The sequence below is a fragment of the Pedobacter sp. V48 genome, assembly GCF_000523515.1.
GTDB lineage: Bacteria > Bacteroidota > Bacteroidia > Sphingobacteriales > Sphingobacteriaceae > Pedobacter.
Map to the genome: position 1 here is coordinate 1 of NZ_AWRU01000012.1, position 95,530 is coordinate 95,530.

Here is a 95,530-nt window from a genome sequence, read left to right on the forward strand (position 1 = left end):
ATCTACACTCTTTCCCTACACGACGCTCTTCCGATCTTAGCTCCCGGGTGACCAGATTGGCAGCCGTGTACCATTCTAACAATATCCCTTCTTACCTGAGAAGCAATATCTTCTAATTCTTTGATTGTATGTTTTATATGTTTCATTTAACAAAATTTAGTTTGTACTGAATATTCCGAAAAAGTAGCCGGACTGTGTAAAAAATAGGCAGTGTTAATCCGGCACCAAAATTTATTGTTTGTAACTTAATCATTAAATAATAAGCGTCAAAAAAACGTTTATTATTTTTTTGTATTTATATCCCAAAAAGCAAAATCATATCTTACTAGATCGCTTTATAAAGCAGATCGTAAAAGAGAGAATTTTCAGTGCCCTCTTAATGATCAGCTTCTTTTTTTATAGCTTTAATATTGCCTAATGTGCTGCTGCAGCAGCTGGCACACTGCTCTTCACATTCTTTTGCCAGAAGAAAAATATAACAAACAAAACAACCAGTATTCCTGGAAAAGCAATCATTTTCACTAAGGTATCCTGCCCGGCAGCCAGTTCCAGCGCTCCTCCTTTTAAACCTAATGCTACATTTTCTGCTCTTGCTGAATCAATCCAACTTCCAATAAAGGGTTGAAATATAGCTGTCGAGAACATCCCAACGCCTCCAACAATCGACATCCCCAGAGCACCGCTTAACGGAACACGTTGCGCTACTGCTCCAATCATAACCGGCCAGAAATAACATACCCCTAAGGCAAATATTACCGTGGCAACATACGCAAGCGGTCCGGTAACCACGCTGAACATGTAAATACCAATGGCTGCCAGAATAGCCGACATTAATAAAACACCGGTTTGGCCTAATGAATGAACAACAGGGCCTGCAAAGAACCGACCTACTGCCATCAATCCGCTGGTAAGCGCAAGGATCAGCATGGGGCTGGCACCGCTGTTACTCATAATCACACTCACCCACTGGTTAGGACCAAACTCGGTAATTGCAGTAAGGGCCATACAGATAAACAAGAAGATAAAAACAGGGTTAAGCATTGCTTTAAGATTCTCAGCAATTGAAGTACTTCCATCTTCTCTAGGCTCTACAAATTTCTTTCCGTAGAACAAAGCAGCATAGATAACAGTTGGAATCATGGTAACCCACATCTGAGCTTGCCACCCCATTCCATTATCTGTCATAAATTTAGAAATAAGTGCTCCGATAAGAATTCCGCCAGGGAACCACATATGGAACCTGCTTAGCATTTTATTCATTTTTGGACCTGCATAGGCATCTGCAATCAAAGGATTACAAGCCGCTTCTGTACATCCGTTACCAAATCCTATAAAAAGTGTAGAAACAAGTAACCCTACATATCCCCCGGCATATATGGTCAATAAGATACCAATAGTATGCGCTACAAATGCAGCTTTCATAATGTTTTTAGGCCCAAAAGTATGGTAAACCAACCCACCAATGATCATAGAGATCGGAAATCCTAAAAAGAACATACTGTTGATAAATCCAAGCTGTTCTGCTGTCAGGTTAAATTGCGCTCCGAGCTGGGGTAAAATACCAGCCCTGATAGAGAAGGTAAAAGCTGTGGTGATCACGGCAAAGCAACTCCCGTTGAATAAGGCACTCTTGTTAATGTTTTCGTTCATAATATAATGGTTATTTGTTTGATTTAACAGCATCCTTGAACTCACTCGAGATGGGATGTATTAAAAGTTTTATCACTGAATAACTCTAGTTTTTATCTATTTGGGTTGAATTAAAATATTAGCATTTGGTTAAACGAAATTAGTAAAATATTTAATTTAGGCAATCGATTGCTATAAAATATTTACTTCTATTTATGTTTTTAAAAATTTCTACTCTTAAAGTGAAAAAGGGGTAGTCCTAACCTCTATCAATACACGTTAAAACAACCGGATATATCTCATGAGACCATGTACAGGTGGTTCGCCACAAACTTATGGTAATTCTTTTATTTGAATATGACGGTATTCCATCTGTCCGTGATCGCCCTCCAATCCGATAGAACCACTTGCAGGAAGCTCGAGCGCATCCTCGAGTACCTCACCGTTGCATTCGCAATGGGCAATATTATTCTTCACAGTCACAACAATGGTATTCCAGTCCTGCGGTCTGTAATTTTTCAAGTCTTTATAAGGTCCAGCCACTGTATAATCACGACATTGAAGTTGTAGCCCGCGTAGAAAAATGCCGCTGTCTGCATTTGGGGATGCTCGAAACTCTATCTTCAGGATAAAATTTCCAGGGAACTCCCGCAGAGTCCAGGACTCCTGAATCTTACGTTCCACTCCTACTGGATAATTAACTGTGAGTATCCCGTTCGCAGCCGTATAACGTCCGTCTGACGACACCTTTTTTCTGTTGAATTTTTCGGTTATTTCACCCTCCTTGTTCCGGTAGCACCAGCCCTGAAGTGTGTTTCCATTAAACAGTTTCTCGAATCCTGTATCCGGTTTCCAATCTGTGGTTTTCGGTTTGTCTTTTTGAGCGGTTGTCGAGGGTCCGGCTTGAGCACTTGTGCCCAAATTGGTCGACAACAATCCAAATACGATAATAAAAGAAGATGGGATGACGCGCAGTTTAATTTTTAAATCGATCATTTTCAAGCTCATAATTTATTTTTTGGGTTATTTATATGGTTATGCTTAAATATTATTAGTGCCTCAACGGATTTATACGATCAGCATTTCCAACCACTAAAAGTAACCAGAAGTAATCTATCTAAAAAGTACATTTGTTAAAGAATAGACATACAAATGTTAATTGGTTTCTTTCATGGCCTTGCCAGATTATAATAAATTGGACATAAAATACGGATATTGCGTATCAAATCATCGCAKKAGAWMANAMAYTSCRMGYCANSYYATYTATCAAATGAATCCTGATAAATTGCTAACTTGCTATTTCATTAAAATTTTCATGCTAGTCAGTAAACATTGTACGCTTCAAACTTTAGGCGTAATTATTCTCTTACTATGGTCAACAACATTTTGCAAAGCACAGCGCGTTAACGCAGTTAGCGCACATGGGGCTTTAAAAATTCAAGGTGGCAAAATTTTGGATAGCCACAACACCCCCCTACAATTGAGAGGCATAAGTTTATCGTGGAGTGTATGGGGTGGAAGAAAATACTATAATCCCGAGGTAGTAAGCTGGCTAAAAAAAGATTTCAAGATCAATCTATTACGTGTCGCTATGGCTGTTGAACCTGATAGTGGATATTTGAAAGATCCTGTAGGACAGGAAAGACTCATCACAGCGGTTATTGATGCAGCGATCAAAGAAGGCATATATGTTTTAATAGACTGGCACGATCATCAAGCCAATGTGAACATAAAAGAAGCGAAATCCTTTTTTAAAAAGATGTCGGCAAAATATTCAGGTGTTCCTAATGTTATTTATGAAATATGGAATGAACCTGAGCGTATAGAGTGGAAAGTGGTTAAGGATTATGCGTTGGAAGTCATTGCTGAAATACGCAAGAATGATAAGGAAAATATTATTGTGGTTGGTAGTCCCAATTGGGATCAGGATATTGATGTCGCTGCAAAAGATCCCATAAAAGGCTTCAAAAACATTGCTTATTCCTTTCATTTCTATGCATCGGATCCTGATCATCAGGAGAAACTCATGAACAAAGCAGACCTTGCACTTGAACTTGGACTGCCTGTTATAGTGACAGAATGGGGAGTTGGAGAGGCCAATGGAAATGGAGTGTTTGATGTACAAAAAAGCGATAAGTGGTTCAATTGGATGGAGCAGCATAAACTAAGTTCTGCTAATTGGAACCTGACTAACAAAAAAGAAACGACAGCACTGCTCTTACCAGGCGCTTCTGTATCTGGCCAGTGGCCATCCACACTGCTTTCACCAGCCGGAATTTATATCAGAGAGTGGCTCATTAAGCTAAATAAGAATTAAAATAATGAAGAAGAGATTGCCCTAATAAATAAACATGCTCACTTTATCTTGCCTATTTCTAGTTTAGACTTTAAATATTATGAATAAATTCTTATTAATTTTTGCGGTTTTGGCATTCGCTGTTTTACGCTGTAATGCACAATTACCTTTAAATGAAAAGGAATATGCCGACAGTTTAGAAAAGGTTGTTATTAGTACGAAATCTGACAGCTTAAAAGCGAGAGCAAATTATCAATTATCACATTACTGGAGTATACATCACGACACACGAAAAGGCAATCAATATCTGCAACGTGGAAAGGCATATTCAAAAAAATATCCTTATCTACAGGCGATATATTATTTTTTCGAATCAAATCTGTACTTATATGAAGATCCGAAGAAAAGTACCAATGCAATTTTAGAAGGCGAACGTCAGCTTTTGAAATTTGAAACTAAAGAATCCTATACATTTAGATCCAAATTATGGTATAATTTAGCAATCCTCGCGCAAGAAAAAGACGACCAAAAAGCCATTTTAGACATTATTTTAAATAAGGTTATACCATTTGCAAAAAAAAGTCAGGATACATTAATGCTGGCAAAATATTATTCACAAGCCGGAAAAATATTCATGAACAATGATCAACTGGAAAAGGCGGAAGAATATTATAATAGGACAATTGAGCTGATAAAAAATAAATCAACAAAATCCACCATACTACTTAATACATACATTATTGCCTCATCAAACTACATTTTTTTAAAAAAATATTCAAAAGCAAAGATAATGCTTGATAAGGCGAAAAATATGCTGTCTAAATTTCCCAAATCCATTTCACAGTCTGATTATTATTGGGCCGAAGGCAATTATTACGAAGAAATTGAGCAATATTCGCAGGCTTTGAAAAGCTATAATATTGGAAGATCAATGGCAACGGCACAGGGCCAGGTTTATATTGTTCAGGCGCTTGAGATGCAGAAATATTCTGTATTGACAAAGTTGAAGAGATACAGCGAGGCTCTTCCATTAATTACAAAGGTGGCCCGGGATACGGCCTATATGAGTACAACGAACAATAGAAAATCCATTTTTAATGAATTGGCAAAAACCTACAATCATCTTGGCAATGATGCCTTGGCTTATATCTGGCTAAGACGGTACAGTCTATTAAACGATAGTATAAATGATAGTCAGCTTAAGAATGACATTAATAAACTTGAAATTAAGTTCAGAAATTTAGAGAATCAGAAAAAGATTGCTACTCTGGAGGCGGAAAAAGAGAAGGTTATCTTATCATCAAAAAATAGCAGATTAATGATCTGGCTGCTTGGGACGGCAGTGGTATTGTTCCTGGCAGTTACTATTTTTACCTTAAATTATTACCGGGGTAAGAGTAAATTGGATAGCACAACTGCCATGCTTGAGGGAGAAGAGCGAGAGCGGAAAAGAATAGCGAGAGATCTTCATGATGGATTAGGTGGAATGCTTGCTGGCGTTAAAATTAAACTATCCAGCTGGGCGGCAAATAAGCATAATCTAAAGACTGATGCGGAATTAGACGGGATTATTTATCAACTTGACGATTCACTAAATGAACTCCGCTATATAGCGCATAATATGATGCCTGAAAGTTTGGTGAAATTTGGTTTAGAAACCGCACTAAAAGATTTATGTGATTCGATGTCTGTAAACAATAATTATGTAGTATTTCAGTCTTTTCTCAGCGATGCAGATATTCCGACAAAGATACAACCGACAATTTACCGTATTGTGCAAGAATTGTTATATAATGCCAAGCGCCATGCTAACGCACAGCATATTATCGTCCAATGCAGCCAAAACGAAGGGTCTTTTTTTATAACTGTAGAAGATGATGGAATAGGTTTTGCTCAGAATTCTYTNKTYSCTAMANRAYGSTMTNKSYKWKMWKARCWTRYAAARMMGRRYRRRYTANTTMWMTKGNWWRAWSRARAKWRTAKCYMRYWMWYWWKWAAAAGGGAGTGCGGTGAATATCGAACTGAATGTTACAAAATAATTGATCCGGTGTATCATTAAATATCATATACCTAAAAGAATATCATCTATCGCCATGAAATCAGGCTATTTATACGTTCGAGTAAGCACTCATCTGTAAAAAAGAACGGGCTATTCTCTTGTTGAACAAGAAGATTGTCTTATAAAATGATTCGAACACTAAGATCGCTGTCTTAATGACGCATATCATCAAAATCCCTGATCACCATCAATTTTATAACACCCCATTATCAGGATCTTTATATATAAACCTAAAATCATGACTACGACAATAGAGGACAACGCCCTGCACACAGAATTACAGGAACTCTACCTGATCACAAAACAATGGTCAGCTGACCTGAAATTCATTAGTGATGAAACTGATATTCTCAAAAAACTAACTCATCAACCTCTGGAGCCTGAAATTAAAGAGAAACACGCTGTTCTGTTCAATACATTAGAACAACAACACTCAAAACTAAAACTTCAGGTTGTTCATCTGCTAAAAAAACTAGCGCCATTAACTTATGAACCAATAAAGGAAATTAAGTTGAGTTTAATTGAAGAACATCAACTCTTGAAGCGCGAGATGGAAGAGATAATGTTGGCTTTTCATGCGACAAAAAATAAATTGTTAACACACATTCCAGGCAAGTGAAACCTGATTTCACCTTAACTCACATCAGTCCTATGAAAACAGCCAAAGATTTAGGTCATAAAAAGACAATTCTTGTCCTCACTGATTTTACAAAAAGCGCATTGAACGCTGCAGACTACGCCTTATTTTTAGCAGGCCTATTGAAAACAAACGTCCTGTTATTTCACTCCTACCATGTTTCTGTATCAGAATCTGATTCCTTTAAAATGACAAATTATGCATTGTTAGCCCAAACTAGTAAATCAAATCTTAAAAAAGAGATGAATCGGTTAAATGGCAATATTCAAACAACAACAAGCAATTTCAAACCGGAAATTGACTATTTAAGCGAAGGCGGCGGAATCGCAGAAAATGTATGTAGCATCATTGATGAAAAGAAGAACATTTTCATGTTGGTTATGAGTGGATTTAAAGCACGCAACAATGAGGACTTTCTTTTTGGGACAGAAATCAACTCCGTGGTACGCAAAGCCAGGTGTCCTGTGGTTGTTGTACCCGAAATCGAATTTCTCAGGCTTTAACCATAAAAACTGTTTCCAATGGAAAACCTAAGGCACACATTTTTAAAAGCAATCAATTCAGCAGGCCAGCATTCTGCATATGCACCCCTTGCCCTTTCAAACGATTTTAACACTTTACCCGGATTGTTGCAGAAATTTTTCCATCGCTGTGGCTATACAGGGCAGGAAAAGATCGAATGTGCCCACATTAAATGAAACGACACCAAAATTAGGCTCAGCCCCCGGGCAAATTGGAGTCCTATGCATATCCCGCGATCGGGATAATATCAAGACTACCATCTTATTGAGCTTCCGATGAGTAGTCCGGATGATCACACAATATTGCTTGCCAATCAGATTCTAAGAGTTGCCGCTGATGCAAACTTTTCATAAATTTGAGGGAGAAACACGGCTTTAAATACTGCGCATATTCAAAAACAGGATTAGGAGGGGACAATCAACGTTCAGTGCTTCATTTTCAGGAAGAAGCGAGAAAGCTGAGAGTACCTTAGCTATCGTGTTGCCATACTGCTTTGATAATGCTCAATCAGACGCAGTAACACTGCGGTGGAAACAACAAGTGTCGTTGTCCTGCTGGAACGTGCGATATTAATACCACACAAGCGATTCTTAATATCAAAGACCGGGCCACCGCACTCCTCGGGCTTGATCCTGGCATCATGACTAAACACCTGTGTAAATCCATCACGTCTGATGCTTTTACCACCATGGAACTGCTCTGCAGGATGATTTGACAAAGGCGGCCTGAATACATCCAAAGTCAGGTTTTTGAAATAGAAACGATCTAAACGTTTTATTTTAAAGGTAAGCTGATCATAAGGCCAGAACTTCATCAGCTCAGTTCCATAATCTTCGGGTTTAGTGATCGCGATGTCATTGATGTTTAAGACCCGATCACCTACGGTTATCCCGTTAATTCCAGCCGGAGAATCCGGCTGGACTGCAGTAATCACAATATTGCTGTCTTTGAATGTAGCCATGGCGCCCAAATATCCAATGCTAAATTTCTTTGGCGACTTAAAATACATGCTTCCAATTACACTAATCTGATCATGGTGATCCGGTAGCGGAGAAATCAGAAATTTACCCAGTCTCAGAAAGGATAGGCTATCCCGGTTAAACTGTTTTAATTGTATTCCGCCTTTAATTATTGCAAGCGGCTGCAACAACACAAGGTCATTTTCGGGATCACGTAAAATAATTTTAAGGGCAAATGATCTGTTTTCGGAGAATACAACCGGCCGATCGCCAATCAAAGAGCTCTTGCTGATCACAAGACTACTTATGAGGTCGCTATCGGCAGACCTTGCAGACAAAGAAAATAGAGTTCCATTGACTTGTTGCACGTTACCCCTAATTACACTTCTGATCGGTAAACAACTCTCCTTTAACGGAGTAGATAAGAACGAGAAGCTAAGATGCTGATCTTTGAGACCTGGAATGCTCAGGATTGCCGATCGAAGTGGGTCGTTGCCAATAGCATCTTCAACTGAAGGCAGTTCATCATATGTTTTAGGAACGTTCAGGGCCGTCCAGTACTTCCGGTAAAGATCGACTGGAATCTCATAATTTTCATCTTCATCCGCTCCAATTGCACTGTGTAAAGCGATAACCCGTCCAAAATGATCAAAGAGTGGCCCTCCAGAATCCCCCGGCTCCATGATACAAGTTGATTGAATAAACCCAAACTGATTTTTCAGATCTGTGATCCTGCCAAACCTAAGGGTTGGCAGTGCTTGATTTAATGTTTCCGGGTAAGCGATACTTAAACAAGGTTCATCAATTTTTAAGGAAGACGACCAGCCCATTTCAGCATAAGGCCAGACACCGACCCCGACGATTTTCATCATAGCAACATCGGGAAACATCTTATTCTCCGTAAATTCAATTTCACCAAGCCCGCGTGCGACATGCAATTTCCCATCAGGGAACATGATTAAATAAGTATTATCAGGTTGATTCACATGTGCCGCTGTTAGCACATGGCCTTCGGCAGTAACCACCACACCCGTAAACTGAGCACTGGTCTGCACCTTTTTCAACGTATCATAACCCCATATTCTGACACTGGCGCCATAAGCTTTTTGTATAGCTATGGATAATATTTCTTCTAGTTTTTTGGGATGAAATTTCTGACCGAAGGATTGGGCAGAGAACAACAGCAACACCAGGAACAATGCTGTTCTAAGTGTATTTTTAATAAAGATCATTTACATTTTTTTAAGACACCGGTTGATTTCAGATCATTTTAGCATTACTGCCCCAGCAATGCAATAAAGCAATCTATCGGGGCAGTAAAGCAGGGAAAGGAATTTTGGTTAATTCAGTAATTCCGCCAGCTTTTTATTCAGCTCCTCGCCCATCAGGTGATTTCCAACAATCTTTCCATCAGCACTAATCAGGAAGTTGGCAGGAACACCAGAAATGCCGTATACTTTTCGGGCATCATTGTCCCAGCCTTTCAGATCAGATACCTGGGTCCAGGTCAGACCATCTTTCTTTATCGCGTCCAGCCATTTAGCTTTATCGCTATCTACTGAAACACCAAGGATTTCAAAACCTTTATCTTTAAAAGCAGCATATTGCTTAAGCAGGTTTGGGCTTTCTGCACGGCATGGTGAACACCAGCTCGCCCAGAATTCTACTAGCACCAGTTTCCCTTTGTAATCTGATAGGGACACGGATTTGCCATTTACGTCTTTCAAAGTAAAATTTGGTGCCACAGCACCGACAGCGGTTACCTTGTGTGCATTTAAAAGCTTGTAAAGTCCCTGACCACCATAGGAAAGACGAAGTTCTTCGCTAAGCTTATCAAAGATGGGCATGGCTATATCTGATTTCAGGTTATAACCACTTACCGACTCTGCTAATGCCTGCAGGGCGAAATAAGATTTGGGGTTAGCTTTGGCAAATTCGATTATCTTCTCCCCACGTGATTTTCTAAAAGCCTGCACCTGCTTATCTAATACTTTAAAGTACATCGTGTCCTTTTGCTGTTCAGGGGTTGCCCTGTTGATGGTAGCATTCGCATTGTGATGTACGGTCATTACCGTAGGTCCCACCTGCTGATCAAAAGCCTTCATTTCATTGTAAACCTTTGAACCGGTCCATTTCGCATTATAGAGTGAATCTGCAGAGGCAATATTGATATTCTCCTTCCCAAAGTAAACATAGATGACATCACCTACACCCTTGGAACCATAGATTTCTTTGTCTTTAATGCCTTCACGTGAAAGTGTTATCCTCGAGGAAGCAATGCCCGAGATGTTTCCGGAAAACTTAAAGTTGCCATCAACCAATTCCACAGAATCAGTACGGCCGTTACCCTCAGCGGTATAGTCCAGGTATATTTTTGCTGGTTTATTTAAGTTTCCTATTTTTCCTGTGATGGTAAAATTAGGTGTTTGTGCGGCCACTGCAACAGGTGCCAGGGCGGCAAGAATTAAAAATTTTAGTTTCATATGTTTTATAAGTTATATTTATCGTACTGCCACATCTATCGGTGCACCCGGGATTCCTTCAATCTTCTTAAGCAATGTGCCGAGTTTTCCGGTCGAGATATCCAGGTAGTAAACACTACCTTCCACCCCCACCATAATGGTTTCTTCATTTTCAGAAAGTCTGATCATCGTTACTTCCCCACCACCAAGGTCAGTTGACAGTTCCCTTACATCTTCATTGATTGGATTGTATCTATATACTTTAGATCCCGAGCTGAAATAGATAATTCCATTTTTGGCACCTTGCCATCTGGTTTTCTCTGTGATGAGTTCCTGGCGAATAAAAAGACGTTTTTTTAATGGACTGAAGGTAAAAGGACCGGTAAATTTTACATTGAAAGAAAGCTCATAGACTTTTCCCGCTCCATTTCTGCAATAAGCAAAGCAATCGCTGCCGTTGAGCTGTTCCATATGAATCAGGTCCATCCCTACATTTTTCGGATCAAATATTGCCGTCGATTCAGAATCGTACTGCGTACCAAAATAGGTAGGTCCATTGTATACGTTGAGCCTGACAAACTGTTTTAGATTGCGTTCGAATCCGATAAAGTAGGTTCCAAGGGTTTGATTAAAATTCATGATAAATGAAGGTGCAAGTTGATACTCGCCTTCGGCTGCGCTGAACATACCATAGGTAGGTGACTGATCCCAGGTATTGGTGGTTCCGTAGGTAAGTGCGTTGCTGATCACACCTGCCAATATCCCCTGAGGGTGCTGTTTGAGTTGGCCAACCTCCAGATCGTCAGGAGCAGCAAAAAAGTTATCGGCAATGGTGTTAGGGTATTTTGGATCTTCCTGCATGGTGTTGGCATTTAAGCGTATTCCACCACCTTTAGTGATGATCCAATAACCTAGGAGTGTACCACCTGCAGTGGTATTTTTCATCAGGAACAGATTCATCGGGTCTTTTGGCAGGTCTTTTCCCTGCATTGCCTGATACAGGCGCGCCTGCACTTCTCCATCGGGCTTGACAAAAGAGAATTGGGTAGTGCCGTTTTCGAGACTCAAAACCGCAGTACCAGAGCCGAATTCTGTACCCCCGTCTACAAAGAAATCGTGGAAATATTTCATTCCGTTTGTCTTGTTGTAAACCGTAAGGCGAGCTTCATACCTTTGGGCCTCCAGGCCGAATATGATTCTAAGTGCCGGTCCGGTAAATTTGACATCGTTACCGGTCATTACGCTGATGCGCCATTGGAGTTCAATGTCATCTCCTCTTGTATTTTTTACAGTGGGCTTGATAATTAAACTGTCTCCGACCACAGCGGTATAAACTGAATCAAGATTTGCTACTTCTGGTGTAGCGGGCATATTGATCTCATAGTCACCCAAATCCTTATGACAGGCCGACAGTGTGATGATACTCAATACTACTAATCCTATTATTTTTCTAAGGCTCATCTGTGTATTTTTAAATAACTTCTTTTCCATTTTCATCTATGAAGTAATATTTTCCGGTCTGTGTATTCTTCCTCAACAGCGTTTTCTTACTAGGATTTCCAGTGTTAAAAAAATAATAGCTATCCGAATTTCCAGCCGTTACTTCTTGCAGTACATACCCTTTAGTCACATTCTTGGTCACCCAGTTAAAAGGATTATTCATCATGATGGTGAGCAACCCAGTATAGTAAAGGTTTTTAGGTGCATCCAGGCCACCTTGAGAACCGGTGGTCATAGAGGTTTGACCGGTTGTGATGTAGAACAATTCGTGCTTGGTCCTTGAATAATTGGTCAACCACGTATCCCACCAGTCTGGTTTTTCCAATTTGGCAGAAAATACCACTTTAGCCCGCAGCATTGTGGGATTGCTTACACCAAAATCATCAGAAGCAATCAGCTTGATAATGATAGAAACCGATTTTTCTTCAAGAGCCTTATCCTTATTGTACATGATGACCGGAATATAGGCCGTACCCGCGTCCGCTGGCATGGTGTAAGTGCTTTTCAATGGCTGGTAATGTTGTTCGGGAATAGCTGTAGACGAATCCGATTCTACCCGTACATGGTAGGTTCGGGCAACAGATGTTCTTATCCCTGACAGTCGAACAGGTAAATACAAGGTGTCCTGGGCTTTGTTAGGCGTATAGGCAAAGGTCCTGACAAGACTGTCTTTATCACCGTTATATATATCGAAATAGACATTGGCTTCATTACTAAAGACCATCTCTTCTGCTTTTTTGCAGGAAGTAATGGACAGCAGCGCCAGGATGATGATGAAATATGATTTTATAGTTCTCATAATTATGCTCTTATAAATTATCTGCCTCCGTAAACAATTTCATCATTAGGTAGAGGCAACACGAATATTTTATCTGAAGGCGGGATTGCGCTTCCTGTCGGTGCAGCAATGGCTTTATTAAGTCGCTTGTACATGTAAAACATCTGACCTTCAGCAAGCCATTCTTTACGGGCTTCTTTTAGCAATTCATTGATAAGACCGTCTTCTGAAGGGACGGTTAGTTGATTTTGAAATCCTCTGGCAGCGCGGACTTCATTAAAGTATTTCAGCGACTGCGCGGGATCTGTTGCGTAGCTACATTCTGCAGCAATGTAATACATCTCGCTTAGCCTAATTGCAGGTGCCATAAGGTAATGCAGGTTGGCATTTTCTTCTGTACTGAGCGAATTTCTGTTATACTTTACAATGTCATACCACCTGCTGCTCACATCTGCCATTAGCGTAAGCCACTGTTTGAAGCGGAGGTCTTCTCCCCCAACGGTACCCGCTTCATAAATTAACCTTGCATCGTCTTCCAAAAGGAAGAATCCACGGGTACCACTTTTAAACCAGTTTTCTTTGATGTCTTTTGCAGAGCCGGGGATATACCAACCAAATAACAGTTCCTTGTAAAGGATACGGTCTTTTTTTGCTTCATCAAAAGCAATAAAATCGCTTTGTGCGGTCCATGGAAATTTATCCGAGTCGATCACTTCCTTGGCATTTTTCAGTGCATTTGCTTTATCATTTTTATAAAGATAAACCCGGGCTAGTGTCCCGCACACAGCGTAATAGTTCAGGTGATGTCTTCTGTTCTGGAGGAACAATATTGGGGAGCTCTCTTCTGTATTTTTGGTTGTATCTGTGACCAGTGGGTAGTTGACTTTATATCCCGCGCTGCGAATGGGATCATTGGTCATTAAGGTTTTAGCTTGTTCCAGATCTTGAATCAACAGACCCATTACTTCTGTAACCGACGACATTGGCGTAACCTCCTTGGTGTATTTTTTTGCGAATGGTATTCCAGGAGCTGTTGGGTTTTTGAGGTAAGATGGGGCAAACAAACGCAACAGGTCGAAATGTAAATAGGCCCTTAGGGCTAAGGTTTCACCTTTAATTAATTCATAGTTTGATCCGGTAAATACATTTTTACGCTCATCGATATTACTCAATATCAAATTGCAATTGACAATGGCACTATACAGGCCGCTCCATATTTTGTCCTTACGTTCAATGAATTTTCCATTGGTATAGTTGTACAAGGAAGTTTGTCTATAGTCCTGTCCGTCCGTACCAATAGAAAAATTCTGGGCAAGCGCTTCGGTGGTTCCAAACGTCAGTTCTTTGCCATACAGGTCATGAGTGGTGCTCTTGATGTATATTCCGTTTAAAGCTTCCATGAAACCATTTTCGGTACTGAACAGAACCGGAGCCGAGATTTCTGATTCGGGCTGAACTTCCAGCCATTTTTTACAGGAACTCAGTGAGCCCACAAGTAAAATGAAACCGATTAACAACTTAATGTTCATATTTTTATATTTTATCTGTTAAATAATGAGACCTAAAAAGTAGCGTTGACTGAAAAAGTGATGCTTCTTGCAAAAGGATAGTCAATCCCCCTTTCCTGTTTAATTGAAGACCATCTTGCTATGTCATTGGCCGTTACGCCAAACCTTAAGTTAGACATAGAGAGTCTTTTAGCATATTTCTGATTTATGTCGTAGGATAAATAAAGCGACTGCAGATTAAGCAGGTTATCCTTTTGAACAAACCGCGAGTTTACTTCTGTAGTACCTAAATCTGCGATGTTTTTGTAAAAGGTCAGGTCACCTGATTGTCTCCATTTTCCTTCAAATACCCGCTTATCTACATTGTATCTTGCATCTGCGTTCTCTACCCGATCGACCAAGGTCTGGTTGTACGTATCCCCTCCAAAGTAAGTCTCGAAATTAGCAGTAAGATTAAAGCCTTTATAGGTGAATGTGCCACCGAAATATCCATTGACCTTGGGATCAGCGTTACCCACCACCACGATATCCCTTTTGTCGTAATCGTAAGTAAGTGTTCCATCTCTTTTTACATAAAGCTCACGACCGTTTTCAGGATCTATACCTAAGGAACGTACTGCATAGATGGCATTGATGGACTGACCTTCATTATACCTCAACAAGGGTACTCCTTTGAAACCTCCATCCTTTTGATCTACTGATTGCAGTTCATCGGCTTTGTCATTGTATTTTTTCAGGGCGTTGGAAATCCTGACAATACGATTTCTATTGGCAACCATGTTTGCGGTCAGGTTTACCGACCAATCTTTTCTGCGAATGGCATCCCATCTTATCGCCAGTTCAGCTCCTTTATTTTCCATATCCCCAAGATTCTCTTTATAAGAGAGGAAACCCGATGATGGCGGAAGTGTGATGTCCGCAAGGATATCTTTGGTAAATTTCCTGTAGACTTTAGGAGAGATGGTCAAACGGTCTTTAAACAGGCCTAAATCTATGCTGATGTCTGTCATTAACGTTTTTTGCCAGGAAAGATTTTCGTTACCATAATTGTTCACCGTGGCACCGATTCCAGTGGAATACCAGTTATCCGATGAGTAGTTGTAAGTCGTTCTGGAGAGATAGGGATCAAACAATACAGAGCCGGTAAGTCCCGTTGATACCCTCAGTCTAAGCTGACTGATGACACTGTTGTCTTTGAGAAAATTCTCGTTATGAAGATTCCAGCCCAGTCCGAATGACCAGAAAGGCGCAAGCTTATTGTCCACACCAAATTTGGAAGAGCCGTCGATCCTTACGGTAGCATCCATCAGGTATTTGTTGTCATAGGAATAGTTCATGCTCATGAATGAGCCGAATAACCTGGACCGCTCAAGCCTGCTGTAAGGCCTTCCATTTTCTGCATATCCTTTCGCAAATCCGATATTTGAAAACCGGTCATTGGCGAAACCCAAAGCAGTATACTCCTTGGCATCCGAAAGCTCGGTACGTATGTTTACACCGGCCATCACGTTAAAATAGCTTTTGGCTATTTGCTTTAGCCAGGTTAGGCGGATATTTCCGTCCCAATAGGTTTCTTTCCTGTTTTTATTGGTGTACTCTCCCTTTTCATCAATTTTTGCAGTTTCATAGAGGTAATACCTATTAGCAAGGGGAGAAATGAAGATGTCATCTGTATTTGATCGGCTTGTTAAACTCATCTGCCCCCTTAGCTTGAGGTCTTTCATCAGCTCCAGTTCAGCAGAAAGGTTATCGATGATCTCCATATAGGAGGATTTGTTAAAACTGCTGAGTTGTGCATCGTATAACGGGTTGAAAGTATAGGATTTTTCACCTGCTGAATTTTCCCAGATATCTATCACCCGGGTAATGTTTCCATTTGCATCGGTCATCGGGTAGTAAGGGTTTGTTTTTACATAGTCCGCGAAATTGCCATAGGGAGATTCATTTCCCGTCACCTGAGTAATAGAAAGGTCATTCCTGAATTGAAATTTGTTGACATTATAAGTAAAGTTCATGCCCCCGGAATACTGGTCCCTTGCAGAACCTTTCATCACTCCCGGCCTGGTTTGGTACCTCAGGTCAACACCATAACGGAATGCCTGAGAACCACCTTCAAGATACACAGAGTGCTTCTGTCCGGCTGTGGTACGAACCGGCTGCGACAACCAGTATGTGTTTACCCCCCCGATTACGTTTGCGAACTTATGATAATACAGTTCCTCTAAATGATCCTGAGGGATATTCTCGTGACCAGAGTCGTACAGGCCGGCAAGCACTTCATATCTCAGTTTATCTTCAGCATTTAGCACCTGATAATCACTCAGGTCTGCTCCGGTAACATTCAGTTCGTAATTATAGCTCACCCGTAACTTACCCTCTTTTGGTGCTTTGGTTACAATAACCAATACGCCGTTAGCGGCCCTGGCCCCATAGATGGCAGTAGCGGCCGCATCTTTTAGCACGGTAACTGATGCCACACGGTTGACGTCCAAATCAAATACTTTTTGCACATCAACTTCATAGCCATCCAGGATAAATGCCGGCATGTTCACGCCACCCGAAATGGCGTCCCTTCTCAATACTTCCCCATCCCCACTTGGCAATGCCGAAGATCCACGTACATTAATGGAAGGTATTCGGTTTGGATTTGAACCTGCAAGATTGTTTTGCACAAGCCTGAATGACGGGTCAAAAGCACCTATACTCTGTAAAATATTTTGAGGATTTATGGTTTTCAGTTGATCTCCCGAGATCGCAATGGCAGTACCGGTAAAGCTATCTTTTTTTATGGTTTGATAACCGGTGATCACGACATCATTCATTTGAGTAACCTCATCTTCAAGTTCAATATTCAGGAACTTCTTCTCTCCAACCTTTACCTCCTTTACCTGATAACCTACGTAAGTGAATAAAAGTACGTCTTCTGGTTGCGCAGCGATCCTGAATTCTCCGGCAGCATTGGTCTGGGTACGAATATTGGAATTCGACTTGAGTGACACATTCACCCCAGGCATCGGTTGTCTGGTTTTGCTGTCTGTCACCTGACCGGAAATCTCGACAAAGTTATTTTTTATGCTTTCCAAAGTTTTATTGCCAATCTGGTTCCTGATAACAATGGTATTGTTTACAATATTGAAGGTCAGACCCTGCTGTTCCAATACAGCACTTAGGGCCTCGCTAAGCGGTACATTTTTAAGTGCAACATGAATTTTCAAACGGTTCACATTGACCTCTTCGCTGTAAAAAAAGAGGTAACCTGTTTGCTGTTTAATGTCCTGAAAAACAGTCTCAAGTGTAGTGTTACGTCTGGAAATACTTATTTTTTGCGAATAGCTTGCGGCGGACAAATGCATGGCGCCGATCAGTAATAAAATAGCAGTTAATTTCATCACTATAAGGAATTTGTACTTTACGCTCCGCATTTCGCACGCAGGGTTGTAAAGAAAAGTTAATTTCATACTTTTGGAATAGAATTAAGTGAATAAATAACAGCCTGGCTTCAACATCTGGCTGTTGACCTTTTTTTGAGCCGGAAGTGGTGAGACACTTTCGGCTTTTATAGTCCTGTGGTTCCTAGTGGTGGTGGTGTAGTTTTCTTATCATCTGATAATGGTTTGTGGTTAAAATTCGGTTAGTTTTTTATGGTGGTTTAGGGTCGTTCATTATTGGAAGGATCATACGATACATACACCGTTTTGCCCTTTAAACTCAGTTTTACCTGATTCAGCTCAAGAATTTTAAATACTTCAGAAAGTTTGCTGTTCCTGGATATGCCGCCAAAGAATTTCTTATTAGGAATAGCTCCTGTATATACTATCGTAATGTTATACCATCTGGAAATTTCGCTCATAACAGATTTCAGGTTATCCCCATCAAAAACGAACAGGTCATTGGTCCATGCTATCTCTTTATCCAGATTCACCTGAGCGGTGGCAATGGAACCTGCACTTTCCCTGCTCACCCTGGCCTGCTGCCCGGGAATGATAACCGTTTGGTGCTTTCCGGCAACAACTTTAACAGATCCCTCAACAAGCGTAGTTCTGATTGCACTTTCATCTGCGTAGGACTCCACATTGAAATGCGTCCCCAAAACCTCTACTGTCTGTAAACCTGAAATCACTTTAAAAGGATGCTGAATATTTCTCGCAACTTCAAAATAAGCCTCACCATTGAGGTCAACTACACGCTCCCTTCCTTTAAATGAGGTTGGAAAGCTCACCGAAGACGCTGCATTAAGTTTGATCCTGGAACCATCAGAGAGGACAATGGTATATTGGCCGCCGTTCGGGGTGGATATGGTATTCATTGCAGTTTCCTCAGTTAAATCTGAGCTGGCTGACATCTCATAGATCAGTTCTCCATTATCTTTTTTAGTGATGTTGATCCCCGACTGACGTGCGATCTCCCCTGTTTTAGCCTCGTTTAATACAATTTTATTCCCGTTCGCCAGTGTAAGCACCGCTTTATTACCTCCGGGAATAATGGTACGATCCATTTGCGCGAGCAGATCATTTTTTTGCTGGTAAGAAACCAGGTAAACTGCAACCGAAACAAGCAGTAGCGCAGCGGCAGCAGCTCCATATCCCATCCAGCGGTAACTTAGTTTTCGGACTTTCGGACCTTCAATTCGTCTGTCTATATTTGCTTTGATATCATCTCTTAATTCCGAAAACTGAAATTCATTATCATCATTGATCAGCCCGTCTTTAACCTCAAACATATTGTAGTAAGACTCCAGGAATTTTACTTCCTCAGAACTGGCAGTTTGTTGCCTGTATTTTTTAAGAATTTCCCTAAAATAGTTTTTGTAAGCGCCTTTCATGATCCGTTTTATACCTATATGAGTCAAAAAATAAAAAATAGCCCACGCTACATGAAAATTTTTATTTTTTCACACTACATTAATAGAGAAACCGCTTTTTACCGTACCTGAGAGTACAGCACGACTGCATAAATTAGCATTAATGATGTTCTGAACTTATTTAAAGCCTTACCTAATTGATTTCTCACTGTTTTTGGAGAAATCTGAAGCCTCTCCGCAATTTCCTGGCTACTCAAATCATCTTCAAAGCGCATTCTGAAGATGATGCGCTGTTGCGAGGGAAGGCTTTCAATCAGCTGATCAAAAGCTTCAAGAAACTCGTTATGTAATATTTTCGCATCGGCATCACCGAGTGTCCCTTCCAGTTCAGCTGCAGTATCGGGAAGCGTCGCATACCTGCCCTCTTTCTCAAGATGCTTAAACACCCCATTTCTGGCTGCAACATTTAAATAGGCAGGAAGGTTTTCGATAGGACTTGCTGTACCCCTGATCCAAAGTTGAACAAATACATCCTGAGCGATGTCCTGAGCGCGCTCCATATCATTCAACCTTTTAAAGGCGGTATTAAAAACCAGCTTCCAGTACCTATTATATAAAACATCAAAGGCATACTTACTCCCCTCACTTAGTTCAAGCAAGAGCTCATGGTCTCCAATACTATTTGAATTTTCCCGATACGTCATCACCTTTATCAACCAAATCTATAAATATTTATGATATTACCCATGTTGTTTCACACACAACACCATTTCAACATTGCTTTTTCGCTCCATATAACATATATTTCACGCTAATAATCATTTACACGCAATTTTTAGTTAAAAAACATAAAATTTCAAGTCACTCAGCCAATATTTATAAAAAATTTATTATAAATCTATTTTTTTAGGCATCTTTTTGAATTATCAACCGATAATGCTGAGATAGGAGCAAAATTCATTGATTTCCATAAAAAAAGCGGCCAGTCCTACCGGTGAATCAGATAAGCCATTGCCATGGTTTAGGCAACCGCCCGCCGGAGTCCCTGGGCCTACCGGATTCTGGCAAACCTGATCAGATTAAAATAACAAACCGAAACATTAAAGCTATATTCTACTAAATTAGTAGATTTAATTTTATATATTGTAAATCAATTTATAGCAGATCAAAAACAACACCTTCAAAAAATTGAAAAAATAAAAAAATGGAACAACAGGTCAATACATTTATTGAGTTACTCTTTCAAACCCATAAAGCGGAATGGGAGGCTACCCCCTCCAATGATCAGGCGATCCACTGGCTCAACGATCTGCTGGAATTCCTGTTCCCCAATCATTGCCTGAACAAAAAAATTATCTATGAAGGTCAGTTAAGAAAGAATCAGATTGAACTGGAAAATGTGCTGTTAAGCTATATTGATACAGATCAACTCAACATTGGCCAGGCGGTTGATAGCTTTTATGGTACTTTGCACCAGATTTACCAGGACCTAAGACTGGATGCAAGCTATATCTATGAAAATGACCCTGCGGCAAACAGCGTGCACGAGGTCATCGTTTCTTATCCTGGTTTTTATGCTATTGCCATTTATCGCATTGCGCATCAGCTTTCCAGACTGGAGATCCCTATTTTACCGAGGATACTGAGCGAACACGCACATGGAAAAACCGGTGTAGACATTCATCCCAGTGCCCGCATTGGTGTTCCTTTCTGTATTGATCATGGAACCGGAATTGTGATCGGCGCCACCAGTGTCATCGGTAAAAATGTGTGCATCTATCAGGGGGTAACTTTAGGTGCTTCACAGGTCAGTAAGGTATTGTCCAATATTAAACGGCACCCGACTGTAGAAGATAATGTGATCATTTATGCACGCAGTACAATACTTGGAGGCAGAACAGTTATCGGCCATGACAGCACCATCGGCGGCAGCGTTTTTTTAACAAAAAGTGTTGAGCCATACTCACACGTATTTAACACCCATCAGCTGCGAATAGAGGTTAAGCCAAATATATAACTTTGGACAATCAATAAACAAGCACCTTCACACCATGAAAAAAGCGATTTTATTTCTATTTTTTAGTTCTATTGTTGTTTCTGTAAATGCCAAAAAACAGCCGGGGCCGATGATCGTGGCTATATCGTTAAGGTAGGAGATCCTACGCCCGATAATTTTCAGCTTAAATTAACCGACGGGCGTACCACCTCTTTGAAGGAATTAAGGGGAAAAGTCATCGTCTTACAATTTACAGCAAGCTGGTGCAGTGTATGCCGCAAAGAGATGCCTATTTACAGAAAGAGGTATGGGAAGCCAATCAGAACAAGGATTTTGTATTGATCGGAGTCGACCGTGATGAACCTTTGCAAACCGTACAGAAATTTCATCAGGACATGAAGATTACCTATCCGTTGGCCCTTGATCCCCAGGCAGGTATCTTTGGACTATTTGCAGATAAAAAAAGTGGTGTAACCAGCCCTGTAGCGATTGATCGTGATGGACGTATTGTTTTTCTGACCCGTTTGTATGAGCCAAGTGAATTTGCATCCATGGTTAAAGTGATAGACGGTCTTTTAGCAAAAAAGTGATTGTCTGATAAACATGGATCAAAACTTTTTATGGCACACAGGCCTAATGAATTATCTGCTTCGGTTTAATCCTTTATTTCAAACCAAATGACCAAGGATTAGCTACTTAATGGTGGTAGTATACACACTTAATGCCGATGTAATTAGCTTCCTCTGACCACGCGCCGGGATATTTGACTGCCCCATTTTTCCAACTCAATTTAAGCGCTTGCGCCTCTCAAAAATGTTTGACGTTTACTTCTTGCTGTATAACCCCGCCGTAGCCGGGTTTGCAGGCAAAGCATTTTTTTTCGATCAAAGAATAATACAAGCGTATAAAACCGTACCGTCATTCCGCAACTTGTGGAGAAAGGTAACAATATCCCTAAACGGCTTAATTTATAATCCACTGTAAATCAGCTTTGTGCCAAAAATTTGGATTTTAGGCATTATTATGTAGCCTACTCAAAACATAAATAATAAGAATATTTAGTTAAACTTTTAATATAGTAATTATGAAAAAGATCATTTTATCAGCAGCAATTTTAGCTGTAGCAGGATTAACCTCAGTAAAAGCAAGCGAAATCAAAAATCCAATGATCATAACTGTTCAACAGGATAGCACGACGAAAACTCCAGTAGAAATAAAAGACCTTCCGGAGCCGGTACAAAAAACTTTGCAAACAGATCCTGTTAAAGAATGGACGCCAACAGCGGCATTTCTGGTAACGAATGCAGATAAATCAAGCTTTTACCAAATTGATGTTAAAAAAGGCGAGGAAACCGGTTCTTTGAAAATTGACAAAGACGGCAAAGTTATCCAATAAGATTTCATCTTGGTCAGAACCTAGTTCTGATAAAATATAATCACAACAGAATTCCCTTAGTGATTTAAAAGGGCTGATGATGATTGAAAAGGGCTGCTTTTTTGCAGCCTTTTTTGTAGGTTTTTCCGAATAAGTGAACCACCATCATATTATTAAATTTCTCTTTCAAGATCGCAATCGCCGATTACCCCGCCCGCATATTCTGGTCATCCCGTATCAATCCCCTATTTCCCAGGTTCCAAATTACTTTTCATACACCGGAACGGTAAGGCTCCGAGTGAAGCCAGGTGTACCAGCGACCATTATCAGGATGCTACCATTAGTTTCATCTGCCGAATCGATATAGAGCTGCCTTTCTTTACCAATCCCAAATTGCATTTTTGCAGATGACATAGACCAGTAAAACGGTGGGACGCCCTTCAGAGACAGGTCATGTTTGGTTCTAAAATAACCCTTGCGTAAATTGCCTTTTACGACCTCTGTTTTTAGAGGAACATTTCCTTTAAATAATGTTGCATTAAGATGATTTTCATCAGTAAGCTTCAATTCAATATGTGTAGCCTGAGCGAGCTCCAAAGAGTCCTTACCAGCAGCGTTCTTAAAATAATACCAGAGCACTGAGGAAATCACGGTATCCTTATACGATCTGGATTTAATTGTACGATTGATGCTGACAGGATACTTCCCTATGATCATCGGCGCTTGTAAAGGAACCAGATCTGCACGTTTAGGTGTTTTAAGACTTACACATGAGGCAAAGACTCCTAAAAGCACAACAGCAGTTAGGTTGACTTTTTTATTAACGATTAATGTCTTTTCGGTCTTTTCTTTCATGTCTGTACTTAGTTAAAAACTATTAAAGTCAGTTATTTGCGAACAAAGTGATCGCCATCAAATTTGTAGGTAATGAACTTATCGGTAACCTGGTACCTCGCATCAACAAACGGGAGGGTAATTGGTTTAAGTAAGATTTTACTACCTTCACTCAACAATGCTCAACCAAATAATCAACCTTTTTTGGACTATCCTGTCATTTACAACAGTGGGTGTTTATTGGGGCCAATATTTCGCGGAAAAAAGATCTCCGTTGATACTCATCGTATCTGTTGTAATTAGCGTATTAATTTATGTAATCCCCAACCAATGGCTCAGAAAATTAGCAATAAGTAACGACAAAAAAATGTATGAGCGGATCGGGGTGAAATTACTGTTGTATGTCGTGCAAAATGGAACCCTTGTCAACCGGATTCAAAGAAAATACTACAAAAAGCCAGGAATAATTCGCAACCGTAAACAGGCGCAGGATTATCTCAAAACCATTCTCATGCAGGAAAAATTCCACTATTGCTGCTTTACATTATTTTTGCTCAGCGCCGTTAGCGCATTTTCTACACAAAAGCCTGGCATAGGGCTGTTGATTATGCTTTGCAATATATTATACAACGTTTACCCAATCCTACTTCAGCAATATAATAGGCTGAGAATCCAAAAATTATTACGGCTATAGTCTTATACACACTTCAGCACCCGCTCCATCGTCTGCAAACCTTAATCTGATTTCGGGTTCAAGCCACATACCAGAGGCTGTAAAAACAATTCGTAAACTAACGTTAGCTGGCCTCGCATACTAATCGGCGCTGTTTTTCTCAAACATCCAAAGCGCACTACGGTATACTTCAAAACCCTTACTAGTCTATAACTTCATTCAGCTCACATACGATTTCGATGAGAATGTTCTGATGCATGTAATAGAAACCAAAGACCTTTCTGATTCTTTGTGGCGCATGTTCCATGACCAAACCAGCACTGCTGAACTGATCAAACTTATTCAACACCTCCTGTTCATCCGTTAGGTAAAAACCAATATGAAAACTGTCTGGATACCTGTGATTTCCCTCGCGGTTCATTTTTTCACTCATTAATACCAAAATAAAACCATTATCGCCATGCAGCACAGAAAGCACCTCATTTTGTTTGCTATCCACGCAAGTGAATTCCAGATAGGTTTCGAAGAAAGAACGTGCAGCTGCTAAATCAGGAACACTTAAGTTAAGGTGATTGAGATTCATTTTTTTCAGGTTGGGTAATCATCCATAAATATAAGTGAATAATTATTCACTTAAAAATATTATTCTTTAAAAAGGGATAATATTTTCATTTTTATAAGCTGATCAATAGGTATCTTGTATAAAGTGGTTCCTACATTTCGGCTCAGAACTTTTATCATCAAGTAGACGCGGTATTTTGCGGTCCGGTAATCATAATTCAGAAAGTTTCCGATCCGTGTTTTAGCAGATATGAGCCGATGTTGCAACTGCCTGCTGAACTTATGCAGAAAACCATCTTATGTTAAACGAGGCTTTGAAATTAAAAATAAAATTCTTAATTTTTACCTTCGTAACCGACCTGTAAATCCATTTTTGCCAGGCTTTAAAAATGTTACTGAACAGATCATGGAAACTATAATTGTACAGGATAATGATGGAGCTATACTGCATGCACTGACCTTGGCACTTGAGCTTCAAGGATTTGATGTCGTCTCCCTGAATACCTGCGATGAAAAGATCATATTGGACCAGATTGNAAAAAAAAGGCCTCATGTTGTTATGCTCGATATTAAACTTTCAGACCAGGACTGCATACAGGTCACAAAGCTCATCAAACAAAAATATCCTCACCTGCCTGTGATCGCCCTGAGCTGTAATGAAAATATTCAAGATGATTACAGCAAACACGGATTTGACGGATATATCAAAAAACCTTTTGATCTTGACCTTCTTTATAGTATCCTTGAGAAACACCTGGGAGACAGGCAAAAATAAATCCTCATCGCACACAATCGCAGCACATAAGCTGAGTTTATTGATAAAGAACTGCTGCCTACTTCGGGGCAAACAACCATACATAACCAAATTCGAATGGCAATCTAAATACCTGTAATTATTGGCTTCGATGGCTCATATTACCCTTTAGAAAAACCGCGAATTTTGAAAACAATCGTTACTTCGCCGGCATTTTTTTTTGCAATAAATTGTATCTTCGTTCTTCCTGCGGATTTGATCAGATCATTTAAATTTTAGCACATGAGCAGTCTTGACCCTACTCAATTGAATCATGACATACACCTCTATTCCAGCTCTTTCCAAGAGCTATTTCAGCATTCTCCTTTAGCAGTTTATGCATGTGACAAGCTTGGATACCTGAACTTTTATAATCAGGCCGCTGCCACGCTATGGGGGCGCCGACCAGTGCTCGGAAAGGAACGCTGGTCGGGTGCCACGAAGTACTACTTTCCAGACGGGAGGCCAATGCCGATAGAGGAATGCCCCATCGCGGTAACGCTTAAAACAGGAAAGGCTCAAACCGGACAGGTAACCATTGAAAGATCAGACCGCAGTTTTCGGGACCTGCTGGTTTCCCCTGTCCCCATTTTTGATAAAGATGAAAAACTAATTGGCGCTTACAATACGCTGATAGACATTACAGACCATCAAAATGATGGCGTCCGCCATGCCAGGCTCTCTGCCATTGTAGATTCATCGGACGATGCTGTCATCAGCAAGGACACCAATGGAATCATCCAAAGCTGGAACGCTGGTGCCTGCCGGATGTTTGGCTATACCGAAGAAGAAGCGATAGGAAAGTCTATTACCATGATCATTCCTGATGAGCGACTGAGCGAAGAAACCCTCATCCTTGAAAAGATCAGGGCCGGTGAGCGAATCGATCATTTTGAAACTATCCGCAGGCATAAAGACGGTAGTAATATCCCGATTTCTGTGACTGTTTCACCTATCGTTGACTACAACGGGCGCGTAGTAGGCGCATCAAAAGTTGCCCGAAACATTTCAGAACGACTCCAGAGTGCAGCCAGACAATCGATATTATCAGCTATTGTCGAGTCCTCTGATGATGCGATCATCAGCAAAGACCTCAATGGGATCATCACCAGCTGGAACCGTGCCGCACAGGAAATTTTTGGCTACACTGAACAGGAAATCATTGGTAAATCCATTACCCTACTGATTCCTGAAAACAGGATGGAAGAAGAAACAGTCATTCTGGGCAACATCAGAAAAGGCATTAAGGTGGATCATTTTGAGACTATTCGCAAAGATAAGCAGGGCAATGAGATTGCCATTTCGCTAACCGTTTCCCCCATTCGTGATGGTAGCGGTAAAGTTATTGGAGCCTCTAAAGTAGCACGAAATATCACCGCCCAGCTCAAAGCACAGGAGCAAATAAAAAAGCATACAGAAAAGCTTGAAATCCTGAACTCCATTAGTAAGCGTATTACTGAAAAAATGGATATTGATGTAATCCTGCAAAGGGTAACCGATGCCACCACTAAAATCACAGGAGCAGCTTTCGGGGCTTTCTTTTACAATACCATTAATGAAGAAGGTGAAGCCTTTATGCTGTACACCCTTTCCGGCGCACCAAAAGAAGCCTTCGACCGCTTTGGGATGCCGCGTAACACGGCCATCTTCCATCCAACATTTGCCGGGCAGGGTGTAGTCCGTGTAGATGACATTACCAAAGACCCGCGTTATGGGCACAATTCCCCTCATTACGGCATGCCTAAAGGACACCTGCCGGTGGTCAGCTACCTCGCTGTCCCGGTGATTTCCACATCCGGAGAAGTGATCGGGGGACTTTTTTTTGGACATCCACAGGCCGCTATGTTTAAGGCAGACCATGAAGACCTTGTCGTAAACATTGCCGCCCAGGCCGCCATCTCTCTGGATAATTCCAGACTTTTCGAGCAGGTAAAATCACTTAGCGATAAGAAAGATCAGTTTATCGCCCTGGCCAGTCACGAACTAAAAACACCCATGACCACCATTAAAGGATACCTTCAGGTAATGGCAAAAACCGAAGTCAGCCCGACGAGCAAACTCTTCCTGGATAAATCACTTTACCAGGTAGAAAAACTCAACAATCTGGTCGACGAGTTGTTGCATATGTCCCGAATGGAAGCTGGAAAACTTGAATTTAACCTTGAAGATTTTGACCTTCGTCAGTTGCTAGCAGATCAGGCGGAAATTTTTCGATATACCTTTTCGACCCACCGCTTAATTACTGAGCTCCCCGATCTAAGGGTGATCATCAATGGGGATCGGCAACGGATCGAACAGGCGGTCACTAACCTGGTTAACAATGCAGTGAAATACTCCCCGGGGGCAAAACAGGTAGAACTAAAATTGGAGATTGCAAATGAGCGGGTCATTATCCGTGTGAAGGACTATGGTATAGGACTAAACCAGGATCAGCAGCGAATGATTTTTACGCGCTTCTACCGGGCAGAAGAAACAAAAGGCATCAGCGGGCTTGGGCTTGGGCTCTACATCACCAAGCAAGTAATAGACAACCACAAAGGAAACATTCAGGTTATCAGCAGACCTGGGCAGGGATCTGAATTCCTGATCAGCCTGAATTTGAAGGAAACCAAACCTTTTTAGTGAGTATGCTGTTGTAATGCAATAGGATAATTGGAAGTTATTTATATCACAAGGACATGAAACAGATTTTTATTGTAGAAGACGACGCGGGCATCAGAGAGCTGATCGAATACCTGCTGATCAGCGAGGACTACCAGGTCAGGTCATTTCCGACAGCGACAGATTTTAAAGAAGGGATGAGTAAAGGACGACCTGACCTGATCCTGATGGACATTATGCTGCCGGATGGAAATGGCCTTGGATATGTGCAGGGGCCTAAGCAAAGCAGAAGCCTCGTCACATATTCCGATCCTGCTTATGTCTGCTAACACCGCAGAATACAAGATTAGTCAGGAAAATTGCGCCAGGGACTTCATCTCCAAGCCTTTTGATATCGATGACCTCATTGTCCGTATAGCCAAGCAGCTCAATTAATTTTAAGCCGGTCCAACAGGACTAATGTTTGATTGTTGTGTTTTGGCTCATCCCATAATTTAAACTCGCAAATAGCAGCTTTTTTATCAAAATTTTGCCTGGCCATAAACAGCACTGACAAGCGCTTCCCGTGGGTTTTGAAGGTGAGGATATGTCGATTAAGCATCATTTAATGGTTATGCGTCCAGCATGCCTATCAAGCTTAAATTACTTCGAAATCATTTCGCCAACCTGAATATAGCCTTTGTCATATAACCACAGGTCATTGACGTGAATATACAAATGGCGTGCTGAAGATCAATGTAGCCAAAAAAGAGGAATTCAAAATGGCCAGCAGACACATCGAAATCAAATAATTCCAGATTAGGAGTAAAAACAGAGCACCAAGGCACCCTTAAAAAACACGACAAATCATTATTTCTGTCGTATCTTTTTATTAATATTCAATTGTTTATGCGATCTATTAATTTGTTGTTTTTTAACTATTATAAATAGATTTTAAGCCAAATGCCAAGATTATAGCCAAGTTTGGCAATTTCTATAACGGCTAAAACTACGAATACACCAACTACTACAGGGTTCAGCCCAAAATTAGCTTTTACTGATTCTAACATAATTTTTAAATTAGGATATAAGTCTACGCTTTAAATATATGCATTTGGTGCCAATTAGAAAAGGTTTCAAGAAAAAAATTAATCAACTGTAGTGTCTTTTCTATTGCCTCCTGTATCGTCTATCGGCAGATTTTTGCTGCGCCGGAATATGTTTTATGAGCACGTTATCAAGCAGATCCAGTCCAAAGGGTTTGCGGATATACCCGTCAAACCATTTGCCCCAGACAACCGGTCAATATTATAATTGCAGCGCATGGCAGTGATCGGAAGGTGCGGGTGGCACGGTGTGATCGGAAAGCAGGCTTGTTTACAGGTTTCGCGATCCGACCTATACTCCAGCATCGCTACAAGTGGTCTATGCTGATCTACCAAAGACAGAAAATCATCTTAAATATTTTCAAACTACAATACCTCAAACCCTTACAGAGTTAAGGCGCGTGTCAGCACATCCAAAATGGCGGCATCGGTGTCCTGAGCAATAATGGTTTCCATAACTATTTTAACTGTACATTAAAGCTACGATTTTTAGGATATTTCAGCAGTTCTAACCCTATACTTCCCTGACACAAATTAAATGCTCGAAAGAACTTTTTTAAACCCCAGCTGTTTTTCAATTGGCAATAAAGAGAAAAACCATGAACACTAAAGGAAACAGAAGTTCAGACCGGCAAACAGGGAATTACCAACAGCCACAAGTGGATGGAGAAGCCCAAACCGGACTGACAGACCAAACCATTACCGCAGTGACCGACGAACTGCCCACCCTTTTTAATTTACCAGAACCCCCGGTTGATCCAGAAGATGAGGAAGACGATGATCCCGTATCAACATGTCATCAATGAAACAATATCAATCCGCCAGCGCTACCCGATTACGCAGGTTAATAGCCTTGCTGACCATTTTGCAAACCAAGCGAATTGTAAACGCAACTGATCTTGCGACCAGATTTAACATAAGCAAAAGGACCGTTTATAGGGATATCAGGCTATTGGAAGAGGCAGGTGTCCCGGTTTTCACCAAAGAAGGAAAAGGATTCTCATTGGTTGAGGGTTATAAAGTGCCTCCATTATTGTTTACAGAAAGCGAAGCAGCAGCGATCATTACCGCTGAAAAATTTGTCGCCGGCAATAACGATGAATCCCTTGTGAACAATTACCGCAATGCGACAGACAAAATAAAAGCGGTACTACGCTACACAGAAAAAGACAAAATGAACCTGTTATCAGAACGTGTAAAAGTGTACAGTAATGACCAGGAGAAGCCAATGAGCAGTCACTTAACCGAATTGCAACAGGCACTGACCGATTATAAGCTCATCCGAATCCAGTATTGCGCCTTGAAAGAAGACCAAATCACCGAGCGCATTGTAGAACCTTTTGCTTTGTTTTATGCTGCAAACAAGTGGTTATTACTGGCCTTTTGCCGTTTGCGGAATGACTACCGCTTTTTTAGGATTGACAGGTTTCGATCTTTTCAAATCCTCTCTGAAAAATTTGAGCCACATAAAATGACGATCTCACAATATCTTGATGGACTCTCAGCAGATGCAATTCGTCCTTAAATAAGTAGCATTACAAACAGTGGGTCGGAGTCATCAGTAACTAATGTGTATTTTTTAATGTCTCTTTTTGCGCATCGCTCAATATTTTACCAAAAGGCTTCATTTTCTAACCGAGTAACTGGCCGCTGCGATACAAATCCGAGAACTGCAAAGAACCTATGACAAACAGCTGTCACAGTGCGTTCGCATTTTTGAGCGATTAATAAATTTAACCTATTGAATTATGAATATTATCTCTGGAGGAACAGGACAGATCGGATCTGCCTTAGCTAATGCCCTGCTCAAAAATGGCGAGGCAGTTACAATCATTTCAAGAAGTTCAAAGTCTGCGGCCGATTGGCAAGCAAAAGGTGCAAAATTTGCCGTTGCAGACATTTACGACACCGAAGGTTTACACCATATCTTTAAAACAGGAAAAAACATATTTGTATTGAATCCCCCTGCCGACCCCTTGACGGACACAGATCTGCAGGAAAGGAAAACGGGTGCTTCCTTAGTAGCAGCTTTAAAAGGCGCCCGGCCTGAAAAGATAGTTGTTGCCTCGACCCTAGGCGCCCGGCCAGGCAGTAGGATTGGTGATCTTAACACATTATTTGAGCTCGAGCAGGGTATAGCTTCCCTTGGATTCCCCTATCAAATCATCAGATCCGCTTACTACATGAGCAATTGGGCATCATCGTTGCCGAGTATAAAGGAAACAGGTGAAATGGTGTCGTTCTTCCCCAAAGGGTTGAAAATCCCCATGGTCGCCCCGCAAGACATCGGGGAATTGGCAGCAAAGTTTATGACGACCAAAAACGGGCAAGAGCTCACCTCGATAGTTGGACCGGAGCTTTATTCACCTCAGGACGTTGCAGATGAGTTTTCAAATGCACTGGGCAGGAAGGTAAACGTAAAAGTGATCCCAAAGCACGAATGGACAGCCGCCTTTAAGTCTACCGGATTTTCCAAGGAGGCAGCCGCTTCTTACGCCGCAATGACAGAAATTGCAGCCAATCATATTGAATTACCCAAGGACGCCGTAAAGGGGAAAATAACATTGCAGCATTTTATCAATAATCTGATCAGGACGCAGGATAAATAGCGGCCTGACAAATACGATCCCTAAACAAAGGTATTACATAAAAAGCGGGGCGATTCTGGTCACCCCGCTTAGCCATCTGAATTGCGATAGGAATCTGGCTAACAGTCAGCAAAAGCTATTCCGACACCAGTTTAAGTCCGACCAGAGAGATCACCAACGTACTTAGGAAAAAGAGTCGCCAAAAAGTTGCCGGATCTTTAAAGACAAGTATGCCAACCACCACTGTGCCTACTGCGCCAATACCGGTCCAAACAGCATAAGCTGTTCCGATGGGCATCGTTTGCGTAACTTTCATCAGCAGCAGCATACTGATAGACATGGTTATGAAAAAAGCTAAGTACCATAAATAAACCGCGCTTCCTGTTGCCTCCCTTGCTTTACCCAGACATGATGCAAAAGCGACTTCACAGAAGCCAGCGATTGCTAATAAAATCCAATTCATAGTTATATTATTTGTATGTAAATTTCGGTCGTTTTACAGCCAAAAAATTTAACATAGGATAAAAAGTCATTTATATATATTTGATCTTATGCGACTTAAACTAACCTGCGTTACGCCCAGGTAGGAGGCAATGTACCCCAGCTGTACCCGTTGCAACAGGTCCGGATTATCCCTGAGCAGGTCATTGTACCGATCAGATGCCAGACTGAATTGTCTTGCAATCAGTCTTTCCTCCACTTTGATCAGCTCAGTTTCTGCAAACTTGCGCCCCCAATTGGCAAGGAATATATCTTCATTAAATAAGCCTTGAAGATCGCTGCTGCTTATACGATAAAGAATCGAATCTTCTAAAAGTTCAATGTTTTCATAAGCGGGTTTATCTTCCACGTAATTTTTCAGTGAGATAACGGTATCACCCTCACGCCCAAGCCAAATCGTAACATCTGTATCCTGTTGAAACTTATAGGACCTGACAATGCCTTTTTTTAAAAAATAAACGTTTCGGCTGATTTTGCCAGCCTCAAATAAAATTTGCCCTTTTGGTAAGGTAACTTCTTCTGTAACCTGCTTGAGCTTTACCACAGCGGCTTCAGGTACAGGATATATTTGATTTATGATTGCTTCAATTTCCATCTTGATTACTTATCTGTCAAAAAACCATTTAAACTTGAAGACAGCTCATTAACCTGATAAGACCGTGATTAATGAAATTGTCTTCTAAATTACAATTATCATTGAACCAGTTGCTACAAATTATAACCCTAAATCCAAATACAGCAAATAAACTGGAACAAGAAGCGACCGGAAGCAAGCCCATATCGGAATTCACTTCAACAGTATTTCCTAATGGGATTTATTATCTATCCCCAAATATATTGATAACCCACAATAAAGCTTTAAATAAGCTGTTAAAAGTCCATTTCTTGAATTGATTACCCAAAGCTTCCAGATCACCACCAAGTAAAAAGACCCTAAAAACGGCCACTGGCTCTAAATTTAATGATTCGTACATGGAGTAAGTGCACACCATTTTCCCCGGGATGAAGGTCTGCAAGATCAATTTTGCTGATTCACCAAGGCTGCCTGATTTTAGTTATATTAGCCAAAACTAGTGTTACCTCACTCAATTTCTCAAATGACAATGAAGATTGCCACTAAACTTACCGCTTATTCCCTGCTATTATTTTGCAGCCTTTCTGCTCAGGTTTCCAGTGCTCAGGTTCCCAAATTACCGACCAGATGGACAAAAGCTGCGATGGAAACCCCAATTCCTTTTCCGGAATACCCACGCCCTCAACTCGAGCGCAAAGACTGGCTTTGCCTGAATGGCAAATGGGATTATATTGGAGGCAAAACCGCAGCAAATGCACTGAACCCCGCTAAACCGATTGGTTTTGGCGCCAAAGCGGAAAAAATCCTTGTGCCTTATTGCCCTGAAGCTGTGCTCTCAGGTATTGAGCGAAAACAGGAAATCAATATGTGGTATAAACGGAGTTTTGAGATCCCCCCGACCTGGAAAGACAAGCAAGTACTGCTTCATTTTGATGCGGTCGACCATGACGCCACGATATTTGTGAACGGAGAAAAAGCAGGAAGTCATGCCGGTGGTTATGACGCCTTCAGCCTGGACATTACCTCATTTTTAAAACAGGGCAATAATACCCTGATTGTCGCGGCCCATGATCCTAATGATGGACGGACGCCTTCAGGAAAAAACGGCCCGCGCGGAGATTACACCTTCACCTCGGGAATCTGGCAGACGGTATGGATGGAACCGGTCAGCAAAAACTACATCAAAAACATCCGGATAACGCCCGACCTGGCGAACAGCCGTCTCAAATTATTGGTAGATGCAGGCACTGCGGAGGTGTTTGCAGCTGCGCTTGATGAAAAAAAAGTAGTAGCCGAAGTAACAGGCGAGTCCGGGACCGCTTTTTATCTTCCCATAGAAAACCCCAAGCTATGGAGCCCGGAGCATCCTTTCCTATACGATCTGAAACTTACCCTGAAGGATAAAAACGGCCATGTTACCGACCAGGTCAGTAGTTACTTTGGCATGCGCGAGGTCAAACTGGGTAAAGTTGATGGTGTGGTGAGGCCTCTGTTAAACGGAAAATTCGTAATGCAGGTTGGTTTGCTCGACCAGGGCTACTGGCCGGATGGTATTTTGACCGCGCCAACCGAGGAAGCCTTAAAATATGATGTAGAATTCACCAAAAAGGCCGGATTTAACCTCATCAGAAAACACATGAAAACCGAGCCCAAACGTTTTTATTATTGGGCAGACAAGCTCGGTGTAATGGTATGGCAGGACATGCCGGCCATTTGGTATCAGCATGAAGACACCGTGAAAAACAGGACCACCTATCGCAAAGAACTTAAAGCCATTATAGACGACCAGTATAATGCACCCTCGATTATCGCCTGGGTTCCGTTCAATGAAAACTGGGGTGCATTTGACGTCAGGGAAATTACCGACTGGGTAAAGAAATATGATCCATCGAGGCTGGTAAACGGCAACTCCGGCTTCAATAACAATCCCGGTTACCAGAAAGCGGCGGGAGATCCGGGCAATGGAGACTTCGTAGATACACACATATATATCGGCCCTAACGACGCTTCCCAGCCTGATGACAAGCGGGCAGCCTCTTTAGGCGAATTTGGAGGGGTAGGTCTGTTTGTAAGGGGGCATATGTGGCCGGTAGAAAACAACGCCTATGGATACGAGCCGACAAAAAGCGCATTGACCGACAGATATGTACTCCTGATGGACCAGGTAGAGCAGCTGATGAAGTATAAGGGCCTGAGCGTTGCGGTGTACACACAAACCACCGATGTGGAACATGAAGTGAACGGGCTGCTGACCTACGATCGTGCAGTCGAAAAGATGGACGTAGAAAGAGTCAGGGAAGTCAATAAGGCAGTCATTGAGGCAGGCATAAAGCTGAACCGGTAGCACATTCCGCTACTTTTAGAACCACCATTCTCCTGCCTATACTGCTAATGGACAAGCCGACCGGTATTGCCAACAAAGCAGTGCTGAAGCTATCCAGGGTGATCACTGCCAGTACCTGTCATACATCGATGAGTTAAGCGGGCCAGTGTGTTCCCTGCTTTGTTTCACTTACCCTAGTGTTTGCTGATTTACCAGCATTCGGAAAGTATTCGAAAATCGTTTTGTGGGCACGAAAATTTTATTGCGATGCGCTACAATGTGTTATTAAATGGCCAAAACAGAGCTCATCTTTTCGCACAATATGCGGTGCGCTCCAGTCACTCTTAGCCGATGAGCACCAGAACTAGATATAGAATTGAAGCTTAGATCAGGGGGAAAATTGTGGATATATGGAAACAGACTGTTTTGAATGGAGGTCCCCATCGAATATCTCCCAGGTTAAGGCCCAGCCCGACTTCGTTTAGGGGGGTAAAGACTGTGCCGGATCGGCCATTCCCCAGCCTGACCAGATAAAATTGCCCGGGTATTTGTGATTACCGGATTAGTTTGTCGGAGCTGGTTGATCTGAAATATGGAAGTAATCAAAATCAGCGTGCCCGCCCGTCTTTTTTCCGGCATAGTTAAACAGCGCAAACCGGTATCCCATAAAGTGCGGGATGGTATAAGCCATTTTCAGTAAACTTCCGATTTTCTTCCAATGTTTTCCGTCAAGACTATATCTGAAGCTGGCCAGGTCCCGCCTTTGGCTGAAGTCACAGTCTACGCTGAAATAAATGCTGTTTTGGTTGAGCGGAATCCGTTCCTTTTCCATAGGCTCACCGCTTCCCGCATCAATGACCACAATATATTTATCGCTTCCTTCTACCCTCACACCAAGCAGCCCGTACTTTTTTTGCAACAGTCCCAGCCCGGCAAAATCACCATCCTTCAGCCTGGCGACATCAAGTAACGTCACTGCGGAGGAAAAAGGACCAATCGTGCGTTGGGTCAATGTATTCCTGGCTGATAAAAAATCATGATCTAATCGTCCATTGGTTAACCTTAAATAGCCTTTCCGCTTTCTTAGCGACCAAAGCTTCGCATCAGGGTTATGGTTCCATTGCCAGACCAGGGGTAAATCAGCTTCACCGGCTTTTCGGGTAAATTCATCAGAGGCGACAATACCTGGAATCAAACCCTTCGTTGCTGGTAAATCCAAGGTGTCCGGAACTTTACCAACGGTACCCAGGATTGGCCAATCATCTTGCCACTTAACGGGAACCAAATAAGGGATACGGCCCACGGCGCCGAAATCACGAAAAAGGTAGGCATACCAATCGCCATTTGGCATATCGATCAGCCCACCCTGAGCCACTCCTAAATCCTGCAAGCCAATTTTACCTTCATAAGGACCAGTTATCTTATCTGCTTTGTGGATCACTACCGTTCGCATGCCGCCCCTTGGCCAGGTGATGTTAAACAGATAGTATTTATCCTTAATCTTAAACAATTGAGAGCCTTCAGCCGGCAATCCAATCTTTTCTCCAGAAGGGAGGCTGGCATTTTCTATAATGACGCGTTCTGCAATAGCAGGATCAGGACCTGATAAATCAGACTTCATTTCAACCAGCCTGATCTTGCCTCCGCCATAAACCATGTAAACCTTGCCATCGTCATCAAAAAATAAGGAATGGTCGTGAAAACCCGGCTTGAAAGTGCTTACTTTCCAGGGTCCCTTTTCTACATCCTTTGTGCTATAGATATACGTTTTTCCGGTAGTCTGGGCAAATGTACTCACGTAGAAAACCCCATTGTGATAACGCAGACTGCTTGCCCACGTTCCCTGGCCGTAAGCCTGTTTAACGTTTTTCAGATTGAGTTCGTCCACATCAGCAAGGGTATCATAAGCATAACTCACCAAACTCCAGTTCACCAAATCCCTGGACTTCATAATCGGCACGCCAGGGCTCATGTGCATGGTGGTACTACTCATGTAATAGGAATCACCAACACGCACAATGGACATATCCGGCACATCTGCAAAAATAATGGGATTTTGTGCCTTTAGCTGCTGAGCAAATACTGGGAGGTGTAGACAATTTACTGTAATTAGCGTCACAAAGGCAATTATTTTTCTCATCTTATCAAGGTTACGTGTTTGGTGATTCATATTGCTAATCGATACAATCAAACTGGTCCTTACTCTTCAGGGCTATTAGACGCAGGAGGCCCTGCAACCGGATATTTAGAAAAAGAAGCGGTATCTACCGGTTTAAATAGCATCTGAGCAAACATATACAATCCATTTTTCCAAACCTTAAAATCATGGAATCCCGGTTCAATAAAATAAATGTGTGGCACACCATTTTGCAAAAGGTAATCATGCGTACGCTTACTATTAATGAGTAGGTGATCACTCGCACCGCAGGATATAAATAACAGTTTGAGCATTTCCTTTGCTTTCACAGGATCCGGCAACAATTCTTTGGGTGCCTTAGTATTGGGAGCTGAGGAAAAACCACCAATCCATGCAAATTTTTGAAGATTACCCAACCCGAAATTTAACGATTGCCCCCCGCCCATGGACAAACCAGCAATTGCCCGGTGCTCACGATCTTTTCGAATACGGAATTTCTTTTCCACGAAAGGAATCAAGTCGTTTAGTAGATCTTTTTCGAAAGTTGAAAATGCATTAACTTTATCTTTGGCCATGATGTTTCCAATTGGCCGGTCATCTTTCATGGCGCGGCCATTAGGCATTACAACAATCATCGGTACTAATTTCCCCGCAGCATAGAGGTTATCCAGTATGACCTGTGGCTTACCTCCATTTAACCATTCCCTTTCATCTCCCCCAATCCCGTGGAGTAAATACAGAACAGGGTACTTCCTGCTTTTTACATATCCTGGAGGGGTGTAGGTTATCGCCTTTCTAGTACTACCCACAGTTTCAGAGTAATAACTGATCGTGTCTATTTTACCATGTGGTATGTCAACATTTATAACGTCAAAACCAGGAGAAGCTGGCGCAACAATTTGCTGCGAAGAAACTGGCATGCTGAACAATAACAACATACCGGCAAGTAACATCTGCATTATACCTAAGTGTCTATTCCATTTAATCATATTTGGTTTTTTTAGCGGTTTATTTCCTATACATTATTTTTAGATTACAATCTTTTGGAACGCTCGCCTAATAGTGACAGCATTTTGTCGGCATAGCGTTTACCCAGTTCCCTATATCCTGCAGCGTCAAAATGCAATTTATCCGAAGCAGCGGTACATCCTTTTGAAGAGATCACATATGAATTTAAAAGCGCCTGAGGAAGCTTTCCAATGATGGCATTCATACCCGCACAAATACCTCCCTGATCAGCATCCACCAGTTCACCCGCGAGTAATGGTACGGAGTTCTCTTTGAGGTTCAAATCTTTCAGCAAATTACCATAAATGGCTTTGACCTTCTCTACCCATAATTTGTCACCTGTATTAGATTCTCCCTGATGCAACAGAATCCCCTTTATTACCCCGTCCTTCTGGGCAATTTTTGCCAACTGAACCAAACGGCCATAAGGATTTCCTCCATATTGATTGATCATTTCGGTCATCCATCCCGGAGCAGCAGCGGTATAAGCGGTGTATCCCTGCTTGTCAAACAATTCAATTTTGCATCCACCAACTGCAACATTCAACACACCTATTTTTATATTCTTCGGAAGATTAGAAACCATCGTTTTTCCGAAATAATCAGCTGGAGTCAAACCGGTATTGCATCTGCTTAAAGGAGGCACTGCGGTGTACCAATTTCCCTTCATTCGGTTAAGATCAGGGCAATCCACTGCCTGCAATACTTTGAAACGATCACTTATATTTGTGGTGTCCTGAGCTTCGAATTTCGCGTTACCCTCCATATTAGACTGACCAAAACACAGATAAATATGGAAATTCTCATCTTGTGCGTTGCTTTTATTTATACCTAGCAGAAGCATAATCAAAAAGAGGCTTATTCTTTTTATTTTCAGTATAGATAAATGAAACGCCGAAATATTGTTACTTCTCATCATAATAATAATTATTGTTTTTAAACCAGCCGTACCTGTTCAGTAACCCAGTGCACATGGGCAAAGACACTTGCTCAAGTGTGGCATAAAACTATGTCATGCAGACTCTTTTACAGGGAAGTTTTGAATATTATTATAGTAGATATGTTCTAGCGATAAATTTTATGGTAGAAATACACGCTGCATTAACAAACCAGCAGGAAACAATTAATGTTTACTAGGATTTAACTACTCCAACCAAACCAGCATCCGCTTTTCGCTTTAAATGTATGTATTCAGAGGGCTGCATATTAAATTTAGCTTTAAAGGATTTTGCAAAATAATTAGGTGTAGCAAAGCCGACCATATAAGCAATCTGTGATACGTTCAAATCACTCTTTTCGAGTAAGACGGTTGCTTTATCCAATTTCACAGATCTTATATATTCAACGGGTGACAGGCCGGTTAATTCCAAAATCTTGTGGTATAAAGATCCCCTGCTCATTCCAACATGCTTACTTAAGTCTTCAACCGAAAGTTTGGGATTATTCAGATTTTCTTCAATGTACAAGGCTACCTTGTTCAATAGCCTGTCGCTATGAGATTCTATGATCAATTCCGGCGTCTGAACCTTGATCTGTTTGGTATAAGTTTCTTTAAGTGTTTTATTTAATGCCAATAGGTTTTTAATTTTAGCATTCAGAATTTCAAAATTAAATGGCTTGGTTAGGTAATCATTAGCACCTGTTTCCAGTCCCCTGATCTGCTCTTGCTCACCGGTTAAAGCAGTTAACAATATAATCGGGATATGATTGGTCCTTTTATCAGACTTTACTTTACGACATAATTCAATTCCATTCATATCAGGCATATTGATATCACTTACAATAACCTGAGGATGGTTCGCCAATGCTTTTTGCCATCCTTCCCGGCCATTACATGCCTCATATATCTTATAGAATGCCTTTAAACTATCTTTTAGATAGAACCTAAAATCCTCATTGTCTTCCACCAGTAATATCGAGGGAATTTCTATACTGCCTGTGATTTGTTCAATGCCCCCAAATATTCCGTCTTCGATTTGGGATGTAGCAGCGCTTGAGAAATCCATTGTTAGTTCATCTGCAGCTTCTACTGTTGAAAAAGGAAGTTCAATAACAAAACTGCTTCCCATTCCAGTTTCACTTTGAACGGTTATATTGCCGCCGTGCATTTTAACAAATTCCTTAGCAATTGACAGACCGATTCCACTTCCCTGGTTTAAAATAGAAGCTGTGGTATCAATCTGAAAAAAGCGATCGAATATTCGCTCTTTGTTTTCCTCAGAGATGCCAATCCCGGTATCGGAAACCTTGATCACCAATAAAGATCCCTGAGCATTGATGTGACGCGCACTTCTCTCTATTTCCAGAGCTATAGTACCGCCAACGGGTGTAAATTTAAATGCATTAGACAGGAGATTGAACAGTACACGTTCTATTTTATCTTGATCAAATAAGGTATAAAAGTACTTCAGCTGGCTTTTAAATACAAGCTGAATCTGCTTCCTTTCACTAAGATCATTAAACGGTTCCAGCACTTCTTTTGTAAAAGAAACGATGTCACCCTGAGCGAGGTTTAACCGCAATTCATTGTCTTCCATTTTGCGGAAATCGAGAATTTGGTTGACCAGGTTTAACAGCCGTCTTGTATTTCGCTTCACCATTGCTAAAGGACCAGTGATATTAGGATCCCGTTTTTCCGTCAGCAACCTATCAATCGGCCCGATAATCAAAGAAAGCGGCGTACGGAATTCGTGACTTAAGTTCGTCAGAAATTTAATCTTTAACTTGTCCAATTCGCGTAAACGTTCAGCTTCTTTACGTTCCTGCTCAATCTGCTGCTCTGCCTTCATTTTTCCCTGAATCACCGCAAATTTCAGCTTCAGTTTTTGAATCCCCCTGTGCCTGATATAAAACAGTGCACCCATAGCAACACACACATACAGTATATACGCATATATGGTTCGCCAGAAAGGGGGCATTACATGTATTCTTATAGCGGTCTCACTGGCATTCCAAAGCCCGTCGTTATTACTGGCTTTCACATGAAGTACATAGTCACCGGGGTCAAGGTTAGTATACGACGCAGAGGTAGCAGTCCCTGCCTCGATCCATTCACTATCAAAACCTTCCAAACGATAGGAATATTTATTCTGTTCCGGCGAGGTATAGTCTAAACTGACATAGCTAAGCGTAAAATTTTGTTTGTAGTCTAAATAAACATCCTTCACAACGGAAATATCTTCTTTTATAGGGCCATCGGCCGATGCCACAACTGACGCATTTGACACCTTCAAATCCGTAAAAATTACTGAAGGCACGTTTTTATTTTTCTTAAAATATTGAGGGTTAAAATAATTAAACCCTTCAGCGCCTCCAAAATAGATCTCTCCGTCTGATGAAATAAAGCCGGCACCGAGTACAAAATTGTTATTTTGGACACCATTGTAAGTGGTATAATTGGTGAATTTATTTGTTTTGCGGTCAAAACTGCTGATCCCTTTATTAGTGCTCACCCAGATTCGTCCTTGTTTGTCCTCCACTATTGCGTAAATACTTCCATTATTTAAACCATCCTTTTCAGAATACGTTATAAATTGATTTGTCCTGCGATCAAATAAGCTTAGGCCGCCGCTAAATGTTCCCACCCAAATATTTCCCGCCCGGTCCTTTAATATAGACAAGGTAAGGTCATTGGGAAGTTTACTGTTTTCCTTATTATGAACGACAAATTTATTGCTGTCCGGATTAAAGACGGCTATTCCTGAACCATAGGAGCCGATCCAGATCTCACCCCCATTATCTTCCTCAATAAACCTGACAAAGTTGTTTCCAGGATAATCATATTCATTTATGGCCCTGGGATTGTTACAATATTTCACCAGCACTTCATTGTCGCCATTTAAAACATTTACGCCTCCGCCGTTGGTGCCAACCCAGACTCTCCCACTCCGGTCTTCTTTCACACAAAATATATCATTCGAATTTAGCGCATCCTGACGACTGCCGTAGGTAACCTGTCGAAATTTTCCGGTTTTTAAATCCATAACAACCAGACCACTTGCATAGGTCGCAAGATATAATTGCTTAGACCTGGTTACTTCCATGCTCATGATGGAAATATTACTCAGTGTGCTGCCATTTGCCAAAGGAAAGTTAAACCGTTTAAATAGTTCCGTCTTGCGATTGAACAGATTAAGCCCTCCACCATCTGTCCCTATAAAAATCTCATCATCCTTATATTCGGCAAATGAAGTGACAATAGCAGCATTTAATCCATTCTGATTGAAAATATTACGCTGTTTCAATTGAAAAAGATTTAGGTTGGTATCATATTTATTGACTCCCCCCCTGTAAGCTCCCAGCCAATAAATACCCTGATTATCAACATAAATGCAATTGACAGACTTCCCCGTCAGGCTATACATATCCCTGGGATCGGCTTTGTAGCTTTTAAAGGTTCCCTTGTGGATATCAAGAATATTTAGCCCATCGTCAGTCCCCACCCAAAGCTGACCATTGCTGTTTGCGGCCATACTCAGCACAATGTTACTGCTCAAAGTGCTGGGATCTCCAGGACTATGTCTGAAATTTTTAAATCCCTTTCCGTCTGGCAGGAGAAAACTCAGCCCGTTTTTTGTACCAACCCATAAATTCCCGGAATGGTCTTCCGTTATTGACGAAACAAAATTATCGCCAAGACCCGAAGGACTTGAGACTGCATATGTAAAATGTTTAAATGCGTTTGACTGTCGTTCGTATAAATAAAGTCCACTGTCAGAGCCGATCCACATTCGATGTTTACTGTCTTCATAAAGGCAGTTGAGTACGATGGGAGGAACTGGCTTCCTGAAACCCGGATTGAAAGGTAACTTGGTAACTTTTTTAGTTTTTGGATCAAGCAAATCTAAACCACCATATGTCGCTACCCATATTTTTCCTGTATAATCACTATAGATTGCACGTACATTGCTGTGACTCAACCCTTCAGGTGTATTTGCCGGGAAATTTACAAAGGAATTTTTTTTTCGGTCATATAAGCTCAGCGACCCGCCCGAAGTTCCAATCCATAAATCACCGGACTTATCTTCATGCAATGCCCTGACATCATTAGCCTGTATTCCCGATGGATCATCGGATTTATATTTGTAAACAGTGAAATTGGTCCCATCGAATTTATTCAATCCATCTTCGGTTGCAAACCACATCAATCCATACCGGTCTTTCAAAATTGCATTGACCATATTAGAGGAAAGCCCATCTTTTGTCTTCAAAGAAGTAAAGTTTACTTTTTGCTGTTGTGCATACCCTGGAGATAATACCAAAACAAAAAAGAGCAAACAGCAACAACAAAATCTCTTAAAAATAGCCTGATTCAGCATGGTCTTTAGTTACCTAAATTTATTTAAATAAGTATACCAGGCAGCATAAACTTGGAAAAGCTCCAAACTATAACTGTTAAGCGTTGTAATTCCGATGATCTATAGTCTCCAGCGGAAATGATTACAAGTGGTATATTTGGTTTCATAACGAAAGTAACCACAATATAGGCATCAGGAGGCAACAAATGTCTTTTTTGGCGACAAAAGTTCAATTCTGAGTGCTAAAAACCAGATCATTTAAAATTTATCACTCCCGAGTAAGCTTTTTTACGCTGAAGCTTTTGATCAAACAACAATGGGTAATTCTTTCTGCCGGGTACCGGATAGTAATCTAACCAGCTATACCGGTCTGAAACATTCCAGAAAGTCACACTGGTGATATGCTTCTTGTATTCCCGAAAGATTCGGAAGATTTTGGCATACTGATCAGCTTGTTTTTGTTCAAGCGAAGGTGTCAGTTCATCGGTTTCACCCGCTTTTTTTTGTCTTTTATGCTTTTCCCATGGATAAATGGACATGTCGAGTTCTGTAAAATGGATTTGCATGCCCAATGAGGAATACAATTCAATAGCCGCACGCAAATCTTTTTCAGATGGTTCAAAAATTGACCAATGAGCCTGCAATCCTACCCCATGAATGGGAACCTTCTGCGCAATCAGTTTTTTGAGCAGTCGATAAATTTTATCCCGTTTACCGGGCCGCTCTGTGTTGTAGTCATTATAAAAAAGCAGAGCGTCGGGATCAGCAGCATGGGCATACTCAAAAGCCTTTGCAATATATTCTTCGCCACAGATCTTATACCATAGCGAATTCCTTATAAACTCATCATCAGCATCACCTATTACTTCATTGACTACATCCCATGCGTAAATCTTTCCCTTATACCTTTTCACCACTGTAGTGATGTGATCTTCAAGGCGCTTAAGGAGCACATCCTTGGTAACAAGGTGACCATCTTGATCTTTGAACATCCAATCGGCGACCTGCTCATGCCAGCATAAATTATGTCCCCGCACCTTTAGGTGGTGATGTTGAGCGAAGTTGACTATTGAATCTGCATCACGCCAGAAGTAAAAATCCTCACGAGGATGTATGACCCCCATTTTCATGGCATTTTCCGGGGTGATACTGCTAAATTCCTTCAAAAGAAGTTTCGCTTCATCACCTGATAAAGTTTTGCCGCTCACAGCAACACCCATAGGAAAGTAATCCTTGTAGTAGTCCTTAAGCCCTTTAATAGCCGAAGACGTTTGACCAAATGTCCCGCAACTAATAGAAACTCCCAGAATAAGGAGGATCAATTTCAGTGTCTTTGTCTTTAATTTGTATATTTTCATATGATTCAAATGGGTACCAATTGGCTATTGACTCCGCTCCGCTGCTATTTTACAATCCCACGGAAATGCGTCTAATCAATTTCTGTTCATGCATGCTTAAACAAAGCCATGATCACCGTTAGGGATTCGCTGTATCAATACAACACTCCACACTTATTTTTTTATAAATCTATGTTTACCTATTAAAGGTGCTGTCATTCCCGCTATAGTCAAACCACCTGTAAATGGCCGTATTGTCCGTATTTTGCCCTTCAGATGTAGCATACATACCATATAATACCCCAACAAATCCTTTTGCAACGGCTGTACTTAAATACTTGCCATCAATTTTATCGGCTAAAGGTTTCCAGTCATTTTCTTTCAGGGCATACCAAAACGAGTAAACGTCGCGTTCGGAATTCACTTTAAAGTATACTTTCTTTTCAGCAGACGGGAGTACTACCTGCTTTAACAAATCCATTTTATCAGTACTGGGATTGCCTTTGAACAATTGAATCACATCTTTACCATTATCATAAGATTTGCACATAAAGTAGAAGTGGTTTTCATTTTGAAAAATCACTATTCCAGCTTTTTCATTGGCCAGTTTCGTGGAAAAATTCATTTCGGTTGAGCCCGAACTTGACAAGTGCTGCTGCCTTCTTCCAATAAAAGCAGGATTTCCTTTTTCTAAAATTGTCTGTGGAAGCAGCTTAATTGTAAGTGCATTTTTATGCTCTTTAAAATTATACCAAGAGGGATTGTGAGTACGTAAAAATAAAAACTCCCTGTTAAGGGTGTCTTTAAACGCAACCCTGAAACTAAAATTTCCCGTAATAGGCAATTGATTCTTTTGCTTATCTTCCCTCCAATTCCCTTTATATTCATATTGCACCTGCTCATAATCAGGATTGATAACTGGCCAGTCGGCTATCCATTTTACAGGAGCTATAAACGTTTCCCGACCAGTATTATAAAAATCTCCTTCATAGGGGCGGACACCTAAAAACACAGCGTAGGTATTCCCATCTGGTCCTTCTACCAAATCTGCATGACCAACTGATGATATCGGATTTTTCCGCTTAGGATCAAGATGCCTTTGCGTCAGGATAGGGTTCTTTTCATAGGGGATGAAAGGCCCCCGAACCTCTTTACTCCTGAAAATTACCTCGGAGTGGTTCACACTGGTTCCGCCTTCTGCAGCCATTAAATAATAATATCCGTTTCTTTTATAGATGTGTGGGGCTTCGATCCAAACTGGCTTTTTACTGATGTCAACCCCACCATTTACCAAGATTTTTTCAGTACCCAAAGGTTTCAACGTAGCCAGATCCAGTTCGTAGATCTTCACCGTTCTGTGCCCGCTGTACAATGACTTATATTCAGGAGGATCGCTGTTGTATATGATAAAGACCTTGTCATCTTCGAAATGTAAAGAAGGATCAATCCCCCTCACCTCTTTAAGGTAAATGGGTTCACTCCAAGGCCCCGCAGGGTTTTTAGCTGTGATTATAAAATTGCCTCCATGGTCAATATTGGTGCAGGTAATGTAAAAGGTCCCTTTGTAATAATTTATTGCTGGTGCAAACAAACCTCGGGAAACCTGCTGCCCCATAAAATCCATTTGTGATGGTCGGTTAATTGCGCTGGTAATTTGCTTCCAGCTTTTAAGATCCTTACTATGAAATACCGGAATTCCTGGAAAATAAACAAAAGTCGAGGTGACCATGTAATAATCTGTTCCGACTTTACATATTGCCGGATCTGGATAAAATCCGGGAAGAATTGGATTTTTTAAAATGACCTGAGCCCTGGCATCCGAAAACAATGATACCAGTACGATTAAATAAGAGAGAATGATATATTTTTTTTGCATATAGGATAAATTAATGCGCCAAAACTAGTTCAAGAAAAAAACGACAGTGGCCTCATTTGTTGAATTTAAGGCTATAAATGTTTGCATTGCCCCAGTACGTTTCTTCAATCTGTATATTTTTCCCAAAACTAGCCACATCACTATACTCCAACAGGCGGCCTTAATTGCTGGAAAACAATAAACAACCCGCCTCGATGGAATATTTTGTAAATTAGAGTTCCGCGTATCCTTTATGATGTAAAGTAAAGAGGTTATCGGAGAACAAAGTAACAAAAGAGAATATGCGAACAACAATAATCTGGAAAGGAATATTTTATCAGTCATTGGAACATTGTGTTTTAACTGACAGGGGCCTTGGTTATGAAATATCTTCAACAATAAATGGTAGCCATAAAAATCAAATTTTTAAAACCGAGTATCATATAAAAACAAATAAAAGCTGGGAAACTGAATTTTTAACTTTGCGAACTCAGCTCAACGATTCAATTGAAACACTGACCTTGGAAAAAAAGCAAGGAAGGTGGCTGCTTAACGACAGACCTAACGATGCATTGTCCAACATTTTTGACATTGATCTTTCCCTATCACCGCTTACCAATACACTTCCAATTAACCGATTACAACTAAAGGTTAACCAGCAGCAAACAATAGAAGTCTTATACTTCGACATCCTTAAAAAAGAAATCCGACCGGTCAAACAACTTTACACCAGGAAGGCGATTGATCAGTATCTTTATGAGAATTATGACAAAAGTTTTATATCTGAAATTAATATTGACGAACAGGGATTAGTCACAGATTACCCGAAACTATTTAAAATGACAAACAAACATATTGGTCGTATCATTTAATTGCATATCTACCCGTATAACCAGCCGAAAACCTACCTTATGTTATCTTAGAAAAACCTTGAACTTTCCGGGACCGGCACCTGGCCTGGGAGATACAGTAAAAAGTGACCTTGCTATTTTTAGACTGCTACCAAAGTAAATAAATGATAAATGTGATTAGCTCCAAGTTCTTAAACAGGTAATCTTTTTTGGGTTGCGTTACTGAAAAATACGCGTTTTTTGGACACTGTTAATAGCGATCAATTGATCCTGCTAGCCATAGAGGACATCACCGACAAGAGGAAAATTGAGGAAGGTCTGGTTGAGGTCGAAAAATTATTCGAAGAAAGCAAAGAAAGATTAAAACTGGCTATTGACGCAACAGATCTCGGGATTTGGGATTACCACCCTTTGACCGGTAAACTGGTTTGTGACAACGGTTGTAAAAAGATGCTTGGCTTGTTACAGCCCGTTCTGAATGAAAACCCTGCCAACATAGCTATCGCTTAACGATCCCAGGCAAACGGCAGGCCTTAGGTATGCAACATTCCAAATTATCATGCGTCAATTGGTGTAGCTAATAGGAGATGAAATTCCTATTCATTTATGCTTCAATTCTGATAGGAACGACTGTGTCTGCATTTGTCCCCCAAATGAAAAACCCCGCCAAGGGCAGGGTTTTCTCAATCGGCATTACTTTAATCATGCGGTGACTTGGTTGGCCTCGTTCATGGCAATTTCAGTCAGTAAAACATCGGTATCTTTCTCTTCTGCCAAGGTTTCAGACAATAGTTCTTCTGCCTCAGTATGCTCCATGAGTTTGGCATAGGTAACCAAACAACCGTAACTGGCGATTTCATAATGTTCTACTTTCTGTGCCGCGGAAATTAAAGCAGCATCCAGTGCGGGCGATCCCTCGAAGCTTTCCAGAATTTCGTCCGCTTCTTCCAGCAAACCTTCCATCGCTTTACATTTTTTCCCGCGCGCAGCTGTACCTATGGAATCAAAAACCTGTTTAAGCCGCTCAATCTGTCCCTGAGTTTGTTCATAATGGGTCTGAAAAGCTTTCTTCAAGCTATCGCTAGACGCTCCGTTGGCTAGTTTTTTCAAGCCCTTAAGCAGTTGTTTTTCCGCGCCAAGGATGTCTTTGAGCTCGTCCACAAAAAGTTCATGAAGATGTGCATTGGGCATATCCTGCTGTTGTTGTTGTCTTGTAGTTGCCATATCTGTATGTTTAGAAATAAATATAGGTTTAATGAGATTAACAGGCGCTGCAAGCTATTGTTTACGGTGGTTGTAAATCAGGCATAAACCACAGCTGCCCCGGTATTTTTACTCCCCGGATCAGTGAAAAACAGGTATTAACCCCGGCATTGTCCCGAAACTTTTAGCCAGCACGCATGTTTTTATAAAAACAAAAAATATGGCAGAGTCTGTGAGCCCTTTAATGATTTACGCGGATTGGTTTAACTCCCTTCAGCAAGTCTGGGCTGAGCCTCCAGGTCATCACTCTTACTGAATTCCGGAAAATGAATTCTTAGTATTCCCTCATCGCGCTTTACTGCTGTGCCGATCACCCCGGGCAGGCACGCCATTTAACCAGGATATCCAGACCGCCAAATGCCTTTAAAGCGGAATCAACAATATTCTGGCAATGCGCTTCTTCCTGAATCGCCTTTAAACAAAATTGCTTTTCTGCCAGCCGCCTCCACAAGCGCTGCGGTTTCACTTACATCCTCATCTTCGGCCTCGTCAAGATAACTAATCAATACATCAGCTCCTTCTCTGGCAAAAGCAATGGCAATGGCACGGCCAATGCCCGAATCGCCGCCGGTAATTATCGCCCGCTTTCCTTCCAGCTTGCCGCTACCCTGATAGGACTCCTCACCATGATCTGCCGTTGGCCGAAGACCTGCCTCCGTTCCAGGCGGTTGCTGATCCTGTTTCGGGAAAGGTGGTTTGGGATATTTTTCTGCAGGATTTGATGATTTATTTTTTTCCTGTTCCATGATTACTCCTTAAATTAATGTTATGATACTGAGAACAAGAAGCTCTTAAATGTGTTTGTTATTTTTTGTAAACGTGTATAAATCTTTTTCCAGTGATCTATACGGTTTTTTCGGTAAATCTTACGTAAACACAATTGGGCAAAATAAAATCAGCATAACGGAATTATACCAATTCAAACAGCGTATAATGACATCACTCAAAAAACAAACGGCAACATTAAAACCCGGAAATGGTCTGCCAAGGTCATTGAGCATTGTGACGCGCCCGATCTCAAAGAAAATATCTTTGAGTCAAAACACACCAGAAAAATCGCCGAATCGCTTAACGATCTGCAGAAGAAAAATGCCTTACTAGGTGCTTTTTCCTGGCTTTTTGATTTTACTGTCATGCCGAAGTTGTGCCTGGGTAATCGAATAGGCCTGTTTGATATTTTTTTCCTGCTTGGCCAGATCTGCCAGCTTCGCATAATATTTTTCAATAACTTCCAGCTCCTCTTCCGACAAATCCTCAACATCGATCATATGATTACTGGTCAGTTCGTGAGCAGCTACCAGCTCGTTTAGTTTGATCTGTATAGCCAAAGAATCCTTATTCTGTGTCTTTTGGATAAGAAATACCATTAAAAAAGTAATGATCGTCGTTCCGGTATTGATCACCAGCTGCCAGGTCTCTGAATAATCAAAGATCGGCCCGCTAATTCCCCAGAGTACAACGATGATAAATGCAGCTAAAATAACCGGTGTACTTCCTGTTGCTTTTGTCACTTTAGTGGCCAGCTTTTCAAAAAAGCTTTGCCTGCCTGCCTGTTTTCTTTTCATAAAATGATTATCAATGTGGTTAATAATAAAGCCGATAGCTGCTCAGCACAACTTGGCGGCATGCTATCGTTTTTTGCTATCAACCGAACTTAATGGGGTTTGGTTTTAAATTAAAACAATTTATCCTTGTAGCTGTACTTACATCAGGAATTTAAACAGCGTTAATGCATAAGGATATGAAAAAGGGGATTGTAATCACCGGTGCCACCAGTGGGGTTGGAAGAGCGATAGCACTAGCATTTGCCCTCCGGGGAAATAGACTCCTGCTGGCTGCACGCAATACTGAAGCCTTGCAGGATCTGGCAATAGAATGCAGGAAATTTGGTGGGGAAGCAACCATCGTGACCAGCGATGTAACGGACTAATCGGATATGCTCGAGCTGGCGGCAAAAGCGGATGACCAGGGCGGGAATGATGTTTGGATCAATAATGCCGGCGTACTGGCGATTGGCACAAATATCTGAAATGGGCAGATCCGATAACCAAAACCGACGGCAACCTGTTTAACCAAGGCGCTTATGGAAATGCAATCTATGGTGGCTGGGACACAGCGGGTGCTCCAAAAGTGCAGCACAGATATCTGGGAGCCGGAATACCCTTAATCTGTACCTCATTCTCGGTGATACCACTATTGGTTAAAACCCTACAAGAGAAAAAAGCATCCGATGCATGTTGGATCACGATCATTGTATTGATCGTTAGAAACTCGCTGTGGACCTATTACGGTTGTGCTGAACTGGACACTCCTATTCTCAACCAACATATTTTCCTTGCTACTCAACACAGCCATGCTTTTCTGCAAATGGATGTACAATAAAAAAACACTAAAACCTAATCAACCACAAGATGTTATACATTTCTAAAATCTACAATCATGGAAAATAAAGATCAGTTATCAGAAGAAGAAATTATAAACCCTGAACAATTCCAGGTGGGTCGTAATCCGGAAGAACAGGAAGATAAAGTAAATCAGGACGGCACTGCAGATACAGCACAGACCGGCTACACGCCCGGAGAAACAGAATTTGCAGATGGAGAAGGTACGCGTCTTGACAATGAAAGTGAAGAACTCGAAATTCATTCAGAATCTGAGGCTTCGGATGATCCGGAAGACGATTCGGATTCTGGCTCCTCAGGCGATGAGCAAGACGCAGATTTTGAGAACCCAAAAGACGATCCAGCTTAGCAAATTCAATATTTAACATTCTGCAGAAGCTTGTATGTTCTAATCTTAACCTAAATAAATAAAACACTATGGGAAATCTACTTTACACTGTTGCAGTCATTCTGGTGATCATCTGGGCCATCAGTTTCTTTGGCGGTTTCTACACAGGCGGAATTATTCATATCCTGATCGTTATTGCGATCATTGCGATTGTCCTGGGCATCATTCGAAGGGCGGCTTAATGGTGTCACCCAGGTCTGTTGGCCTGGGTGACACCATTAAGCCCGTTTGTGTGAAACAATGGAACAACTAACACATTAAGCACCCGGCATTACCCTGATACGAAAACATCTGATTTAAGCTTATGAATGCATTATCACCATGGGCCATCTCGGCAAGTGCTGAACTGGCCGGCAATACATCAGCAATAGTTGAACACCATGCAGATCTCTTTATTTTCACAATAAAAAACACCTCGGATTCGATCTGGATACAAACCGAATTACCAGGTGGCGGACGCGTTGCTTTCCGTGCAGCTTACAGTCCGGGAGCCGGCCTGAAAATCACAAAAAAAAGTGACATTCAGCAAGATGGCACAGTTATTTACCTGAGCTCAGCAATAGGCAAACAAAAGGTCAGCATTACCATTGATCAGCGCGAAAAATCCCCGGTGCTTCGCTATACCACCAGTTTAACCCCTACAAAAGACCTGATCATACCCAGCTGGCCCAGAGATATTTTGTTTAACGGTAAAAACGATAATGCGGAACAAACTGAAGGAAAAATCCATGCCAGTCAGTTTGGTACCCGCAGCGGATTCCTTTACCTAAGCCAGAGCAGGCCAAAATCAGCCACCCTGCTCTATCTACAAAATCTAACCGCATTAAACGACTATTGTGAGCAGGCCGAAACTTCCCTGGGTGATACAGTCGGCGGCGAGTGGCCAGAACTCGGCTTTTCTTTACCGCCATCAAAAAAGCCCTTGCAAGCTGGCAAGGAAGTTATCCTTTCTGATGCCTTCATCACTTTCAGCGAAGAAATACCGGATAAAGAGCCGGACATGATAAGACTCTATCTGGACATGCTTGCCAGAACTTACCTGCTGCTCCCTAAACCGGATACCGAGTATAAACAGTGGCCGGATATTCTTAACCATGGCCTGAAAGATTTAATAGACAGTCCCGGATGCTGGTCACAGGTAGCAGGGCATAAATACTTCAATGCTTACGTAAGCGACTATCAAACTCCACCAGAGATCATGGTGCAACTGGCAGTATTGCTTCCATTACTCGATTATGTGGAATGGAGTAAAAAAGAACTGGAAGTCATGAAAACCATAAAGGAAGGTCTGCCCGCCTTTTATGATAAAAAACTAGGTACCATTATGCGCTGGCTTCCGGCAGCCGAAGATAAACTCGAAGGTGAGGAAGAACAGAAGGTACCAAAAGTAATGGACTCCTGGTACCTGCACCATCCACTATTAAACCTCTCCAGGCTGGCTTTGAAGGGCGATGAAACGGCAAAAAAACTTTTCCTGGATTCACTGGATTTTGCCATCAGCGTAGCCCGCCATTTTAACTATCAATGGCCGGTATTTTATAAAATGGACACCCTGGAGGTAGTTAAAGCAGAAACTGCCGAAGGAAAAGGTGGAGAAAAAGATGTAGCCGGGATATATGCCCATGTGATGCTTCAGGCCTGGGAGCTGACCGCTGAAAAGCGCTACCTAAATGAAGCGGAAAGAGCTGCCAAAACCTTGCAGGGGTATGGCTTTGATATTTTCTATCAGGCCAACAACACCGCATTTTCCGCTGGATCCTTATTGCGTCTGTATAAAATTACCAAAAACCAGTTGTATCTGGAGCTTAGCTATATGTGTCTTGCCGCCATATTCAGAAATGTACAGCTATGGGACTGCAACTATGGCTATGGCAAGAATTTTCCGAAGTTTTTCTCCCTCTATCCACTCCGGGATGCCCCTTATACGGCTGTTTATGAAGAACAGGAAGTCTTCTGTGCCTTTCACGACTATTTAAAACATGCTGAAGATGTCGACATTCTGCCTTCTGTAAGACTGCTCATCGCAGAGTACATCCGCTATCTGGTAGACCGGGCTGTATACTATTACCCGACCATGCTGCCAAAAGATATGCTGGAAGAAAAACCAAAAATCGGAGAAGTTGATTCTGAGCTCTGGATCGCATTGGAAGATCTGCAGGATGGTTGGCTTAAGTCCGGAACTGTAGGCCAGGAGGTCTATGGCGCCGGTAACGCATTTGGCATTTTGCCAAGGCATTACCTGCAGATTCCGGACCTGCCGTTCATGGTTTATACCGACTATCCTACCTCAGGATTTAAAGCACAGAAGGGAAAGAACATCAGCTTTAAGATACTTGGTGATGAAAGGATCAGCTGCAGGATGATGCTGGTGAAAACAGCAAAAAAGAAGATCCCGGAATTTGAAGTAATGCTCAAAGGCAAAAAAAAGCCGCTAAGAGCCAGATCTGTAGCAAATGGCAATTTGGAATACATCATCGCTGGAAACAGCCAAATAAGCATTCAATTACATGTATAAACTAATAAACTTTATATGGACTCATTAGCAGATTATCTACCTATATCAGTCAAAGGGAAAAGAATACTCATCACCGGTGGAACAACAGGCATCGGACGGGCGACCGCAATCCTGCTGGCTTCACAAGGCGCCAGGATCATGATCTTCGGCCGTCAGCAACAGCCACTGGATGAAACAATGGAAGCCATCATCGGGCTGGATACAGAAACAGAATGCTTCGGCATGATCGCCGATGTGGCTGATCAAAAAGACATCAATAGGATATTTGAAATGGTAGACAGCCAGTTCAATGGCCTGGACATACTGATCAATAACGCTGCATTACCCTATGAAAGCATCATGGACGGAACATACCAGGACTGGCAATACCTCATCAACACCAACCTGCTGGGTTATATGGCCTGCTGTAATGAAGCTGTAAAACGCATGAAAGAAAACATTTCAAGTCATATTGTCAACATCGGTTCGATCAGCGCCGACGAGCGTGCCAAAGACAGCTCGGTATACGTAGCTACCAAAGCAGGGATCCAGGGCTTCAACGAGTCTTTAAGAAAAGAAGTGAATGAACTTGGGATTAAGGTAAGCCTGATTGAACCAGGATTGGTAGGATCGGACATGATCGAAGAAGATTCAGATGAACAGCGTAAAAAAATTGCAGCGATGGAAATGCTCAAAGCTGAAGATATCGCCATGAGCATATTATACTGCCTCTCTCAGCCACAGCGATGTGATGTCATTACCCTACAGATCAGACCTCGCCTGCAAATCATCTAACCATGAAACCAAGAGCAAAAAGATACCCCTATTTCTACAGAAACGGATTGACCATCGTATTCCTGACCTTATTCATTGCCACTTTGATGGCACAGGCACTCACCGGCTGGAAGAAGCACAATCAGGATCTGAACGAAGACCATGCACCTGAAATTGGATTAACGACCTATCTGCAAAGCGGGCACTTCATTTCCGCTACCTTCGAAAACTTCGAGAGCGAATTCCTACAGATGGCCTTATATGTTTTACTAACTGTCTCCTTGCGCCAGATCGGTTCAGCAGAGTCCAAAAGCCTGGATGAGCCCGAAGAGGTAGACCGGGAACCAAAGCGATCAAAAGATGCACCCTTGGCAGTACGAAAAGGGGGATGGATACTGAAGCTGTACAGCAATTCACTTTCCATTTGCTTCGCCATATTGTTCCTGGCCAGCTGGGCCATGCACCTGTACGGCAGCTGGCAAAACCATAATGTCGAACAATTGGCCAAACAGCTACCAACCGAAAGCGTAACAGCTTACCTGGGACAAGCTGAATTCTGGTTTGAAACCTTTCAAAATTGGCAAAGCGAATTCCTTTCAGTCGCTTCTATTGTATTCCTGACCATCTACCTGAGACAACAAGGCTCTCCAGAATCCAAACCAGTGGATGCCCCTGATATGGAAACCGGAAAATAACCGATTATATTGATTAACAGCAACAACACTCCATGAAAAAAGGCATTGATAACATAGACCTAAAACGATGCGGTAAATTACTGATCCAACATCAGCTGACCATCGCCTTTGCCGAAAGCGCGACCGCCGGTCGTATCTGCGCTGAATTCGCACTAATACCAGATGCAGGGAAATTTCTTAAAGGTGGGATCGTCTGCTATGATGCAGACTTGAAATGCAGTTTATTGGATGTACCCGAGCAACAGCTCAAAGAATTTACACCTGAATCCCAGACTGTCACCCGGTCAATTACAAAAGGAATTCAAAAACTCATCCCAGCCGACATTCACATCGGCTGTACCGGCCTCACCGCACCTGGCGGAAGCGAAACACCCTCAAAACCCGTTGGCACTATGTTCCTTTATGGAATACAGGGTCATCGGGAAATGCTCGAGGAAAGAATCGTCTTTCAAGGCAATCCGCATGAGATTGTCTCACAGACAATTACCTTTCTCGCCAGGCACCTGAATGAATACTTCAAGGGTTTAAAATAGTCAGCTCCATCAGGATTAGCATAATGGTAAAGAGCTGACTCAATCATCGGGAGAATTTGATTTTTCCTTTGGATGCTGGCCAAATATTCCCCTGCCCTGCACAGGCCAATAGTAATTGCCAAGCCCTCATCACCTGTCTCTTTTAATATTTCATCGGCAATCTCCACAGCTTTCTCACGGATCTGCTTCGGCTGGATTTTATAAGATGGCGGGTGATCTCCTTTAGCCCATCGCATAATTCCACCTTTTTTTAAAAAAAATAACAAGGAATATGTTTCCACTGTTTTGTGGACTTCTACAGCGATGAAGTCCCCATAAAATAACCTGATCAATCGTCGCTACACAACACCTGAAAAGATTAATTTTAAAGAATATTTTGTACCTTGCCGGTAGAATGGCAATCGGGTTGTTCTTATACTCCTTTCTTATGGAACGAATCGTCATTCAAGAAACCGATCCAGCAGTGCTGGAAGTATTAGACATCTCACTTACCGAAGCCGGGTTCGAGGTGCATGCTACCGACCACTGTGCACCTGACTTCCTGGACATCATCGCAGCCAAACAACCCCACCTGGTGGTACTGGACTTCAAACTCAGCGGGAAAGAAGCCATTGAAGTATGCAATCAAATCAAACAGCGCTTTCCACATTTGCCCATAATTGCAGTCAGCTGTAACTATAACATAAACCAGGACTATGAACGCCATGGCTTTGACGACTATATCCGCAAACCATTTGACCTGGATTTACTCGTAAAAATCCTGCGTAAACATATTCCAAAAGTCTAATCCATCCAGCACTTTAAGGGGACTCTAAGGCGGCTAGCGATCAATAGCAAAGCTGCACAAATCAAACGCGTTAGAAAATCGCGGTATTTCTAAACAGAATGGCTCGATTACTGTGATATCCATCATCAACCTGAAGATTGTTATGCAGGAAAAAAATGAGCCCAACGATTTTGAGAAACGATTCCACGAATGTGACGCCAAGTTCAACACGATATTTGATCTCACCACTGTAGCCTCGAAGATCATCAGGTCTGACCTGACTATATTAAAGGTCAATAAAGCATTTTGCGAACTGTTAGGTTATCTGCCCGAACTGCATCGCTCAGGCATCAAAACTAAAGAACCATCCTTATTCAAGGAGCCACTGGTCCAAACTCCGGCGCTCAGGATTGATCCGGATTGTCTTTTACCGGATACCCTTCCTCATCCAAGTCATCCCGGTCATCTTCCGCAGTCCTTGCCAGAAATTCATCTTCAGTCGTAAGTATCACACTTTCTCCGTTGTCTACATGCATCCCAAGATCATCTAACTCCGATTCCGCCTGCTCAGTCTTGTTTGAATACTCATCCCCCACATAAGGATTCGCCTCATCATAATCTGAATTTGAATCGGCACCATTATCTGAAGGGGTTTCATAAGGGAGCGGGTGATCATAGGCAGTATCCTTATCTGTTACATCTACCTCAAAGGTATTTCTTTCTTCATCGAAAGATAGGTTATCAAAATCTTTATTTTCCTCAAGGCCCTTATTGTTGAGTTTATCTTTCTCTTTATTATGATCTCCACTTGTTTCCATATCTATCCATTTTGTCAGTAAAACACTGCTCCTTGAGATTTGTTTCAATTCATAAAGATGAATTCTTACAGCCGAGTTTATGGATCGTAACTTTTTCAGTACTTTCCAGCTGTCGGGAGAGGTGGGTATCAGCAAATACGTTTTTGTTGATTCCCTAGATCTTCCTTCAGCAAAGCAGTCCAGCATTGTTTAGTCCGGTTTGCCTTAAAAATTACAAGTATGTAAAACTATTTTAATGAACTGATTGTTGAAATAATATTAAATCTTACCGACATGAAATCGACTGTTATAAAAAAAGCAAAGGCCCCCACACCCGGCAGCGCTGTTCCCCTCAGTAAGACTCCCGCTTATTACTTTCACCCAGATGAGGACTTTAAGGAAGATTACGATTGGGAAAAAAACAGAGTGAGTTTAAAAAAAAATACTCACAATACCGATAAAATCGTATTGCGTTAACCGTACATACCGATCCAGATATTCTGCAAACGATGCCAGAGTCATTACCAGAAAAGCGATTTGTTTAACTGATAAGCACGCTAACGGAAAGATCCGCAACCATTGGCGCCTATCAGCGCCCAAGTGCGCACATTAGAGAGAGCGAACGCGTCATTATGAGGTCGAAAACGGCAAAAGGGACTTAGTGGTGCCAGATGCAGGCAGATTTCTTAAAGAGGGATCGTCTGTTATGATGCAGACTTGAAATGCAATTTACTGAATGTTCCCGAGCAACAGCTCAAAGAATTTACCCCTGAATCCGAAACCATCCGGTCAACTACAACAGGAATTCAAAAACTCATCCCAGCCGACATTCTCATCGGCTGTACCGGACTCATTTGGGGGAAGCGAACACCGTACAAACCCGTCGGCACCATGTTTCCTTCCTGGAATACAAGGCCAGCGCAGGTGCTCGACGAAAGGATCGTCCTGCAAGGCCATCCACAAGAGATTGTATCGCAGACAATCACTTTTCTCGCCACGCACCTGCATGAATACTTGAAAAGCTTGATAACTAAATAATTAAAGACATTTGACAACTGAACCCTATCAGGGCTGCTTGTCATAACTAATGATCACCATTTCCAAGTCTATCGTCGCGGGCCCGGTCAGCACTTTACCTGAGACATCAAACCTTCCACCATGACAGGGACAATCCCAGCTTTGCTCAGCAGCATTAAACTGAACTATACAGCCTGCATGCGTACAGATTGGATTTAGTGCAGTTACCTTTCCAGCATCGTCCTTATAGATCGCCAACTTTTTCCCTTCAAAATCCACCAGCTTTCCCTCACCTGATTTAAGGTCGGTAAGCGCCTGCAGATGAGAAGAAGAAAACCGATCGGCAATAAAATGCCAGGCAACGTCCGCATTTTCCTTTATAAACTCCGTAAACCCTGCCACAGGTTTCATGCGCGAAGGGCTAAACAAACTGGCATATTTATTATCCTTTCCCAACACCAGATCTGAAATGATCTTTGCCGAAAGTGTTCCGAATATCATTCCATTACCATTAAAGCCAGTGGCCACAAAAGTCCCCTCAGCACCCGGCAACTGCCCGATATAAGGTAATCCATCCACCGGGACATAGTACTGGGATGACCATTGGTAAACCACAGATTCCACCGCATAGTACTGACCAGCATAATCCTTTAAACGCTGAAACGCTCCTTCAGGTTCATCGTGACCGGTTTTATGATCTTCACCACCCACAATTAAATACGGCTGCCCTCCAATCACATGTGTACGGAAATAATGATAAGGTTCCTGCATGTCATAAGCCAGCCCATCAGGATAATTTCCGTCCTTTAATTTCAAACCAAGTACATAACTGCGGTAAGGCGCATTCCTCAAACTCATCAGGTTTACTCCCGGAGGGACATGCGTCGCATAACATATTTTTTTCGCGCGGATCACGCCGGAATCAGATTTTGCGGTATAGATACCGTCTTCAAAACTGCTTTCCCGGATCCTCGTGTTATCCTGCAATACGCCACCAAGCTGAATGAACTCCGCCAGGAGCCCATTGATGTATTTTAAAGGATGAAACTGCCCTTGCCCCTCAAAACGGATCACCGAATCAAAAGGCACCGGCACCAGGTTTTCATTGGCAGGCTTCACCGAAATTCCAGCCCGCTGAGAAGCTTCCAGAATTTTCTGCAACTGCTTAGTTTCGTTCTCATTCTCCGCATACAGCCAGGCAGATTTGGATTCCAGGTCGCAATCGATGTCCAGCTCTTTTACAAAATGCTCAATCATTGCCATCGCCTCTTTGCCGCCCACGGCGAGTAATTTAGCTGCCTGCTCCCCGAAATCACTTTCCACCTCCGGATAGGTCGCATCAAAAAAAGTATTCAAATGCGCAGAAGTACCTCCGGTTGTTCCAAAGCCAGGCTGTCTCGCTTCTGCAATCAAACAGGAAAGCCCGGCACGTTGCAAAAACAAAGCAGTCGTGATCCCGGTAATACCCGCTCCTACAACCAGGAAATCGTAGATCATGCTGGTTTCAGTTATACCAGCACTTAATTTATCACCAGTAAAGTCCGCAGCTTCTTGCCACGGGCTGTTGTTTATACTGTCTCTTAAAGCGGAATTCTGTTTTCTGTTTTCCATTATCATCAGTTTAGGATATATATTATCGACTTAGATTAAGCAGACTGGTAAGGGTTATCATGATTCAGCAACCCTTTAACCAAAGCCTTCCACTGCGGATAGGAGAAACCAACCTTGGCACCCCAGCCTACAAAAGTATTTCGGATATTGTCCAACGTATTTTCAGTATCCGTATTTGGCACTTCGTTCCGGCCATGCTCTTCCGCATAGATGGTACAGCCAATGCGCTTCACCTGGAAAGTAGAAGTTGCCTCCTCGGTTAAAAAATGGGCTGTTTGGTCACTACCGGTCAGGGGATTGGCGGAAGGCCTGGCGGTCATGCTCAACACCTCCGCATCATCCAGTACCTGCGCTTTAATCTCTTCAATAGTTACCCAATCGTAACCGCCGCCGGTTTGACTACCTGGTCCCGGAATATCAATCCGGATGTGATCACCACTTGTTGCTTTGCGCTGTATGAGGTTTCCTTCTGCATCGGTAAGAAAAAAGTTTGACATTGCTCCGCCTGCAATTCCCGTCCAACGGTTCACATCCAGCAAACGTTCCTTTACCGTTTTAAAAAAGTGAATTGCTTCCGCTTCAGAAGCCAGCTGGATCATTTCAACCGCATTCATTTCTGATCCGGTATGCTGAGGCGGTACATGTGCCGCTCCCGGTTCGTTCTGTTTCTTATTTGTTTCCATGTTTTTATAGATTTATGTTTAATCAGACAATGTTATTTACACGGGCCAAAGCCCATCGTTCCCAAAATCTCATCGATCGAAAAATAAGCACCGCAAACAAACTCATCAGCAGCGCCATAATATATCGTCAACCGGTCACCCTCCACTACATGACCATTGGTGAATACCACAAATCCGAAAAAACCACTGAGTTCATAGCTCTCTGTCGGCACCATGATCGGTTCAATACTTCTGGCCAGTACAATCGAAGGATCGTTCAGATCCAGCAGTAATGCGCCAAGGCAATACCGGTGTTCTACATTGGCACCATGGTAAATTTCCAGCCAGCCATGTTCAGTTTTGATGGGTGCAGCACCGGCTCCGACCCTCGCACTATCCCACATACCCGGCCTGGATTTAATGAGACATTTATGATTGCCCCAATGCAGACCATCCGGAGATTCTGCGAGCCAAATGTAATTGCCGCCGATGTCCTTACTGCTGGGCCTATGTAAAGCGTAGAACTTCCCGTTAATCTTTTCCTCGAAAATAGCGACGTCCTTATTGTGCGGAGGTAAAATCATTCCTTTACGCTCAAAATGTTTCCAGTCTGTAGTGATTTGCATGCCTACCCCTACACCGTTATCAGATACCGCAGTATAGGTGAGGTAATATTTTCCCTCCAACAGGGCGACTCGACAATCTTCAATACCGAATCTTTCCAGTTTACCCTGCCCGAATATACCAGGGAAACCAGCCTCTTCCTGAAAATGAACCCCATCCATACTGCTCAGCAACCTGAGGTGTGAAACGGTGGTCAGGTAATCCAGTCCCTGGTAATTGAATACCCGCGGATCTGTTGCGATCAGATCTGGGTCATTTAAGGGTACTTCTATAATTTCCAGTCTGCCTTCATCATTCAGCAAAGGGATAAAAGCCCAACCTTCTACCTGCTTCACACTTTCTGCAACGCGAACCAACAGCCATATTTTTCCTTCAAACCTGAATACGCCCGGATTCAGCAGGCAAATGATCTGTAAACCTGTGGCACTCGGGTTGAGGTCTTTGGGCATCAATAATGGGTTTTCAGCAAAACGCTTGGCAAGATCTCTCATATTTATGTACTGTAATTAGAAGATTTAGGGTTTGAAACCGAACGCAGTAAAAAATTAACTTGTGCAAAGCTGTTTCTACTACGATTTCAATCGTTAACGCTTTCATCAAGGAATTAACCACACTCAGGATAAAAATGTTTCAGTTGCTAAAAAATTGCTTAATATATATCCAGAATATAAATGCAATGGCAAAAATTTATGACCCGCTACAACCCGCCAGCCAGTAAAACCAATTATACAAAACCATCTTCACTCCAGCTTGTTTTTTACCACTAAGGCATATTAATAGACCATCTGTCAACTTTTGAAAAATAAACACCTACAATTATGACAAACGAGCAAAACACAGATCCAAGGGAAGACGACAACCAACCCAAAAGACAATCAGAAAACGAAAAAGCCAACTATAACTCAATTCCTACTGATGGACCGGTAAGCAAATCAGGTGCAGAAGGAAAATCAGAGCTTCAAAACAATGAAGGTGAAGACGAGAAAACCGATGACATTTCAGGGGACCTTTCCGGCAACGCTTCAGGAAACACAGATGCAGAAGACCAGTAACCCAGCTGAGCGGAAACAGATCATTTTTTTGGTGACAGCCTGACCGCTGGATATGGCCTTCGGTCAGCCTCCACCGAATCCTTTCCAGCGCTTTTACAACATAAAATCAACCATGCAGGATTTGATTACCAAATCACCAATGCAGGAGTCAGCAACCCCGGGCATCAGCAAAGAAAAGCCTTGGCCTTTCATCTGCGCTAACATCATCCGTAAACATGACGGAGAAGTTGGTGTAAATAGTGTATCCGGACAGGGATCAACCTTCTGGTTCAATTTACCAAAATGACATTAAGCCAAAACGTGCTCTTCACCCAGGGGAAGAAAAACGCTGAATACCGAACCTTCCCCTGGCGTACTGCTTACGGTAATTTTACCTCCGGCAGTTTCCAGGGTCTGTTTGACCAGATATAATCCTACGCCATTGCCCTCAACAATACGGGCAACCCGGTTATATTTTTCAAAAATAGAAAGCTGATGCTGCTGATCAATTCCAATCCCGTTGTCGCTCACACTGATCACCATGTAACCATCCTGCTGCGTTGATTTAATCAGGATCTGCGGTGCCCGGTCAGCAGCAGCGTAATTGACTGCATTATTCACCAGGTTATATAGAATACTTCTTAGTTTACGCCGGGCAAAAGTAATTTCGGACACGCCAATTTCCATCTTAATCACCGCTTTTGACTCCTGCAATTGGGCGGCCAGGGTCAGCCGGACGTCTTCCAAAATATTCTGCAAATCCAGCAGCTCTTCCACCGCCTGGTACTTCTGCCCCTGCCAGCGGTGGTGTACAAGATCAGCAATAATATCTTTCATTTTTACAAGGCTGCCTTCCACCTTGCTGAGCAGCACGGGAAACTTAGCCAATCCTTTTTCAGGAAGTTTTTTAAGCAATTCAACACTCAAACCAAGCGAAGTCAGGGGATTTTTAATGTCATGGGCGATGGTGTCCAGCAATAACTCATGCTCAGAAATGAGCTTTTCCTGTTCCTTCAGATCCCTGATTCGGGCAGTGATGTCTATAAAAGTAATGATCACACCATCAGTCTTGCCGCTCTTGTGAACGATATAGGGCAACACATTCATCTGGTACCAGCGGCGGTCTGTTGTTTGAATTTCCTTTTCCAGGATCTCACTGGAATCAATTACATGCTGGATGTTGTCCAGGATGGTCGGAAACCTAAAATTCTCTTTTACGTTGGTCAGGGGCTGCCCGATGTGTTCCTCCCGAAGGTTAAACTGTTTCATCGCAGGAGGCGTAAACTTCCTCAGGATCAGCTCGGCATCAACAAAGAGCTGGGGAATGATCGTATTACGGAAATAATTCTCCAGTTCATCATTGAGTTCGATCAGCGTTGTGATCTGTTCGCTTTTACTTTGCATATGGTAAGATTGATGTCCAGACGGACATATAAGGCCAAATTAGTATAAACATTGGCTAACGTTTTCCGGCATTTGACATTAATCTCAAACAAGCAACATTAATGCAGTTCATGCCATACCGCAAGAATGAATTCGCCTTTTGAACTTCAGTTAAGCAAAAAAAAACATCCATCTTACTAGATGGATGTTTTTACCAATTTATGAAGGAATCTAATTAGCTGATTTTAACATTAATTGCATTCAAGCCTTTTTTACCTTGCTCGATGTCATAGCTTACTGAATCATTCTCACGAATATTGTCCATTAAACCAGAAGAATGAACAAAGATTTCGCTATCACCATTCGCTGGTACGATAAATCCAAAACCTTTTGTCTCATTGAAAAATTTTACTGTTCCTTGTTGCATTATATTTTTATTTAATTGCAGCCAAAGGTAATCAAATAATTCACATAAAGAATTTTATTTTAATAAAATAAAAACTGTGAAATTTTATTCTATCAAATAATTTATGAGCAAAATATTTTTCCGACCCTAATTCAGGCGACCAGCTTGAGATTTAGTTTCTTAAAGACCTCTTTGGTAATCAGGCGAACATTCGCCGCAAGCTGATCGTAGCTGCAATGCAGCAGGCCCTGAGGCAGCGGAATACCATTTTCCCGTTTGATCAAATCAATAGTGATCACCGAATCAATGGCAATCTGCTCATCCCCCTCGAGCGAACTGTAAAGTCTGCTGGCGAACTTCTCATCAGCACCGAGACTGAAACATCCGTAGGTTTCCATTCCGGCAGAAGTCCTTATATTCAGTGATATTTCATAATTGGCCTCCATAATACAATAATTAATTAAATGAAATAAAAAAGCCGCCCGAAGGCAGCTCGTGGCATTTGTATAAATCAAAGATGCATTACTTAATTTCAATCTGGCGGCTTTGCATTTTAGCCTCTTCCCTTTTAGCGATGTCCACGCACAATACTCCATCTGCATACTTTGCTTCAATGCCATTCTCATCTGCGGCATCAGGCAGCGTAAAAGAACGCACAAATGAACTATAACTAAATTCTTTCTTGTTGTAATTTCGCTCTTGCCCACGCTCCTGCTGAGTTTGCTCCGCCGAAACGCTCAATACGTTCCTTTCTAAAGAAAGTTTAAAATCTTCCTTCTTCAGACCCGGAGCCGCAAGCTCCACATGATAGTGATCTTTACTCTCACTGATATTGACAGCAGGTACACGCGCCATCATCCGATCGGAAAAGAAAGTGTCATTGAAAACAGAATCTAAAATACCATCAAAGCCAGTCATCAGGCCATTGTTCTTCACATTGCCATTTGGATTAAATTTAACCAGTGTCATAGGTCTTTCCTCCTTAAATTGATTTTTAGTGATTAAAACTTACAATTAATTAAACTTGAACATCGTGTTCCTCCAAGATATATCCAATGGAATGCCAAAGCAATTTCAGCCCCAATCAGCTGCATATTTTGCAGAAAAAATGAAAAAATTTCAGTTAAAATGTCAAAAATTCATCATCACCAAAGGCAAAACACTGGCGCCATAAACCGACTAGGTAACCAACAAGGATTAAATTCAACCTTCGGGCTTTATTTGAAGTCATGCATTACAAGTACCTCTATCAGCTAAATTCTGTTTAATTTTGCCCAACGGTTGAACAAATCAAACGGTTTAGCTATAAAACTTTCGGCTTCACAAGTCCTGGCAGCATCTTCACTCCTCTGCGAAGACATGATTAAAACAGGCAAAACGCTACTGCGGGAATCTCTTCTGATTTGATGACAAAGATCAATGCCATTTCCGTCTGGTAACATGACATCCAGCAAGAACAGATCTCGCAATTCTTTGTTCGCCAAACATATAATAACCAACTCCGGGCATTGTACCAAACCAAACATAGAAGTATCGTCACATCAGCTACCCTACTTGTAAAACCAATTGCTCACCAGATAAGCGTTCAACCAATTTTCACCATCTTGATTAAAACCGTAGCGCTGTTAGTGATTCCAGCAATTCAATCATCGCTCTGGCAGTTGGTCCGCCGACAATGGATTTTGTCCGGTAACCAGCAGGTCGTCACGCTCCACGTGACTGGTGAACGGAATTAAATGCCGGTTTGACTTCTGCGCCCAGTTCCTCCAACCGGCTTTGTAACCGGTAAGGCACATGACCACTGCTTCCGGTCATCACTTCTTCGGTATTGCTGAATGCAGCAAGCACCTTACCCTAAGGCAAGCCCGGCGGCACGGATCAAAGCCGCGTGGCCATGGCAGACCACTCTACCGGTTTTCCAGCATCCAGGAAAACCAAAATCAGCTGTCCGCTTAAATCGCTGCCGGCAAGATCCCAGATTGGTCCGTGTCCACCGGGATACAACAAAGCATCGTAATCGCCCGCACTCATCCCTGTGATCCTGTCAGTATTCTTAAAAGCAGTCTTGGCGATTTCATCATCGTTAAAACGACGGTTAGAAGCTGTAATCTTTTCGGTCAGTTCACTCAACGGGTCCACCAGAAGAGTACCTCCCATTGGACTCACAGGATGACCTGGTATCCCTGGTCATCACCACTTTGTTTATTAGATCAACAATAGTCTCTATCCAAATACCTTAACTCTTTGAAATAGATTAAAAACGGACGGACTATCCTGGGCTAGTTCAAAATTCCTGTATTTAGGATTGATATAAACATCCTGGACGATAGCATTACACATTATATCGTGTGTACGAAGAACTTACTCCTTTTTTTCAATTTTGGAACAGTATTTGGTAGGTGCAAGACTGGGGTGCGAGCAAACAAATTCTTAAATTTTTACCATAAACAAAGACAACTATGTTTGATCAACTTATCCAAGTGCTCCAACAACATGGAAAGGAGTCTGTCATTAACAATGCAGATGTTCCCAATGAGTACAATGAAGGCGTATTGCAAGAAGCAAACGGTTCCATTATGAATGTAATAACTGATATGGTGGCCAACGGCCAGGGGCACCAGCTTGCTGCTGCTGCAACTGACCCTAACCATCAAGCCGCCCAGCTAATGCAAAATGGTTTTGTAGAAAACATTATGCAGAAATTCGGCATCAACGGAGCAGCTGCTCAAAGCATTGCGGCGTCATTAATCCCCGCAGTTTTATCCTCGTTGGCCAATGGACAAGGTGGAGCTTCGGGCAGTAGCACAGGAGGTTTCAGCCTGGACACTATTACTTCAGTTCTAGGCAAAACGGCTTTAGACAAAGATGGCGATGGCAAACTCGGCCTTGGCGATATCACTAAACTGTTTGGTGCCTGATAATACCATAATGTAAACCTATTTTTTTACCTCAAAATTTAATCAGAATGAAACTTACAAAAGTGTTTGCTGTTGTTCCTATTTTGGCAATATCATTAATGGTGTCCTGTGGCCCTAACGATGCAGATATTCAGGCTAAAGTGACTGAAACACTGAAGACGGTTCCTGGCATTAGTGCCCAGGTAAAAGAAGGCGTATTAACCCTTAGCGGTAATGTGTCTGATGCAGCCGCTAAAACGGCTGCCGAAGCTGCCGTAAAAGAAGAGAAAGGGATAAAGAGTATCGTGAATAATATTACGATTACCCCTAGTTTATCGTCTGTTGTTGCCCCCATTGCTATGGCGGCTGACGAAGCACTGACTAAAGCAGTGAGAGATGCCACCAAAGATTACCAGGGAGTAACGGCGGTTGTAAAAGATGGCATTATTTCTTTAAAGGGCACACTGAGTGCCGATAAATGGAAAAGACTTAAAATGACATTGGACGGATTAGGCCCTAAAAAAGTGGATGCTTCCGGTATCAGTATAGCAAAATAATTAGTCAACAGTATAAAATATAAAACGATGTTACAAGAAAAATATAAAGAGTTGATAGACTCTGCACACTCATCGGGCGTTGCACAATTACAAGTACAGGAAATTGAAAACGTTCTTCATATTGCAGGGGAAGCACCTTCGGGAATTGTAAAAGATCAACTTTGGGATATCTACAATAAAATTGATCCCAACTATCTAGCCGGGGACTTAGTACTTGATGTAAATGTCGCTACGGCAGTAAACGTGACCAAAGTAAGAGTCACTACAGATTCATCAAATCTTAATATACGTAAAGGTCCTGGAACTGACCAGCCGATAGTTGGCAAAGCCGCTCACGATGAAATCATTACACTGGTAAACAAGTCTAACAAGCAATGGTGGCTTGTACGTACTAATGATGGAGAGGAAGGCTATAGTTACGCCCAATATTTACAACCCGTAGAGTAAATTTTATTCAAAAAAGGCCGCTCAACTTTTTGAAGCAATAAAAAATCTTCATGAAAATTGGAGCCATAAAAGAAGCAGGAAATTATGTCCCCTGCTTCTTTTTGTGTGCGCCTGTCACAGCTCTGAACTTTAGAATGAAAGTCCGAATGCGTCTTAACAGTAGAAAGCGCTAACCTGAACCAAAGGGTGTCGATCGCAAAGAGGACATCTCGGTCGAAGACTCGATTTTCGTTTATATATTTGCTCTATCCTTGGCAATCAAGCTCAAAAATGGTTTTGAGGTTGGCTGCTTGCACAACACCTTTGGGCTTCACGATACACTTTAGCTAATGAATTAGATGGATAGACTAGAATTCCTTCGAGCGATGGATATTAGTTCATAAGTTCCTTCTGAACTTACGAACCAATATTGCAAGGGAATTTGCAGTAAAATGCTTTATAAGGCACTCTTATGTTTATTAACAGGGGGCATAAAAAAGTACATACTCTTTTAAATATCAAGGAAACAAGGTATTTAAACCATACATGATACCACTTCGTAGCCGGGTGAATAACTACCGCTTAGTTTATTTGCTGAACCTCTAGCGCTGTAACTTGAAACTGCGCTGTATTCGATGGAGTACCACTGGACATTCGTCCCTCAAGAATCAACTTAGCGCCAGCGGTAAAACTGCCAACATAAGATATAGGAAGAGAATAAAAACCTGGAGGGACTTTTGGTACTTGAGATGAAAAAAGTACGGTACTGGTGGTAGAGTTCGTTATTTGAGCAACTACCGTAGGGAGATTACTAGCGTTGCCACTGTAATTTACTATAGCCTGAACCATAGCATCAATCTTATATGTACCAGCAACAACAAATGTAAGCGTATTGCCCGATTTGGTCATTTTGCTGGTAATATTGAGTGGCACATTCACAAGGTCGAGTGGACTCGCGGATAAAGCAAACGCTGATGGGCTTCCCCATGCCACCAGTACCGTTTGAGGAAGTGTAGACACTACAGGTGTACCTTTCCACCCTGTTCCATAAGCCGGGTATGTTGCTGTACCGGTAATGCCCGCATTGGTATTGTAAACAACCATACCATCGGTTTTGGTGTCGCCTGTTAGGGTAAAGGTGGTGGTGGCCGTTAGTAATACCTTGGGCATCAGCACACCCTTTAAGCTATTGGTTATCTGCAATTGTGCGCTGGCATCGGCTGCGGCACGGGAACCTATATTCGTTTGTGCTTTCAGACCACTTATGCCTACTATTAATACTACTGCAAAAATTACAATTCGTTTGTTCATTGTTGTTTGTGGTTTATTGTTTGGTTAGTTTTTATTATTTGAGATCAGGTTGGGAGAAGATATTCACTATTACCTTCGAGATAACTTTATTACCTGAACTGTGGGDRCAAATAAAAGAAGTTAAATAGAAGTTACCAGTATTGATGTATACTCACATTCACTGTACCCGCTTTGGATCAGCCCTGATGACCATCCCGGTTAATAATCTCCCATTTTCCATCTTCTCAGGTTCTGAAATACCCTGGCATACTTCATCCTTGCTAACCACGATAATCTTTTCCCCGCGATGAATCGACTAAAGGCTGTATTTAAAGAGAGGTTAGACTCGGTAAAGCCGATGCCGTCAAAACACTGGGCACAGTAATAGTGACTATAGGTTCCATCGTTAAACGTAGCATAAGGCACAGTGCCATTCAGCATCTTAAAACAAGACTGACAATTTTCACTTTTTTTTTCTCTATCTGGGACTCCAGGAATTTTTCCTGTAGATACAAATTATAAATCAATCCGATTACAATAGCAAATAATACAATTAGTGAAACGTTTTGTAGGTCCTTAAGAAATTTTCTGTCTTCATTTATTGAAAAGATCTCCTTGCCAATAAAATTATCATTGACATTCATTTTACTTGCTAAAATTCCGTTTTCGGTTAAATGTGTTTGGTACTTTTTATAAAGATTACTTAATTTCTGATTAACGAACAGTTCGAATTTTGTTCCACGTAATTTATAATTGAAGAATAAATTGTTTCCCGCGGTGGTCATTACCGGGTTCTGTACCCGATAATTTTTTGAGAGCTCTTATGAAAATTCCTTCAGGTAATTGAACTCTTTCGTTAATTGGTACGAATCATCCTTTACAGCTTCGGTTGAAATTGCCTGGCTTTTATGTAACTCGGTCTTTTTAAGGTTTAACTATCTGATTTCGAAATAGGTAAAGCAGACAGCGCTGATTGTTAGGATAAATAAAACGATAAAGATGTAGTTTGGTAATTTTGGAAGCATGTAAATTTAAACTATAAATGATAATTATTGATTTATTGTTATTAAGTACAAAAAAGTTATTTGAAAAACTTAGTGGGGGCATCACTCCAAGAAAAATGACCCTGGTCCCTTTAAACGTATATTGATGGGATTCGGCAATGACGTATTGATTTCGTTATTACCCTGCTTAATTTATCTGCTGAACCTCTAATGATGTGACTTGAAACGACCCTACAGTAAAATTATTATTATTAATGTATCCATCAAGAACTACCTGAGAGGCAGTTGTAAAATTGCCAATATAGGATATAGGTAGCGTATAATAGGAGGATGTAGCGGCAGTTACTAAACTTTGACCAAGAACCCGGGCCCCAGGGTAGGTGATGAAAATGTCTACTAATGAGGCAGTTATAGAAGGGCTAATGGAGGTGTGGGGGAAACCGCCACCTATGTTCCGCACGATAGCGACAATTTTATATGTACCAGCAACATTAAAATTTAATTGATTGTTGTTAATTACAGTTATTTTGCTATTCGTGTTGATAATACCTTCGATAGGTCAAGTCGTACATTATTACCGGTTGTTAAGTTGCCGGATGCTAAGAATACCGTTTGGGGAATTGTGGGCGCAGGTGTACCTTTCCAGCCTGTTCCATCCCAGGTGTATAAACCCATTCCGGAAGCAGGGTAGGCAGCTGTTCCGACAATGGCGGCATTGGTATTATAAACAACCATCCCGGCGGTTCTCGTGTTGCCTGCCAGAGTAAAAGTGGTGGTGGCCGTTAGCGCTACCTTGGGCATCATCACACCCTTTGTGTTATTCGTTATCTGCAATTGTGCGCTGGCATCAGGGGCGGCAGTAGAACCTATATTCGTTTGTGTTTTCAGATTACTTAAGCCCATTACCAGTGCGACTGCAAAAACTTTAATTTGTTTGTTCATTGTTGTTCGTTTATTCTTTATTATTTGAGATCAGTTTGCGAGAAGATATTCACTATTACATTCGAGATAACTTTATTACCTGAACTGTGCGTACAAAGAAAAGAAGTTAAACAGAAGATATCAATACTAATGTATACTCAGATTTACTGTACCCGCTTTGGGTCAGGCCTGATGACCACCCCGTTTAATAGTCTCCCATTTTCCATCTTCTCAGGTTTTGAAATACCCTGGCATACTTCATTCTTGCTATCCCCATTCAAATCGCCTGAAATGGGTCCTGAAATCGCTCCACCCAATAACGGATCACTAAGCTGAATACCTGAAATAATAACATTTCCGGTATTTTTTAGCTTAAAAGTATAGGTGATGGTTTCGTTGGTACTGGCAAAGCCATTGCTATTCAGGTCATTAAAAACTCCTGTTTTGTACAATCTAAATGAAGCTACCGCCGGTGTAACAGTCGATGTATTATTATTCGGATCAGGATCAGAAGACGTAATTGTCGCGGTATTCGTGTAAGAACACGCTTCATTCACCCTGGCCTTAATTTTCAATGTTGCAGTTTCCTGTACTGCCTCATTGTCCACTGGTTACAGGCCTGTTTGCCGGGAGCTGAGGGTTTGATATTGTGTTACACATTGTTACTTTAGTGGTTATCATAGCTGCCCCCGAACGGTAAATATTTTGATTAAACGGACCTCCCTGCGATGCTGTCCCCTTTGCCGAATAGAAAACAGATGATCCCCCCACATATCCTTTAACGGGTGTAAATGTTACCAACCCGGTAGCTGTATTATACGACCAGGTCCCTTTACCAGGATCCGTGTAAGTGGTGCCTAAATTATTACGTGCTGCATCTTCAAAAATAAAGCTCGAAAAATCAACATAAGTGCTGTTATTGCCGGATGTTATTGTACCTGTTAAAGATCCGTTATAAAACACATCGTTACTAAAGGGGTTAATAACACCCGCCGGAGTGTAGTTTCCGCAAAACAATAGTGTATCGGCTGCTCCAATAGTTTGATAAGGCAGCTTAACCACTAGGTCGCGAATGAGCTGAGTTTGAGTAGCAGCGCCGGTAGAGGCCGCAAAACCTATTTTAAACGAAGCCGGTACTGTAGCAGTCAAGGTATGGATTGTGTTCAGTCCTTGATCATAAGCTTCAGTAGTGGCGTCATAGATTCCGAGGGCATTGGCATTTTCTGTATAGATAAGCGACGTTGAATATTGGTAGTTATTGATAACGTTTGTAGTTGTAACATCATGCTGAATTTTAACATTTACCACAAAGCCACCGCCAGCACGCGGTGTAAGTATAATAATCGCTTTACGGTAATTGGCATCGCCCGGATTTGCAGATAAAGCTCCAGGCCTTAAATCAAAAGCATTGGGTGCAGTAAAGGGCGTTGAAGAAGTAGTATATGAACCATCTGCTGTATTCAATATGGCCGCTGATGCGCCAGAAGCATTATTTAACGTGCCCTGTGTGGCTAAAACCGGATACCCGGAATAGTTTAGCCCCCTTAGCCCGTATGTAGTTCCGGAAATCCCGCCCGGGTACTGGGCCCCTCTCAGGGTAAGCTGGCTTCTGCCTGAGCCTCCCCATGTAACCCCCGTGATCCCGTTTGTTCTCGCAGGATCTTCAAAAAATTGATTTTTAAAATTTCCGTAGGCATCTAACCCTATCCCTAAGTAAGCGCCTGTTAAACCTTGTTGTCTGTCTGTAGCATACCCGGCCCTATTAAAACCATATCCTAAACCATGACCATTACTCCCAATTGTTACCGGGGTTTTACTGGCATCATATAAAAAAACGGAGATACCGTCCCCATAACTATTATCAAATTGGACACCCCCATACATTGAATATTCAAAATTTATTTCTATCCCGTTAGTTGAGTTGAATTGAAAGCCATCTATAGTAACGGCCCCAAATTGAGTTGTAGTGGCTGGGGTAAGCACTAGTCCGTTCATTGTAAAAGTTGCAGCATTAACTTTTCCCCCTGGAGCCAGCGGTAAAGCAATGCCTGTCGGCATGGTAGTGCTTCTGAAAGATTCAGCATAAGGGAACGTACTATTTTGCCCAAAGCCTGCAGTTGCAAAAAACAAACTAAGTATAATAAAACCATAAGAGAGTAAGTACCGCCCGCTATTTTGCATTGTAATATTATTTGTGCTCATTAATCTTTAACTTTAAATAACTTTAAAAACGATGTTCATAAATGTTTTTGGTGTAACTACTGCCCCTGGTATAACTGTATAAGTTAAAACACCTAAAGTTGAAATTGCTACATTGGCAAAAACGCTTGTGTCATAATAAGTGACAAAATAATCTAAAGCGCTAGCAGGCAGCGTAGGTATCGTTGATGTAGGATTGCTTCTTACTTTGGCCGTTGTAGTAACAAAACCAAATTGATCTGTATAAACTGAATAAAGATTTATGGTTTGGGTCCCTGTTAAAACCGCTCCGGTTGTTAGATTGTTTGTAGGAATAACAACAGCAGGTGCGTAGAAAAATTTAGGCATTGCAGGCCCGGTAGGCGTACCTTTCCAGCCTGTTCCATCCCAGGTGTATAAGCCTGTTCCATAAGCCGGATACGCAGGTGTCCCGGTAATGCTGGCATTGGTATTGTAAACAACCATCCCGGCGGTTCCAGTGTTTCCGGCCAGGGTAAAAGTGGTCGTGGCCGTCAGCACCACCTTCGGCATCAACACACCTTTTGTGGTACTCGATATTTCTAATTGTGCACTGGGATCAGGGTTACGGTTACCAATACCCGTCTGCGCTTTCAGGCCGCTTATGCCTATTACTACTGCTATTATCAAAAATGTAATTTGTTTTTTCATTATTTTTATTTATTTTTTATGGAGGAACAGCGTTCATCTCCGTAAGGATTTTATTACTTTATGATTAATTTGATCGGAAATGCCGGGATAGTAATTAATTATCTGTCTTGTTTGTATCAAAGCAAACACGAATTCAACTCACCTTCTGCATTTTCTGAATGCAGGCCCAAAAGATTGTTTGACTTTTTGATTATTTGGCATTGCGGTCGTTAATTTTAATTTTTTTGATATTGAATACAATTTGCAAAAAAAACAATAAATGCAGGGTTTCAGAAATATTATACTACCTAATTTCTTCTTAGTTCCTACTCAATTTCTACTCTCATCACTTCACACATTAATAATAAACATTTCACACACATTTTAATTATAACAAATATGGGATTCACAGCTGGTTCATCCAACTATTCAGATCATGATTGGAAGGGATACGCAGTTTTTTTCTGATCCTGTATTTTCGTCCCTCTACCGTACGTACAGCAACTTTGGTATAACTTACAATTTCTTGGGTATTAAAGTTTAGCTTCAATAGTATACAAAACTCAATTTCCGCAGCAAGTATATTAGGGGAGATGTCAACTAATTTCTTGCTAAATTCAGGGTCAAATTGATTGTATTTGGCCATGAAAGCCGGATGGTTACTTGCGGCCATGTGTAAGATTTCCTTTAACTCCTCTGTTTTTGAAGCCAGGGTCCTATAATCATCATTCCGCTCTATTCTTTTAATTAACTCTTCAGCCTTCTCTTTATTGACTTGTAATCTCTTTTTGAATTTGCGATGGAAAAAAATGATGGCGCAGATCGCTATAATCAGTAAAGAACCGATGAAGAGGATGACCCGGAAATCCCGGCTGCTCTTCTTGGCATCCTGCTGTTCCTTCTGCTCAATAATATAGTTAAGTGGGCCTTTGATAGCGGCCTTTTCAGCATCGGCAATACTGTCGCTCAAATCAACACTTCTTTTGAGGTATTGTTGTGCTTTTGTCTTTTCATTTAATGCGGTATAAACCTTTGATAATCCAATATATGTATTCTTTAACATTCTTGTGTCCTTTGACTCAGCAAACGCATCGACAGCATTTTTATAACTAAACTTTGCTGCCTGGTATTTTGTTTGCTGATAGTAAAGATCCCCAAGGGCAGTAAAGGCGGCTCCTTTTACGAAACTTTCATTGTACGCTTCACTTACGAAGGTCGCCTTCTTAAAATAAAATTCTGCAGAATCAAATTGCTTAATGGTGAGAAAATTGTCCGCCAGGTTGCAGAGTGGCATTGATGCCATATTTGGGAACTTACGCTTGTCCACGATTTTAACATATTCCATATAAGCTTTTTGACGAAAAGGTAATGCTTTAGCAGCCTGTTTTAAAAGTTGATGGTTTTCCGCTAAGACATCATAAATGTTTCCCAGGCGGTTATGCCTTTGATCTGCATCCTTAATCTTTTGGGCAATGGGAATTGCACTGAATAAAGTCTCCCCGGCTTCTTTAGGAAAACCTAAGCGGGCGTAACATCTTCCTTTTATGGTTTCAAGCACGGCAATATACCGGGGGTCATCCAGTTTTACAGTAATACCTTCAGCCGCTACCGCAGCTTTGAAAGCTTCATCAAAATGGCTGGTATTAATATACTTTGAAGCCCGGCTTAAAAGTGCCCTGACCATTCCTTCCTCGTAGTGTATGGCAGCGGAAGCATCAAAGGCTTTCTCTCCCATATCAATTCCAGTCTCCAGGTTGTTTGTATGAGACACCACATCAAGTATGCTGTCAATTTGCCTTTTGTTATATTGTGCCTTACTTTGATTTCCTGCTACAATTAACAACACAGGTAATAATTTTGCAATCACCCTCCTCATATATTTGATGTTCGTTGTTTTGTTTGATCTTATAATGCCGGATGATATCGACCGCGGCAGTTACTTATTACTTGCTGTAGATTTCACCAGAAAAATGAACTATTCACTTAAATACCTGTCCTATCAGCCTGCAGGAATGCGACACATCCGTACTAAATCAATATTCATGTTTAAGCGAATTTTTGACAGGCTGTGACTTGAATAAAAAGGACCCAAAGTTGAGCTTTACCATGTTCACACCAGTCTCGTGCTCCTGGTTCGTTTGAGCAGTTACCTGCAGAGTAAAAAGGCCTAATGATAAGCCTAAAATAATTTTTTTCGTAAAATTTAATTTCATAAATGGTCTAATTAATAAATAAGAGTAAAAAAGCAAGGCACCAAAAGGTGCTATTGATTTCTAAGGTGAATGATTGTCATACAACAGGAACAAGCATTAGTACTAGTCATAGGTATTTTTAAAAAATTAAAAGCTCGAACCAATGTGTTTCTTAAGTCTAAGCGACAAGAAAATACAGTCCAATATTAACAATCCCTGGCCATTGCAAAACAGCCGGCATTAACTATAAGGAAACCGATCAGGTTGAGCTTGAAATCAAGGAATGGTCTACGTATCAGGAAAAATTTCCTGATACGTTTTGTCGCTGCACCCATCATTATTTTAGCACTTCATATGAATATCAGATAACTTTTTAGCATTTAAGCTGCCTTTGCCCATTGAGTTTTCCTAAGTTCTTTAGCAGAACTTCATTTTCAGGACTTGCTTAAATACATAAAGGGAAAGCACAACTCCGAGGTGAGAAAACCTCACAAATGACCAGTCTACTTCCTTTCTGGCTCAATGGCCATGGTACTACTTTATTCTTAACAGTTCGAAGCTATCTTTCCGTTTTTGGTCTGTATCGGCAAAGGAACTGATAAAATCTTCAACGCTCGCGTTGTTCAGAATTTCCGCAATTGTAGTCATATTTATCGAAAGGTAAAGGTTTCAAGGGTTAATGATAGGTCTATCGATAGATTCGAAAATAGTAAAACACGGATTCAATGATTTCATCAAACTATTTGCAGAGTTAGCTGCGGCTGTACCGAAAACCAAAACGCTGATTGGCAACTTTAGATGCAATATTATTTTTCCGGTAGCTTATGCTTAGTCACTTTAACTGAGGCGCTGATGCCCAAGCCGATCTTATTTAAAAAAGAAACATGGATACACTGGCCTCTATATTCTTTCCGAATATAAGATTGTTCAAATACCCTTCACTGTCGTTCATTTACAAAATGCTTGTCATACCGATCAGCTCGTCATTTGCATAAAGACCAAATGCCACCCAGGAATCATTCATACGTTCTACCCACTTGCGTCTACAAGTTCAGTTTCCGCAGGAGTTGTGTATCTGAACATGCTCTATCCCACATCCATATTCTTACTTTTTACAACAAAACTATTAAAAATTTCGATTCGGGGATAAATATGTGCGGTCTTATCCCCATAGGATAACTACGTGATTGGGACACTATGCACAAAGATTATTTTGGTAGCTTAAGAAATGTCTTTCTTAGAAATTAAACGAGTAACATTGCTCGGCTATATAGCGATCAGGTTATCCGTAGATATTGGATAATTTTTGAATACAGTTCCATAGGATTAAAAGGCTTAGATACGTGATCATTCATCCCTGAGTCAAGAACCTTTTCATTGATTTCAGCTAACACAGATGCCGTGAGGGCGACAATAGGCAGTTGTGTTTTTCCAGGAATATTCCGGATAATCTGGCTGGCGGTATACCCATCCATTTCGGGCATCTGCAGATCCATCAATACCAAATGGTACTCATTCGCTTTCACTTTTTCTACAGCTTCAATCCCTGTAGCCGCATAATCAATCTCGAGGTCCCATTTTTGCATAAATTTACTAGCAACCATAATATTGATCTCATTGTCTTCCACCAGAAGAACCTTATAACCGGCCAAACTGATAAATTCCTGTATTGGTCCTGAGTATTGACGACCTGATTTTTTAATCCCCTTTCGGAATGTCAAATTAAGTGAAAAAGTTGATCCTTTGCCCAATGCGCTTTCCAAACGAATATTACCGCCTTGCAAGTCAATCAGTCTTTTTGTGATCGCGAGTCCCAGACCAGTTCCACCAAATCGTCTTGCCGTATCTGCCCCTGCCTGGGTAAAGCTTTCAAAAATATATTCCTGCAAAGCAGGATCTATACCGATACCCGTATCGCTAATAGTAAAGTTAATCTCCAGAAAATCATCCTCCCCCCCTACCAGTGAAAGATCAACCATCACAAAACCATCATTGGTGAACTTAATCGCATTGCTAATCAGGTTGTTCAGAATCTGAGTTAACCGCACCGGATCTCCGATAATCACTTCAGGCAAATCCGAATCCATCTTTAATTTCAGTTTGATTCCCTTTTCTTCTGCCTGAGGAATCTGCCCCAGTCTAATGTTGTTCAACAGTTCGGTCAGGTTAAAATCAATTAGTTCAAATTCGATTTTTCCGGATTCAATCTTACTATAATCCAGTATGTCGTTAATCAGACTCAGCAAATTTTCACTTGAAAATTTCAGAATATTCAGGTTTTCCAGCTGTTCAGGCATTGGATCTTCCTGCAAAAGCAAATGCACCATCCCGATGACGGCATTCATAGGTGTTCTGATCTCATGACTCATATTGGACAGGAATTGTTGCTTGGCATCGGCTGCCTCTTCAGCAATTTTCTTTGCCTTTACCAACTCCATTTCGGCTGATTTACGCTCACTGATATCGCTAACTGCTCCCATCACTTTAATTGTTCTCCCTTTCTCAACAATGGGAATTCCGATGCTCCTTACCCATTTCTCTGAGGTTTTAGTCCTGATTTCCAAGTCATACGGACGCTGCAAGGCTATCGCATCTCTTACCGCTTGCTGTACGCTTTCGCTGTCTTCTTCACGATAAAAAGAAACCGCCTCAGCAACGGTCGTTGTCTCGTCCAGTATCCCCGACAAGAACTTCAGGTATTTGGTCCTGTAAACGGAACCAGTAACGACATCTAGTTCCCACCCTCCTGTTTTACCAATCTGCTGACTGGTATCCAGCAGATTGACCGTTCTTTTCAGTTCTTCCTTCGCACGCTTTAATTTTTGTTCTGCGCCCTTTTGCTGGGTGATATCCAGCGCAAAACCGATAATGTTTCCAACTTGATCAGGGTGGGGAAATATATGATTTTCATAAATTAGTTTTCTCCCATCGATTTCAATGGTATTTATAAACAAAACTGAATCTCCTAAGAACGCTCGCTGTAGATGTGCTGCGGCTGTCGGAAACTGCTCAAAAGCATTTGCGCCTACCAATTCATCATCCTTTAATTCCATTGCCTTCAAACCCGAACCAATAGACCGAGTAATTAATCCCTGACCATCAATTTCGAAAACGATAACCGGTAAATTGTCCAGAATTCCATGAAGAAGCCGGGTTCTTTCCTGAGATTCTTTTTCCAGCCGGATTCTTTCAGAAACATCCTGACAGAAAACAGTCATCCCTGTTACCTTTCCAGAATCATCATACGTTGGATTACAGATTATACTTAAATGCGCCCTGTATAGACCTGGTTCACCAAACTCTTCTATGGTCTCTACCGTTTTTCCGGCCATCACCTGTTTAAATATTTCCAGTACCTTATGCTTATCGATACCGCTGTTCATCCCTGCCAGTTCAAGATAATTGTCACCAATTTTAAGATCTATACCCCTGCTCATTTTTACAGCTTGTTGGTGCGCCTTGTTGAACGCAGTATAATTAAAATTATGATCAAACGAAAAAATGCTGGCACTGGTATTATTCAGAAGAGCTTTCAATCTGGCATTTTCTTCAAGAAGGTCCGGTTTCGTCAAAATATTCTTGTTACTCATCACTCGCTTTTATCAATAACTCTTTCTCTTTTATAACAATTTGCTAGCCAAAACTCCAAAACACCGATTTATAATTATGTAGCAATCAAAGAGGAAGAATCAGCAAAAAACGCATAACAATCTATACTACAATAACTTAAATGCCAAAAAAAATGACAACTTCTTTTGATTTATTCCCTTTGAGTCTCCCATCGACGCACGCTCCATCATTCAGATCCTGCCTACGCATAAGAAGATAGATTTTGAATCCGTTTCCGTAATGATCTCAAGCCATGTTTGTTGAACCAATCGAGTCTCGAGGAGTTATCCTCAGGTATTCGGAATTGTTTTCTTAAATCCGCATCAACAATCAACTCTCTTATTAAACCTGTAGCAATTCCCATATTCCGATAGTTCGGTTCCACCCCATTAACCATAAGAATAAATATACTTTGGATAACTCCTTCTGATTACCTGTAATTTTGCCCTATCCACGACAAAGCATATAAGCTGAAAGTAATCCTTTTCCGTCAGGGAATATGAATGTACCAGCATATGGGAACTGTTCAAATGCATTGGGGAATATCTCTATAATTCTTCCCTGATCTTTACGCTTTGCCTGAATCCTGTTTCCGTCTTTAGGCGTCCTATTTTTGTCAATCAAAATAATAATTCGACGATCAAGACACTTTAAATTGTCTCTCCCTTTTTCCTACTAATATTTAAGCATCGCTGTCTTTAATTACCTAAACACATAAAAAAGCATTCAATACTAAGTAATACGAAATATTTCTTCAATGACAACAATTTACACAGCCACAATTCACAGAAAGTTAATCTAGGTCATAAAAAATAACATTTGTAAAGTCATTAATCGTGTAAACCGTAGCCGACAGTAAGCCCTGCGGGTAATCAGATAAACTTGAATAAGAACAGCTTCACATCATGAATAAGCACACGTTGCAAATAAATCCATTTTTAATGCAAAAATATTTTCTGACACTTAATAAATTCGCTAGTGTTCAATTCTTAACTTTCACCGGCATAAACCTCTTGTTACCAATACAGAGCGATTCAAAGACAAGTACCTTAACGCTACTGAGGGTGTATTAAAGCCCCCTTTAGACAAGCCATATCCGGTTTGAACTTAAATAACAATACTCCCCAAAAAAAATCTTTCCTATTAGTACTAATTGTTTTCTTCGTTGTATAACAATAGTTAAGCCCAAAAACTTTAAAACATTCCCTGAACAGTAATAGGAAAATGCTAAAGTTTAGTGCAATCATAGAAATGGAAAAGAAAGACGAAAATAGCATTCCTGCATATCACTGGCATATGTCATCAGTCTTTACTTTTAGTTCATATGATCCATACTTAATACCAACACAAAATAAACAGTTATCAGTTAATCTAAATTACATGCTTCCAAAACTACCAAACTACATTTTTATTACCCTATTTACCTTAGCCGTTGGCGTTGTGTCCTTTACCTATGTCCAAATCAGCAAGCTAGGTGATAGAGAATCAGAACTACGAAAAGGTCAAACCGTTTCCAATCAGGCGGCAACAGATGATTTACAACAATTAAAACAAGATTTTAATTTCCTGAAACAGTTCTCACAAGACCTCTCCACTAAATATCGACTACAAAATCCAATCATTACTGACCGGGAAAACAATCTGTTTTTCAATCATAAATTACGCGGAACAAAATCAGAGCTGTATGTTGATCTGCGGCTAGGGAAACTCTACAAAGACTATCAAACGCGTTTGGCGAACAATATCATCTTAACCAGAAAAATGGATCTTAACAATGACTTCGCTGGCAAAGAGCTATTTTCTATTAATGAAGACCACAAGTTCCTTAAAGACCTGCAAACTACCGCCTTAGTTATCATACTCGTTGTTGTTATCGGATTAATTTACAACTTATACCTGCACGAAAAATATCTGGAATCCCATATAGAGAAAAAAAATGAAAATTGTCAGTCTTGCTTCAAAATGCTCAATGCTACTGTACCTTTTGCGACCTTTAATGATGGAACTCCCAATCAATACTACTGCGCACAGTGTTTTGATGGCCTCAGCTTTACCGAGCCACATCTCTCTTGTAAAACAGCATTTAGCAGATTTCTAGCCGGAAAAAAGATGTCCTCGTTAGCCAAAGTGAAATATACCAAGACTTTTCAGAACCTGCGAAGGTGGAAGATGGGCGAATATTAAAAACAACGTAACAGATCATTTGTTATGTTTTCTAAAAGCCTGCGATTTGGCACTCATTAGGCCAAATCTGGTTTAAAAGGAAGAATTTCCTATGAACAACTCAATCAAATAAATTCAAGCTTTACCTTGCAAATCTCAAAACAGAGTATGGGTTACGATTTAACTCATGTCTGTTGTGCCCCTTGCAGATGGTCCAAATGCAAGCCTCCATCTATTATATGAGTTGTGCCTATGACATAACTGGCATCATCAAAAGCTAGAAAACAGCTGTTTTTGCAACTTCCAATGGTGTTCCAGATATTTTTACAGGAATACGTCGCCCTAAGTCTTTAAGGTAGCTAACATCATCAACTGCCTTTAGTTCATTTTAGTGAGAATCTGCCTGGGGCAATGCTATTGACAGTAATCCGCTTATCTGCCCACTCCATAGCTAATGAACGACTAAGTCCCCAGACACCTGATTTAGAAGCGCAATAATTATTTTTCCGGGGCTTTCAACCTCCTCACGAATGGACATGATATTAATAATTCTTCCATGACCACACCGTTGCAGTCTATGCAAGATAAAATTCTGACAATAAAGGAAAATGGTGGATAAACTTGTTTTCAGGTATGCTCAAATTCCTCGAAACCGAGTTGATGAATATATTTACCCATGCTTCTAATGCCTGCACCTATTTACCAATATATCTATATTTCGAAAATGCTGTAGGCCAGTATTGTATAAGCCCCCTACGGGACTATATCCGATTGAACAATAAACCCTTGCGTCCACCTTCTTTAACCTTTGCCAAGGTAATTTCTGCTGCGGCCTTGTCACTCAGATAAGTAAGTATAACATCGGAACCATTACGGGCAAATTCGGCGGCAATACTCCGACCTATTCCGGATTCACCTCCAGCAACCAAAGCAGTTTTATTAATAAGTTTTATCTTATCAATATAAGTTTATGCAATTCATATAAAGTTATCAGTGATCATCACATCCTAACAAATAACCGTTTTCTAAATTGGAGGAATCTCCTATGCTCTTGGTCTGGAATATATCGCTAGTGTACGATTACCTTATTGTTCTCGATAGTAAATTTCACAAGATCGGTCATTTCCAACATCTTTAGCACCTTAGAAATACTGCTTGAACGTGGAATATAACCGCCAAAAATTACCGCTTTTTTGCGCTCATCGCTGAATTCAACATCTACATTATACCACCTACTCAATTTCCTCATTATACTTCCAAGGTTTTCATTGTTAAAAGCAAAATCTCCATTCTTCCAGGCAATGGCCTCATCAGCATCCACAGCAGAAACCTTTATCGCATCATTGGAATGACCAATTGCTGATTCCTGTCCTGGTTTTAACAGCACAGCATTTCCAGCATTATTTTTAGAAACTTTTAATTTTCCCTGCAACAGGGTGGTTCGTGCTATCGGTTCATCAAAATAGCTATTGATATTAAACCTCGTACCAAGTACCTCAATGGTTTGATTTGGAGTGGTCACAATAAACGGTACCCTTTTTGCCTCACCTGGCCCTTCTTGCTGCTGTATTCGTTTTGCCACCTCAAAATAAGCCTCACCTGTGAGCTCGACGTTTCGGCTATTCTGGGTTGCAAGGTTAGCACTGAACTTTATAGACGATTGAGCATTCAGCCAGACTTTTGTTCCATCTGGTAAACCAACCTGATATTGGCCTCCCCGAGGCGTCATAACTGTATTGAATACGTCTCCACCTCCCTGGCTTTCCCCCGACTCAGAACTCATATAAATCAGATTTCCATCACTCATTTTGGAAATTTTAATGCCAGCTTCTTTGGCTAATTCACCATTCTTTGCAGTAATCAGATCTATTTTTCGCCCATTAGATAGGATGAGCACAGCCCTGTTTCCCCCGGTTGCGATACCAGTAAAGGCCATTTCAGTGCTAAACTGCTTATGCCGGATATCATTATATTTATAAATACCAAAAAACACAGAAATGCAAAGCGCCAAGCTTGCAGCTATTCCCAAGTTCCAATATTTTCTATTGTTTAGTTTTACAGTCTTTGGGTTATCTATCTTAGACTGAAATCGATTAAATGCCGCAACCGCATCGTAACGGCCTAATTTTCCGACTTCTTCCTCCAGGAATTTATTCTCATTTAGAAGACGATAGAATTCAGTATTTTTTTCTGATGAATCCATCCAATTCTTTTTCACCCCCTCATCTTCAGCTGAATAAACGTTTTCCTTTCTGCTTCTGAAAATCAGWRMGGMNAACKTTTANNNNTTCAAAAACTCTTTCATTTTTCATGGCGGGACAATAAGCTATTCTATCTCACATCACATACAACACAAAAGAAAAAAAGTACTAAATAAGTAGAATACTTTTAACGTATTCCATATATATTCTTGTTCTCGCTCTATTTTAAGAACGCGTTTGTAAGTCAGTTTGCCATAATAGATCGATATAAGGAAGCAGAATAAGCAGGGTGAATTTATCTCCCGGAAGTTTCTTTTTCAAAATAGACAGTCCCCTCATCTTTTGATTTTTTATGGTCTGAATAGACAAGCCCATATCATCTGCGGCTTCCTGGTTTGTTTTACCATCCAGGTACGTCAGTTTAATAATCCTGCGCGCCTGAGGGGGCAACTCATCCACTGCGAGATATAGTTCACGAATCACTTCAGCTCTTGTGATTTCATGTAGAACAGAAGTTTCTTGTTCAACTCTTTCTGCATAAAAAATCTGATTTCTATTTTGTGCCCTTCCAGACATTTTAACCAGATTTAAGCATCCATTCTTCACTGATCTATACAAAAAAGCCTTCAAGTGGAGTTCCGATTCAAAACGTGTTCCACCCTCCCAAAGCTTTAAAAAAACATCTTCAACAATATCTTCGGCATGACCATCACCAATAATCCGCTCAGCAAAACCACATAAGCCAGCATAATAAAGATTAAATAACTGGGCGTATGCTAAACGGCTTTTATCAAACAGTGCTTTCAGGTCAATAGCACTTGGTGTCTTCTGTTCATTCATGGTAAAATATYSMKMCASGRCKYYNNCTTYCKATMTWNAGWTMRAKANAATSWMNTKTWTAKTTCTRTARATTTTSWSAAAATYTAYAGAACTAAACAGAGATTCTCTCGCAAGAGTCCCTGAAAAAGATGAGCCTACTCATAAATGAACAGGAACCTGAAGAATAATGAGAGAGAGAGAAGCGCTTAAATTTAGATAGAGCTTGTTTCATAATATTTTGGTAGAATGCTATGATATAGTACAATATCGTGCCAATTCCACTAAGGTGATTTAAAGACCGGAATAGATGGATTAAACATGGGGAACAGGGGTGAAAATTCTACATATCAGCGTAAATATATCTCATCGAGCTCATGCAGGGAGAATATGCTGCCAGCACCATTGATAACAGCAATATTCTCACAAAAGCACGAACCACATCAACAAAAGGCGTTACATGAAACACTTCAGTTTACCTCGCACCAGGTAGCCGTAGTTAGTCAATAACACTTTTATACTGAATTAGTCTTTTTGAACACGGGCTTCATTATAGCCCCGATCATCCCAGAATTCTACAATCATAACGGAAAGAGTATAGAGCAGAATTAGAACTCCCAGAACCATTACGGTCAGACAGAAGACACTTGACCATCTTATGGCTTCCTGATAGTTGGTAATGGCTATACTTTTGAAGTTATGAGCAGCATAATTGTTAATAACAGTAGCATCGAAGATTACATTTTTGAGTTTCAAGCCAATGTCCTTTTTTAGCTCCCAGTTCAATTGACCCTCCATATTCGGCTTACCTATAGCTTTGGGATAAAGATCTACCAGTGACTCGTATTTTTCCTTAAGGTGATGAAGGCGGTCGCGGAGTTTCTGTTTCTCAATATACCAACCCCTTATTTCTATTACCTGCTTAGTGGTGAGCGTCGCAACATCTTCTTTCTGATTTAAAACACGCATGAGTTCGCTAAAAACATAAGGCATATTTCTTCGATAAGTAACATCATCACCTGCAGTCAAATCCTGAACACCCTGGTAATAACAGGCTTGGGTTTGCTTAATTATTCCCAGTACTTTTTGAGTTTGATAGCAATCCATTTCAATACGGCAAACCTCTTTAACAACAGCGTCAAATTTATTCGAGGCTATTTTTCGTACACAAAGGGATACAAGCAATAGCGCGACAATCGAAATCAGGATCATGCGAAAAGTACTTGAGTATAAAATTTCCTTTTGACTAATTCTCATATGAATAAACAGAGTTTAATGGTTTTAATAAGGGTTTACTTTAAAAAAAATGAACGTGATAAAAAGAGGTATGCAGGAAATCCTTAGCTATCTATTAAAACCAAAGTTTTCCCTTCACGCATACCCCTCATTCAAATGACCAAGAATGCCCATCCAGGCAGATTTATGCAAGGGACTATAAAAATGTCTCTAAAATTATATTCCCCCTTTGGGTGCTCGCAATCTTAATCCTGATCAATTTGAATATCGTCTTCAAATTAGGAAGCCATATTGGGAACAGTTTGCTTTTTCCCAGACTAGCAGAAGCTGTTCCCTATCATATGGCCGCATTGAGAACTTATTATTTATACATATTCTTATTGTTTTACAATTTTAAATTCTGTTCTTCTGTTCAACTGATGATCGGCTGCAGAGCACTTCACCCCATTTGAACACTGGTTTAACAGCTGACTCTCACCATAACCCTGGGCAGTAATCCTGTTTGTATCAATGCCTCTTGAAATGATATACTGAACAGCGGATTCAGCCCGCTTTTGGGATAAGGCCATATTGTAGGCATCATTTCCTCTGCTATCGGTGTGTGAACCCAGCTCTATCCAGATAGTAGGATTGTCTTTGAGAATCTTCACCAGCTTATCTAACTCGACTGCTGCATCGGGACGGATGTTCCACTTGTCAAAATCATAATAGATGTTTTCCAGGCGGACGGTTTTATTAATTTCAATAGGCGTTAAATAGAAGTCTTTTACCAGCGATACTTTCGTTACGAAACTGGTATCAGCACTTCGGAAATTGGTTTTCTCTGCGATGACATCATACAGGGTATCCTGTTCTATTTTAAAAGAATAATAGCCGCTTTCATCAGTCTGCACTTTAAGTATATTTCCACTACGGGTTTTTAAAGTAGCCATGGCAGAGGCCAAAGGCAAACCAGTTTTCTTGTTGAAGATCTTTCCTTCCAGACTTAAAGCCTGAATGATTTTCCGGGTGAAGCTATAAATATCATCACTTCCCAGTCCACCCGTCCGGTTAGAGGAAAGGTAGCCTTTGGTAACAGAATTAATCGTATAGGCAAAATCGTCCTGTGCTGAATTTACCGGGTATCCAAGGTTAACTGAGGTATTCCCGCTACCTGCAAACCTAAAAATATCCAGCCCGCCCATCCCGGCATAGCCATCACTGCTGAAAAACAAGATTCCGGCCTCATCCACAAATGGACTTCGTTCATTTCCTTCAGTATTGATCGCGGTAAGGTTTACCGGAGCAGACCACTCCCCACTTGCGTCTTTAACCGTGGTATAGATATCTGTCCCTCCCTTGCCACCAGGCATATTGGAAACAAAATAAAGGGTTTTACCATCTTTGCTGATCATGGGATCTCCGACAGAATAGGCATTGGGATTGTTAAATTTCAGTGATCTTGGTTGCTCCCAGGTATTTCCTTCAGCTGATCGTTTACTGCTATAAGTCTCCACGTTGACCGTAGCCAGCCGTTCTTTACCGTAGTCCAGTTTTTCAGGTATACGGGTCAGGGTGAAATACATCTCACAACCGTCCCCGGTGAAGCTTGCTGCACCAACGTGGTAATTTGTACCGGCATGAAAAGGGAAAAGCGCTACAGTGTCCTTACTGCTCAGTTGCTGATACAGCCGCAGGTACTGGTTACCTGTCCAGCCATAAACAGTCCTATCGGGCCTTTTTCCGGAGTCAAATTTCAGAAAGGGTCTCCCCCCTTTTATTTGATCCTCAGCGTTGTTGCCCCGGTCTGAAGAAAAGGTCACTCCTCCATCAAAGGTAACTGCACCCCAGTCAGACTGGACACTGTTCAGCACCTTAACATTATGTATTTGTACCGCTACAGGATACTGCATCCATTTTACCGCGGAATCACAGGATTGCAGCCAAAGGTCTTTTTGCCTTTGAGACACATTCCCTTTCAACTCGATATAGCGCTGGAACTGTTGTCTGGCTTCCCCATATTTGCTATTATTCACCAGAGACCGGGCATAGCCTAAAACATGTTCAGGCCTACTCTCCGGCATATTAGCTGCTACGGCAAACCAGCTTTCGGCCTGAACATAATTTCTTGTAAAGTTATACCCCTGGGCCAACCGTTCGGCGGCATGCAAAGTATTCTTCTTTTTATAAGCCTGTTCATACAAATCAATGGCCTTAATATAATTGAATAAACGGTATTGCTCATCAGCCTCATTTAGCACATATTGGGCTTTTGCCGGCAGGTTAGCCATGTATAACAGTACCGATAAACTTATAAGTAAACTTCTTTTCATATTTCTTTTCTCCATCTAAAGAATCCTCCCTATGCCCAATTAGAAGTAGCGTGGGGTAACCATTCTTGTATCTTTTGTTTTAAAATAATATCCAATTGAAATCTCATGCGTACTGCCACTATATCCTTTCAAAGCGCCAACGGACACATCATAAGCGTAACCGATCCTCAGGCTGCTCACAGGAAACACTTCCATCGCAAAAACCACCGAGTTTCTATTGGAAAGATCCTTTTGCAGATAGCTTTTGTCATACAATTTGACACCTGTACGATACGAACCACCCAGCCAGAGCTTATCTGCCAGCAGCACGAAAGCATTTACATCCAGACTCGTCGGCCCCCCGCGGTCATCTTTGAGCAGGAAGGAAGGTTTCAGCTGAATATCCTTTGATAAAGGAATCAGCATTCCCGTAGTCAGATAGTAATGTGGCTTAGTTTGCAAAATAAATCCGTCCGCCTGTACTTTAGAAACCTGGGCAATCAGGTTATCAGCAGAAAAGCCTGCATAAAACCGGTTATCCGAATAATAAACCCCGGTTCTTGCATCAGGGACAATCTTGCTCTGCATTCCTGTAGGTTGCTCCTGTTCAAAATCATTCGGATTGAGCTTAGATCCATCAATTCCGAGCTGTACAATTCCAGCCCCCAGACCAAGAGACAAGCGGGCGGTTCCTGCTGTATTTAGCCTCAATCGGTAGGCATAATTTGCATAAGCTGAAAGCGTACTTTGCGCACCGATCCTGTCACTGGCCAACTGCAGGGCGAGACCAACATTGCCATCATTAGCAATCGCATCCAGCGCGAGCGACATGCTTTTAGGTGCCCCGGGAATTCCTGTCCACTGGCTTCTGTAGAAGCTATGGAGGTTCAACTGTTCCTTATAACCTGCATAAGCAGGATTGATGTATATCCCGTTAAACATATACTGGCTGTACTGGGCATCCTGCTGGGCTTTAGCCAGCTGTGACCCCAGTATCAACAACCCAGTAATTATTATTTTTATTCTCTTCATTTTATTATTCCAACCTGGAAAAACCAGTAATCAGTTATCTTTATTTATTAAATGCCCTCAATAGGGTTATGTACCCCTTAAACACCTGCCAGTCCGAATTGAGGTTCTCCTTTACACGCAGTACATAGAAATAAGTCCCCTCATTGAGTCCCTGACCCGCCCAGTTGTTCCGGTAATTCCTCTGCTTAAATACTTCATTACCCCAGCGGTTGACAATGATGATGTCGTTTTCTGCAAAACCTTCTATTCCACGGATCTCAAAGACATCGTTTGTACCATCGCCATTCGGAGTAAAGAGGTTAGGAATCAGCAATGCCGAACCTGACACCGCATACTTGGTAAACCAGCCGCCGTTATCAGAGGCATCAGCAATGATATCCGCGCCCAGGGTTGTATGTATTCCAGGCAAAGGATTTGTACTTTTTAAAAAGTCCCATTTAGTACCACCGACAAATTTGGTCACCGAAGCATTGGGATCCTTAAACAATGCACCATTGGTACTGGCATTGTGCAGTAAAGTCATATCTACCTTCAGTGCTCTGGAACCATAGATATTCCAGTTCCTGTCCATTCCAAGCTCAGGTTTCAGCCCGCGCATAAATGATCCAGCATAATTCTGAACGCTTACATACAAGGTGCTTGCAGCCAAAGAGCTTAACGTTGCAGGAGTGTAATCTCCCTCGGCAATCCCCACAGGAAAGACAAATGAGCCACTGCTGCCATATTCCTTGACCATATGACCTGTAATACTATTACTGGTCACCACCATCCTGTCCTCGCCATAATTGATGATCCTACCATCGCTGTTAAAAACCAGGTTATTCCCATTCAGGATGATGTCCGCCTTGTTTACGGCAAGATCAAGGGTCGAGCCGATTTTCAATGCCGCCGCCAGTGCCCCTTGCGGGTTCATGGTTCCGTATCCCGGATCATCGACATCGGCCAATACTAGATTGTCATCATTGCGGTGTTCCACCAGCATCCCGATAAATGCACCATTGTTGCCATCTATCCTGGTCGGACCGGCGGCCATATCTTCATAAAATGGATTTGCCCCGGGATTGTAAATGATAATTTTACCATTTCCCTTAAAAGTCGCCCCTGGAGCAATCCATATATTTTTACTGTATATTTCCAGCGTACCGCTTATTTCCCAATGGGCATTAGGACCAAAATAACTACTCTCAGAAAAGCGTTGCTCGGCCGTACCGGCAGCAATAACCACCGTCGATTCATCAACCGTCATACTTCCCAAGCCCGTCTGACTATACCCTATAGATGCTATTGATAAAAAGCATATCAGCAGCAATATTTTATGTCTGTTTTTACCCATAATTTATAGTGCAATTGCAGTAATACTTAAAACATCTGTTGTGGCTTCGCCGAAAATGAGCCTGAAGGGATTGCCATTACCCGCTGCACAACCCCAAATTCCAAAAGTATAATCGCCGGCTGGCAACATAATTTGTTTACCTAAATTATAATAGAAAAACCCTGTAATTATGTTTGTACCACTAGTTGGAAGTTGTTCATTGGTAAAAGAATCTGTGCTGGAGGCGAAGGGAACATTAACCGGCATTCCGCTTCCCGCTGCCACCTTTGTAAATCGAAATTGGATCCCCATCATCCTTGCTTTTCCGTCCTCTAGGATATCATATGGCAGTGCTGGCGGGGGTGGCACTGGCGAGATGAGAGTATTTGAGGTTACCGACCCAACAGAAACTGCAGCATTAATGTAAATCATAGATGGCCTGGTTAAAGTAAAATTCACGGGAGTAATCAAAGAGCTTGGAGTAGTAACTACAGATGTACCAATTCCAGTCTGTGTTCCGGTTACTACAAGTGTAACAGGGGTACTAATGGCATCAAAACCAGCTGCGCCGGGTAAAGTTTTTACAATTTGGTTTACCCTATTACTGCTAATAACCAGCTCTCCATTTGTAGTGGCATAAAGTGGTAACACTGAAATTGCAGGTGAAGCCGGATGTGTGGAATTGTTCACCTGATTTAGCCCGTCTACCCGCATGGTAGGGGTAACTAAATATTTACCAGTATAACCAGTTATTGCAGTTTGAGTTGATGGTGTTCCACTGACATTTACGGTTTGCTGAGGATCCCTGGCATTGACCCCAGTCTGAGCAGTTTGGCAAAAACAAGAACCGCTCGCCATCATTAGTATTGTTGATATTATTGTTATTTTCATTGATATATCTTTTATAATGGTGTGGCTATGATACTGACCATATCATCTGATCCTGGTCCAAAAACAATCCTGGAGATGTAGTCATAGCCGCCCACCCTTCCCAAAAGCTCCACTTCATAGTTACCCTTTTGTAAGATTAAATAGGTTTCTGCTATGGCATACATGTTACCATTTGTTCCTCCTGGTTGGGCATTTGTATAACTATTTCCGTCCTGTCCAAAAAGAGTATTGAGAACACCAACTCCCACATTCTTTCCAGCTACACTTGGAAACCGAAAAACAGCGTGATAGGCTCTATCTACCCCATCTACCAATTCAGTTCCGTTCGTTGCATAAACAGCAACACTAACAGACGCTAGAAAATGTACCATAGCAGGCTGATCTAAAGTAAAAGCATATTTTTTTAAAACCCCTACAGTAGAGTTATTGCCATCGGAAACATCTGTCACGGCAACTGCAGTCAGCTCATCATCTCCAAGCCTGGTTGCTACCAATGGTATTACATAATCACGACTTAAAATCAAATCTCCGGCTTGTGTAACTGATACCGGTTGTACCTGAGTCGCGCTTGTCCAGGAAAAAGGCGTTGCATTATAGGGTGCAGCTTTAAGTATTACAGGTAAGTTATAAGCCCCAAGTATACCATTGGCTGTGTTATTCGCCATATTAAGCCCTTCTATCCGTATGGTTGGTTTTACTACATTAATACCAGAACTGCCTATAGGGGCAGAAGAGCTAGTGCCCGCAACGTGCAATTGTTGTAGTGGCGTTTTGGTGTTGATACCCGTCGGACCTTGTGCATATCCATTAACTGCACATATTAATGTAAGGAACAAAGAGGCAAAAGTGCTTTTCGTTTGTTTTTTCATTGGTAATGGTTCTTAATATTGAATTGGTGTAGCACTGACAATAAAATTCTCTCCCTCGGTCCCACCTCCAAATTCTACACTTGGAAGCACGCTTAATATGTTTGTATTTGAAGTTACCTCGCCATAAAGCACTAGGGTGTAATCACCAGCCGGCAATACCAGCCTTGCGCGCGGGTTAAGTATAAAAGTTCCCTTAACACCTGGTATTCCTGTAGATGGTGATCCAAGAGGCAACCCTGCTATGCCTGTTGTTCCGTTGGTATAAGTTTTTTTGTTAGTGCCAAAATTTGCTGTTGTTGATACGTTCGTTGGCGCACTGGAAAACCGAAAATACGCCCCAAATAACTTGGCACGCCTATCAGTCGGCGCAATTATACTGGCAGTAGAAACCACCGCTGCGAAAGAGGCAGAAAAATATACAACCGAGGGTTGCATTAACTTAAATGTCAATGTTTTTAATGGCTCTTCCCCAACAGTCCCAAATCCAATCAGTGTTTTTGTTTGGGTAGGGATTACGTCTCCAAACTGCTGTGCAAAAACTGGTTGCTCCAATTTTCTGTCAACTAAAACCAGGTCTCCATTTTGATTGGCATATATCCTCTTGAGAGAGTCAGTACCAGCTGGACTAGCAACATTATTTGCACTGTTCAGTCCATCTATCCTAACAGTTGGCTTAACCAGTTTTATTCCTGTAGTACCGACATTTGTTGGTGTACCTGTAGCGCCCGACACATGCAAATTCTGTTGAGGATCTCTTGAACCGATACCTGTTTTAACATTCTGGGCATATCCAGCCACGGAAAGAGTCAGAAATATCATATGGAATAAGTGTTTTTTCATTACTAGTTTGTTTAAACTGGGAGGGCAGAAATACGCTGCCACCCTCCAGAGCATGTTTTACTTATTGTTTGATTAGTGCTTTTTCTAATTTCTCCAAACGTTCATTTGTTTTTTCGGTTTGCTCCTTAAGCACCTTTTTCAACTCTTCGATTTCCTTGTCTTTAGCATCAATTTGATTTTGCTGTTCAATGACGTGTAGGTACAACTCTTCGAGTTTTTCCAATGATTGAACAGACAACGAGGTAATATCAAATGCATAACCACCAGCTGTCTTTTTGGTACCAGAAATTGGTGTCACACCAGGAAGATGTTTATTCGCTTTGATGAATACTTCAACTTCTCTCAATGATTTAAATTTGTAATTCTTATCAATACCTGAGACTCCATCAAAATATTTTTCAAATACATAATCTGCATAAACTGAATTCTGGGTAAATAGCTTTCCTGAAGTATACATATCTCCTTCTACATGGAATTTTGGTGTAATAGTTACACCCCCAGCTGTGAATGGAGCAATAACCTTGTTTATACCAATAGCTACACTACCCATTTGATAAATCTGATCTGTATTGAGGGTAGCCTTATTGGTTGTGCTTTGTATCTGCCAAGGCTCTACTTTGAGCGGTGTTAAGTCTAACGTTGGATTATTAGCCTGCTCATTGGTATAAGTCAATATATTTGTTGCCTGATCAAATGCAAGGGTTGTATTGGTTTGTGTCTGAGCTGGAATGTCTGCTGCAGACAATAATAGACCACCGTCAGTTCCAATTCTTAAAATATTTGGTGTATTAGCACTTTTCAATTTAGCTAGTGCGTTTGTTCCTGCTTCATTTTTATACGTCAAATCACCTGTAGAGGTATTTTGAGTTAGCGTTGTCACGGTCTCCAAACCAGCTAAGCTTACTGATTTAGTAGCACCAGCCCGCTCTATTGTCAGATTTAAATTTTTAGTCACCGCATCAAATGACAGATTTGTTATTTGCTGATTATCTGTATCTACAATCGTCGACGACACAACGTAAGGTGAACCCTGAGTTCCAGCTCCAACTATGCTTATACCAGTTCCTGCGGTTGTCTTCCCTCCTAATCCATCAGCTCCGGCAGGTCCCTGAAGACCTTGAACACCCTGATCACCTTTGTCGCCTTTTAATCCAGCAGCTCCTGTTGCACCAGCAGGACCTTGAGGACCTACTGAACCCGTTTCTCCCTGAATACCCTGATCGCCCTTATCACCTTTCAAGCCATCAGCTCCTGTTGCACCCTGAATACCTTGAATACCCTGGTCGCCTTTATCGCCTTTCAAGCCATCAGCTCCAGCAGGACCTTGAATACCCTGGTCACCTTTATCGCCTTTTAATCCATCAGCTCCAGCTGCTCCAGTAAGACCCTGAGGACCTACTGCTCCCTGAACACCTTGAATACCCTGGTCGCCTTTATCGCCTTTCAAGCCATCAGCTCCWGYTGCACCCTGAATACCYTGATCGCCCTTATCACCTTTTAATCCATCAGCTCCAGTTGCACCCTGAATACCTTGAATACCCTGATCGCCCTTATCACCTTTTAATCCATCAGCTCCGGCAGGACCTTGAATACCTTGGTCACCTTTATCACCTTTCAAGCCATCAGCTCCGGCAGGACCTTGAATACCTTGATCACCTTTATCGCCTTTCAAGCCATCAGCTCCAGTTGCACCCTGAATACCTTGAATACCCTGATCGCCTTTAGCTAAGATCGGAAGAGCGTCGTGTAG

The 95,530-nt window shown here is 41.5% G+C and carries 88 protein-coding genes and 4 pseudogenes; 36 read left to right on the forward strand and 56 right to left on the reverse strand.

Going from position 1 to position 95,530, the window contains the following annotated elements; genetic code table 11:
* Positions 1-414: 414 nt before the first annotated feature.
* Together N824_RS11860 and N824_RS11865 are read right to left on the reverse strand one after the other, a co-directional pair.
* Positions 415-1,650 (reverse strand): sugar MFS transporter, encoded by a 1,236-nt coding sequence (locus tag N824_RS11860; RefSeq protein ID WP_048905444.1) that lies wholly within the window; start codon positions 1,648-1,650, stop codon positions 415-417.
* Between the two features lie 312 nt (positions 1,651-1,962).
* Positions 1,963-2,565 carry a DUF1080 domain-containing protein gene (locus N824_RS11865; RefSeq protein WP_200869870.1) on the reverse strand — a complete coding sequence of 201 codons (603 nt, stop codon included), beginning with the start codon at positions 2,563-2,565 and terminating at the stop codon, positions 1,963-1,965.
* Positions 2,566-2,944: 379 nt separating this feature from the next.
* On the opposite strand from N824_RS11865, the gene N824_RS11870 reads away from it, so the two are divergent.
* The 5 genes and pseudogenes from N824_RS11870 (at position 2,945) to N824_RS31225 (ending at position 7,319) form a co-directional block, all read left to right on the forward strand.
* Positions 2,945-3,946: a glycoside hydrolase family 5 protein gene (locus N824_RS11870; protein ID WP_048905376.1), complete on the forward strand. Its 1,002-nt coding sequence runs from the start codon at positions 2,945-2,947 to the stop codon at positions 3,944-3,946.
* Positions 3,947-4,025: 79 nt separating this feature from the next.
* Positions 4,026-5,984 (forward strand): annotated as a pseudogene (locus N824_RS11875) (histidine kinase).
* 238 nt (positions 5,985-6,222) lie between these two features.
* Positions 6,223-6,603: a hypothetical protein gene (locus N824_RS11880; RefSeq protein WP_048905378.1), complete on the forward strand. Its 381-nt coding sequence runs from the start codon at positions 6,223-6,225 to the stop codon at positions 6,601-6,603.
* 32 nt (positions 6,604-6,635) lie between these two features.
* Positions 6,636-7,124 carry a universal stress protein gene (locus N824_RS11885; RefSeq protein ID WP_152542203.1) on the forward strand — a complete coding sequence of 163 codons (489 nt, stop codon included), beginning with the start codon at positions 6,636-6,638 and terminating at the stop codon, positions 7,122-7,124.
* 18 nt (positions 7,125-7,142) lie between these two features.
* Positions 7,143-7,319: a hypothetical protein gene (locus tag N824_RS31225; RefSeq protein WP_161662300.1), complete on the forward strand. Its 177-nt coding sequence runs from the start codon at positions 7,143-7,145 to the stop codon at positions 7,317-7,319.
* A gap of 296 nt (positions 7,320-7,615) precedes the next feature.
* On the opposite strand, the gene N824_RS11890 is transcribed toward N824_RS31225, so the two are convergent.
* The 8 genes from N824_RS11890 to N824_RS11925 all read right to left on the reverse strand — a co-directional run bounded on the left by N824_RS11890 (position 7,616) and on the right by N824_RS11925 (position 19,855).
* Positions 7,616-9,334, reverse strand: a complete 1,719-nt coding sequence (locus N824_RS11890; RefSeq protein ID WP_048905380.1) for a serine protease — start codon at positions 9,332-9,334, stop codon at positions 7,616-7,618.
* 108 nt (positions 9,335-9,442) lie between these two features.
* Positions 9,443-10,585, reverse strand: a complete 1,143-nt coding sequence (locus tag N824_RS11895) for a TlpA disulfide reductase family protein (RefSeq protein ID WP_048905381.1) — start codon at positions 10,583-10,585, stop codon at positions 9,443-9,445.
* Positions 10,586-10,603: 18 nt separating this feature from the next.
* Positions 10,604-12,025 carry a PKD-like family lipoprotein gene (locus N824_RS11900; protein WP_161662301.1) on the reverse strand — a complete coding sequence of 474 codons (1,422 nt, stop codon included), beginning with the start codon at positions 12,023-12,025 and terminating at the stop codon, positions 10,604-10,606.
* A gap of 10 nt (positions 12,026-12,035) precedes the next feature.
* Positions 12,036-12,863 (reverse strand): DUF4843 domain-containing protein, encoded by an 828-nt coding sequence (locus N824_RS11905; protein ID WP_048905383.1) that lies wholly within the window; start codon positions 12,861-12,863, stop codon positions 12,036-12,038.
* A gap of 17 nt (positions 12,864-12,880) precedes the next feature.
* The gene (locus N824_RS11910) at positions 12,881-14,371 is read right to left on the reverse strand and encodes a RagB/SusD family nutrient uptake outer membrane protein (protein ID WP_048905384.1); all 1,491 of its coding nucleotides are present in this window, start codon (positions 14,369-14,371) and stop codon (positions 12,881-12,883) included.
* A 32-nt stretch (positions 14,372-14,403) separates the two neighbouring features.
* A complete protein-coding gene (locus N824_RS11915; protein ID WP_235207093.1) occupies positions 14,404-17,808 on the reverse strand; it encodes a SusC/RagA family TonB-linked outer membrane protein in 3,405 nt (1,134 codons plus the stop codon).
* Positions 17,809-17,999: 191 nt separating this feature from the next.
* Entirely contained in the window at positions 18,000-19,172 is a 1,173-nt protein-coding gene (locus N824_RS11920; RefSeq protein WP_048905385.1) for a FecR family protein, read from the reverse strand.
* A 98-nt stretch (positions 19,173-19,270) separates the two neighbouring features.
* Positions 19,271-19,855, reverse strand: a complete 585-nt coding sequence (locus N824_RS11925) for an RNA polymerase sigma factor (protein WP_048905386.1) — start codon at positions 19,853-19,855, stop codon at positions 19,271-19,273.
* 500 nt (positions 19,856-20,355) lie between these two features.
* Here N824_RS11925 and N824_RS11930 point away from each other — a divergent pair, with 500 nt between their 5' ends.
* The 3 genes and pseudogenes from N824_RS11930 (at position 20,356) to N824_RS11940 (ending at position 22,543) form a co-directional block, all read left to right on the forward strand.
* Positions 20,356-21,168: a serine O-acetyltransferase gene (locus tag N824_RS11930; protein ID WP_048905387.1), complete on the forward strand. Its 813-nt coding sequence runs from the start codon at positions 20,356-20,358 to the stop codon at positions 21,166-21,168.
* A gap of 123 nt (positions 21,169-21,291) precedes the next feature.
* Positions 21,292-21,737 (forward strand): annotated as a pseudogene (locus tag N824_RS11935) (TlpA family protein disulfide reductase).
* Positions 21,738-22,231: 494 nt separating this feature from the next.
* Positions 22,232-22,543 (forward strand): hypothetical protein, encoded by a 312-nt coding sequence (locus N824_RS11940; protein ID WP_048905388.1) that lies wholly within the window; start codon positions 22,232-22,234, stop codon positions 22,541-22,543.
* Between the two features lie 243 nt (positions 22,544-22,786).
* On the opposite strand, the gene N824_RS11945 is transcribed toward N824_RS11940, so the two are convergent.
* Complete coding sequence (locus N824_RS11945; protein ID WP_048905389.1) at positions 22,787-23,377, reverse strand: hypothetical protein; 591 nt, start codon at positions 23,375-23,377, stop codon at positions 22,787-22,789.
* Positions 23,378-23,534: 157 nt separating this feature from the next.
* On the opposite strand from N824_RS11945, the gene N824_RS38340 reads away from it, so the two are divergent.
* Entirely contained in the window at positions 23,535-24,050 is a 516-nt protein-coding gene (locus tag N824_RS38340) for a hypothetical protein (protein ID WP_048905390.1), read from the forward strand.
* Positions 24,051-24,231: 181 nt separating this feature from the next.
* On the opposite strand, the gene N824_RS11955 is transcribed toward N824_RS38340, so the two are convergent.
* Complete coding sequence (locus tag N824_RS11955; protein ID WP_048905391.1) at positions 24,232-24,612, reverse strand: VOC family protein; 381 nt, start codon at positions 24,610-24,612, stop codon at positions 24,232-24,234.
* Between the two features lie 384 nt (positions 24,613-24,996).
* Here N824_RS11955 and N824_RS11960 point away from each other — a divergent pair, with 384 nt between their 5' ends.
* From N824_RS11960 to N824_RS11970, 3 genes are all read left to right on the forward strand, one after another.
* Positions 24,997-25,365 carry a response regulator gene (locus N824_RS11960; protein WP_161662302.1) on the forward strand — a complete coding sequence of 123 codons (369 nt, stop codon included), beginning with the start codon at positions 24,997-24,999 and terminating at the stop codon, positions 25,363-25,365.
* A gap of 261 nt (positions 25,366-25,626) precedes the next feature.
* Positions 25,627-28,005: a PAS domain S-box protein gene (locus N824_RS11965; protein WP_152542206.1), complete on the forward strand. Its 2,379-nt coding sequence runs from the start codon at positions 25,627-25,629 to the stop codon at positions 28,003-28,005.
* 56 nt (positions 28,006-28,061) lie between these two features.
* Positions 28,062-28,313: a response regulator transcription factor gene (locus N824_RS11970; protein ID WP_048905393.1), complete on the forward strand. Its 252-nt coding sequence runs from the start codon at positions 28,062-28,064 to the stop codon at positions 28,311-28,313.
* A 591-nt stretch (positions 28,314-28,904) separates the two neighbouring features.
* Here the strand turns inward: N824_RS11970 and N824_RS35455 are convergent.
* Positions 28,905-29,033: a hypothetical protein gene (locus N824_RS35455; protein WP_255327444.1), complete on the reverse strand. Its 129-nt coding sequence runs from the start codon at positions 29,031-29,033 to the stop codon at positions 28,905-28,907.
* 635 nt (positions 29,034-29,668) lie between these two features.
* Between N824_RS35455 and N824_RS11975 the strand changes: the two genes are divergently transcribed.
* The 3 genes from N824_RS11975 (at position 29,669) to N824_RS11985 (ending at position 31,678) form a co-directional block, all read left to right on the forward strand.
* A complete protein-coding gene (locus tag N824_RS11975; protein ID WP_048905394.1) occupies positions 29,669-29,875 on the forward strand; it encodes a hypothetical protein in 207 nt (68 codons plus the stop codon).
* Positions 29,872-30,594, forward strand: coding sequence for a YafY family protein (locus N824_RS11980; protein WP_048905395.1), 723 nt, complete (start codon positions 29,872-29,874; stop codon positions 30,592-30,594). The genes N824_RS11975 and N824_RS11980 overlap by 4 nt, the downstream gene beginning before the upstream one ends.
* Positions 30,595-30,817: 223 nt before the next feature.
* The gene (locus tag N824_RS11985) at positions 30,818-31,678 is read left to right on the forward strand and encodes an NmrA family NAD(P)-binding protein (protein WP_048905396.1); all 861 of its coding nucleotides are present in this window, start codon (positions 30,818-30,820) and stop codon (positions 31,676-31,678) included.
* Positions 31,679-31,793: 115 nt separating this feature from the next.
* Here N824_RS11985 and N824_RS11990 read toward each other — a convergent pair whose 3' ends face one another.
* Together N824_RS11990 and N824_RS11995 are read right to left on the reverse strand one after the other, a co-directional pair.
* A complete protein-coding gene (locus N824_RS11990) occupies positions 31,794-32,120 on the reverse strand; it encodes a multidrug efflux SMR transporter (protein WP_048905397.1) in 327 nt (108 codons plus the stop codon).
* 66 nt (positions 32,121-32,186) lie between these two features.
* Entirely contained in the window at positions 32,187-32,753 is a 567-nt protein-coding gene (locus N824_RS11995) for a Crp/Fnr family transcriptional regulator (protein ID WP_048905398.1), read from the reverse strand.
* Between the two features lie 478 nt (positions 32,754-33,231).
* On the opposite strand from N824_RS11995, the gene N824_RS12000 reads away from it, so the two are divergent.
* On the forward strand, positions 33,232-35,076 hold the full coding sequence (locus N824_RS12000; protein ID WP_235207094.1) for a glycoside hydrolase family 2 protein: 1,845 nt from the start codon (positions 33,232-33,234) through the stop codon (positions 35,074-35,076).
* A 541-nt stretch (positions 35,077-35,617) separates the two neighbouring features.
* On the opposite strand, the gene N824_RS12005 is transcribed toward N824_RS12000, so the two are convergent.
* The 6 genes from N824_RS12005 to N824_RS12030 all read right to left on the reverse strand — a co-directional run bounded on the left by N824_RS12005 (position 35,618) and on the right by N824_RS12030 (position 46,710).
* Positions 35,618-37,195 carry a glycoside hydrolase 43 family protein gene (locus N824_RS12005; RefSeq protein ID WP_084498299.1) on the reverse strand — a complete coding sequence of 526 codons (1,578 nt, stop codon included), beginning with the start codon at positions 37,193-37,195 and terminating at the stop codon, positions 35,618-35,620.
* Between the two features lie 59 nt (positions 37,196-37,254).
* Positions 37,255-38,181 carry an esterase family protein gene (locus tag N824_RS12010; protein WP_235207095.1) on the reverse strand — a complete coding sequence of 309 codons (927 nt, stop codon included), beginning with the start codon at positions 38,179-38,181 and terminating at the stop codon, positions 37,255-37,257.
* A gap of 44 nt (positions 38,182-38,225) precedes the next feature.
* Positions 38,226-39,119, reverse strand: a complete 894-nt coding sequence (locus N824_RS12015; protein WP_235207096.1) for a sialate O-acetylesterase — start codon at positions 39,117-39,119, stop codon at positions 38,226-38,228.
* A 214-nt stretch (positions 39,120-39,333) separates the two neighbouring features.
* The gene (locus tag N824_RS12020) at positions 39,334-43,410 is read right to left on the reverse strand and encodes a hybrid sensor histidine kinase/response regulator transcription factor (protein ID WP_161662303.1); all 4,077 of its coding nucleotides are present in this window, start codon (positions 43,408-43,410) and stop codon (positions 39,334-39,336) included.
* A 341-nt stretch (positions 43,411-43,751) separates the two neighbouring features.
* The gene (locus N824_RS12025; RefSeq protein WP_052334118.1) at positions 43,752-44,855 is read right to left on the reverse strand and encodes an endo-1,4-beta-xylanase; all 1,104 of its coding nucleotides are present in this window, start codon (positions 44,853-44,855) and stop codon (positions 43,752-43,754) included.
* A 175-nt stretch (positions 44,856-45,030) separates the two neighbouring features.
* Positions 45,031-46,710, reverse strand: coding sequence for a glycoside hydrolase family 43 protein (locus N824_RS12030; RefSeq protein ID WP_048905400.1), 1,680 nt, complete (start codon positions 46,708-46,710; stop codon positions 45,031-45,033).
* Between the two features lie 281 nt (positions 46,711-46,991).
* Between N824_RS12030 and N824_RS12035 the strand changes: the two genes are divergently transcribed.
* Together N824_RS12035 and N824_RS12040 are read left to right on the forward strand one after the other, a co-directional pair.
* Complete coding sequence (locus tag N824_RS12035; protein ID WP_048905401.1) at positions 46,992-47,561, forward strand: putative glycolipid-binding domain-containing protein; 570 nt, start codon at positions 46,992-46,994, stop codon at positions 47,559-47,561.
* A 219-nt stretch (positions 47,562-47,780) separates the two neighbouring features.
* Positions 47,781-48,050 (forward strand): hypothetical protein, encoded by a 270-nt coding sequence (locus tag N824_RS12040; RefSeq protein WP_048905402.1) that lies wholly within the window; start codon positions 47,781-47,783, stop codon positions 48,048-48,050.
* Positions 48,051-48,242: 192 nt separating this feature from the next.
* Here N824_RS12040 and N824_RS12045 read toward each other — a convergent pair whose 3' ends face one another.
* From N824_RS12045 to N824_RS36400, 3 genes are all read right to left on the reverse strand, one after another.
* Positions 48,243-48,764 (reverse strand): ferritin-like domain-containing protein, encoded by a 522-nt coding sequence (locus N824_RS12045; protein WP_084498293.1) that lies wholly within the window; start codon positions 48,762-48,764, stop codon positions 48,243-48,245.
* Between the two features lie 242 nt (positions 48,765-49,006).
* Complete coding sequence (locus N824_RS35460; RefSeq protein WP_255327445.1) at positions 49,007-49,135, reverse strand: hypothetical protein; 129 nt, start codon at positions 49,133-49,135, stop codon at positions 49,007-49,009.
* A gap of 42 nt (positions 49,136-49,177) precedes the next feature.
* Positions 49,178-49,549 (reverse strand): SDR family NAD(P)-dependent oxidoreductase, encoded by a 372-nt coding sequence (locus N824_RS36400; protein WP_052334119.1) that lies wholly within the window; start codon positions 49,547-49,549, stop codon positions 49,178-49,180.
* Between the two features lie 216 nt (positions 49,550-49,765).
* On the opposite strand from N824_RS36400, the pseudogene N824_RS35465 reads away from it, so the two are divergent.
* Positions 49,766-49,870 (forward strand): annotated as a pseudogene (locus tag N824_RS35465) (DUF3175 domain-containing protein); the annotation flags it as partial.
* Between the two features lie 30 nt (positions 49,871-49,900).
* On the opposite strand, the gene N824_RS12060 reads toward N824_RS35465, so the two are convergent.
* Positions 49,901-50,368 (reverse strand): low affinity iron permease family protein, encoded by a 468-nt coding sequence (locus N824_RS12060; RefSeq protein WP_048905404.1) that lies wholly within the window; start codon positions 50,366-50,368, stop codon positions 49,901-49,903.
* 176 nt (positions 50,369-50,544) lie between these two features.
* On the opposite strand from N824_RS12060, the gene N824_RS12065 reads away from it, so the two are divergent.
* The 9 genes from N824_RS12065 to N824_RS12095 all read left to right on the forward strand — a co-directional run bounded on the left by N824_RS12065 (position 50,545) and on the right by N824_RS12095 (position 56,876).
* Positions 50,545-50,733, forward strand: a complete 189-nt coding sequence (locus N824_RS12065) for an SDR family NAD(P)-dependent oxidoreductase (RefSeq protein WP_161662304.1) — start codon at positions 50,545-50,547, stop codon at positions 50,731-50,733.
* A 200-nt stretch (positions 50,734-50,933) separates the two neighbouring features.
* On the forward strand, positions 50,934-51,185 hold the full coding sequence (locus N824_RS30155) for a hypothetical protein (RefSeq protein WP_152542208.1): 252 nt from the start codon (positions 50,934-50,936) through the stop codon (positions 51,183-51,185).
* A gap of 57 nt (positions 51,186-51,242) precedes the next feature.
* Complete coding sequence (locus N824_RS12070) at positions 51,243-51,554, forward strand: hypothetical protein (protein WP_048905406.1); 312 nt, start codon at positions 51,243-51,245, stop codon at positions 51,552-51,554.
* A gap of 68 nt (positions 51,555-51,622) precedes the next feature.
* Positions 51,623-51,775, forward strand: a complete 153-nt coding sequence (locus N824_RS30160; RefSeq protein WP_152542210.1) for a lmo0937 family membrane protein — start codon at positions 51,623-51,625, stop codon at positions 51,773-51,775.
* Between the two features lie 122 nt (positions 51,776-51,897).
* A complete protein-coding gene (locus tag N824_RS12075) occupies positions 51,898-54,108 on the forward strand; it encodes a hypothetical protein (protein WP_048905407.1) in 2,211 nt (736 codons plus the stop codon).
* A gap of 15 nt (positions 54,109-54,123) precedes the next feature.
* Complete coding sequence (locus N824_RS12080) at positions 54,124-54,882, forward strand: SDR family oxidoreductase (RefSeq protein ID WP_048905408.1); 759 nt, start codon at positions 54,124-54,126, stop codon at positions 54,880-54,882.
* A 2-nt stretch (positions 54,883-54,884) separates the two neighbouring features.
* Positions 54,885-55,556, forward strand: a complete 672-nt coding sequence (locus tag N824_RS12085; RefSeq protein ID WP_048905409.1) for a DUF6766 family protein — start codon at positions 54,885-54,887, stop codon at positions 55,554-55,556.
* Between the two features lie 32 nt (positions 55,557-55,588).
* The gene (locus N824_RS12090) at positions 55,589-56,089 is read left to right on the forward strand and encodes a CinA family protein (RefSeq protein WP_048905410.1); all 501 of its coding nucleotides are present in this window, start codon (positions 55,589-55,591) and stop codon (positions 56,087-56,089) included.
* A 427-nt stretch (positions 56,090-56,516) separates the two neighbouring features.
* The gene (locus N824_RS12095) at positions 56,517-56,876 is read left to right on the forward strand and encodes a response regulator (protein ID WP_161662305.1); all 360 of its coding nucleotides are present in this window, start codon (positions 56,517-56,519) and stop codon (positions 56,874-56,876) included.
* Between the two features lie 383 nt (positions 56,877-57,259).
* Here N824_RS12095 and N824_RS12100 read toward each other — a convergent pair whose 3' ends face one another.
* Positions 57,260-57,859, reverse strand: a complete 600-nt coding sequence (locus N824_RS12100) for a hypothetical protein (RefSeq protein ID WP_235207097.1) — start codon at positions 57,857-57,859, stop codon at positions 57,260-57,262.
* Between the two features lie 87 nt (positions 57,860-57,946).
* Here N824_RS12100 and N824_RS12105 point away from each other — a divergent pair, with 87 nt between their 5' ends.
* Both N824_RS12105 and N824_RS38345 read left to right on the forward strand, forming a co-directional pair.
* Positions 57,947-58,129: a hypothetical protein gene (locus tag N824_RS12105; protein WP_048905412.1), complete on the forward strand. Its 183-nt coding sequence runs from the start codon at positions 57,947-57,949 to the stop codon at positions 58,127-58,129.
* 240 nt (positions 58,130-58,369) lie between these two features.
* Entirely contained in the window at positions 58,370-58,690 is a 321-nt protein-coding gene (locus tag N824_RS38345; RefSeq protein ID WP_161662306.1) for a CinA family protein, read from the forward strand.
* Between the two features lie 27 nt (positions 58,691-58,717).
* On the opposite strand, the gene N824_RS12110 is transcribed toward N824_RS38345, so the two are convergent.
* Genes N824_RS12110 through N824_RS12120 form a run of 3 tightly spaced genes read right to left on the reverse strand, consistent with a single transcriptional unit; the run spans position 58,718 to position 62,057 of the window.
* Complete coding sequence (locus tag N824_RS12110) at positions 58,718-60,280, reverse strand: FAD-dependent oxidoreductase (RefSeq protein WP_084498300.1); 1,563 nt, start codon at positions 60,278-60,280, stop codon at positions 58,718-58,720.
* Positions 60,281-60,315: 35 nt separating this feature from the next.
* The gene (locus N824_RS12115; RefSeq protein ID WP_048905413.1) at positions 60,316-60,963 is read right to left on the reverse strand and encodes a hypothetical protein; all 648 of its coding nucleotides are present in this window, start codon (positions 60,961-60,963) and stop codon (positions 60,316-60,318) included.
* 32 nt (positions 60,964-60,995) lie between these two features.
* Complete coding sequence (locus tag N824_RS12120; RefSeq protein ID WP_048905414.1) at positions 60,996-62,057, reverse strand: glycoside hydrolase family 130 protein; 1,062 nt, start codon at positions 62,055-62,057, stop codon at positions 60,996-60,998.
* A 327-nt stretch (positions 62,058-62,384) separates the two neighbouring features.
* Here N824_RS12120 and N824_RS12125 point away from each other — a divergent pair, with 327 nt between their 5' ends.
* Positions 62,385-62,618 (forward strand): hypothetical protein, encoded by a 234-nt coding sequence (locus N824_RS12125; RefSeq protein ID WP_048905415.1) that lies wholly within the window; start codon positions 62,385-62,387, stop codon positions 62,616-62,618.
* Between the two features lie 52 nt (positions 62,619-62,670).
* Complete coding sequence (locus N824_RS12130; protein WP_048905416.1) at positions 62,671-62,904, forward strand: HAMP domain-containing histidine kinase; 234 nt, start codon at positions 62,671-62,673, stop codon at positions 62,902-62,904.
* 2 nt (positions 62,905-62,906) lie between these two features.
* Here N824_RS12130 and N824_RS12135 read toward each other — a convergent pair whose 3' ends face one another.
* The 6 genes from N824_RS12135 to N824_RS27915 all read right to left on the reverse strand — a co-directional run bounded on the left by N824_RS12135 (position 62,907) and on the right by N824_RS27915 (position 66,516).
* Complete coding sequence (locus N824_RS12135; protein ID WP_048905417.1) at positions 62,907-64,001, reverse strand: ATP-binding protein; 1,095 nt, start codon at positions 63,999-64,001, stop codon at positions 62,907-62,909.
* A gap of 214 nt (positions 64,002-64,215) precedes the next feature.
* On the reverse strand, positions 64,216-64,407 hold the full coding sequence (locus N824_RS12140) for a cold-shock protein (protein WP_048905418.1): 192 nt from the start codon (positions 64,405-64,407) through the stop codon (positions 64,216-64,218).
* A gap of 131 nt (positions 64,408-64,538) precedes the next feature.
* Complete coding sequence (locus N824_RS12145) at positions 64,539-64,832, reverse strand: hypothetical protein (RefSeq protein WP_048905419.1); 294 nt, start codon at positions 64,830-64,832, stop codon at positions 64,539-64,541.
* 76 nt (positions 64,833-64,908) lie between these two features.
* Positions 64,909-65,355, reverse strand: coding sequence for an Hsp20/alpha crystallin family protein (locus N824_RS12150; RefSeq protein WP_048905420.1), 447 nt, complete (start codon positions 65,353-65,355; stop codon positions 64,909-64,911).
* Positions 65,356-65,639: 284 nt separating this feature from the next.
* Positions 65,640-65,912 (reverse strand): response regulator, encoded by a 273-nt coding sequence (locus N824_RS38350; RefSeq protein ID WP_048905421.1) that lies wholly within the window; start codon positions 65,910-65,912, stop codon positions 65,640-65,642.
* A gap of 352 nt (positions 65,913-66,264) precedes the next feature.
* Entirely contained in the window at positions 66,265-66,516 is a 252-nt protein-coding gene (locus N824_RS27915; protein ID WP_152542216.1) for a hypothetical protein, read from the reverse strand.
* Positions 66,517-66,845: 329 nt separating this feature from the next.
* On the opposite strand from N824_RS27915, the gene N824_RS12165 reads away from it, so the two are divergent.
* The 3 genes from N824_RS12165 to N824_RS12175 are packed head-to-tail and all read left to right on the forward strand — an operon-like array spanning position 66,846 to position 68,287.
* The gene (locus N824_RS12165) at positions 66,846-67,304 is read left to right on the forward strand and encodes a hypothetical protein (RefSeq protein ID WP_048905422.1); all 459 of its coding nucleotides are present in this window, start codon (positions 66,846-66,848) and stop codon (positions 67,302-67,304) included.
* Between the two features lie 47 nt (positions 67,305-67,351).
* Entirely contained in the window at positions 67,352-67,840 is a 489-nt protein-coding gene (locus N824_RS12170) for a BON domain-containing protein (protein ID WP_048905423.1), read from the forward strand.
* A 27-nt stretch (positions 67,841-67,867) separates the two neighbouring features.
* Positions 67,868-68,287 (forward strand): SH3 domain-containing protein, encoded by a 420-nt coding sequence (locus N824_RS12175; RefSeq protein ID WP_048905424.1) that lies wholly within the window; start codon positions 67,868-67,870, stop codon positions 68,285-68,287.
* A gap of 561 nt (positions 68,288-68,848) precedes the next feature.
* Here the strand turns inward: N824_RS12175 and N824_RS12180 are convergent.
* From N824_RS12180 to N824_RS31230, 10 genes are all read right to left on the reverse strand, one after another.
* Positions 68,849-69,577 (reverse strand): hypothetical protein, encoded by a 729-nt coding sequence (locus N824_RS12180; RefSeq protein WP_048905425.1) that lies wholly within the window; start codon positions 69,575-69,577, stop codon positions 68,849-68,851.
* Between the two features lie 198 nt (positions 69,578-69,775).
* Positions 69,776-70,054 carry a zinc ribbon domain-containing protein gene (locus N824_RS12185; protein WP_255327447.1) on the reverse strand — a complete coding sequence of 93 codons (279 nt, stop codon included), beginning with the start codon at positions 70,052-70,054 and terminating at the stop codon, positions 69,776-69,778.
* A gap of 693 nt (positions 70,055-70,747) precedes the next feature.
* Complete coding sequence (locus N824_RS30165; RefSeq protein WP_152542219.1) at positions 70,748-71,020, reverse strand: hypothetical protein; 273 nt, start codon at positions 71,018-71,020, stop codon at positions 70,748-70,750.
* Positions 71,021-71,082: 62 nt separating this feature from the next.
* On the reverse strand, positions 71,083-71,502 hold the full coding sequence (locus N824_RS12195; protein ID WP_152542221.1) for a hypothetical protein: 420 nt from the start codon (positions 71,500-71,502) through the stop codon (positions 71,083-71,085).
* Positions 71,503-71,645: 143 nt separating this feature from the next.
* Positions 71,646-72,089 carry a DUF11 domain-containing protein gene (locus N824_RS12200; protein ID WP_048905429.1) on the reverse strand — a complete coding sequence of 148 codons (444 nt, stop codon included), beginning with the start codon at positions 72,087-72,089 and terminating at the stop codon, positions 71,646-71,648.
* Positions 72,079-73,683, reverse strand: a complete 1,605-nt coding sequence (locus N824_RS12205; RefSeq protein ID WP_048905430.1) for a hypothetical protein — start codon at positions 73,681-73,683, stop codon at positions 72,079-72,081. The genes N824_RS12200 and N824_RS12205 overlap by 11 nt, the downstream gene beginning before the upstream one ends.
* A 12-nt stretch (positions 73,684-73,695) precedes the next feature.
* Complete coding sequence (locus tag N824_RS12210) at positions 73,696-74,349, reverse strand: hypothetical protein (RefSeq protein ID WP_048905431.1); 654 nt, start codon at positions 74,347-74,349, stop codon at positions 73,696-73,698.
* 385 nt (positions 74,350-74,734) lie between these two features.
* Complete coding sequence (locus N824_RS12215; RefSeq protein WP_152542223.1) at positions 74,735-76,195, reverse strand: hypothetical protein; 1,461 nt, start codon at positions 76,193-76,195, stop codon at positions 74,735-74,737.
* A 1,602-nt stretch (positions 76,196-77,797) separates the two neighbouring features.
* Positions 77,798-80,110, reverse strand: a complete 2,313-nt coding sequence (locus N824_RS12225) for a PAS domain-containing hybrid sensor histidine kinase/response regulator (protein ID WP_052334122.1) — start codon at positions 80,108-80,110, stop codon at positions 77,798-77,800.
* 466 nt (positions 80,111-80,576) lie between these two features.
* On the reverse strand, positions 80,577-80,753 hold the full coding sequence (locus N824_RS31230; RefSeq protein ID WP_161662308.1) for a hypothetical protein: 177 nt from the start codon (positions 80,751-80,753) through the stop codon (positions 80,577-80,579).
* 756 nt (positions 80,754-81,509) lie between these two features.
* Between N824_RS31230 and N824_RS12235 the strand changes: the two genes are divergently transcribed.
* Positions 81,510-82,313 carry a zinc ribbon domain-containing protein gene (locus tag N824_RS12235; RefSeq protein WP_235207098.1) on the forward strand — a complete coding sequence of 268 codons (804 nt, stop codon included), beginning with the start codon at positions 81,510-81,512 and terminating at the stop codon, positions 82,311-82,313.
* Positions 82,314-82,675: 362 nt separating this feature from the next.
* Here N824_RS12235 and N824_RS38355 read toward each other — a convergent pair.
* From N824_RS38355 to N824_RS12280, 11 genes and pseudogenes are all read right to left on the reverse strand, one after another.
* Positions 82,676-82,792 (reverse strand): annotated as a pseudogene (locus tag N824_RS38355) (SDR family NAD(P)-dependent oxidoreductase); the annotation flags it as partial.
* 261 nt (positions 82,793-83,053) lie between these two features.
* Positions 83,054-83,221, reverse strand: coding sequence for a hypothetical protein (locus tag N824_RS30170; protein WP_161662309.1), 168 nt, complete (start codon positions 83,219-83,221; stop codon positions 83,054-83,056).
* Positions 83,222-83,361: 140 nt separating this feature from the next.
* Positions 83,362-84,495: a FecR family protein gene (locus N824_RS12240; RefSeq protein ID WP_048905436.1), complete on the reverse strand. Its 1,134-nt coding sequence runs from the start codon at positions 84,493-84,495 to the stop codon at positions 83,362-83,364.
* Between the two features lie 223 nt (positions 84,496-84,718).
* Positions 84,719-85,333: an RNA polymerase sigma-70 factor gene (locus tag N824_RS12245; RefSeq protein WP_048905437.1), complete on the reverse strand. Its 615-nt coding sequence runs from the start codon at positions 85,331-85,333 to the stop codon at positions 84,719-84,721.
* Between the two features lie 501 nt (positions 85,334-85,834).
* On the reverse strand, positions 85,835-86,566 hold the full coding sequence (locus tag N824_RS12250; RefSeq protein WP_048905438.1) for a hypothetical protein: 732 nt from the start codon (positions 86,564-86,566) through the stop codon (positions 85,835-85,837).
* A gap of 356 nt (positions 86,567-86,922) precedes the next feature.
* The gene (locus tag N824_RS12255) at positions 86,923-88,857 is read right to left on the reverse strand and encodes an OmpA family protein (protein WP_048905457.1); all 1,935 of its coding nucleotides are present in this window, start codon (positions 88,855-88,857) and stop codon (positions 86,923-86,925) included.
* Between the two features lie 39 nt (positions 88,858-88,896).
* Positions 88,897-89,868: a type IX secretion system membrane protein PorP/SprF gene (locus tag N824_RS12260; protein WP_048905439.1), complete on the reverse strand. Its 972-nt coding sequence runs from the start codon at positions 89,866-89,868 to the stop codon at positions 88,897-88,899.
* 40 nt (positions 89,869-89,908) lie between these two features.
* Positions 89,909-91,201 (reverse strand): gliding motility-associated C-terminal domain-containing protein, encoded by a 1,293-nt coding sequence (locus N824_RS12265; RefSeq protein WP_048905440.1) that lies wholly within the window; start codon positions 91,199-91,201, stop codon positions 89,909-89,911.
* Between the two features lie 3 nt (positions 91,202-91,204).
* A complete protein-coding gene (locus N824_RS12270; RefSeq protein WP_048905441.1) occupies positions 91,205-92,071 on the reverse strand; it encodes a hypothetical protein in 867 nt (288 codons plus the stop codon).
* An 11-nt stretch (positions 92,072-92,082) separates the two neighbouring features.
* On the reverse strand, positions 92,083-92,940 hold the full coding sequence (locus tag N824_RS12275) for a hypothetical protein (RefSeq protein ID WP_048905442.1): 858 nt from the start codon (positions 92,938-92,940) through the stop codon (positions 92,083-92,085).
* A gap of 12 nt (positions 92,941-92,952) precedes the next feature.
* The gene (locus N824_RS12280) at positions 92,953-93,780 is read right to left on the reverse strand and encodes a hypothetical protein (RefSeq protein WP_152542228.1); all 828 of its coding nucleotides are present in this window, start codon (positions 93,778-93,780) and stop codon (positions 92,953-92,955) included.
* Positions 93,781-95,530 lie beyond the last annotated feature (1,750 nt).

Excerpts from the sequence above, each read along its gene's own strand:
- N824_RS12140 (WP_048905418.1), bottom strand. The coding sequence starts at position 64,407 with ATGCAACAAGGAACAGTAAAATTTTTCAATGAGACAAAAGGTTTTGGA.
- N824_RS12245 (WP_048905437.1), bottom strand. The coding sequence starts at position 85,333 with ATGAATGAACAGAAGACACCAAGTGCTATTGACCTGAAAGCACTGTTT.
- N824_RS12250 (WP_048905438.1), bottom strand. The coding sequence starts at position 86,566 with ATGAGAATTAGTCAAAAGGAAATTTTATACTCAAGTACTTTTCGCATG.
- N824_RS12125 (WP_048905415.1), top strand. The coding sequence starts at position 62,385 with ATGACAAACGAGCAAAACACAGATCCAAGGGAAGACGACAACCAACCC.
- N824_RS12075 (WP_048905407.1), top strand. The coding sequence starts at position 51,898 with ATGAATGCATTATCACCATGGGCCATCTCGGCAAGTGCTGAACTGGCC.
- N824_RS12255 (WP_048905457.1), bottom strand. The coding sequence starts at position 88,857 with ATGAAAAGAAGTTTACTTATAAGTTTATCGGTACTGTTATACATGGCT.
- N824_RS12095 (WP_161662305.1), top strand. The coding sequence starts at position 56,517 with ATGGAACGAATCGTCATTCAAGAAACCGATCCAGCAGTGCTGGAAGTA.
- N824_RS12005 (WP_084498299.1), bottom strand. The coding sequence starts at position 37,195 with ATGAGAAAAATAATTGCCTTTGTGACGCTAATTACAGTAAATTGTCTA.
- N824_RS12275 (WP_048905442.1), bottom strand. The coding sequence starts at position 92,940 with ATGAAAAAACAAACGAAAAGCACTTTTGCCTCTTTGTTCCTTACATTA.
- N824_RS11955 (WP_048905391.1), bottom strand. The coding sequence starts at position 24,612 with ATGAATCTCAATCACCTTAACTTAAGTGTTCCTGATTTAGCAGCTGCA.
- N824_RS12210 (WP_048905431.1), bottom strand. The coding sequence starts at position 74,349 with ATGAAAAAACAAATTACATTTTTGATAATAGCAGTAGTAATAGGCATA.
- N824_RS12105 (WP_048905412.1), top strand. The coding sequence starts at position 57,947 with ATGAAATCGACTGTTATAAAAAAAGCAAAGGCCCCCACACCCGGCAGC.
- N824_RS11860 (WP_048905444.1), bottom strand. The coding sequence starts at position 1,650 with ATGAACGAAAACATTAACAAGAGTGCCTTATTCAACGGGAGTTGCTTT.
- N824_RS12270 (WP_048905441.1), bottom strand. The coding sequence starts at position 92,071 with ATGAAAATAACAATAATATCAACAATACTAATGATGGCGAGCGGTTCT.
- N824_RS12225 (WP_052334122.1), bottom strand. The coding sequence starts at position 80,110 with ATGAGTAACAAGAATATTTTGACGAAACCGGACCTTCTTGAAGAAAAT.
- N824_RS12025 (WP_052334118.1), bottom strand. The coding sequence starts at position 44,855 with ATGAAAATATACAAATTAAAGACAAAGACACTGAAATTGATCCTCCTT.
- N824_RS11970 (WP_048905393.1), top strand. The coding sequence starts at position 28,062 with ATGAAACAGATTTTTATTGTAGAAGACGACGCGGGCATCAGAGAGCTG.
- N824_RS35460 (WP_255327445.1), bottom strand. The coding sequence starts at position 49,135 with ATGGCGTGCCTGCCCGGGGTGATCGGCACAGCAGTAAAGCGCGATGAG.
- N824_RS12150 (WP_048905420.1), bottom strand. The coding sequence starts at position 65,355 with ATGACACTGGTTAAATTTAATCCAAATGGCAATGTGAAGAACAATGGC.
- N824_RS11995 (WP_048905398.1), bottom strand. The coding sequence starts at position 32,753 with ATGGAAATTGAAGCAATCATAAATCAAATATATCCTGTACCTGAAGCC.
- N824_RS11870 (WP_048905376.1), top strand. The coding sequence starts at position 2,945 with ATGCTAGTCAGTAAACATTGTACGCTTCAAACTTTAGGCGTAATTATT.
- N824_RS12060 (WP_048905404.1), bottom strand. The coding sequence starts at position 50,368 with ATGAAAAGAAAACAGGCAGGCAGGCAAAGCTTTTTTGAAAAGCTGGCC.
- N824_RS12280 (WP_152542228.1), bottom strand. The coding sequence starts at position 93,780 with ATGAAAAAACACTTATTCCATATGATATTTCTGACTCTTTCCGTGGCT.
- N824_RS12110 (WP_084498300.1), bottom strand. The coding sequence starts at position 60,280 with ATGGAAAACAGAAAACAGAATTCCGCTTTAAGAGACAGTATAAACAAC.
- N824_RS11910 (WP_048905384.1), bottom strand. The coding sequence starts at position 14,371 with ATGAACATTAAGTTGTTAATCGGTTTCATTTTACTTGTGGGCTCACTG.
- N824_RS30160 (WP_152542210.1), top strand. The coding sequence starts at position 51,623 with ATGGGAAATCTACTTTACACTGTTGCAGTCATTCTGGTGATCATCTGG.
- N824_RS11990 (WP_048905397.1), bottom strand. The coding sequence starts at position 32,120 with ATGAATTGGATTTTATTAGCAATCGCTGGCTTCTGTGAAGTCGCTTTT.
- N824_RS12115 (WP_048905413.1), bottom strand. The coding sequence starts at position 60,963 with ATGGAAACAAATAAGAAACAGAACGAACCGGGAGCGGCACATGTACCG.
- N824_RS12120 (WP_048905414.1), bottom strand. The coding sequence starts at position 62,057 with ATGAGAGATCTTGCCAAGCGTTTTGCTGAAAACCCATTATTGATGCCC.
- N824_RS12010 (WP_235207095.1), bottom strand. The coding sequence starts at position 38,181 with ATGATTAAATGGAATAGACACTTAGGTATAATGCAGATGTTACTTGCC.
- N824_RS11930 (WP_048905387.1), top strand. The coding sequence starts at position 20,356 with ATGGAACAACAGGTCAATACATTTATTGAGTTACTCTTTCAAACCCAT.
- N824_RS11905 (WP_048905383.1), bottom strand. The coding sequence starts at position 12,863 with ATGAGAACTATAAAATCATATTTCATCATCATCCTGGCGCTGCTGTCC.
- N824_RS12170 (WP_048905423.1), top strand. The coding sequence starts at position 67,352 with ATGAAACTTACAAAAGTGTTTGCTGTTGTTCCTATTTTGGCAATATCA.
- N824_RS11895 (WP_048905381.1), bottom strand. The coding sequence starts at position 10,585 with ATGAAACTAAAATTTTTAATTCTTGCCGCCCTGGCACCTGTTGCAGTG.
- N824_RS11980 (WP_048905395.1), top strand. The coding sequence starts at position 29,872 with ATGAAACAATATCAATCCGCCAGCGCTACCCGATTACGCAGGTTAATA.
- N824_RS11985 (WP_048905396.1), top strand. The coding sequence starts at position 30,818 with ATGAATATTATCTCTGGAGGAACAGGACAGATCGGATCTGCCTTAGCT.
- N824_RS12235 (WP_235207098.1), top strand. The coding sequence starts at position 81,510 with ATGCTTCCAAAACTACCAAACTACATTTTTATTACCCTATTTACCTTA.
- N824_RS12145 (WP_048905419.1), bottom strand. The coding sequence starts at position 64,832 with ATGGAGGCCAATTATGAAATATCACTGAATATAAGGACTTCTGCCGGA.
- N824_RS11965 (WP_152542206.1), top strand. The coding sequence starts at position 25,627 with ATGAGCAGTCTTGACCCTACTCAATTGAATCATGACATACACCTCTAT.
- N824_RS12165 (WP_048905422.1), top strand. The coding sequence starts at position 66,846 with ATGTTTGATCAACTTATCCAAGTGCTCCAACAACATGGAAAGGAGTCT.
- N824_RS12240 (WP_048905436.1), bottom strand. The coding sequence starts at position 84,495 with ATGGATTCATCAGAAAAAAATACTGAATTCTATCGTCTTCTAAATGAG.
- N824_RS11920 (WP_048905385.1), bottom strand. The coding sequence starts at position 19,172 with ATGAAAGGCGCTTACAAAAACTATTTTAGGGAAATTCTTAAAAAATAC.
- N824_RS11900 (WP_161662301.1), bottom strand. The coding sequence starts at position 12,025 with ATGAGCCTTAGAAAAATAATAGGATTAGTAGTATTGAGTATCATCACA.
- N824_RS11940 (WP_048905388.1), top strand. The coding sequence starts at position 22,232 with ATGAAAAAGATCATTTTATCAGCAGCAATTTTAGCTGTAGCAGGATTA.
- N824_RS35455 (WP_255327444.1), bottom strand. The coding sequence starts at position 29,033 with ATGTTAGAATCAGTAAAAGCTAATTTTGGGCTGAACCCTGTAGTAGTT.
- N824_RS12070 (WP_048905406.1), top strand. The coding sequence starts at position 51,243 with ATGGAAAATAAAGATCAGTTATCAGAAGAAGAAATTATAAACCCTGAA.
- N824_RS12260 (WP_048905439.1), bottom strand. The coding sequence starts at position 89,868 with ATGAAGAGAATAAAAATAATAATTACTGGGTTGTTGATACTGGGGTCA.
- N824_RS12080 (WP_048905408.1), top strand. The coding sequence starts at position 54,124 with ATGGACTCATTAGCAGATTATCTACCTATATCAGTCAAAGGGAAAAGA.
- N824_RS38340 (WP_048905390.1), top strand. The coding sequence starts at position 23,535 with ATGCTCAACCAAATAATCAACCTTTTTTGGACTATCCTGTCATTTACA.
- N824_RS12265 (WP_048905440.1), bottom strand. The coding sequence starts at position 91,201 with ATGGGTAAAAACAGACATAAAATATTGCTGCTGATATGCTTTTTATCA.
- N824_RS31225 (WP_161662300.1), top strand. The coding sequence starts at position 7,143 with ATGGAAAACCTAAGGCACACATTTTTAAAAGCAATCAATTCAGCAGGC.
- N824_RS12135 (WP_048905417.1), bottom strand. The coding sequence starts at position 64,001 with ATGCAAAGTAAAAGCGAACAGATCACAACGCTGATCGAACTCAATGAT.
- N824_RS12205 (WP_048905430.1), bottom strand. The coding sequence starts at position 73,683 with ATGAGCACAAATAATATTACAATGCAAAATAGCGGGCGGTACTTACTC.
- N824_RS11885 (WP_152542203.1), top strand. The coding sequence starts at position 6,636 with ATGAAAACAGCCAAAGATTTAGGTCATAAAAAGACAATTCTTGTCCTC.
- N824_RS12180 (WP_048905425.1), bottom strand. The coding sequence starts at position 69,577 with ATGAACAAACGAATTGTAATTTTTGCAGTAGTATTAATAGTAGGCATA.
- N824_RS11925 (WP_048905386.1), bottom strand. The coding sequence starts at position 19,855 with ATGACGTATCGGGAAAATTCAAATAGTATTGGAGACCATGAGCTCTTG.
- N824_RS11945 (WP_048905389.1), bottom strand. The coding sequence starts at position 23,377 with ATGAAAGAAAAGACCGAAAAGACATTAATCGTTAATAAAAAAGTCAAC.
- N824_RS11890 (WP_048905380.1), bottom strand. The coding sequence starts at position 9,334 with ATGATCTTTATTAAAAATACACTTAGAACAGCATTGTTCCTGGTGTTG.
- N824_RS12035 (WP_048905401.1), top strand. The coding sequence starts at position 46,992 with ATGCGAACAACAATAATCTGGAAAGGAATATTTTATCAGTCATTGGAA.
- N824_RS12030 (WP_048905400.1), bottom strand. The coding sequence starts at position 46,710 with ATGCAAAAAAAATATATCATTCTCTCTTATTTAATCGTACTGGTATCA.
- N824_RS12130 (WP_048905416.1), top strand. The coding sequence starts at position 62,671 with ATGGCCTTCGGTCAGCCTCCACCGAATCCTTTCCAGCGCTTTTACAAC.
- N824_RS12045 (WP_084498293.1), bottom strand. The coding sequence starts at position 48,764 with ATGGCAACTACAAGACAACAACAACAGCAGGATATGCCCAATGCACAT.
- N824_RS12195 (WP_152542221.1), bottom strand. The coding sequence starts at position 71,502 with ATGAACAAACAAATTAAAGTTTTTGCAGTCGCACTGGTAATGGGCTTA.
- N824_RS11975 (WP_048905394.1), top strand. The coding sequence starts at position 29,669 with ATGAACACTAAAGGAAACAGAAGTTCAGACCGGCAAACAGGGAATTAC.
- N824_RS12100 (WP_235207097.1), bottom strand. The coding sequence starts at position 57,859 with ATGCTGGACTGCTTTGCTGAAGGAAGATCTAGGGAATCAACAAAAACG.
- N824_RS12085 (WP_048905409.1), top strand. The coding sequence starts at position 54,885 with ATGAAACCAAGAGCAAAAAGATACCCCTATTTCTACAGAAACGGATTG.
- N824_RS12015 (WP_235207096.1), bottom strand. The coding sequence starts at position 39,119 with ATGATGAGAAGTAACAATATTTCGGCGTTTCATTTATCTATACTGAAA.
- N824_RS38350 (WP_048905421.1), bottom strand. The coding sequence starts at position 65,912 with ATGTTTGGTTTGGTACAATGCCCGGAGTTGGTTATTATATGTTTGGCG.
- N824_RS11880 (WP_048905378.1), top strand. The coding sequence starts at position 6,223 with ATGACTACGACAATAGAGGACAACGCCCTGCACACAGAATTACAGGAA.
- N824_RS12175 (WP_048905424.1), top strand. The coding sequence starts at position 67,868 with ATGTTACAAGAAAAATATAAAGAGTTGATAGACTCTGCACACTCATCG.
- N824_RS11915 (WP_235207093.1), bottom strand. The coding sequence starts at position 17,808 with ATGAAATTAACTTTTCTTTACAACCCTGCGTGCGAAATGCGGAGCGTA.
- N824_RS12090 (WP_048905410.1), top strand. The coding sequence starts at position 55,589 with ATGAAAAAAGGCATTGATAACATAGACCTAAAACGATGCGGTAAATTA.
- N824_RS36400 (WP_052334119.1), bottom strand. The coding sequence starts at position 49,549 with ATGGAACAGGAAAAAAATAAATCATCAAATCCTGCAGAAAAATATCCC.
- N824_RS12065 (WP_161662304.1), top strand. The coding sequence starts at position 50,545 with ATGAAAAAGGGGATTGTAATCACCGGTGCCACCAGTGGGGTTGGAAGA.